Source organism: Pseudoalteromonas holothuriae (genome assembly GCF_945859825.1).
Taxonomy (GTDB): Bacteria; Pseudomonadota; Gammaproteobacteria; order Enterobacterales; family Alteromonadaceae; genus Pseudoalteromonas; species Pseudoalteromonas holothuriae.
This window is the reverse complement of record NZ_CAMAPC010000001.1, coordinates 1-115,343: the sequence shown is the minus strand read 5'-3', so window position 1 is coordinate 115,343 and position 115,343 is coordinate 1. Positions and strand designations below refer to the sequence as shown.

The following is a 115,343-nucleotide window of genomic DNA, read 5'->3' as shown; positions in this document are numbered from 1 at the left end:
CTAGAACATGAGAAATATCGCTCATCATTACAGACTCTGTAATTTCAAATGCAATAAATCGTCCCGCTACACCAGTGCGTGACAGAATATCTTTAATTTGATTCAGTAAGTTGGAATTTTTAAAATCGGCAGCAGATAAATTCAACGCAATATATAATTGTTCATCGTGACAGTGCCAGTGCTTTAATTCGATTAATGCTCGCTCTAATGTTCGCAGCCTGATTAAAGAGCATAAGCCAGTTTTAGCAACGCTCGCTTCGGTGCTCTTAGCATCATATTGTAATATACTAGACCAATTAATAGAGACCTCAAAACCATCAATTTTTTTACTGGTACCATTAATGATCGGCTGGTAATTATTAGAAAATTCGCCATTATCAAGTGCACGACGTAAGTCCTTTTCAAGTAAAAATGTACGTTGTACTTGCTTATTCATCTCTTGTTTAAAAAAGTGAACACCTGCATTTGGTTGATGCATAGCGTGACTAAGCGCTAGTTTGGCATTTTGGCAAAGTGCAAACGCTTCAGTACCATCCTCTGGCGCACTGGCAACCCCAATACACACATCTAAAGACAGCTCATGAGCACAAATCACCTTTGGCTTTTCAAATTGCTGTATGAGTTCACTGATATAACGCGTGATTTCAGATACATCTTTGACCTGCTCTACTAATATGTAAAACTCTTGGCTTCCTTCAACACCAATGCTGTTTTGTTCGCGAAAGCTTTGCCGCAAAATACTCACAAGTTGGCGAGCAACATTGACATATTGCTCTGTTGTGAGTGCTTCTTGGTATCTTTTTAATCGCTTAAAACACAGCGCTATAACGACAACAGGCACATTCTTTTGTGCCTGAGACAGCGCATGCTGCACCCGGTCAATGAATAATACCTTGTTAGGTAATTGCGTATGGACGTCATAGTTTGCTAATTGATAAAGCTCTTGCTCAGTACGTTTTTGTGAACTTATATCTGTCATCACAACTACGTAATTCTCTAACTCACCACTTGAATCTGGCACTGCACTAACCTTAATCAGTACAAAACATACTTCACCACTTGGCTGGGTTAAGCGCTCTTCTACACTGTAATGCTCACCGGGTTTAAGTTGCGTCATTGCTCGAAGGTAACGCATTCGTACTTGACGGCTCAAGCCAAGATTAAGCTTGGTACTAGAATCTGGTTCAGCTTCAATTTCAAAGGCTTGCTGCAATGCAGTGTTACATGCTTGTATACGTAAGTTCCTATCTAAGATAAAAACCCAATCGCGTGTTTGCTCAAACGCAGCACCAAATAAACGCGCTCGCTCTTCAAAAATACGCTCTCTTGTTAAGTTGGTATAAGTACCTGTTACTCGCTCAGGAATAGTATCACGCCAAGCCATCACTTTGCCGTAATCCTTATACCACCGCCAGTAACCTTGCTTATGTTGTAGTCGATAAGTGCAATTAAAGGTTCCTTTATCGGTTGAGACAAACTCTAACCACTCAATTCTAAACAGCGCTCTATCACTGGGATGAATAATTTTTAAATACTCATCAAATGTGACGTTATCATTTGGATACTCAAGCTCTGTTGTCAGCCTTGGTTGAAAAATAAAATGATTATCTAGTTGCCAATCCCATACCCCTGAACCACTACTTTCCAATGCCAGTTTAAGCCTCGCCTCACTATTTTGAGTTTCTTTATGGGCAGCAATTATCATTTGCTCAACTTTGTTTTTTCTATACATCCATAAACTAAAGCAAAGAAACGCAAACAAAATATATGTAGCCAATGCCATTGGTGAGCGTAAAAAGTGATATTTAACTTTAATGTTTAATTTAGCAGGCTGTGTATATTCGCCAGTTAATGGGTCTTTGGCCCATACTTTAAGTTGGTAATTACCCGGGTTAAGCTTTGGAAATACAACACGATTATTACTGCGCGTTAATGTTTTTTGACCACCAGAAATTTGGTACTCGTACACCACTCGGTCTTGAAAATTAAAGATCATTGCCGAAAATGCCACCTCCAAACCTAAATCGTCATAATCCAGTTCCAAATGCTCAATTGCTTTTAGCCCATTTAACTCTAGCTTACGTGACATTAGCTCTACAGAGGTAATAATCACCCTTGATAACAAAGGTTTTTTAGGTCGATTAACTGCTGGGTCAAAAACCGTAAACCCTCTCAATGAACCATATACAATACTGCCATCATCAAGCTGCTCTGATGCCCCCCAATTAAATTCATTGGTGAACAACCCATCCTCGGTAGTAAATTGCTGCATATGTAAATTATCAGGGTCTAAACGCCAGATCCCTTTATGTGATGACATCCAAATCATTCCGGCGGAATCTTGACGCATTTCATACATAGGCGTCTCTAGCTTTAGCTGTCGCAGATCAATCTGATGCGCCACTTCGTAGCTATCAAGCGTAAGACCAATAAGACCCATATTTGACATCGCTAACCACAATATATTGTTCTTATCTATGGTGTAAGTCAGAAGAATATCAGGTGATTGTTCACTTGCATTTGGCCCAGCATAGATTTGTTCTAAACTTTGAGTCGAAGGAATAAAGCGATAAAGTATTCCTCCTGAAAAAAACAAAGGTTGATCTGGTTTATCCCATAAGGGAGCCCTAAAGCCATGAGATAAAAATGGGTCTTTATCTCGTAAATCGCCCTTTAACCGTGACAGTGTGTGTTGCGCAATATCATAATGAAAAAACCCCTCATTATTGTTTACAAAATAAAGGTCACCGCTTGGCAACAACGTTATGCCAAATACAATATCTCGTATAATCTCTTGATTCTCGATACCTTCAACAGGCGGACGCCTAATATTGTTAGTATTAGGATTAAAAATAAACAACCCACGGTTGGTGACTAACCAAAATTCATCTTGGTATAAAAAAAGCCGTAAAACTGAAAACTCAGGTAATACCGCTTCACCTAGGTAACCTTTGAGGTAATTCGCTGTTTTTCCCGTTTCTGGGTTATAACAAGTTAAACCATCATTAGTCGCAGCCCAAATTTTGCCATCATACGCCTGCAAATCCCATACATTACTATGAGAAAAACCCGCACCTTTAACAGTAAGTGCATTAACATTATTAAAATTAGACTGCTCTTTGGGTAAATAGAATGCGCCGTCCATTTTTGTTGCAACCCATAACGCACCTTGCTGATCTTCAACAAAATCAATAATACTCGTATCAGCCAAACTATACACACTTTGTGCTATGCGGTGATCTCGGCTTAAAGCTCGTGTATTTACGTCAAAATCAATTAAACCTTTATCTGTACCCAATACCAGTTTATTTGGCTTGGTCGTTATTTTCCAAATATTTAAATCGCTAATAAGCGTTTCATATTGCCAGCGGTTATCAGCATATCCAAACTGGTTTTCAAGCTGACTAATATCAACCTTATACAAACCTTGCACAGCACCAATTAACAATGTTTCTGGGTCTAACAATGCCAATGATTTTGTGTATTTTTGAAACTCGTGTACGACCTTATCGATATGCTTAATAAGTAATAATTTCTTTAGCTTTTGGTGATAGACAAACACGCCTTCTGAGCTGGCTATAAATAAATAATCACCCACACTGAGTAAATCACGTGAAAACCCAACCTCTTTATCAATAGGTAACTGAATTTCAACATTAATTTTGCCTGATTCTATATCAAGTACAGACACGTTATCGCCGCGAGCTAACCATAATTGCCGCTCGTTTTTTGATAACATATCATTCACGCCATATTGCAAAAATTCCAGCTCATTACGAGGTGAATTCATATATTTGCGAAAGTTATCCTTTTTAGGGTCATAGCCGTATAAACCAGCTGCGCGCGATGCTATCCATACCCTGCCTTGAGGATCTTGATAAATACTATCAATTATCGCTTCATCTAAGACACCTTGTGGCCCCTTAACTGTGAGTACTTGATAACCATCATAGCGATTTAGACCCCCTTCCGTTGACAGCCACAAGAAGCCTTTATTATCAATCATTAAAGTGTTTACATAGCTTTGCGACAACCCTTCTGAGGGAGATAAACGAGTCACTTCTTGAGACGCATGCGCGTGCATTGCTACACTGCATAAAATGATAGAAAACAGTAATACTACGAGCTTTGAAAAGATGTTTGGCATACGTCTACAGATTACATTACTTAGATAAACACATTGCCACAATATCACGCTTTTGCGCAATATAACTGTTGAAATATGGCTGTAGTGCAGGTGGCAGTAGACATTCAACAAAATTCAACCGTTGATAAAAACTATACAAATGCCGATATGCAAAGGTATAAACGTCACCGGTTTGATGGCAAAGAGCCTGAGTTAGCAGTGCTCTTGCAACTCCTTTATTACGGAATTCAGGCGCGACTAAAACGCTAGATAAAAGTAACAAGCCTTCTTTGTTTTGCACCCGACAGGCTGCGATTATATACAAATCTTTAGCGACCCAATTTTGATCTTGTTTGGTTGCTCTACCTCTGCCTCGATGCTGTTGATAAAACTTATTTATCAATGGAGTAGCGACTGCATTCAATTGAATAACTCGCACATTACCCCGCAAGCATAATGCTAAGGTAATACTCAAAGCGTTGTTTCAATATCTCTTGCTCTGATTGCGGTCGGCTATTGATTGCTTGATAAACAGATTCGCGCGTACTTTTTGAGCGTTTAATTTGGTAAGCCCAAAAAGATGCTTCATAATCTAGCTGAATTTGATACTTCTCTTGCCTAGGTAAGTTACATAAATTAAAACTCATCGTTATCACATCATTAATTCAAATTTAGAGATACCCACTATTATATCATATCTTTATATATGACCTTTAAGCTGATGGCTACCGACCCTTAAAAGTCTAAAGATTGCTGCTCATTTGGCTTATCATTTTGTGCATTTTGCTTTTTCTTAGTTGCCAAATAACGTTTGTAGCGTTGCTGGCACAACACGGTGACCTTACGCTTTTGGGCACTGGTTAAGTCATTCCAGGCAAAACGCTCTTCACGACTGCGATAACAGCCTTTACAATAGCCTCGGTTATTGACTTGGCAAATCCCCTTACATGGACTGGGGATCTCAAAAATTTCTATTTGTTCCATAATACCCATACCAGTTTCTTATTATCAGTATAACTTGATTTTATGGGCAAATAGCAAACAAAAAACCACTCTAATTAAGAGTGGTTTTTCTACATCATAAAGTACTTTTTGTTTATGGTACTAATTTTCTTTTCAGTGGCTCGGCATACATCGCAAGAACTTGCGCTTTTAACTCCTCAGGCACCTTTTCTAATCGTTTCAAAAAGTCTTGTAACTCTTGAGGACTCGCTTCACTGTCTTCTCCAGCTGCAATATAATTACTTGGGTGCAGATAATAATGACTCAATATTTGTCGATCAATACTATCCGCTAACTGTTCAGGCGTATCACAGTGATCAGCAATCGGTTCACCAAATGCAACATGTACATGACCTTTATCAGAGCGTATTCCCTCTAAGATACTCTCGATATCCTCCCCCTGAGCTTTTACGTAAGCCCCAAACTCTCGCTTATGAACTAACTCTTTGGCTTTGGCGATAGCACACGGCTCATATTGGTAGGATATTGATACTGGAACAATCTTTAAAGTTCGCACATACTCGTCAAAGGGTAACTTTAACTTACGTCCATGCAATTGAAGCATCTTAAGTAAAGCTGGATCGGTTTGATCAACACCATCTTTTGCTCGCCCTTCTTTTTGTGCAATCCAAATTGAATGCCCTGATTGTAATGAGTCAAAAATGTAACCTGATAATTGCGTAAGTGCTTTCAGCATTTCTTTTGGTGCTTTCGCTGAGCGCTTAACGATAAAACTTTTATTTAAACGCATCAGCTCTGTGATATAGGGCACTTGCAACAAATTATCACCAATGGCTATACGTACTGTATGCATGTTGTGTTGATGCAATCCCCAGTTCATTAACGCCGGATCCAAGACAATATCTCTGTGATTGGAAATAAACACATATGCACCGTCTTTTTCAAGTTTATCTAGGCCAGAATAAGTGACTTTAGAGGTTGTATTATTGATAAGCATCTCTAAGTAATAAGCCACTTCTTGCTGAACCTGTTCAACTGTTCTGAATCCACCCCATTTAATACGTAATCTTACGCGTACCAGAGGTCGTGAAAGCGCAGACCAATGACTTAACCAAGCTGGCAAGTTGTACTTCGCGATGACATCGATAAAGTCATTATCAGCTAATAAACGCCCCAGAGCCGCGGGTACTTCATCATCGTTATAAGGTCTTATCTGTGCGTACTTATCCACTAAACTACTCATTTATCTAAGGATTGAACTTCAAAACGTCGTATTTTATCGCGCTTATCTGTGGGAAGCCAAGATTATCAAGTCTGACCACCTTTGCAAGTGCTTAATAGGCTATTTTATTACCATTTTTTCCCAGCCAGCTAGTAACGCTAAACGAAGCATCAAAGCGAGTAACACAGCCCCACTCAACAGTGTTAACCACTGAGGCAGCACTTCGTGCTGCATTTGATGCATTGGCTGAACAGTAAATCCATAGGCTGACACTAAAAAATCAGTTAACAAGCCAAATATAATTGCAACACCAACAACGCCACCTAAATAGGCAAAAACAGCGCGCCGGCCAAGTTCTTTGCCTACAACACCCAATGTAGCAATATTGGTTGCAGGTCCTGCTAACATAAATACTAATACCGCGCCTGGAGACACGCCAGCCATAAGTAAACCTGCTGCAATCGGTGTTGATGCAGTAGCACAAATGTACATTGGAATGCTAATCAAAATAACGACCAGCATTGCCAGTACCCCGCTCCCCCACTGACTTAAAAAAGATTCAGGGACATAAGTTTGCACAAGCGCGGCAAAAAACAAACCAACCATTAACCATACCATGGTATCTGAGAGTAATTTATTGCTGCTAAAACTCAGTGCCTGATAAAGTTTATTGATAAATGTTGCTTGTTGCGGTGTAGATTGATTGTCACAACAGCTCACACCTACCGGCTGCGCTTGTTCAGTTGTATCATCGCAACTCGGACTTAACTCTCCTGTTGCTTTAAGCGTTTTATCACTACAACAATGACTTTCCTGAACTTGCGATGCGGACTTTGCCGTGCCGCAGCTATCATTATTAGTTATACTTTTAGTAGTGCTAGCTTGAATAGATTTATCTTCTCTTCCAACCAATACGCCTGCTGCAATCGCACTACAAATGGCTGCAATTGGTCTGATCACAGCCATAAATGGACCAAGCAAAACATAAGAAACAGAAATAGAGTCAACCCCCGTTTCTGGCGTTGAAACTAAAAATGCAGTGGTCGCACTTTTTGACCCTCCCGCCCTTCTTAAACCGATTGCTGCGGGGATGACACCACATGAACATAATGGCATAGGAGCACCAATTAGCGCAGCTTTAACTGTGGTCCAAAAACCTTCTTGACCTAAGTGACGTTGCAAAAAGTCTTTTGCAATAAACACATTGAGCAAACCCGCAAGGAATAAACCAAGCATTAGCCAAGGCGCTGATAATAAAAATAGCTGCCAAAAATTAGTTATCAGTTCCATCTACATCCTCCAACACAGTTAAGATAGAGCAAAAATCAGCGCTTTCTGTTCCACCACAGCAGCGCAGAGCCAGTTTAGATAAAGATTGCTCAAAACGTTGTAATTCAGTGATACGTGCACGAACTAATGCCAGCTTTTGTAACGTAATACCTTTAACTTCCTCACAACTATGTTGATGCTTATCAATACTAATTTGTAATAATTCATAGATTTCTTTTAAACTAAAGCCCACATCTTTAGCACGAAGAATAAACTGCACTTGCTTTTGCTGCACTTGGTTGTACATTCGATACCCTGATTCACTTCTTGAACTTGGGGTTAATAAGTTATGCTGCTCATAGTACCGTAGCGTATCTGTTGATACCCCTAACGACTTTGCTAACTCTCCGATTTTCATCTTTGTCTCCTTTATTTCGTGATAAAGTATAAACCTTGGAGTTAACACTAAGGTCAATAACTTTTGAGAAAAATATGAATATCGTAATACTTGATGCTAAAACCCTTGCAAATACCTCTTTATCACCATTACAAAAGCTTGGTCAAGTTACTGTGTATAGCAACACACCACCAACACAAGTTATATCACGTTGCCAACACGCTGATATTATTATCACCAATAAAGTTATTTTAAATGCCAGCACCATCGCATGCCTACCCAATTTAAAACTTATCTGCGTTGCAGCTACTGGGACCAACAATATCGATTTAAATGCTGCTAAAGCGAATAATATCTCGGTCCAAAATGTTGCTGGCTACTCAACGCCATCCGTCGTACAGCTCACGTTTACATTACTAGGTAATTTAATGGGCAATGTGCATCGCTATAACAACGACTGCAAGCAAGGCTTATGGCAAAAAAGTGATATGTTTTGTCGTTTAGATCACCCAATCACAGAAATAAATGCGAAACAGTTTGTCATCGTCGGTTACGGTGCACTAGGAAAAGCAGTTGCTAATGTAGCCCATGCTTTTGGCGCGCATGTTGTTATTGCAGAGCGTCGACATAGCAAAAAAACAAGAGCTGGACGTACAGATTTTGATCAAGCTTTAAGACAAGCTGACATCATATCAGTCCACTGTCCACTGACAGAGCACACAAAAAACCTATTTGATGAATCAGTACTGTCATTACTCAAACCATCTGCGGTGCTGATCAATACGGCAAGAGGTGGCATCGTAAATGAGCAAGCTTTAGTAGATGCGCTTAATAACAAGCAATTAGCAGGTGCAGGCATTGATGTTCTATCGCAAGAGCCAGCCGATGCAAACAATCCACTACTTCATTATTGTGGTGAAAATCTATTAGTAACACCACATATTGCCTGGGCGAGCAAAGAATCAATCACTCGTTTGGTGCAGCAAATCGCTGACAACATTCAAAAATTTATTAAAAGTAGCACAACAAACAAAGTGGTGTAATTTATCAAAAATTAGCTAAAATAACGAAGTATTAAAACTAAATTACATTTAAAATAATCAGCAACACAATATAACTATTTGAAACAATTTACCTTTTTACTATTGGCAATAATTTTGCTTATATAGAGCCAAATAATGTTAAGGACCATATAAAAATGAAAAAATTACTTTTAGTTGCTGCACTTGCAACACCACTCCTTTCAGGTTGTATTGTGGCAGTCTCTGACGGCGAAGTAGATCATGGTTGGGTAAAGCACAATGGTAACTGGGAGAAGACACAACATGACAATCGCAAAAAAATAGCCAAGCTAAATATTGGTGCCGATTACCAAAGTGTTTTAAATTCATTTGATACACCAGAATTCACAGAGCTCGTTAAAAAAGGCGATAATGTTTATCAAGTCTTATTTTTTGCCACTAACAGCAAGCATTCTGATGGTAAAGTTACCAAAGATGAATGTACACCGTTGGTTTTTAAAGATGCGAAATTAATTGGTTTTGGTGACAGTGCGATGGCAGAGCTACTATAAAACGCAAGAATAGGTGAGGGTTACCTCACCTATTTATCATTACCATACGTTCTTGGTTTGTGTGGGCTGCAACCAATGCGCAATCAGCTTGCTGTAAGCAGTTTGTCACACCTAAAGAGAAGCTTTCTCTAGTATAAACAATCCCAATACTGATACTCACATGTGCACATATCGGGGAACACTGATGCGACAGTAATAGCTTATCAATAGCATCATGCATCGCAGTAGTTAAGGCCTCAACTTGATGGGCTGAGTAGCCCGATACAGTAATACCAAATCTTACGCCATCATAGCGCGCAATAAACCCCTTTTGCTGTTCAACCACAAGCTTTAGCGCCTGTGCCACCTTGACTAAACACTCATCACCACCAGCATAGCCATACTCATCGTTGTACTCTTTAAAATAATCGATATCCACTAATAACAGCGCAAGGCTACTTTTCTCGCTTTGGCATAACTGCCATTGTTGCGCAAAATGTTTATCAAATAGGCGACGATTAGGCAACTCGGTCAATCCATCTACCGATGCAAGCTTTTCCAATAAATCACTTTTTTGTTTCAATGCTAAGTGCATTTTTACTCTAGCTTTGACTATTAAAGGGCTAAACGGTTTAGTGATGTAATCTACCGCCCCCATTTGTAAACCTCTCACTTCATCACTGTAGGCGTTACTAGATGAAATAATAATAACTGGAATCATATAAGTGTCGGGAGACTCTTTTAAACGTTGCAAAAATAGCCCTCCCAGATCATCAACTAAGGTGATATCGGTAATGATTAAATCAACATTGTGTTTAGCAATCAATTGCAATGCACTGGTTGAGTTATCACTTAACATTATGCGACAGTCCTCGCTCAGTGTATTTTCAAGCACCACACGATTTAAAGGGTCACTATCAACAACTAATACATAGGTATTGTTTTGCATTTATTCACCGTGATATTTCATTAATATATATTGGCGTACTTGAGTTAAACACATCACTAGATTTCTCACTAGCGTACTATTTTGTAACGTGCCATGGTCTTTCAAATGCAGTTCAAGTTGCTTCGCTGTAGTAGCTAAGCGAACAAAACCGACTCCACCAGCTGCACCTTTAACATTATGGGCTATCATCTGCAGTTTGGTTAACTCATTTTCAGTGTCAATTTTCTGCAAATATTCTGTACACATATTAGCGAATTTTTCAAGCGTTTTGCTCAATAATTCAACATTTCCCATCATTTGTTGCAACCCGAAATGACTGTCGAAAAAAACATCTTCATTTTGTAGGTGCGTTTGCAACGCTTGATGCAATTTTGCTTGTGAGACTGGTTTGGTTAAATAATCACACATTCCTACATCAAGCGCCCGCTCCTGCTCACTGTGTTGTGCATTTGCCGTTAGCGCAATAATTGGATTGCTAAAACTCTCTAATGCCTGCTTAAGCTCCTTAGTCGCTTGGAAACCATCAATCACAGGCATGTGAATATCCATCAAAATGAGATCAGGATTTAAGGCCGAAACGACCTCAACAAGGTTGGATGCGGAGTTTTGAACTACCACATTAATATTTAAAGCAAGTAACATATTTGCTGTAATATCTAAATTTAAGCTGTTGTCATCAATTACTAAGCACAGGCATCCAGAAATATCCTTATGAGCCTGAATTAGCATTTGACTATTTTGCTCATACAGTAAACAGCTATATGCACTTTGTAAGAACATTTCATCAGGCATAATTGTCAAAGGTGCATTGCATGTTGTTTTAGAGAAAGACTGCAACTGGGTACTGATAACCGATTCTAACCCCTCAATATATTGTGGGGCATGCTGTAATAATGCGCTAACCTCATTGGGGTCGCAAACAACAAGCGATTTATACTCACGCTGTGTCATTTCTATTATCGCTTCGTTGGCGCTATAAACAAGGCATATATCTGCTTGTTTTAAGTAATCAACCACTCTTTCCTTTTTACATAACCACAATACTGGCGAGTAAGCCTGAGCGACTACACACACTACTTTGTCCATTTTTAAGGTAAAGTAGAACTCACTACCACGGTTAAGTTCACTGTTCAGTGAAATATTACCTCCGAGTAACGTGACTTCATGCTTAACAATGGCAAGGCCTAACCCAATTCCCTCATGCTGGCGTGATAAAGACTCATCACCTTGAGTAAAAGCATCAAATAACCTTTGTTGATCTTCATGTTTAATACCAATACCTGTATCGGCCACACTAAAGCGGACACTTTGCTGTTCTGAACTGCTATCTTCGACCGTCAAGCTTAGTGTGATAGTGCCACTTTGCGTATATTTCACAGCATTATTTAGTAAATTCAACAAAATCTGTTTAATTTTATTTTCATCGCTTTGTAACACAGGCCAAACTCGGTCATCAACTTTAACAATCAGCTTCAGCTGCTTCTTCTCTATTAAAGGCGTAATTAATTCTAAACAGTCTCGTACCGTAGTAGCCACACAAAATGGCTGTATGCACACAGCCTGTTGCTTACCTTCTACTTTAGCAAAAGTCAAAATACTATCGAGCATATTTAACAATTGCTCGGAAGCATGTTCAACTTGCCCTAACATGGTGCTGTGCTGTTCACTTATCTGCTGTTTTTTAATAATCCCCACCACACCTTGAATTACATTAAGTGGCGTTCTGATCTCATGACTAATATTGGCAATAAAACGACTTTTAGCCAACGTAGCCCTTTCTGCGTCTAACTTTGCCTGAGTTAAACTCGTAATATCTTGCAAGTGCAAAACATAATATTTCGCCACCTTTTTTTTATCCCACACCAAAGATGCACTTAGTTGCAACCAACTATAAGGCTCATTTTGCGAAATGCTGAGCTCAAGCACTTTTTTTGTATCTTTTAAAAGCATGCTCAGCACGTGAGAAATAGCTAAGTAACCATCTGCTGTAAATAATGATGATAACTGCACAAGAGGCGTAATCGTCGCTTTATCTAAATAACGGCGAGCAGCTTTATTCATAGCTAGCACCTCTTTATCAAGAGACACTAAAATCACACCATTTGGCGCATATTCCATAGCCGACTTAAAGCTTTCTTCAGATGCTTGCAGTGCTTTTATCGCTTGTTGCTGCATCGTTACATCTCGCGCCACACCCAAACTACCTAACATGCCTCGCTGAGCACACAAAAATGGGCTTAAAGTTAACATGTAACTCTTATCATCTAAGGTAATGGTTTGAGTGATCGCTTTTTTTTCATTAAACATTTGCTGCTCAAGGGTTAGAAATTCTGGGTACATACTGGTAATTTCAGTTTGTTCACGACCAACTAGTTGAGACTTTTCAACACCTAAAAACAACTCAAACGCTCGGTTACATCCAATGAATGAACCATCTATATTCTTGAAATATATCAAATCAGGTACACTGTCTAATACCGTGTTTAACAGCGCTGCTTGACGCTCTTTTGCTTCTAAAGAACGTGATAATGCTCGTTTTTGTGATTGCACTTGTTCATCAAGAACTTCGTTATGGCGCTGCAACTGTTCTAGTAAACCTTGCTTTTGTGTGACAACTTGCTTAACACGCGCAAACCACGGTTGCCAATCAACAGGAACTACATAATCAAACGTACCTTTTGGCGCATTTTCTTGATAGGTCAAATAACTTAAGAAGTAGCTCACTGGGTAGATAAAAATACGGTTTCCTAACCAACTCAATAATAGGTAAATCGTCACCATAAATATCAATAAAAAGCCAAATTCCAGCAACACCTCTATTAAAACAGGATTGCGAAACTGTGCCTCATCTTGGGCATACACAACATAGATAGGCATGTTTGCTCTTAACCTATAAAGTTGCACACCATCTTCCCATGGTGCTATCTCGTTGATAGAAGTTTTTGACTTCAGTTCAACTGCATCATCATTGAGAAGGTTCAGCTTATCTTTGTTAAATAGGGTAATTGTTACATGTTCTGATGTAACGTCCTTAAGCCAATTTGCAACATCGGCACTGTCATAGACAAGTACCACATATTCTCCCTCTGCGTTGCCACTTTGCTTAGCAATACTAAAATAATGTTTCTCTTCAATATTTACCCGTCGACTGCTACTAAAATTGGATTGAGAAAAGTCAGGTGCTAACGCCCCATCAAGCATGGCACTTAACATATGACTCGTACTGCTGTCTCTGCGACGAACAAACGCAAATTGCCCTTCTTTAACATAGGCAATGGCATCTAAAGCTGGAATTAACGCTAACGCAGTGTTAAATGCAGGCCCTAATGCTAGTATTTGCTGCCAGTTATCTGGCACATCAAAGGCTGAATGTGACGCTTTACGAACCACAATTTCTCCACCTTCACCATCGAGCTGATGATAATAATTATTGTTTTTTTCAATTTCGTGAGTAATCGAACTTTCAAACTTGTACACCAATGGCTGCATAAGGCTTGAAAAAATATTGTCTATGACATTACTCGCCTCAGCGACTTTTTGAATAATTTGGCTATCGATTGCTTCATAATATGCTTGATGTTGAGTAAATGCGCGGTTGAGCTTTATATGATATAAATGCATACACAAAAAACCAGCCACAAATATCGACATAAATAAACTCGCTAAGGCAGCGGTGCGATACTTTTTTAGTGGAATAAAGTCTTGGTTTTCTTTCATCGTAGCTGAGGATGTCATTATTCTTAAAAAGAAACATTACCAGTAATGTGCTACATGTCTATTAAAAGAATTAAAGCAGGCCATAAAAAACAGCCTGCTCGTGTTGGTTAAGTTACAAATTTTCTTCCGCAAAAGATGCTAAGCGACTGCGTACCACACCATTTAAATTAATGGTGGCACTGCCTTCAAAATGCTTAAATCGCTCAACCAAGTATGTTAACCCTGATGTGACGGGCGTTAGATAGTTACTATCAATTTGCGCCAAGTTACCAGTACATATCAACTTAGTCCCTTCTCCACATCTCGTAATAATAGTTTTCAGCTGAGAGGCCGTTAAATTTTGACTTTCATCTAAAATAACCACGGCATTTTGAATACTACGACCACGCATAAAATTTACTGACTTAAACTGTATATTAGCTTTTTCCATGATGTAGTTCCTACTCGAAATAGGGCTTTCATCGTTTTTATGTAGTACTTCCAATGTATCAGTAATTGCAGCCAACCAAGGCGCCATTTTTTCCTCTTCTGTTCCTGGTAAAAAGCCAATACTTTCAGCAATTTCCGGTGTATTTCTGGTCACAATCACCTTATCGTAAATACCTTTTTCAATGATCATTTCCAAAGCACTGGCCAATGCAAGTAACGTTTTACCACACCCTGCTGGGCCCGTTAAAATGACCAATTCAATATCAGGGTCAAGCAATGCATCAAGTGCCATTCCTTGATAAATATTCTTTGGTTTCACTCCCCATGCCACTTGATGCATCAATCGCTCACGGCTTAAATCTCGTAAAGTAATATTTTTATCATCATAACTATCGACTCTAGCAGCAAAGTGTTCACTATCATCAATTAGGTATTCGTTACAAAACACATCAGGGACCAACGCCTTTGGTACATGGTGTACAGTATAACGGCCTTGTTGCTCGGATGAGCAGTCACCTACATTTTGCCAAAAGTCACCACTAATTTTCTTAAAGCCAGTACTAAGCAGTTTAATATCATCAATCAATTGGTCGGTGCGGTAATCTTCTACAAATTTTAACCCTGCCCCTTTGGCTTTAAGCCTCATGTTGATGTCTTTGGTAACCAACACCAATTTTTTTTCACTATATTGTTTTTGCAAATGCACAGCACAATTTATAATACGATGATCATTTTCATTACCTGGCAAACCAGAAATGCTGTCAGGAAACAAATGATCATTCACGATTTTCAATTTGCCGCGCGCAAGCGGGCCATGCTCTTTATCTGATTGAATACTGGGTAGGCTTACTCCTTCTAGCATTTGTTCAGGGGAGGCATCTTTTAATACACCATCTAGACTTCGAATCGCAATTCTAGCGTCACGACTTACATCGCGTTTTCTGTCTTTTATATGATCTAGCTCTTCAAGCACAGTCATGGGAATTACCACGTCATGTTCTTGAAAGGAAAGATAAGCGAGGGGTTCATGTAGTAGTACGTTGGTGTCAAGCACGTACACTTTTCTGTCTTGGTCTTGATCTTTTCCCATAGCGCATTCCTGTCGTTTGCAATTATATATGCTATACCCAATACATTCAGTGGCAATGCCAACTATTTGCATGGCTATAAACCAAGTTTAGTCTATTTGTCATAAAAGTCCGTTTCATGACAACTGACTGCACATATATTAAGCAAACTGTAATGTTTATGACATTCTCTATTTACGCGCCTCAATAGGCACATTCACAGAGAATAAACAAGATTGAACAACGCCATGCGAACGGGTAACATAGCCGCCTTTTTCTGCTAAGACGAGACAAACATGAATTTTTCCTTAGGTCAGCGCTGGATCAGTGATACTGAGTCAGATTTAGGATTAGGTACCATAGTGGCTTTGGAAGGCCGTCAGGTCACCATATTGTTCCCCGCCAGTGGAGAAAACCGCGTTTATTCAATGCAAGAAGCCCCTGTAACGCGTGTAGTCTTTAACCAAGGTGACGTCATTCGCCATGTTGAAGAGTGGGAACTCCAAGTAGAACACATTGAGCAACAAGGTGACCTGCTGTGTTATCACGGCACTCGTCTCGATACGTCAGAAAAAACCACGCTAAAAGAAACCTTTCTTGACCATTTTATTAAGTTTAATAAACCACAAGATAGACTATTTGCAGGTCAAGTTGACCGTTTTGATCGCTATACTCTGCGCTACCAAACATGGCAGCATCAATTTAATCGCCAGCAGTCACACCTCAAAGGTGTGGTTGGGCAACGTGCTAGCTTAATTCCACATCAATTATATATTGCTGATGAAGTAGGTAAGCGCTTTGCTCCTAGAGTGTTGCTCTCAGACGAAGTGGGCCTAGGTAAAACCATCGAAGCGGGCATGATTTTGCATCAACAAATTTTAACCGGTCGCGCTAATCGTGTACTGATAGTTGTGCCAGAGAACTTACAGCATCAATGGTTGGTTGAAATGTTACGCCGCTTTAATTTGCACTTCTCTATTTTTGATGAGGAGCGCTGTGATGAAGCGTTTGCCGACTCCCCTAATGTATTTGATACTGAGCAATTAGTACTAGTGAGCCTTGAATTTATTACTAAAAAACGCCGCTGGTTTGAACAAGCAACCTTAGCTGATTGGGATTTATTGGTCATTGATGAAGCCCATCACTTAACCATTACAAAAGAAAAACCAAGCACGGAATATTTACGCATGGCCGAACTGAGCCAAGATATTCCAGGACTTATTTTGTTAACCGCAACCCCGGATCAATTAGGTCATTACAGCCACTTTGCGCGTTTACAGTTACTCGACCCTGATAGATTCTATGACTATGACGCATTTGTTGAAGAAGAAAGCCGTTATCAACTCGTAGCCGATGCTGCCAACCAATTACTACAAGATGGGGCGCTGGATGAAAAAGGCCAGTCCATCTTAGTTGCGCTGTTAAAAGAGACTGATATTTCAACTTTACTCAATAACGCACAAAACGGTGATGAAGTAGCAAAACAAGAAATTCTATCCATGCTTTTAGACCGTCACGGTACAGGCAGAATTTTATTCCGTAACAGCCGCAGCGGCATTGAAGGCTACCCAAGCCGTAAGCTGCACAGCTACCCTATTGAATTACCTAAACAATATAAAACAGCCATGTCCGTATTAGGTAGTATGGGTGGTATTCAAAGCCCTGAAAAATCAGCACTACGTGCACTATTCCCTGAAAAAATCTTTCAAGAGTTTGAAGGAGAGGGCAGCGGTTGGACTGCATTTGACCCCCGAGTCGATTGGTTGATAGATACGTTAAAGTCTCTAAAGCATGAAAAGGTTTTATTGATCTGTGCACAAGCGCAAACAGCCATTAGCCTTGAGCAAATATTACGTGAACGCGAAGCCATCAAAGCCGCGGTGTTCCATGAAGGTATGTCGATTGTTGAGCGCGACCGTGCCGCTGCATTCTTTGCAGACGAATATAACAGTGCGCAAGTACTCTTGTGTTCAGAAATTGGTTCTGAGGGTCGCAACTTTCAGTTTTCACATCATTTAGTCTTGTTTGATTTACCTCTTAATCCTGACTTACTAGAGCAACGTATCGGTCGCCTTGACCGTATCGGTCAAAAATTTGATGTCAATATTCATGTGCCATACTTTGAAAATACTGCACAAGAAGTTTTACTGCGTTGGTATCAAGATGGCTTAGACGCCTTTGAAAGCACCAGCTCTACAGGTCAGCTACTGTACAAGGAGTTCTCTGAAGAATTGCTTGAGTTAATTAGCGAGCACAACTGTGACGAAGACAGTTTAGACCCTGTGCTAGAGCAAGCCGCTAAGCAAAACCAAGTGCTGCGCAGCCAAATGGAACAAGGCCGCGACCGATTGCTAGAGCTTCACTCCAGCGGCCAAGGACAAGCTGAGCGCTTGGTAAAAGAAATTGAACAACTTGACGATGATGTCATACTGCCTGCGTATATGATCAACGCATTTGATATTTTTGGTGTTAATCAAGAAGACAAAGGCGAAAACACCATTATTCTTAAACCGACTGAACACATGCTAAACCCGTCATTCCCGTGTTTAAAAGAAGAAGGTATTACCGTAACATTTGACCGAACTACGGCCCTTTCACAAGAAGACGCCCACTTTGTTAGTTGGGATCATCCAATGGTCCAAGGCACCATGGATATGATTTGCGATGATGACTTTGGCAGTGCATCAGTTGCGCTGTTAAAAAACAAAAAATTACCCGTTGGTACTTTCTTTGTTGAGCTAATATTTATTGCTGAAGCCTCAGCACCAAAAGCGTTGCAAGTAGGTCGTTTTTTACCGCCCACGCCAATTCGGATCCTACTTGATAAAGCCGGCAATAACTTGGCCGAAAATGTTGCATTTGATGCCTTTAACAACCAACTATCAGCTGTTGGTCGTCAAACAGCGAGTAAATTAGCCAATGCACTACAAAGTGCCATTCACCCGTTAATAACGACTGCGAATGACTTGGTAGCGAGCCAATTGAATACTATTCAAACGCAAGCTCAGCAAAAAATGTTGGACGTAATGGAAGATGAGCAAAGCAGACTGAGCGCACTCAAAGCAATCAACCCTAATATTCGTGATGAAGAAATTGCCGTATTTGATAAGCAACGCACTGAGCTAACCACTCACATTGCCAAAGCACAACTTAAGCTAGATGCAATTCGCCTCATAGTGGTTACGCACGAGTAATTCTATAAGCTCAGCAAAAGCCATTTTTTTGGTTTATGCTGAGCTACTTTTGTTGACCTACAGTGCCAAAAACAATAAGCATGACAGATAACGAGGTTAAGTTTGCTATTAAGCAAAACCTCGCTAGAATACGGCGCTCATATTAATTAAGGCCAAACCAGTGTTGTTAAACTATGCGCCACCGCGCGATCCGTATTTAGACATTCTGTATCAAGATGATCATATGTTGGTTATCAATAAGCCCAGTGGTTTACTCACCGTGCCGGGCAAAGATCCCAAACATGCAGATAGTGCAATTAATCGAGTCAATACCGTCTTTCCTAGCGCGCGAATTGTACATCGCCTGGATATGGCCACTTCTGGCGTATTGTGTTTAGCTATGTCAAAAGAGACCCATCGTTTTTTAAGTATTCAGTTTCAAGATAGGTTGACCAACAAACACTACATTGCCAGAGTGCATGGCAAGCTTGAGCAACCTTCAGGCTCTGTCGATTTACCTCTGACATGTGACTGGCCTAACCGTCCTAAACAAATGGTTTGTCATGAAACAGGGAAACCCTCACTTACCCATTTTGAAGTACTAAATTACGAAGATAAAGCAACACGCGTTAAGCTTACGCCAATAACTGGCCGCTCCCACCAGTTACGCATACACATGCTATCGCTTGGCCATGTAATATTAGGTGATAGGCTCTATGCTAAAGACGAGGCACTTACAGCAGCTTCTCGGTTGCAGCTGCATGCCGAAATGTTACAGATCTGCCACCCTTACACCGAGCAGTTAATGACATTCACAGCAAAAGTGCCATTTTAATGAGTATTAAATAAATAATCTGATATTGCGACAGATAAATAACTTAGTAACCAGGCAAAAGCTCCGCTATACCGTTACTCAACATGAGTCATTTAACTCGCTAAAATGATCAATATTTTAATCAAATTGGTATATCTTAAGTTTATAACGTGCCTGTATGGCACGCTATGTACTAAGCAAGATCTTTACCTATCCATACAACCTTACCAATGATCTCTAACTGCTCAAGTTCGTGTGGTTGTATATGCTGATCGACATATTCTTTATTGTCACTAATTAAACGTACTGAACCGTCTAAGTACTGCTGCAACCGTTTTGCATAGAGCTCTTCACCCAATCGAACCACATAAATTAGCCCTTCACTGAGTTTTTTATCTGATAAGTCAACCAAAATAGTGTTGTTGTTATGAATTGTTGGTTCCATAGAGTCGCCTTTAGCAAAAACAACAGCTAACTGACTTTTATCTAACCCTTTATAATCAATCCACTTTTTTCTAAAAGCCAAATGGCGTTCAATGCGCGCTGCACCGTTGAATGCACCATGCCCAGTACTCACTGAAATGTGGTAACCCGGTACTAAAATAAACTCTTCTTCAAATTCATCAACACTCACAACCCGCTGGCTCAATAATGGCGAATCACTGTTATGGTTAACCGACTCACCAACTCCTTTTACCAACCACATAAAATCAACATGTGCTTGCTCAGCAATTCGCTCAATAACACTCAATTTCGGATCTTCACCCTTCAATATTCTACGCAGAGTCCCTTCAGAGACACCTATTTTTGACGCAAACATGCGAATACTGTCTGGTTTAATCGCCTGTTCAACACGCGTAGAGAATGACGCAGAACCAGCGCTATTGCTCGCTATACTATCGCTATAGTTTTCAGACATATCAAAGTTTCCCTTATTTTTTAAGAGTAAAAAATTTCGCGTTTCATGACATTGGTCAAACAAAAAATAATGCAAAAGCTAAAATAACATTTGAAATGCGTAATTTTTAGATCTAGAATTTAAAAAAATACGCACAAACAACATTGAAAGTTCCCTTTCCATTCTAATTGATGCGTATTAAGTGCTGGATTATACATCAAGATATAACGTTTTTCACTGGAAAACAGTATTTTTGCGTAACAAATGAAGGAAAATATAAAATTATGCACTCAAACATTAGTACTCAAACAAATCGCACGCCCAAAGGGTCAGATATTCTAAAATTTGCACGTAAATGCAGAGGCTTTACTCAAGCAGAATCCGCTGCCAGTTACGGTATTGAAGAGCGTACACTTAGGCGCTGGGAAAACAATGAATATAACCCCCGATGGAACGATGTGATAGGCTTACTTGAAGATGTATACTTGATGGATGTAGCAAAAGTGATCGTCGGTATGACAGACTCTCAAGTATCAAGATAACCACCTTGATACGAAGTAAAACTCGGTACTAACCAATGCATCAATTGATATATGACATGATGAATAATCCTCTTGAGCATACCCCTTGTGCTTGTGCTACGCTTGCTCGTTATCTAGACCGAGCAGCTCTTAACCACTGGAATGACATGGTCATCATACCTGTGCTTTATACCCGCTGCGATTTACCGCCCAATTGCAACCAGCGGGCACTTTATTAAAAAATATAGCCAAATACCATGATAAAATATCGGGCTGTTAACCTTACCCCAGTAAACATTGTTTTTGTCGCAAGCGACTCGCTACCTTGCTTTGAATGTCTAATACTCAGTTAACCAATAATAAGCAACAAATAATCACATATGAAAAATACTCTTTTAAATTCATTCGCCTCTTTATGTTTGTTCTCTAGTTTCGCATACGGACAAACTACCGTGCTCAATGCCGCCGCCTATATTGATGTAGAGTCAGGGAAGAGGATCACTAATCCAAGCCTGTTTATAGAAGATAACCGCATTATCAATATCGCTCAGCAAGGACAACTCGATGTGCCCAGTGATGCAATCGTCATTAATCTCGAAGGTAAAACACTCTTACCGGGATTAATGGATATGCACGTACACTTGACGAGCGACCCCGCCGATAATTTTTTGGCTGCAAAGAATTATTCTATACCTAGAAAAACAATCAAAGCAGTTAAAAATGCAAAAACCACTTTAATGGCAGGCTTTACGACTATTCGTAATTTAAGTGCACCTGGTTATAGCGTTATCGCAACGCGTGATGCAATCAATGCAGGTGAAGTAATCGGTCCTCGAATTTGGAGTGCCGGCTACGCAATTTCAATTACAGGAGGGCATTGTGATGATAACTTTAGCGCCCCTGAGAAAAAGTCAGTGGCAGGTGGCGTTGCAGATGGCCCTTGGGCTGTAAGGGCAAAAGTGCGTGAAAATATAAAATATGGTGCCAATACGATTAAAATATGTGCCACTGGTGGCGTATTCTCCAAAGGGACTAAAGTCGGGGTTCAACAATTTAGTGAACAAGAGCTAAAAGCAGCAGCTGAAGAAGCACACCTAAGAGGGCTTATCATTGCCGCGCATGCTCATGGTACCAATGGCATTAAGGCTGCTATTCGTGCCGGCATAGATAGCATCGAACATTGTAGCTTTATGGATGATGAAGCCATTGAGCTGGCAAAACAACATGGTACTTATCTATCGTGTGATATCTACAATACCGAATATACGCTCGCCTTCGGTGAAGCCAATGGCGTGCCTGAAGAAAACATAAATAAAGAAAAGCTCGTTTCAAAAGCACAACGTGAAAGCTTTCGCCAAGCCGTCAAAGCTGGTTTAAACATGGTGTTTGGCTCTGATGCTGCAATTTACCCACACGGTGACAACGCTAAGCAATTCTCACGTATGGTCAAATTTGGTATGACACCGCTGCAAGCAATACAGTCAGCAACTATAAATAGCGCTGCATTACTAAAGCAACCTGAGCTGGGGAAAATCAAGACCGGCTACTTGGCTGATATCATCGCGGTAGATGATAACCCACTAACAAACATTTCTACATTAGAGCAGATCAGTTTTGTGATGAAAGACGGTAAGGTTTATAAAAACCATTAATTACAAAAAGCCCGCAGCAGCGGGCTTTAGCTTTAATAGTTTGAATTAGTTACAAACACCTAAATCTGTCCACACTTTCCAATTATTACCAATATTAGAGTTTTGTGCCGGATTCTTATTTTTATGCCACCAGTTATTTTGGTATTTTTTACCCTGATAAGATACTAACGTACCTTTAGAGCGATATGTCTTAGCAGCAGACCAAGCTTCAACACCTTGACACTCACTGCCAACATTACCTTCTGTTACTGCGATAGTTTTAGTCGTAATAGCTGTTGCTGAACTATTGTCCGTTACCTCAAGTGATACTTGATAACTACCAGCTTGAGCAAACTGATGCGAAATTATTTTGCCTACATATGCTTGCCCATTGATACGCCATTCATAAGCGCTGATCTGACCATCTGAGTCACTGCTATTACTGGCATCAAACTGACAGCTTAAAACATCGCATGAAACACTAAATGCAGCCTGTGGTAATTGGTTTTGAACGTCTCCACCACACCCATTTGCAGTTAGATAATCAGAGGCTGCTTTAGCTTGTACCAAACCATAGCCAAACTTGTGATCACGCCCCGCATCCCCTAAATCTATCGCTGTTGCATTCAGTGCTTGGCGAATTTCAACATTGCTACATTGATTGTGGTTGCTCCAAACAAGCGCAGCAACACCTGCAACATGAGGGCTTGCCATTGAGGTGCCTGACTTTTTATCATAATCAGAAATCGCTTCCAACTGTACATTAACCTGCTGACCCAATAGTCCTTTTAATGTAGCACCATCTTGCCCTGACATACCTAACACCGGAATTGTCACACCATGGTTTTCATCATCACCAAGCGTACCTGAAAAAGTTGTTGCCGCATTATTATATATAACCGCTGCGATACCACCGCCCGCTTGACAATTTTTTGCCTTTTCAGCAAATGTTGCGCCTCCGCGTTCAATTAAACAAATACTGGCCGGTGCTGTACATTGCGCAAGCCCTTGCTCGCAGTCTACAAGTGATGCTGTTACGTTACCTTCAACCGAATGAGTCATGCCTGAAGCTTCAAAGGCTTGATTCGATACACTCACGTTCGCGACAACACCAGTTCCTCTTGGAACGGTCGATAGTACATCCGTACCCGGTCCAGCAATTTCAACTTGTGCATTATATTGTGATGAATCGTTTTTCTGACGTTGCTCATTAATATTCGCAACCGACATAACACTGTCGTAACTGGCGGGGTAACTTAGCGAACTATCGCCATCATTACCTGCTGCTGCAATTACTAATACACCTTGGTCATAAGCTAAGTTCAAGCGCTCTTCTAAATATTGGCTTTTACCAGCTCCACCCAGACTCATATTGATAACATTCGCACCATTTTCGACACAGTTGTCAACAGCTCGACCTATTCTCGAGTTATAGCCTTGCTTACCATTATCATCGAATACACGTACCGCATGAATGGCCACTTTATCACTGGGTAATACACCAAGTACGCCTTGGCTATTGTTGAGCGCTGCAATGCTACCTGCCACATGTGTGCCATGTCCTGAGCCATCGCGATACCACACACCGACTGCTGCATCGGCAAAACCGGTCGCATTTTGCGGTAAATCTGGGTGACCGAGATCGTAACCTGAATCGATAATACATACTTTCATTAGGTCAGCATTGCTATCAGCAACCAAATTAGCCTGTACCTGAGCAATACCGTAGGGACTGACCTGAGTATTAGAGAATAACTGGTATTCAAAATCCTCTTCGATGTACTCAAATTGGCCTGAGCGCTTGAGCATTGAAGCTTGCTCATCGGTTAAGCTCACGGTTGAAATTTCTTCACTTAATGTCGCTGACAAAGTCTGTAACTTGTTGCTTTGTAGGACGCTTTGAACTTGGTTTGCACGCATCCCATCCAAGAGCATATATGCTTTTAAGTTATTTTGTTTGATGATGTATGTTTTAGCCTCACTTGCCATGGCTGACATGCTGCTTGCGGTAAGTAACGATACGGCTAATGCGCTAAGGGCAAATTTTTGATTCATTATTATTTTTATCCTAAATGGCTTTTATTATTTTTTGTGTACACCATCCACTGTGCAAAATAGCTCCTGTGATAAATCGTTTTTTATGATGAAACCAACCTAATAGAGGTACAAACTATACAAATAAATTACAGAATGCAATATAAAATTAACTAAAATAAAACGAAAAATTATTTAATGCGAAACAAAAAATGAGTTTTGATACTGTAAATGAAAAGTAATAAACACGCTTGCCATACTTGATCCATATAAATCCGATATAGCGCAATACTCAATTTGATAAAAACTTTAATCGTAACCTTGCTAATGGGAGAGCAAACGAGATTACAATAAGAAATCACGAGCAATAGTGGTATTAATTTAGGCTCAGTCAAAATACTTCTATTCTTTTGTGGTTTTTTCTGCAACCATTTCGAGTAGCTAAAAAAACACTGAGAACACAATGAAGGAAAAAATTGAAACACACTTTGAAAAGCTAATATTTTCGGGACGATGGCTTTTAGCCCCGCTTTTCTTCGGCTTATTCGTGGCTGTATTGCTGTTGTTAGTCAAGTTTTTTAAATTATTGGGTGTAATGGTGGTCAATACACTGAATGCCACTAATGGGCAAATGTTAATTAACATTTTAACTTTGGTCGATACGGCTTTATTAGCAGGGCTATTATTGATCATCATATTCAGTGGTTATGAAACCTTCGTATCAAAATTAAATGTAGAGCAACATGAAGATCGCCCTTTATGGATGGGAAAAATAGGCTTCTCAGGACTAAAAATAAAGTTAATAAGCGCCATTGTTGCAATATCAACAATAGAGCTATTTAAAGTATTTCTTGATTGGCGCAACTTCACTGAAGAGCAACTATTTTGGAAAGTCGCAATACATATGACATTTGTTGCTTCAAGCATACTATTTTCGATTACAGACTATATCAATAGTAAAACACAGCACCATTGATCAAAACCGCAAGTGAGTATTAAAATATACTGCTTGCGGCACTTATCCCATGCCCATGTCTTAACTTCGCCCTTTTATATTTTTGTTAAGACAATAATTTACTTGTATTGCAACCTTGCTTGCTTATACCGCATTTGCTAATACTAATGCATAGCCATTAAGAAGTACGCAGTTAATGACATCAACAGCGCATGCAAACCCATTTTCATATTCCTTAGATATCTATCACACGCTTGGCTACATACATGTCGTGGCCAAAGGATGCGGCTCCAAAGATGACATTGCGAACATGTACCAAACGATCAAAAAAACAGCAGACACAACAAAGCTCAACAAACTGTTGCTAAATGTGACTGAATTAACGTTGGGATATAGCGGCAGTGACGTGCTCAAAGTGCTTAACGTTATTAAGCAGCTTTTTAGTCATATGTATATAGCCAGAGTGGTAGACCCTGCCGACTTCAAAAGTGATTTGATAGAAACTTTTGCTCAAAAACACACGATGAATATCAAGAGTTTTTTCAATGAAAACGTAGCCTATGATTGGCTCGTCAACAAACCTTAAGCCCATTTGGATAACCATGCAAGTTTACAAATACTTTACATAAAAAGTATTTGTTCCTATGCTTAACGCTTAATGGACATCGTACAACCTTCACCCAATTGAGGTGTGAAAGGAACTCGACTAAGGTAAACATCTATGTCTTATGCGTCAACGCAGCAATTGTCTTCTAGATTAACATCCATCGATATTTTAAGAGGACTTATCATCGTATTGATGGCCCTTGATCATACTCGAGGTTTTTGGGGCGTTACGCTATTTTCGCCAACAGATCTAGAATACACCCATTGGACATGGTTTTTCACCCGCTGGATCACCCATTTTTGCGCCCCACTTTTTGTATTTTTAACGGGCATAAGTGCTTTTTTATATGGTCAAAAAGTGCAAAATAAAACCAAATTATGTCACTTTCTATTAAGCCGAGGCGTTTGGCTTATTTTATTAGAAGTGTTAGTGATAACACCAAGCTGGCAAGGACACTACGACACTATCATATTACAAGTTATTTGGGTCATAGGCTGGTCAATGGTGTTGTTATCTGCACTTATTTACTTGCAGCCAAAATGGATACTCACCTTAACTGTGCCTATTTTGCTTATACACAACGCATTTGATGATATAGAAATGACACAAACACTAGTCAATTTTGAGTGGCTTTGGACACTTTTACACAGCCCTGGCGCGATTAACTTATACAACAATACACTTAATATCTACGTTGCGTATCCGTTAATCCCATGGTTTAGTGTGATGGCACTTGGTTATGTATTAGGTCAAGCTTACTTATGGCCACAAACAATACGAATAAAATACCTTACTCGATTGGGTTTGTGCTTTACCATGGTTTTTATTTTACTAAGAGTATCGAATATTTACGGCGACCCCACTCTTTTTAATCCACAAGATAGTGCCATTACATCCATACTCTCATTTTTAGATACTCACAAATACCCCCCTTCTCTACAATACTTACTAATGACGCTTGGTCCTGGTTTAGTACTATTGGCACAACTGGAAAAAATGACTGATAAGGCGCGTTTATACCCAACTCTAGCATGGCTTAAAGTCTTTGGTGCCGTGCCCTTATTCTTTTATTTAATTCATGTTCCTATCATAAATGGTTGTGCTCAACTATATACTTGGCTCAAATACGGTGAGCCCATCAATATGTTTTTTGATTCATCAAAATTACCACCAAACTATGAGGCTAGTTTAATTTTGACTGTAGCAGTGTGGTTGATACTGCTTATTGCTTTGTATGTACCCTGTAAACGTTATGCTCAGTTAAAACGCAGCTCTAAAAGCGTTCTTTTAAGTTATTTATAAACCTTACAATAGTAAAAATAGAATAACCCAAAAATGAACGTAGTACTTATCGTACAGAAGTAACCAAAAGAGACCAATAGTAAAATATTTGTAATATTAATTTAATTCAATTAGTGTTTCCCGAACAAACATTCAATGAATGTTTATTTATAGAAAAATAACTAACACGGGAAAATACATGAAAAAAATGAGTCTTTGCCTACTGATGGCATTTGCAACTTCAACCAATAGCATTGCTTTTACTCAACTTGGCGGCAGCGGTACTATTCCAATGGGTCATGAATGGCTAACTCGCACGGCAGCATTAGAAATATTAGATGCCGAGCACATAATTGCGCCAGATCCGAACGACCCTCGCCCAACATGGCAAAATGGTTTAGCTAAAAATATCGATTTAAGCACTGCCTATACAGAAATTGAACGCATTAGCGCATATACCAATAACAATATTCACTATCAACCACGCTTTGATAACATTTACGCCGCAATTGTAGGTGAGCGCTGGGTTGATATAGCTGGATTCAACGTTTCAAGTGCCAGCACAGATCCAACCGGACCAAATTGTTTTAGCGCAATTTCACAAGAACCCGCAGATTTACAACAAGATCACTTTATGCGTCGCTATGATGACGTAGCAGGTCAAGGTGGAGTAGACGCAGCTCGCCGAGGCCAGCAGCGCTTTATTACACACTTTGTTAATGCAGCTATGGCGCAAAATAAACGTATTAAAGTGTGGGATGGGGGGGGTTATTCAGCGCAAGCTGAAGTGGATCACAACTACTTTTTATTTGGCCGAGCAGTTCATTTATTCCAAGACTCCTTTAGCCCAGAACATACTGTAAGGTTACCAAATGATAACTTTGAAAAAATCTGGCAAGTTAAAGCATACTTATGCTCTGAAGGTGCAGAACAGCATAGCCACGATACCAAGGACGTACTTAACTTCAGTAGTGGTGATGTGATTTGGCATGAAGATACTCGATTAGATTCAACGTGGAATAGTTATAAGCCTAGTAGCATGAAGCCCGTTGCATTAGTGGCATTAGAAGCGAGTAAAGATCTTTGGGCAGCATTTATTCGCACTATGGCGGTTCACCCAGAGCAAAGAGAACAAGTAGCGCGCCAAGAAGCACAGACATTGGTTGATAACTGGCTTTCATTTGATGAACAAGTCATGCTCAATTGGTATGATAATCAACAACGTCGCGATCATACTTACGTGTTAGCTCCCAACGAAACAGGCTTAGGTAAAACATTAGCAGAGTGTATGTTGGCACTAAATGTAGGTACTGATAATCAACTTGAGCGCGTAGCACAATTAGATGCAGAACGACGCCAGTGTTTATACAACATAGAAGCAGAACCTGGTTACGAAGACTTGCACGACTCACATATGAGTATGCCATATAACTGGCGTTGGAAATCACTCACATGGAAAATCCCACCAAATGACTGGCAAGCGCCAAAGCAATCTGCAGACATCGGTCAAATCATTACCGTAAAGTCGGCCTTAAATACTCAACCAGTAAAAGCCGAAGATGGCTTATACAATGACGCAAAACTAGTCGCTCATTCAGGTGATGCCACAGAGTTTATTAAAGTACCGACTCAAGACGGGGCGTTTTATTTAAGGAGTAAACTAAACGCAAACTTATTCTTTGGCTACAGTACTCGCTCATCTGGATATGCCAAATTAGTAAACTCACCGGATAAAGCAACCTATCAATTCATTTACCAAGGTGGCGTTTGGAATATAAAAAACATCTACTGGCAGCAATATATGTGGCTCAATAATGATACCAATGGTATTCATTTAAACCGCCATGGTGATGCAAATAGCACATCAGCAAAGTGGATTATTGAATAACCTTTTTTGGGGTCAACGAAAACACGTTGACCCTGCCTAGCTGCCATTTATTTACCGCTCATTAAGCAACCAACATATTTAGAGATATTGTCGGTATCGATAACTGAAAGGGGCAACAAGTTATGCTTAGTCAATGTTAACAACTGTTGCTTATTTACAGCTAACTCTAACCTTTCATCAAATAACTCTATTAGGGTTGCCCTATTAAAGCCTACTTGCTGCTCAGTCAAAGAAGCTTTTTCACTTTCAATAACTTTCTTAATCACCTCTTTTGCAGATGATCGCTGCGATTCACTAAGCGAAATGTGACTGCCTATGATAAATGAGGCAAGCCTTTGTCGAGCCAATTTAATTCCTTTATCATGGCACTTCGTGCCCGATACAGGCAGCACTTGAAGAAAGTCAAACATATCTTGATTAATAATACTAAGCTGCACACTACTCATTATCCGCTGGCAAACATCTTTGTCTGGCTTTACGTTACACTGAGTCAATATAAATCGCTCCTGTTCCTGTCGAATTGACTCTATTAGTTTATCTAGCTTCACTTTTACATTTTCTACTGAGCTCGGTAGTAACGACTCCTCACGAGTTAAAAGGTGCGTTAACTTTAACAGTTCTCTGGTAATGTTGACTAATGAAGATCTGAACCAATTATATCGCTGAGCTTGCTCAAATTGCTTATATGCTTTTATAAATACCGAGGCTATATTTGTTGCAGTTGCTTTAGACTCATATTTTAAAAGTGAAAAGTCCAACGGTAACGCTTCATCTAAATCGCCACGATAACCTAATTGAGTGAGTAAGTTGCGCCCATGTGAAATCACTTTTAATATTTGCTCAGCTGTGAGCGACTTAGGACACTTGTGTTTAGAATTATCACATTTAGTATCATTAATAGCCTGCTTTAAAGTATTTTCAAAGATATGCGCAGCAATCTCAAATTGATCAAGTAATAGTTGCTCGCCAGTTTTGGAGTATTGAGCCATTGAAGAGATAGGCGCTCTTAAATTATCAAGTGCTGTTGCTTGGTAGTAAGCCTGCGTTAGCTTACTTATATCACCTTCTAATTGTTCAGCGCTCTTTGGTTCGCTACCTGAGAGCTCACTTAATAACTCATTTAAGGTTTGTGATTTATCTAAAGTACGAGGCGAAAAACCAGATTGCACCTGCAATGTCATATATGTGTTATCACGATAATCTTTATAGCCATATAAATACTGATCACTTGGCTCAGAGCAAGGATTATAATCGTATTGCTTTTTAACCTTATTCTTTTCAATCACCTGGTGCTTGCTTAATTTAACATCGTCTTGTGAACAGCCCTTAACAAGCCGCCCCGTTAAACTATCAAATTTAAGTTCATCCCATATTTGTTTTTCTTGTTCTAACTCAACTGTTTTTTTCTTAACAAACGCAAAGTTACCTGCTGATATAGTGGGAAATGGATAACCCTTATCTGCACCATCCGGCATCATTGTAAAGGTATATTTAAATACGACATCATCACCCCCACCACTGAGTAAACTAGAACCTAAGCCATCTAGCACAGATAGTACATCACTTGCTGGCGCAAATTTTTGTTTTCCTATCTCAGCTAGTTTAGTTAATAAAGCCTTTTGTTCTTCTGTCATGTTATCTAGTTCAATAATAGCGAGTTGAACAATAAGCGGCCCACCTTGATATTCAATTGGCCCATATACAGGTAAGTACGAGAAATTTAAATATTGCTTAGCTTTTACTCCGTTAGAAAAGTAAATAACTCTGCCTTTGGTATCTGTACTTGGGCCAAATTCTAAACCACAGCCTTTAATACCTTGCTCACACACATTAGCAATCACGGTAACTTCAGCATTAGATGCCACTGCACGCACTCTTTCCATCAATGAGCGAGACTCGGTGGCATCTTGAATAAACGCTTGCATCAGATGCACTGATATTGACTCACCTTTTCTAATCGCAGGCACATCTGCATACTTACGGTGTAGCGATTCATAGCAATTGCGTGTATAGCCATCACGAGTTTGCAATGACTGCTGGTGTAACTTCATGCTACAAACTTCTTTATTTGTCGATGCGGTTGTAAGCCCATTAACAGTGCGCACATAATCAATCTCTCCTTCGTCGATTGTTTTACATGAACTTAAAACCGTAACAAAGATCAGCAAGGTAACTCTACAAAACGGGTAAAACATTTCAAAATATCCTTATTTGAGCAGCCGTATTCAAGCACCACTGTGTGTAATAAACAAACTCATAGGTAGGTGTTTTTTTAACCAATAATTGTGCTTTAGTCAACTCTGTGACTTCTTAAATGCGCAAAATCAATTAACCTAAATTTAACCAAAAAATCAACCGATGCAATAAAAGAAACAAAAAATTTAATAAAACAACACCTTAACTTCAAGTGGAATTTTTTAATTTTATATTTTGCAAATAAAAGTTGATGGTATAAGTTGAAAAATGAGGCCAACCTCATCTCAAAGGAAGCTAATATGATAGAAATAACTAGACGGATTGCTTTGCTTGCCAGCTTTTGCATGTTTACTCTCCATGTACTTGCTCACGAAGCTACTTTCCAAAACAATGAAGGTCTGGACGACAAACTTGCAAAGTTGATTAAGCAACATGAACTAATTGGGGATTTCACCTCAAATGTGAATATACCATCAGTAAACGACCCAGAAGTAAAACTTGGTAAGCTATTGCTTTTCTCTAAAGCGCTCAGGATGTTGCCTGTGCAAGCTGTCATCACCCTTACTTAGGTGGTGGGGGTGGCCTTGCGTTACCAGTGGGCACACTGGTAAAAGAGGCTGATACGATAGGACCAGGTAGAGAAACCGTGACTGGTCAGTTTTATGTGCCTCGCAACTCCCCCCACCATTTTCAATGCATGGACTGAAAAGCACAGCTTATTTCGTGACGCCAGAGTAGAATTTTTAGACTGGCTGGCACCAGAAAAAGGGATCAGCACAGCCGATGTACCGTACCCAAATACTGGTGGCTGCTTACTTGCCGCTCAATCTCGCTTTCCTGCTGTCACAAATGGTGAGTTATTTAAAAACCATTGGCGAGAATTATTTGAAGATGTGTATGGACAAACCAATGAGCCTGATGAGGAGTTGGTAACCAACAATAACATTATGAAGGCGATTGCCGCTTACCAACAATCAATGAACTTTACTGAAAATCCTTGATTTGACTACATCAAAGGTAATAAGTCGGCCATTACAGAGTCTCAAAAACGCGGGGCTTATTTATATCTTTACCTGCCCCCACCTCCTTCTGATGGTGGGGAGCCACCAAGCTTTATCCCAACTCAGTGTATTGGTTGTCACAATACGGATAGCTTTACCCAAACCAAGGTATCTAATTATCACCGTCTTTCGTTTCCCCAAATTGGTCCAGGTACTGGCGCTGGAATGACAAAAACCAATTGCTAATCAATGCTTAACAACCCCGAGCATACAATATGGTCAGCTATTTGATGAACAACCAGCCTGTGTTGGCTCCGGTGAAGCACACTTTTAATATCAAAGTGAGCAAGCCAAATTAAGATCCATGCCCAGCATGGTTCCGGCAGTAGCGATATCTTTACTGGATAATTTTGGCCTAGTCGCCACATGTATGACTTTACCTCCCAACTAAGCAACAATAGCAAATATCTTCGTTTAGATGGCCTGCAGACAGGTTGGTATTTTGTCAGTGTACTGGGCGGCAGTAATTATGGCACCACCATAGAAGTAGATATTAAGTAGTTAAACTCAGGTTTGGATAAGCGTTTTAAAATAGAAAGTACTTTGTAACTCACGTTACTTGCTATCCACAGCTAAAACGAGTTATACCAATTACATTAAATAAATGGCTTATTAGCTAGATAAAAATTTCGGTATGTCGCTATTCTACATCAGTCATTTTTAACGCGGTTAATGAGTCATTTTACTCGCTAAAATGACTCATGTTTTAATAAAATTAGTATGCTACCTTAGCAACCCAAAAACCTAAGTGATACATTCTTTAACACATGCAGCTGCGCTATCATGTTAAGCAGAATGTATCACCTAGCGTTAAAACGACGCTTTCTAAAGGACAACTTTATGACTATTACACGCCAACACACTAACCAACGTATGAGCCGTATTGTAACCCACAACAATACTATCTATTTGTGCGGTCAGGTATGCAGCGATGCCTCACAGGATATTACAGAACAAACTCAAACTATGCTCGCTAAGGTGGATGACTTACTTGCTCAAGCAAACAGCGACAAATATCACCTGCTCAGTGCTACGGTGTATATCAGTGATATGCAATATTTTGCAAAAATGAATGACGTATGGGATGCGTGGATACCTGAAGGCTACGCTCCTGCAAGAGCCTGTGTGCAAGCGGCTATGGCTCGGCCTGAGTTATTGGTTGAAGTATCAATTGTTGCGGCTGTAAAAAATAGCAAATAAATCGCATTATGCATTGTTAATTAACAACCCCTAACTTGGCAGTGCAAGGTACGGAATTATCGCTATCTTCGCTGCTCTTGCTCTAAGCGCTTACCTTCTTCTTCTATCATGTGATACATATTAGCTTTTATTTGCGCTTCTTGTGCTTTAAATTCACCTAGCTGCTGCTCAAGCGCATCTATTTGGGCTTGCTCACTGCTGTCTTGGTACTCTCGAGCACCTATATGTTGGTGAAGTATTTGCCCTAATTGTGTTTCACTTTGATATTCAGAATTAAGACGTAAACCCCTTTGTATAGGAGAGGTTTTTAACTTATTTATCTGTTCTTGAAGCCGCTCTATTTGCGCTTTGATTACTCCTAAAGCTTCTTCTAGGTTTTCATAATCTGCTTTGAATGCTGGATTGCTTTTCTTATATCCACTTGCAATTTCATCCCACTTTTGGGTGAGTACAGCTTCCTTTGCATGCTCTGAAGTTTGCTCATTTTCACTGTCACTTTTAACTTTCTTGTTGAAATAAAGCTCACTATTTTTTGTAGTAAAACTAGGTGTATAAGTACTTACTTTCATTGTCTATCCTTAGAAGGTTGTTAACTGCTTTATAACGGCAAAGTGGCAGAAAGCTTTAGTCTCAATTTAGGCACGCATTTTATTTCCCCCTAATTAAAAATCTAAATGTAATCAGCCTATACTCATTGATACCTCAGATGCGATTTTATTACCTACATTGAAAGTATTTTGCTCCCTAGTATGGGCTTGGTTATTGTTCTTGTGCATGCATTCTCCTGTAGCAGGCGGCAAATCGGTGCCACTTATACCCATTACTCTGGCTACTACCAATGATCCAAGAACACCGCTATATCAAAAAACAAATCAAGTTTTAAACGCGGCATTGGCTGAATTAGGATTTGCACTCACGGTTGTCACACTGCCTAACAAACGAAGTTTAAGCTGGGCAAACCTCGGTAAAGTCGATGGTGAGTTATTTCGTATTAGCAACTTAGATTTGGCTAAACTACCTAACCTTGAGCAAGTGACTGAAGCAATAGCCATTGTAGATCAGTCTGTCATCGGCAAAGAACATATCATTGTTAATGGCTGGCAAAGCATGCAAAGTTACACTATTGCCTATGAGCGTGGCACGGTATTTTTAGACAAAAATCAGGCCCGTTTTAAAGGCGTAATTTTAGTTGATGATTTTCATCAAGCAATACAGTTAATCAGTATGGATAGAGCTGATATTACAGTAACCAGTCATGCAACCGCAAATAGGTTGCTGAACTTATCACCTGTAAAATTTTCAGATATAAAAATTCATACCCCACCATTAGTTAAGATTAAATTACACACTTATATCAATAAAACTCGCCACCCCAACCTTGCTAAGCAGCTCGCTCAAATACTACATACGATGAAACAAGACGGGCGTTACCAGCAGTTAAACCAGATAAAATCTCCATGACTACATTAAATTGATAATTACTAGGGGCTGTTGATCTTTGAGGTATGAATTTTTTTCAAATCAAAGGCTTTCATTACGCGAAATGAGTAATGCAGCATAATAATTTATGTCAGTTGCGAATGACAAAGTAGTGAAAGCCTTTGGTTGAAGCCTTTGGTTGAAGCCTTTGGTTGAAGCCTTTGGTTGAACCCTTTGGGCAGCGCCACTCGAGCATTTTTTCTACGTTATCACCTGACTTACATAGAATAACTATGCGACGCAGGTTCTGCCTTGCCAAAATACCCGAATGACTGCTGCAAAAACACACAGCAAAGATCAACAGCCCCTAGCCACCTTTTATTACCCTATTTTTCAGATTCAATACTAAACCCCGGCTACGCGCTAACCAATAAAACATAATAAGCAAAATAATTAAATCGGCATATTCAACCAATGCAAAGCTGCGAATTTCCTCAGGAAAACTTTGTAAGCCTTGACCAACAAACGACCCAACAGCAATGAACAAAGCAAAACACATGCGCCAAATATGACGAGTCAAGCGCATAATATAACTAAGCTCCCTCGCAGTCATGTAGCGTATATCTGATAGCCCACAAATAACCGCCAATATACCAAACATAATAAAAGGCTCAGCAGTAAAGCCTTGATAGAGACCTGTATCGGATTGCAGTGTCCAGTAAGCACAAACTAGGCTATAAATTCCCACGCATAAACACGCTATCATTAGAGTGATATTCACTTTACAACGTCTATGATTGGCAAACTTGAATACGCCTACTCCAGATATCACTAAATAGAGGGTGAACAAGCCTGCAATAACGGAAATATCCATTGGCTTTAAATAGGCAACCACAACCCCCGAAATACCCATTAAAACCATAGTAACGACAAACCAATTACCCGCTTTAATATGCTTACGCTTTCCTTTTTCGCTAAATAGCGCTATATACCCTGCAACAACAGCTAATACGCCAAAAGTAATATGAATGTATAAAATAATTGATTGCAACATGCTAACTCCTAAACCATCAATTTAAACTAGCAACATGATAAGCTGGCACTGCATTTAAGTCGTCCACGCCACCTAGCAAGGACAAAAAGAAATAGAATTAAAAATAAAATCATATATTTCAAAGATATAAAAAATGAACATTGAAGCGAATAATTTGTTTGAGATACTTTTTTCAGCCCTTTCACTAGGTGTTGGTGGCTTTGCTATCCACTCAATTGCTGTAAAATTAAAACAACAATTGTTTTACACCCCTCTGCTCATCTTACTTATCAGCCTTAGCGTAATAAGTTCATCAGGTATTGTGTTCTTTATTTTTGAGCAATATATATTAATTTATATCGCTTTATTAGCACCTTGCTTTTTAGTCTTATCGCCTAGCTTGTGGCTTTATACAGGCGCACTTGTCGCAGATGAACCGTGGCAATTTAAAGGTGTTTATATTAAACATTATGTGCCTGCATTCATTAGCCTCGTGCTTAGTGCAACTTTATTACTGACACCAGCCTCAGTTACACAGCACATGTTCTTTAGCAGTGATGAGGTATCTAGCACTCCACTCACGCTATTTATCAGTATCTCAATCATGATCACGCTAACAGTGTGGTTTATACAAACCATTTACTACCTTTATCACTTAGTAGCGCTGACAATTAAGTATCATAAACAACTTAAAAACATCTTTAGCGACTTAACACATAAAAAAATTAAATGGCTGATTTATATTACTATGTTATTAGTTATTAATTGGCTATGGGGTGGCTTATCACTGTTGTTAGACAACAGCCACATGCGCATTTTTGAACCTCACTGGGGACAAGCGCTATGCCTAATCACAATTTGGGGGCTGGGCTTTTTTGGTCTACAACAACAACCTGGCTTTGTAACTACTTATGATACTGCAAAACCAAAAGGTGTTAATACTCAAAAACCTACTGAAGTAGCCCCATATCAACGCTCAGCATTGTCTGACAAAAATGCCAATAAGATTGCAGATAAGATAAAACATGCATTAGAGCACGAACAGGTTTATTTAGACCCACATTTAAACCTATTTAAATTAGCAAAACATTTAAATGAACCCAGCCAATATGTATCGCAAACACTTAGCCAAGTAATGCAAACGTCATTTTTTGAATGTATAAATCATGCTCGAATAGAAGCTGCTAAAGTTAAATTACTCGAAGGTCAAAGTAATGTATTAGAAATTGCTATGTCGGTTGGGTTTAACGCCCGCTCTTCTTTTTATAAAGCATTTAAAAACGTGACAGGGCAAACGCCTAGTCAGTTTCAAAAAAAACATAGTCCATAGTTCGTCAGCGATGTTCGATAACAACTATACTTGCCGAATAGGGCAATAAAAATAAGGGTACAGTCATGCGATTCAACGCACGTGTCGGTCAAATATTTGGCTGGTTCATGCTCGCGCAGCTTGCAATTGAAAGTGCAAATGCCCGTAGCGATGTTGATTTGTTTTCCCTTGATATAACCGAGCTACTTAACGTCACCATTGAAGCAAGAAAAGTTGAAGAGAACTTACAAAATACGCCGATTTCAGTGTCTGTTATGTCGGGCGAATTTTTAGAACAGCGCGCTTTAGATAACTTAGTAGATGCCGCTGACTTTATTCCAAATATTACTATCACCACCGTAGGAGAAAACTCAGGTTGCACACACTGTGCAGGAATAACAATACGGGGAGTCGGTCAAGTCGACCCAATTCCCACCACCGATCCCAGCGTTGGTTTATATATTGATGGTGTTTATCATGCACGATCCGCAGGCTCAATCATTAATTTTTTAGACATTGACAGGGTAGAAGTTCTTAGAGGCCCACAAGGTACTTTGTATGGCAAAAATTCCATAGGCGGTGCTATTAATGTGTTAACCAATAAAGTGAGTGACAAACAAGATATCAGCACCAATGTCACCATGGGTGAGTATAATCGACTCGATACTTCATTATTAATTAACTTGCCCCTAAATAATAAATGGGCAACACGCATAGCAGTTGCTAAATTCACCGAAGATGGGTTTGTGAAACGTGTAAATGGCGAGCTTGAAGGCGGTCAAGATGAGTTAGGTTTATTGGCAAAGCTAAGGTATAAACACTCCAGTAAATTGAATATTGAACTAAGTATAGATAGGCAACTACAACATAATGGTACTGCTGCGTCAGTACTGAGCAAAAAAAATGATGATGCGAGCCTTATCTCACTTTTTAACTCAATCGCTAACGATACCTCTGCGATTAATACTCTCCCCCCTCTACAAATTTTTGATGACCCCTTTTTAAGTGCAGCCACGACAGAAAATGAAAATAGACTCAATCAAACTGGCTATCGCAGCACCATTGAGTGGGGAGTCACGGATAAGCTGCACCTTAAAACTATTGCTAGTTACCGCTCATTAGATGCGACTTATGGTCGTGATTTTGATAATAACCCCGTTAATATTGGCTTCACCCACGATGAACAAACACAACGCCAACGCACTCTAGAATTTAATTTATCCAGCAACCAAAACGATGACTTCAAATGGTTATTGGGGCTGTTTACTATTGATGAACGTATTAGCTATGACTTTCGGTTTGTCTTTCTAGAAGGGCTATTTTTAGGGCTAGAGACACTCCCAGCCCCTATGGATGGCTCTTCACTATCTAGTCCAACAAGCATAGGTGGGCCAAACAATCCTTTAAATATAGGGCTTGATTTAGATAATACGTTTAATAACAAGGTAGATAATCAAAGCCTGGCGTTATTTGCCCACACAAATTATCGATTAGCCCCTAAATGGACACTCACTACAGGCGGAAGATTAACTTGGGAAAATAAGAAACAACAAGTTGTCACGCATCTAAATGTGGCTAATATTATTGCAATTAACCGCACCGATCAAAGTCCAGAAGGTGCTATTGAAAAAAGCTGGCGTGTATTCTCACCTTTGCTGGGGATACAATATAATCAGTCCGTCGATTCAATGATATTCTTCAATGCATCAAGAGGGTTCAAGTCAGGTGGTTTTAATGGTGTTGCTAACACCGCTGTGTCTGCGCGCCCTTTTGAACCAGAATACCTAACGTCTTTTGAGTTAGGTATGCGTTCACAGTGGTTTGATAATCAATTGCGTATTAACAGTACTGCCTTTTTAATTAAACATAAAGATATGCAACTGCGAGGCGGGGAGTCAGATGAAAATTCTGGCGTTGAAATTTTTATCGATAACGTTGGTAATACAAGCACTAAAGGAATGGAGTTGGAAGTCGAAGCCCAGATTAGCGCCTCAATTAATGTAACTGCCAGTATGTCATACACAGATGCTAAGTTTACCGACGTTGGCACAGCAACTGAAGTCACCACTGATAGCAAGCTTATCAAAACACCGCGTTGGACCGCTGCAATAAGTATAAAAAAAGATTGGCAACTTAATAAAGATAAATTGCTAACCACCAGACTTAGCTGGGCGTATCGAGATGAAGTGTATAATGATGTATTCAACAATGTGCATGCTAAACAAACCTCTATTTCGCTGCTCAACTTTTATCTTCAATACCCCATTAGTAAACAGCTTAACGTCAGTGCTTTTGTAAGCAACTTAACAAACGAGTACCATGTCATTGGTGCAAATGATTTTACGAGCGCATTTGGTGTTGCCGAATATTATTTAGCCCCCCCGCGCCAAGCTGGTTTGTCATTGAGTTATCAATTTTAAGAATTAGTAAATTTTTATTTCTCAAGATACTATCTACAGCACAGTAATAATCAAATGAACTAAGAACACGATGATTGCCACAGTTAACATATTTCCACTTTGGGCTATCTTGCTCAGTACTATCGCATTTTTCTTTCCAACTTTATTTATTGACTACAAAGCAGCCATCATTCCCTTGTTAATGTTTATTATGCTCACGATGGGGCTAACACTCACCACAAAAGACTTTGCAAGAGTATTCAAAAATAAAAAAGCGGTATGGATTGCGGTTGTACTGCAGTTTACGGTAATGCCGTTGTTGGCATTTACGCTTGCCAGCTTAATGCACTTTGATACTGACCTTTTAATTGGTATGGTTTTAGTTGGCACAGTGGCAGGTGGTACAGCAAGCAATGTAATGTGCTATTTAGCCAAAGGCGATGTCGCACTATCTATCTCTATGACCGCAATAAGCACCCTACTGGGCGTATTATTAACGCCGCTTTTAACTTCTCAGCTGATTGGGCAGGTTGTAGACATTCCCATACTCGCGATGCTCAGCAGTTTATTGAAAATAGTCTTGCTTCCCGTCGTTGCAGGTGTGCTCTTTAATCATTTTTTTGCCAGACCATTAGCTATAATAAAACCACAATTACCACTGTTTTCTATGAGTGCGATTGTCATCATCATCGCCATTATCGTCGCCCTAAATCATGATAAGCTACAAAGCGTCGGCCTGATAGTGCTCCTTGGCGTAGTATTACATAATACTCTGGGACTATTGTTGGGCTATTTTGTGCCTAAATATTTAGGCCAAGATGAACAAGTATGCCGCACAATTGCCTTTGAGGTCGCAATGCAAAACTCAGGACTGGCGGTTGCACTTGCTATGAAATTTTTCACGCCAACGGCAGCCATCGCTGGGACGTTATTTTCTATTTGGCATAATATCAGTGGCTCCATATTAGCAGGTATTTGGAGTAACACAGACTTATATAATAAGAGTGACAAACACTCCTAACAAAGTTAAAAAATGTTTTAATAAAATTGGTATAAAATAGTGTCTATATCGACACTTACTCGTGTAAATCACAGTAACAAACAAGCCGCACTATGTGCGGCTTCAATAGAATAATCAACATGTAAGGGAAGGAAGAAAGTTAGTTATTTTCGAGCAACTGCCCCGAACCAATTGAAATTTTACGCGGCTTTAACGCCTCTGGTATTTCACGTTCTAAATCAACAACTAAAAGCCCATTTTCAAGTTCAGCGCCCAGCACCTTGACATGATCACCCAATTGAAATTTACGCTCAAAATTACGTTGTGCAATACCCTGATGAATAAATTTAGCTTCTTTATTTGGCGCTTTACTTTGTTTCTCGCCTTTAATTAATAAAGTATTACCCTCAGACTCTAAAGCAAGTTCTTGTTCAGTGAAGCCTGCGACTGCCATCGTAATTCGATACTTGTCTTTGTCCAGCGCTTCAATGTTGTACGGTGGAAAGCTTGGCTGCTTTTCATTTTTTGCAGCAGCATCCATCAGTGATGTTAAATGATCAAAACCAATGAATGAACGATGAAGTGGAGATAGATCGAATGTTTGCATAATATGTATCCTCATAGAGCAATAACGTCGCTGCTTACTCTTTTAAAAAAGCAATAAACAGCATTTAAAACAAATAGTTAATTTAATTAAGGACCCTGTCGGCGTCCTTACATACCTATCTATGGACGAGCCAAAACGATTTCAAGAGGATTATGTCAAAAAAAAACTAACTAATTGATTATTAATTATAATTATCTTATTGCTCAGAATGAGACTGAAAGCCGATTATGCAAATGTACCTGCACTTCAATAAAGTAATCTTCAAAATAAACCCACTAGTCAATACTCGAGGTGTTTTCTAGTGCCTGCATTATGTCTTGTAACTTTAGCTTATTCTTTGCTTTTTCACGCAACTGCTCTAAAGCAATAGTATAACTTGCCTCAAGCGCCTGATTCGCCTTTACTTTAATATCGGGTTTCACCCCCACACCTTCCCAGTTAGTTTTAGTTATTGGGTTAATTGCTTTTGACGTTGGCATAGCAACTCGAATACCATTTGGTAAATTAACAAAACGCCAAGGATTCGCCCCTCCTTTGGTATTTTCGCCAATAATTGTTGCGCGTCCTAAGTGCTTAAAATTATATGCAAACTCTTCAGCAGCCGAAAACGTTTTATTACTAGTTAAAATATAAATAGGTAATTTAGGTCGTTTTTTACCATTAACAGGTACTGTCCAAAACTCACTTGTTAAGCCGCTATCTCGTGAATAAAAACTATTTAAGTGCGTATCTTTTTCTAAAAAATAGCTGCTAATCAGCTGTACCATGGTAGCGTCGCCACCACCATTATTTCGTAAATCTATAATTAAACTATCACTGTCTTCAAGTAACGTGATTATTGCTGCTACTTTTCGCTTACTTTGCTTGGTTACATTAGCAAAGCCCCAAAATGACAGTAGGCCCACATTACCCGGTAATACTTCAACCCGCTCAAAACCATAATTTTTACGTGCTAACTTATCAAGCCAAGATTCATAAATAGTTTCATCCGTTGTTGATTTTTTATTTGAACTCGGCACAAAAGACATACTCAAGTGCTTATCAAATTTATGTAATTCATTATTAATGATAGATAGTAACTGCTTACTAGAGGTGGCTGATTTAAATGACTTGCTTTGAGCTAAAGTATCTAATGCATTTATAATGCTGGGAATATTTTGCACTTCGACATAATGAAGTTGTATGCTCTGTTGTAACTGTGTAAGCATTTCAAAGTGTTGATTTGATTTATCAGCGCCATTACATAACCCTTTATGGGCCCAAAATAATGTAAGTATAAGAATATAGTAATACGATTTCATAGGGTTGCCTTATTTTTGTTATGACCCTATAGACCAACTCAATTGATATTACGTTCCTTTTCCATTATTAAATACTGGTATATTTTTCCTTATAAATGAAGCAACAAAGATGCTTGCGCCTTTTTAGGCATTTTTTTCACAACGAGCAAATAAGAATTATCAATCATCCGTGCAACCTCTGTGCTAGGTATAGAGCCATCTAATAATACTGTATTCCATAATCGTTTATTCATGTGATAACCAGGTAATACGGACGAAAATATATCTCTCAATGCATGCGCTTCATCGGGGTCACATTTGAGGTTAATTCGCCAAAGTTGACTCTCTACATCCCCCATTTTTTTACCTAACGCTAAGGTAGCAAACATCTTGTTTTTTACTTTATAAACATCGACTCCCTCTCCAAATGGTTGGCTGACTGTTGCCTCAGGCTTACTCATAAAATATTGATGTACTTGATGGCGATCCATTACCTCTCCTTGTCATATAAAATTGGTCTTTGCTGTTTATTTACTAGTGCTTGAGTGTAATGATTTGTGCCATTGCCTATAATTTACAGCTGCTAATATAGTATAAAATGAGAATAAAATGACTGTGGGGAAATAACCCTTACACACATAAAGATAAATAGAAACGGCATCAATCACAACCCAATATAACCAGTTCTCTAACACTTTTTTGGTAAGCATATAGGTAGCAACCACACCAAAACAAGTCGTTAAAGCATCTAAGTAAGCGAAATCTGCATAGGTATGGTTGTCCATCACATAACCCACGCCTAACGAACATAAAGAGGTAAGCACGATTAATTTACTGTGCTTGGCTACAGACCAAGATGACACCAGTAATGTGCTTTGCGTAACCTGTATGGATTTTGCACTTGTTACTGCTCCTTGACGCCATTGCCACCAGCCATACACAGCCATTGCCAAATAGAAAAAATTCAGCAATGACTCCATTAACAAAGCACCATTAAAAAACAATAGGGTATAAATTAAAGTACTTAATCCGCCCGCAACCCAACACCAAGCGCTTTGTTTCATCGCAAGCAACATGTAAGCAATTGACAATACAACTGCTAAGTATTCCCACACTGACATAGCTTGAAAACCACTAATAACGTGTTGTAAAAAGTTCAAAAACTCATGCATGTTCTACTTCTCGATAGTTATAAGGAACCACTCACCCTAGATAATTCCTTTATGCGATTGAGCGCTAATTAATATGCAACAAATATTCAAAAATTTGCGTGAAGCAATAACGCATGCCATAACAGCCTAAATAGCACTATTTTTTCAACTTCTAAAGAGATCATACCTTATATGAACAACGTGTGATCCCTTTCTCTGTAGCTTTTATAATTTGTACACTGGTAGTACTTTGTAAACTACAACCACAGCCTTATGGCCACTGCACTTTAACTAAATTGCTATCAGCAAGCAGAGAATGAGAAACCAATATTTTATCGCCGCTAGGGTGCAAACTAAACTCTACATCCCAGCTATTCTCAAACAATAATCGTTGCTGTGTTAGTCCTGAGTTCACATCAAGACGATTAAGAGAGACATTGAGCTGTCCAGTTTCACTCCAATACACATAGTCATCATGTACTTGCCAATTTAATGAACTCAAATGATCAAACGCCATTAACGAGACCCTTTCTCCCCCCTTGCGCTCTAGCCACAACGTATAATCGCTATCGAGTAAGTAACTGTCGCCATTGGTTAATTCTTTTCTTTCACTAATACCATGTTCTACTTTTTCTTTCTTTTTGGTATGCAGGTTATAACGATACAAAACAGTATCCACGCCCTCTAGACGCGAATAATAAACACTCTGACCCGCTCGGCCCCAATGCGGCACTCCCACTTGCTCTTCCGTTAGGCTAATTTTTTTAAACTGTTTAGACTTAATATCCAACACAAAGATACGTTCTTCTATTTTACCCGTAAGCTTTGTCCCTGTAGGGTTTAGAGATAAGCGAGTTACGATATGTCTGGCGTTAAATGTATATAGCACCCTTTGCTGACCTTTGGTATCAATAGACTTTATATATGCACGTTGCTCATTTTTACTGGTGAAATACATCATATCGCCAGCGTTGTTATAAATAGGGTTAAAATCAGCATTTGAATCTGGAAAATACGCCAGTGAAGTTATATCAGTTTCACTAAATGGGTTTTTAACTTCCTGAATATCCTTATAATTCATGCGGTGTTGACGCATAAACAAACATTTTTTACCACATGAATAAAAAGCGTCATTTAGTCCAGGCGCACTCCCTGATTGCTCAACCAATTGTTCTGTGCGCATATCAAAGTAGTACACATCACCTTTAAAACTGCTAAGTACTAATCTATCTGGTGTATCTTTGAGCCAAACCAAATGAGATGCAAAAAAGCCAAGGTTAACTTCACTAACAATATTTTGTTGCTCTAAATCATGGATTAATAAGTGATAACGTCGCTCAGATACGTTTCTGATCAATGCCAAATAACGTCCATCAGGGGAGAGTTGAGCTGCATAATCGCCATACCCTTTAACGAATGGAAAAGTCATTTGTTGTAACAAGTTTTGACTAATAGAGTAACGATAAATGGCATGCTGCCTTAAACTATTACTGCCTGATGATAAGGCACTGACGTACAAGGTATCGTTATCAACCCCAAATGAGACCGGATAAACACCATTAGTAGCAAAGTTAAGAAGCTTTGTTTCGTGCAAACCACTGTTGGCATAGCGTGCAATATAACTTTTCATGCCAGTGGGTGTATTTTTATTGTATACAACATATTGCCCATCATTTGAAAAAAACACGGATAAATAGTTGTCGCGATCAAAAGACAATCTATGCACTAAACCCGTCGTAAGGTTTTTACGGTGCAGCGCATAGGGGCTATCGTTATTTTCTCTGTATATAAATAACAAAGTATCATGTTTGGGGTGGTAGCTGGCACTCATTTCTGAGCCGGACATATCTGTTAGCGTCTCAATTTGTATTGCATCCGCGTTAAGTATTTCAGTACTTTTCTTTTGAATTTTTTGCTCATAAAAAAACCAATTACTTAGCAAAATAAGTACGATCAAAGCCGCTGTGATCCATAGCAATTTGGTGTAAAAAAACCGTTTATCTTGCTTGCCCAAGTTATGTTTTTGCGTATTACCCGAGCCTTTTACAAGCTGCACTGGCGCGATTAGCGCATAGCCTTGCATTGGAATGGTTTTTATATATCTAGGCTCTTTGGCGTCATCTTCGAGCGCAAAGCGTACTTTTTTTATAACCCGTCGAATAGCATCATCACTGACCTGTCGATTACCCCATACATGCTCAAGCAAGGCTTGACGAGATACCACGTCTCCTGCGTGCTGTATTAAATAGTACAAAACAGCCAAAGGGAGTGGCTCAAGTTTTATAGACTTATCACCAAAAGATACCTCAGCTGATTGAAAGCACACACGCTTATCTGCAACCATATAGTTAGGCGATTTAGTAAAAGGGAAATTTAATTCATCCATAATTCAAAAGCTTAGCATTGTGATTTTTTATGACCATGCCAGTCTACCGCTAAGTTCATAAACGGTCCATGGCCAATCATAAAGAAAAGTGACAGATTCTCCAAATACGCTCATTATTATGGAAATCTGTATGAACACCTCACGACTTAATTATCTTATCGCGCTATTAATATCTTTGTTATGTGCATTAATGCCAATCTTTTGTAGAGCAAGCTCAGTACCTTTAGTTAAAGTCAAACCGGTACAAGCTTGGTCTAGCGGCTTAGAGTATACCCTTAACTGTAATGTCTCTATCCCTTTTGCAACCAAATTATCCAGTGATGTAGAGGCAAAGATCACTTTTATTTTACCCGCTGGTAGTTTGGTAAAACGAGGAGAGTTAATTGCCTCACAAGATAAAACATATCTAGATTTTCAGCATCAACAACTACAAAAAACTCGGCAAATCGAAAAGCTTACAATGGAACATGCAACGCAAGAATTTGCTCGCTTATCAAAATTAAACAAAGAACATGTGTCAGCCTCACAACTCAACCTGCTAGCTTTACAACGTGACACAGCAAAATTAAATTACTTAAGCCTAGATTACCAAATACAAGAGCTCAAACAACGCTTAGATAACCTAAAACACTTTGCACCTACTGATGGTTACGTATTGAGTACCCTTGCAGATCCGGGTGAATTTATTGCCAACGGAGCACCTATTGCTGAGTTTATTTCACAGCGTGATAAAGAGCTAACCTGTGAACTGCCACATAGCCTGTTATCCAAGCAAAACCCTCTGGCCCATAGCGAGTTTTTATTACCTTCTGGTGATGCATTATCGCTCATACGAACCAGTGCTGATATTGATAAAACCAATCAAATGCTTAACCTCTATTTTTCTAATTCACAGCACACACTGACACACTTTCGATTGGGTCAGCGATTAACTGTTACCATGCGAACTGCCGCCAAAAATCTTAGTGTTGTGCCTGCTGAGAGCGTGGTGCTTGCCCAAAATCAGAACTATGTATGGCAAATCGATGAGCTATTAAAAGCCCACAAAACTTCCGTAAGTATTATCAAAAACTTAGGGCGCACTTTTTTAGTGCAAGCGACACTAACTGAAACTGACCGAGTTGTCACCTTAGGACAAAATAACCTTGCAGACCAAGGGGAAGTCAAAATACTTAATGACTTAGCTAACACCGTCATTTCGGGGGAGAAAAAATGACTCTGCAAGTAATTCAGCACCAAAATAAATTAACCCCTATTGTTCTCGCGATAGCCGTTTTAGTCTGTATTATCGGTGCCCTTGCTGGCACTAAACTACCTAATGCCTTGCTTCCTCCAATAGATAGACCTGAAATATTAGTGTTCACAAACTGGCCAGGTAAGAGTGCTCAAGAAATAGAACAAACGTTAATCGCACCATTAGAAAACACTTTATCAGGACTTTCAAATAACACTCTAATAGAAAGCAATATATCCAACAGTACAGCTTCAACTCGACTGGTATTTAAAGCCAATACTGATATGAATGAAGCTTATATGCAAACGCTCACAAGTATTTCTCAAGTTCCAAATTGGCCCGCGAACGTTGCGCCGCCTTTTGTGCTCAATCAGGCTAACGGCGCAGGCGTAACAATGGCGACAGCCATGCTGTATTCACAACAGCCAACGTCTAAACAAGCATATATTGATACCTTCAAAAACATTGTCTATCCTGCGCTTATCAAAATTGATGGCGTAGCAAGTATTGCTACGGCCAGCAACCCGATTGGTCAACGAATTGATATTGAAGTTGATATGAATAAACTGGCACAATTGCAAATCCCCCTGTCAACATTAAGTGCACCTCTGCGTTTATTGGCCGACAGATCAGGCAGTACACTAAAACTTGGTGATCGCGAATATGAACTGCATTTTGAAGGTCAACTTAACCAAAATGCACTTAGTAATCTGGCAATTTATAGCACCGAATCACACATAGTTCGCTTACAAGATGTTGCAACGGTGACCCTTCGTGTTGAACAAGATTGGGGATTCTCGTCAATGCACGGTAATCGAGCATTTTACTTTCGTTTAAACCCAAGTAACGATGTGAACGCGCTGGCGACTGTGAGCAAAATAAAATCTACCATAAAGACGCTTAACCAAGGGCCTTTAAGTACACACAGCATGACGTTAGCCCTTAGTAGAGATGACTCCAAAGCCATTCACAGTGCCATAGAACAAGTTTATATTGCGCTGTTAATTGGCGTGCTTCTCTCTACCGCTATTTTATTTTACTTCTTTCGTAACCTAAAAACAGTGAGCTTCGTCTTTGTCAGTATCCCAGTATGTCTTGCTAGCGTTTTGCTTGCGATGTTTACATTCGACTATAGCCTCAATGTAATTTCACTCGCAGCAATGGCACTGTCGGTAGGACTACTATTAGATGCAGCCATTGTCGTAGTAGAGCGCATTGAACACAAAATTCAACAAGCGCCGAATGAATCTGTGGTAACTAATATTGCATCAGCGGTCGGAGAAGTTAAAGGCGCTATTTTATCTTCTACCCTGTCTAGCATCATCATATTCGTGCCTATTTTGATGATATCTGGCCCTGAGGCACAGCTATTTGAAGACCTTGCTTTTACAATTTCCAGCGCGTTATTTGCATCACTCCTCGTTGCTTTAATACTGATCCCCGTACTGGCTCGTTATGTACTTATTAAACCAACCCTAAAATTAGTCAAATCAGCTGAGCGCGGCACTCGATTGCTTACTTTAAGCACCAGAAATATAAGCCTAAAAGTAACAACATTAATATTGGGCATACCAGTGGCTTTACTTTGTGCTTATTTTGCAAGCCCACCGTTAGATGTCTTACCTGCACCAAAGAGCAAAGTGGCACTAGCCTATATTAGTTATTCCGACCCACTCTCTGCACATGCGGTAGAAAAACATATCGCTATGCCTATTTTAGATAGAATTGCAGCACAAAAAACAAACCCCGATGCCCCAAATTATGATGTAACTGGCATGTTTTGTTTTCCAAGTGGTTGCTTATTATATTTCTACCCGCCTGAGGATTGGGATTACCAGGTATTTAAGCATTGGATATCAACCAAGCTGACTCACGATATAGCGGGCACCCGTACATTTATCAATCAAGGTAATTTATTGAGCTTTGCCTTACCTAATAACCGTCAAACACAACTCGATTTACAAGGTGCTGCTCTTGAGGTATTACAAGCGCAAGGAAAATCGTTACTTAAGAAGCTACAAACACAGTTTCCAGATGCCAATATTGCATCACAGACTGAGCTAAATAATCAAACAGCTCGCATTGCCTTCACGCCAAAATACGAGCAGCTTGTCCGCTATGGTATTAATAATGGCTTTTTAACACAGCAACTACAGTTGCTCAGCCAAGGGGTTTATTTAGGGCAGTTTGCCAGTGGAGGGGAGAATCTGCCATTTTATTTAAAATCACAGCAAAACCAAGATTTAGAGCACATGTTAGCAACGCAAGTTGTCATTCCTAACTTCGGCCTTATCCCTTTATCTGAACTCGTCGATGCAACATTTACACTTGCGCCATCGAGCTTGTTGCGTGTCAATCAACAAACAAGCATAACTCTTAACTTATCCCCACCTGAAGGACAAACCGTTGCTGAGTTTTATACACAAGTAAGCGAGTATGTACAAACGTTACAGCAAACCACAGAGTTCAGTGCATTATCTATAAAAGTAAGGGGTAGCGCAGATAATCTGTCTCAATTCTTAAATGAATTTTTAAATATGTTCAGCTTGTCGATGGTTATTCTGGTGTTTTTATTGTGGCTTGCGCTGAGCTCTTGGAAGCTCACATTTGCCGTGATTGCTAGTATGCCTTTAGCGCTAGCTGGTGGTATGCTGTGCTTACAATTACTAAACCTATTCAGTATCCAAAACTTAGATATGATCACATTAATTGGCTTTATTATTTTAATGGGGTTAGTTATCAATAATGCCATTTTACTAGCCAATAAATTTCAAGATAATTTGACACAAGGTGACAGCCAACAAGTCGCTATTTTAAATGCAGTGAGTGCCAGAAAACGTGCGATATATATGAGTACAGGCACTAGTATATTCGGCATGCTACCACTAATGCTAAGCCCTGGGGAAGGTGCTGAAATATATCGTGGTCTTGCCGCTGTGATTATTGGTGGTATGACATTTAGCGCGTTGTTTAGTTTAAGTTTTATGGCCGCACTACTCTCTTTGCCCTTATTTGAGCCTAAAACAAAAGCAATACAACTAACCGTGACCGCATAACTGCACTTTGTCAGCGGTCAGTCAAAAAGCCTTATCTTAAAGCGCGCTTATGCTGCCTTAAGGTAAGGCTCTTGGCCTTTATGTTTTGCGTTACGCTTAAAGCTACCTTTACCTTTTTTGGCTTTTTCAACTTTTGCCTTAAATAGCGTACTCGTTACCAATGCTTTTAGTGCATTGTCTTTTATCTCGCCGCGATGATGTGCATGCGCGGGCAGTTTTTTACTCATGATAAGCTCCTAAAGTGTAAGAATATAACGCCTATGGCGCGATGCTGATTATTGGCTGTAATAAGACAGTATGCAAGTATTTTTCATCCATTTCCTCAGTATTTTTTAAAATCAAAAAGCACTTTTAAAACAAAGAATTAAAAAGTATTACTTAACTAATAAACCAGTTTACACTGAGTGCTCTAATATAATGTTATAAAACTTACATATCCCACTGGCTATACTGACTCTACATCACGCTAACTTTTTCAATTATTGAGTTTTATTATGCCCAGCATTGCAACTAGCCACGGTATAACTATTAATTATCAAGATGAAGGGCCCTGCGATGCACCAACGGTAATTTTAATCATGGGCTTGGGGGCACAAATGACGGTATGGCCTGACGCTTTTTATTATGGTCTGGTAAGTAATGGTTTTCGAGTCATTCGCTTTGATAATAGAGATACGGGGCTTTCATCACAACTTGAACACTGCGGACGCCCAAGCCTCATAAAAGCATGGCTGAGCAGGCGCTTGCCAATCTCAAGCTCAGTGCCTTACACCCTTGAGGATATGTGCTTAGATGTACTTGAGTTAATGAGGGCATTAAAAGTAAAAAAAGCACACTTAGTCGGCGCTTCAATGGGTGGCATGATAGCCCAACTGCTTGCAGCAAAATATAAAAAGAAGGTGCTCAGCCTAACTTCTATTATGTCATCAAGTTCAGCACCTGCACTGTCGCGATCAAACGTCGGCTTGCTCTTTAAATTAATGCGCCTTAAGCCTGCGGCGAAAAGCCAAGAAGCTGCCATTGATTATTTAGTTAAGCTTAACCAACTGATAGGCAGCCCAGGTTATCCTCAAGATGAACAGATACTCAAACAACAAGCAAGACTAAGCGTATCTCGTGCGCACACACCTAATGGCTTTAAACGCCAACTTATTGCACTGACCAATAGCCAATCAAAAGAGCACTTACTTGGTAAAATAAAAGCACCCACATTAGTAATACATGGTTTAGCTGACCCAATTATTCCCCTAGCTGCTGGTCAAAAAACCGCACAACAAATTCACAAAGCCAAGTTCAAAGTGGTGCCCGGAATGGGACATGATTTTCCGCCTGAATTAATGAAGAAACTCACTAAATGGGTGAGCAAACACATCAAAAAAGCGGAGCAAAAAAGACTTAAGAAAAAATAGATAGATAACCCAGTTGACGTATAACTAGTACACAGGTGACATTAACTACACTGAAGCCAAAATAATCAACTACTTAAAAAATCGAGACATGTTAATCTTTGCAGCAACCCTTGTTAACTTAAGCTCTGCTTAAATGCGTCTTTATAGCGCCTTGAAAGGCTGAGTTTTTTTCCTGATTTTAGGGTGATTTCGCCATCACCACTTGGCAAATAACAGACTACCAAACAGATGTACTACAAGCTGTTGATTAATTTTCTCAAAGCGCAGTGCAAAACGCTTAAAGAACATAAATAACAAAGGCAAAAGTAAAAGTGCACCCAATGCACTGGTGTATTCCCAAACAAACGGTTCCCAAAGTGCAATACTCGGTTTTGCATCTCGTGTATGCTCGCTCCAAACCGACAGCGCATTAATGGTGTTATTAATAAAAAGATATAGCCCAGCGGCCAAGTAGCTTAACAGTATTTTACTGTTATCCACTTGTTGCCAATTCACTGATACTCATCCCTCTATTCCACCGTTTATCACTATAAATTAGTGCAATTAAAAAGCCAGCGGCTATTCATTCCTTTGTTATTTGGCATGTTTGTGATTGTAAGCCCACAAGTTTATATAGAGGCACTGAGTCAAAACCTTATTGAAACCGACTTTTGGTCGTTTTGGATTGAGTATATTAACCCTACAACTTTTTTATTAAGTGAGCATCACTCTGTAATAGGGTTATTAACTTGGAATCACCTGTGGTTTTTACCTTACCTTTGGGTTTACTGCATTTTTGTGATTATTTTTCGCCGCCCATTAACCATATTTTTGGCCACTACTTGGCTAAAGCGTATTCCCTTGGTACTGATGATATTCATTTGTATGTGTACGTTGATAACCATTTGGTGGCTACTCGGTGCAGCTCATCCAAGCACCCATGACTTAATAAATGATTGGTACAATCATGGTAAGTATTTTTTAGTATTCTTAACCGGCTATATCTTTGCTATACAAAAAACTGGTGGCAAAACGTGATTAAACAGCGTCGCTTACTACTAGCCTTTGCTGTCGTTTGTTATGTTTTTATTATTGCCGATAGACATAATGTATGGACGGCGCTGGCAAGCCTTTATGAAACTAAGCTCAGCGTAAGTTGCTTTGTGCATTAAGACATAGCGCCAACCATTGGTTATGAATTTTAGCAGTTGTGGGTTATGCAGGTTATTACCTAAACAACCCCAGTACACTCATACAATATGCAAATCGCGCAATTTTACCGTGCTACATACTGCATCAAACACTCATTGTGGTGTTTGCTTGGAGGTTAAAACCCTTTGTCATTCATCCTGCATTTGAAGCATTATTGTTGTTAATTCTCACGGTAAGTGGATGCTATTTAGGATATAAGTTGAGCAAACAAAATAGCACTCTGCGTATGCTATTTGGTGTGCAAAACAAAGCATACAAGCCATCTAAGAAACAAGTAACCAATTTAGCAAGCCCACAGTAGGGCATGCTAAATTGCTAAGTCATACATCATTCATATTTTAATGACTCAACAGGGCGGGCTTTAGCAGCAAATGCGGATAAAGAACCCACTGTGAGCCATGCAATTGCAAAAGCCAGCCCTGCTGCTATTAAAAATGGAATAATCGTCAATTCAATACGATATACAAAACTGGCAAGCCATTGCTGCATTATGTAATAGGCTAAAGGCCATGCTAATACATTGGCAATCAGCACTTGCTTTGAAAATTCTTTATTAATGAGCAAGGCGATATCCCAAACACTCGCGCCCAGCACTTTACGAATGCCAATTTCTTTAGTACGACGCTGCGTTGTAAATGACGCGAGTCCAAATAACCCTAAGCAAGCAATAAAAATGGCTAACATGGCAAACAAATTAAACACCGTCAGCTCTTTATCTTCTTGCTGATAAAGTTGCTCAAACCTATCTTCCAAATGCGACAACTCGATAGGCTGTCCAGGAATAAGTGCAGCCCAAGTTGTTTCAATAAACTCCCGCACCAACGCTGTGTCACCGTGATACTTAATCGACAACGTATTCCCTCTTTCACGTTGTAATAAATGGTAAATTGGACGGATTGCACTTTTTAATGATGAAAAATAGTAATCTTGTGTCACACCCACAATCGTTACGATACTTAGACTGCCTTGAGTCAAATGTGCTTTGAACTGTTTACCTATCGCCTCTTGTGGCGTGTAACCCAAAGAATCAGCAGCCTTTTTATTAAGAACCACACTAAAATTAGATTGTTCTTCACTTGGCATGACTAGTTCATCAGCAGGGAAATCTCGACTAAACCCTCGACCACTTAGAAAGCGTATTTGATAACCCGTAAAGTAATCTTCATCTACAGCTAATACTGGCATTGTCTGAAATGTATTTGTTTGCGGGTGTGTCATACCATATGCATCCACTATCGAGCCGGTAGGAAAAGCTGAACTAGCAGAGACATTTACAATGTTAGGGTGTGTCAACAATTGGGTTTTTAGGGCGCTTCGTTGCAGGCTTGCCTCATCGGTATAAAGCCTTTGTAGCACAATGGTTTGTTCTCTGTCATAGCCCTGTTCAATACTGCGCGCATAGCTTAGCTGATTACTCGCCACGAGTGTGGCGATAATCAAAATTACTGCCACACTAAATTGTAGTACCACCAGCAACTTCCTAAGTAAAATACCTGATTTACCTTGCGTAACTTCACCTTTTAATACTTTAACAGGTTTAAAGCTGCTCAAATAAAATGCCGGATAAGACCCAGAAACCACCCCTACAAACAAGCCTAAAATGAGTAACATAGCGAGTACTGATACATCATAATAAAAATTAAATTCAAGCGTTTTACCAATAAACTCAGCAAATAAGGGCAAGCTAGCCTGAACAAGCGCTAGCGCAATAAACAAAGCAATATAACTAAGTAGTACAGCTTCAGTAATAAACTGAGCAATCAGGTGATGTTTTTTAGCCCCTAAGGTCTTGCGAACCCCAACTTCTTTTGCGCGTTTAGCGGCAGACGCCGTCGATAAATTCATAAAATTCACACTCGCAATTAACAAAATAAGTGCAGAGATAATCGTAAATGAATACACCGTGCTAATATCACCATTGTCTTTCATTTCACCGTATCTATGTGAATGCAGATAGATATCGGTTATAGGCATCAGCTTAAAGGTCATCATATCACTGGCACCGCGCTTAACGTGATCTTCTAAATAAGTGGGGATCTTAGCCTCTAGTGCTTCACCGGAAGCACCTTGAGCCAATTTTAAATAAGTAAAGTAATTAAAGCTTTGGTCCTGCTGCCATTGCGTATCACCAAAAAATTCATTGGCCGTTGCCATACTCACCAAAGCAGAAATATTAAGGTGTGTGCGCTTAGGTAAGTCTTTTACTACTGCAGTCACTTTTAATGTAATACGGTTTGCCAATTGCAAGGTTTGGCCAATGACATCTGTCGTTGCAAAGTACATAAGTGCAGAAGATTCACTCAGTACGATTGAATTTGGCATGTTGAGCGCTTTGCTATTGCCTTTAATTACCTCTAATGAGAAAAACTCAATAGCATTGGCATCTGCAAGCATCACCCCCTCATTAATAAATAAGTCTCGCCCGTGACCCAAGGGTAAGTTAATAGCTCTTAAACGTGTTGTTTCTTCTACTTCGGAAAAATACGCTTTAAATCGTTCAGCGTTATAAACCTGAGCCTGGGCAAAGTGCTGTGCTGGTGAGTTTGGCGGCGTAAAGTCTACTGATGCACGATAAATACGTTCATGATCTTGGATTAATTCATCGTAACCAAGCTCAGACTCAACAAAAACCACCATGGTTATACAAGTAGCTAAACCTATCGCCAAGCCAAGAATATTAATGATTGAATACAGCTTTTGTGTAAATAGGCTGCGATAAGCAATGATAAAAAAGTTTTTAAGCATAACGCACATCCTGCATATGTTGAGATACAATATGACCGTCTAACACGTTAATGGTACGGTGTGCATAGTTAGCATGGTGATCCGAGTGAGTCACCATTACAATGGTAACCCCTTCTTCATTTAACTTAGCAAGCAAGCGCATGACCTCTTCGCCATTTTTTGAGTCTAGGTTGCCCGTCGGTTCATCAGCCAAAAGCATTTTTGGCTGTGCCACTATGGCACGCCCAATTGCCACCCTCTGTTGCTGGCCACCAGAGAGCTGTTGCGGATAATGGTCTTTACGGTGTGCAATGTTTACTTTTTCTAAAATCTGCTGCACGCTTTGCTCACGCTGCCCTTTACTAAGACCCTGATAAATAAGTGGTAATTCCACATTCTCAAATACAGTTAACTCATTTATTAGATTAAAACTTTGAAAAATAAAACCAATATTATCTTTGCGCAGATCGGCTAATTTACTCTCTTTTAGGTGGCTCACATCGGTGCCATCAAAGGTATACTGACCATCATCAATTTCATCTAATAAACCTATGATATTAAGTAAAGTCGACTTACCTGACCCTGATTGACCCATAATCGCCACAAACTCACCGCGTTCAACGGTTAATGAAACTGAATCTAGTGCATATGTTTCAACAAGTTCAGTGCTAAATACTTTGCTTATTTTTTTTAATTTTAACATCAGAGTTTCCTATTAATTGGTGAGCGTAATTGCTTGCATATCTTTAAAACTGCCATAACTTGAGGTGATCACGCGGTCACCTTCAGACAGCCCATTGATGACCACAATTGCTGTATTATTTCTTTGGCCCAGCGAGACAAATTTCTTTACTGCGGTATTACTGCCCTGTTCAAGCACAAACACCCATTTACCTGCAGTATCTTGATAAAAACCCCCATTGGGTAGCAACATGGCAGGTTGTGCATCAGCTAAATACAACTCAAGTTGTAAGCTCTGCCCACGACGCAAGCCCTTTGGTAATTGCGATTCAAAATTCAGGTCAACTTCAAAGCGGCCATTGTTCACTTGCGCGTATACTTTAGATAGTTTCAAACTATAATCTTGCCCTAAATGCGTCACTTTTGCGGATTGCCCTGCAAGCACTCTCCCCAAGTAAAATTCATCAATATAAGCGGTTACCTTGTATTGATTGACAATATCAACCTGTCCTAAACGAGCGCCTCGAGCTTTAGATTCTCCCAGCTCTGCATTTAACGCAGTTAACTGACCGTCAATAGGTGCTCTGATGATTAGATTTTCTAAATTCTTGCGAGCAAAACTTAGGTTTTTATTTAGCTGAGCCACGCTGTCTTCTAGTTGTGCAATTTGAACAGTACGAATACGCTCATCTTGACTTTGTTGCTCCATAACCAGCTTGCGACGACCTTTTAAATATTTAGTTTCATCTATCGTTGCTTGCAGCTCATTTTTTGAGACTAAATTACCACTGCCAAGGCGATTAAGTTGAGCTAAACGACGTTCACTTTGCTTGATCTGATGATCTAGCTCCAATAAGTTACGTTGTAAATTCAAACGGTTTTGATCAATGGCTAGTCGGGTGTTATGTAAGTTGTTTAACTGTTCCGAAATTTGCGCCTCACGAGAGATCACATCAAGTTGTAGTGCTGTGTTACTCAGTAGCAGCAGTTTATCACCCTTTTTAACCATGGCCCCTTCTTCAACAAAACGTTGCTCAACTCGGCCGCCTTCAATCGCATCTAAATACACCGACTTGCTAGGTGTGATGTTACCTCTGATTGGGATCAGATCATGAAATTGACCTTTGCTCACCTCACCTATTTTCACTTTATCTTTTGCTAAGTTGTATGTACCCATACTACTACTAGCCGCGCCACTTAATGCTAAATACACCACAGCAATAACAGGTACTGTTAACCACCAAACTTTGAAGGTGCGTTTTTTTACTTTTTGCTTATCCATAACGTGTCACTTTTAAAACCAAAATATGCTTAATTAGAGACAAGTAACGTGCCAAAAAACAAAATGCAATAAAAACATAAACTTATAAATTTTCACGTAACGTACACTGAAAATAAGTGTAAAAGAATAAAACACTTAGTGTACGATATCGTACAGTTTGAATACCAAAGGCATACTATGGCTATCAGTGAAAAAGCAATTCTCGTAGTTGATGACAATAAAGAAATACTCGTTGCAACTCGCATGCTATTAAAACCACATTATAAAAAAGTAATGACACTCGATAACCCTCACGATATTGCCAATACCATGGCCAAACAGAAATTTGCACTCATTCTACTGGATATGAATTTTACCCGAGATTCAACATCTGGTGCAGAAGGCTTTTACTGGTTGAAACAGATTAAAACCATCGACGAAGATGCCGTTGTGGTACTTTTTACCGCATTTGGCGACATGTCGATGGCGGTTGACGCAATCAAACAAGGAGCCAGTGACTTTGTATTAAAGCCATGGCAAAACGAAAAACTACTGGCTACCGTTGCCAATTGCGTTGAACTAAATACACAACGACAAACAAATAAAAAGCTTAATCAAATTGCTCAGCTGACACTGGCCGCGCAGAATAAACCATTTGAAAACCTGATTGCGGCAAGCCCTGCCATGGAAGACGTTTTTCAAACCATAGAAAAAGCAGCCAAAACAGATGCTAATGTGCTAGTTTTAGGTGAAAGTGGCACAGGTAAAGAACTCATTGCCCGAGAGCTGCACAAACAATCCTTGCGTGCTAAGCAAACTTTTTTATCTGTAGATATGGGCACCATAGCCAGCTCACTGTTTGAAAGTGAACTGTTCGGTCATGTTAAAGGTGCCTTTACTGACGCAAAAGAAAACAAACAAGGCCGCTTTGAACTGGCTGACGATGGCACGTTATTTTTAGATGAAATTGCCAACATTCCTTTAGCGTTACAAGGCAAACTGCTCACTGCAATTCAAAATACGATGATCACACCTGTAGGTGGGTCTAAACAAATTGATATTGATATACGTTTAATTACAGCAACCAACGTCAATTTGTACGATATGGTGCAATCAGGTAACTTTCGCCAAGATTTACTCTATAGGATCAACACAGTCGAAATCACTTTACCCCCTCTTAGAGAACGCCTTCACGACATCCCGCTACTGGTGGAGTTTTACACCAAGCTTTACAGCGAAAAGTATAAATTGGGCAATAAGTTTGTTGATGATAAGACCATGCAATCACTCATTGATTATCCATGGCCTGGTAATATTCGTGAGTTACAACATTTAGCAGAGCGAGCTGTTATTTTGTCAGAGTCAGCGCAGTTGCAATTTCAGCTATCTAACAAAAGTACTCAAATTCAATCTATGCAAAAAACACCTAACACTTACAACCTAGCTGAACTTGAACAGCACACGATAGAGCGGGCAATTAAAGATTTTAAAGGTAACATTAGCCACGCTGCCAAAGCGTTAGGTATTACCCGAGCGTCTCTATACCGCAAAATGGAGAAATTCGGTGTTTAACAATAACGCATTCATTATGACTGGCTACTTGTTAGCAGCTGTAAGCTTTGCAACTATAGGCGCTTTAGGTTTGCTCCATAGTCATATGCTGTTACTAAGCCTGCTTGCTGTTGCTACCGCGTTGGTGTTTATACGCTGTACCACTAATCTATTTAAACGACAGCAGCAGCAGTTTAATGAGATAATGAGTGCCTTAAAATATCGAGACAGTAGTTTTCGAATCAGTGCTCAACATACATTAGATAAGCACATGATTGCGTTATGTAACGAACTTATCCAACAAGCACAGGCTGATAAACGTGAACAAACAGAACAAATTGCCGTATTTGAAAGCATGCTACAGCACATTGATACAGGCGTTATTTTAGCTAAAAATAACGACCAACTACTGGTTTGCAACAATAGCGCCAAGCGCTTACTCAATATTCGCCATCTTACGGGTCTTTGTGAGTTACTCAAACAGCACTCAATACTTGAACAAACCAAGTCTGCAAATAGCACCTCAAACGAGTTGCTGTTTAAATACTTTAACTTTACCTATCAAGATAATCAGTTTGATTTATGGTTGTGTACACCAATTTCTGAGCAAATTGAAAGTACCCAAATAGACTCATGGCAAAAACTTATTCGCGTACTGACACATGAAATTGGCAACTCCGTAGCCCCTATTTATTCTCTATCTAACACTTTGATCACCATGACAGAGCAGCAACTAAGTCAAAGCATTGATAACCCGGAGCTTGTCAGTGATTATTTGCAAAGTTTGCAAGCCATCGGTGTTCGCAGTAAATCATTATTAGGATTTATTGAAAGCTATCGTAAACTTACGCATATTCCGCAACTAGACATATCCAATGTAAAAGTGCAAACACTCATTGATGACGTCATCAGTTTGATGAAAAATGATTTTGAGCAAGCAAATATCACACTACGTTGTAACGTTGAACCGCCAACATTAAGCATTAATGCAGATAAAAAAATGTTAGAGCAAGTACTGCTTAATTTGCTGACCAACGCCAAAGATGCGCTCGCTGAAGACAATGGTAATGCTAAGCAAGTGACGCTATCTGCACAGGTAAATCGTTATGCTAAATGCGAGATTTGTATCCACGATAATGGCAAGGGTATTGACCCTAATGCCTTAGATAAAATATTCGTACCATTTTTCACAACAAAACCTTCCGGCTCTGGTATTGGCCTTGCGCTAAGCCAACAAATTATTCATCACCATAAGGGTCGCCTTAAAGTTGCTTCAACGCCAGAAGCAGGTACATCTTTTACTATGGTGCTATAAATTTAGGTGCTCAAGTGCTCGCTCACCACGCTACTTAAAACGGGTTTTTATCCACTGTTTTACTGGGTCAACCCACTCTTTTATTGGTCGGTAAAATGCCCCGTGCGACAGGCCAGTGTTAATTTGTATTTCAGTGAATGAGCGCGTTTGCCTGCTTTTCTCATCAAGTTTGCTACAGCTTTTTGAGTCATCTGACTTTTCATATACAGATAATACATGGCCATACACTTTTACATCAGTATGTTTTTTCCAGACTAATCGACCACAGCCAGCCAAAATAACCGTATTAATAGCCAAATCTGATAATTTATCTGAGGTAAGCCCTGTAATAAAGGCACCACGTGAAAAACCCACTAACGCAATGTTTTTTGGCTCTACACCTTTTGCAACCAATGTACGTACTTGCTGATTAAGTTTATAAGCATAATCGAAAGGGTCGGTATTTTTAGCTCGGTGATGGGCTATTAGAGTGTAACTGTCATCTGATAAAGCCTGTTTAATAGCTGGAAAGTCATATACACCCCAGCCCTGTTTAGTATTCACAGGTTTTGGGTTATCCCCTTCGACAATATAACCATGAGAGTAAAATACAAACTTATCTGTTGCCGAAACTGACTCTGGCGGTGCATCGAGTACTTTGCCTGCTAAAGTGTTAAATGAGATTAAAGTGCACAATAAACCGCTCATTAGTGCTTTGCTATTCATGACTGTGATCCGTTGTTGTTTTATTCGTTGTTCGCTTTTTTATATACCCAGTACAACCCTTGCGTAGCAGTTATCAAAAAGCTATTTCTGACTGGCTTGGAGAGCTTTGCTTGCAGTTACTAGCCAATAAATTTACTTATTCATTTTTTATATAGTTGCAAGGCTAAGATTGCATATTCAGCCTTGCAACTTATCACATAAAAGTAATTAATAACAACACCTTACTACCGAGATACAGTACACAGCTAAGCGTACTGCATTATACGAATGATTATTATAAAAACTGCTTAAGCACAGTATCTCGCATATTATCAATATCAACTTCACAAGTACGATAACCATTACAATTAAACAACATCGTGATGGCCGTTTGAGTTTTAGGGAAATAGTAGTCTCTGGTTGCATAACCCAACTCGTCGCCACCATGGTAATAAACAACTTGATCATCATAACGTTCTACAAAAATCCCCATGCCATAACGTTGATTAACTTGACCTGTCTTGTTTAAATTAGCATCACCAATTAACAACTGTCTTAACGACTCATTTATCTGCTCGCTTTCAACAATGTGCCTTAATAACTCAGCCATATCCCTAGCATCACCCACAACTGGCGCATCCGCTACGCCTATATTGCTATAAAACGATTGGGTGTTTTCTAATTTATCATCTAACAAAAAGTAACCAGATACGATTTCTGCATGCGCTTTTTCAATTCCTCCATAGCTCATACTCGTTAGCCCTAGAGGGTCAAGCACATAATCGCGTAGCGCCTTTGAATGATGTTCACCCAGTACGCTATTTAAAATCAAACCAGCCAAAATATAACCTGTATTAGAATATCGCCAATCACTGCCTGGACTGAAATGTGCGGGCTTATCTAACGCATAGTGCAGCGCAAAACTATCTGTAATTAGCTTATTAGGTTGTTGCTGTACTGCTTGATAAAACTCACCGTCGTTATCCGCTAGATAATCAAACACACCACTGGTATGAGAGAGTAATTGGCGAGTGGTCATCAGCTGGCTGTACTGGATTTTCGATAATATTGAGGTTGGTAAATACTGGGAAATAGGCGCATCTAAGTCAAAACGGCCTTCTTCGTGTAACATAGCCGCAAGTAAAGCTGTGAGCTTTTTTCCGGCACTGCCATTTGGAATACGCGCATCAATTTGCATCATTGTTTGTGTGTTTATATCTGCCAATCCTGCTGCACCATAAAACTCAACGGTTGGAGATTGGATATAAAGTACCACGCCGGGTACGTTATTTTTCACGGTATCGTTAAGTAATTGCTGATAGTCAAACTCAGTTGCGGCCACATCAATTACACTTTTGACGACATTATTGTGCTTAGCGCTATTTGAACCACAGCCAGTTATCGTAAGTGTTGCACAAACTATAGTTACCTTAGTTATTAAACCTAGTGTTGTTTTCATCATAATTCCTTGTTAGTTATGTTATTTAATTCATTGATGAAAACTCTACAGCGAATAATTTCGACACGCTGTAACACGCATCATTGATTTGTATCATAGTGTATCGTTCAGTACCCCTTATCAGTATTAAAGCGGATATTTCACTGGTTGATACTATGATACGATACACTTTGATACGTTCTGTTAAATCTTCGTACCACCGCCAAAATAAAAAACCGTTAGGGTAAAATCAAATCAACTAACAACAAGATATTAAAAATGAAAATTAAATTACTCTCATTATTAATGTGCTCAATATGCAACATGTCGGCTTATGCCAAAGCTGAGCCTGAGACCGATTATGACTTTTTCAAAAAGCGCGAGGCGGGCGGATTTTTAACCGTAGGATTATCGAGCTTTTATCAAGGTGGCATATACAAAGATCACAAAACCTACTTGCATGCTCACATTAACGCGGCATACTACTTTGAAAATGGGCTGTTTGTAGAGCACCCCGGACACTCCAATAAATTTAATGCAAGCTTCAGTGCTGGGTATAACCTGTTTAATACGCCCAATTGGGAGTTTGACCTTATGGTGTCAACTGCCCATGGCGACTTAAATTTTTATGCCGGCGCCGATAGTTTTGAAAAGCGCAGCACCAGTTATTTAGGCCTTAGAGCATCAGGCGAAGTGGCTGGCATACAAGTACAAGCTGTTTTAGCACCCGCAACTAAAAATAAAGATAATTCTGGTGGCAGCTATGCCTCACTGTCGCTTGCCAAAGATTGGCAGTATAAGAATTGGCGTTTTTTCGGCTCTGTGGGGGCCCAGTACCGCAGTGAAAAAATGCTAGATTACTATTATGGCGTACCGCAAAACGCTCAAAATTTTACGACTTATAACGCTAAAGGTGGCGCTAATTTAATTACTAAATTTGGTTTTAGTAAGCCGCTACTAGAAGATTGGCTACTAGAAGGTAATATTTCATATACCAAATACACCAACTCGATTATTGATAGCCCTTATACTCAGTTCATTTTGCAGCGCAACACAGACAGAAAAGATTACGGAAGTCATGTTGGTCTGTCGCTCAGTTACGTGTTTTAAGGAGTAAAATGATGACCTTAATCACACATACAACTATAAAAGCTGGCTTAGTTTGCATCGCAATATTGAGCCACAGTAATACTCACGCAGCAAATGAGCCAAACCAACAACTTAGTGTGTCACCAAAACAATGCACCACGTTAGAACAAGGGCAAGATTGTTATATTGACCTAACCATTAATTGGCAGGCTAATATAACTGGTAATTACTGCTTATATGCAAATACTCAGCGGCTACAGTGCTGGCACAATAAAAACCAAGGCACATTAAATCAAGAATTTATAATGAATGAGCCAACTCAAATCCGCCTTGAGCAAAACCAAATAATGTTGCAACAAGTCACGATAAAGTATGCTTGGTTATACAAAAGGCGCGTTAATAAAGCAGTAAAATGGCGAATGTTTTAAAAGGTACATGATGACAAAATTGGCGTTAGTTGAAGATGATTTAGAGCTTGCACAGTGGATTTATGAATACCTCAGTGCCAAGCAATATCAAGTAGTGATGTACCATGATGGACAAAAAGCTCTCGATGCGCTTAAAAATAGCGATGTGGAACTTGTGATCCTCGACGGTATGCTACCTACATTAGATGGTTTAGAAGTATGTAAGCAACTACGCCAATATTCCAATGTGCCAATTTTAATGCTAACTGCACGTGATGAAGAAATAGACGAAATATTAGGCCTTGAAATGGGGGCTGATGACTACCTAACAAAGCCAGTACGCGGCAGGTTATTAGAAACCCGAATTAAGGCACTACTACGCAGAAATACGCCCCAACTTACATCACCAAACCAATCAGTTATTCAACTCGGTGCGCTGGCACTCAATCAAGCAAATCGCAAGGTCAGTTTAGACGATAAAATCATCAATTTGTCCAGCAATGAATTTGATGCGCTGTTACTGCTAGCGACTAAGGCAGGACAAGTTGTCACGCGTGAAGAGCTCACTCAGGCACTACGAGGTTTTGAATATGATGGCTTTGATCGCTCTATTGATTTGCGCATTTCAAGGCTACGTAAAAAACTAGGCGACAGTGGCGCGGAACCTTATAAAATCAAAACCATTTGGGGTAAAGGTTACTTGCTCGTCAGTGAGGTATGGTAATGTGGCGCTTTGTAGTTGCGCTTATCATACTAACGCTGTTTGGTAGTATTGGGCTAGGCAAATTATTTGATACGCTAAACGAACAATCACAACAAAAAAAAGAGATAAATCAACAGCAAGTCATTGCCAATCAAGCGCTACTCGCGCAAATTGCACTACAACAACTAGCACCAAATCAGCAGCATTTTTTTTTGCAGCAAACGCTGCTGCAGTTACCTGAGTACGAGTTCGCCATACATAAACTGGCTGACTACCCGCTACCTAAACCACTGTTATTAAAACTAAAAACACAGCCTGTACTGGTTTTTGAAACTAATAAACAATTGCAAGCTTATACCTTGTTAGCACACGACCAAATATTGTTGACAAGTACCACGAAAGAGCCGCTTGATGAATCAACTAACATACTTATGACAATGAGTTTTTACGCTGCACTAATGATGCTAATTTTGCTGTTTATCGCCCCTTTTGTGATGCGATTGCGCAAGCTCAGTGTTGCAACAACACACTTAGGCTCAGGGAATTTGCAGCAAAGGGTGAGCGTTGGTTCTATTTGGTATCTAAAAGAACTAGAAACAAACTTTAATACCATGGCTGCTACGATAGAAACGCTGGTTGGCGATATAAAACTACTGGCCAGTGGTCTTTCGCACGAGTTGCGCACCCCGCTTGCCCGTGTGCGTATGGGCTTAGATACCTTAATAGAAACTAATGACGAAGCCTTGCGTTTAAAATACGAACAACGGGTAAATGCCAATTTAGATACGATGGAAGATTTACTCAATCAATTGTTATCCTTTGCTCGCTTGCAATACACTTTAGATAACTTAAAAAAAGAGCCTGTTGATCTTAATCAGATAGTCAAAGATCAATGTAGCAACCTCAACGACTCGCGCCTGCAAATTCACTATTCAAATCAAAGAGCCATAATAAGTGCTGATAGGCACTATTTAGGCATGTGCATCAGCAACCTTGTCAGCAATGCATTTAAGTATTGTGATACTCAAGCTTCTATCTCTATCCTCTGCAAAACAGACTCCATACAACTGATAGTCAGCGATGACGGAAAAGGAATTAAACCGAGCGAGCATGAGAAAATATTTAAACCCTTTGTGCGCTTAGATAAACAGCATCACTCAGGTTATGGCGTTGGGCTCGCATTTGTGGCTCGTGTTGCAGCTTGGCTAGATGCAAGTATAAGCGTTGACCGCTGTGAAGCACTTGGAGGTGCCAAGTTTATTATTCAGTTTAAAGCGCATAATAGATAAGCTTTTATCAAGTAAAAAGCTGTAATCGACTATCTCTATATTTTATATATCGCTACACTATCTTAATTAAAATAACCTAGGAAGCACCATGGCCAATAAACAATTTTCAATCAAGAAAATGACTAAAAGTGAATTGAATATTGCTATAGAGTGGGCAGCTAAAGAAGGCTGGAATCCGGGGCTCTATGACGCACAGAGCTACTACTGCGCCGACCCTAATGGCTTTTTAATAGGCTACCTTGACGATGAGCCTATTGCCTCTATCTCAGTGGTTAAATACACCCTATATTTTGGCTTTTTAGGTTTTTATATTGTTAAACCTGAGTATCGCGGCCAAGGCTATGGTTGGCAAATTTGGCAAGCTGGTCTTAGCTACCTCAAAGGCTGTAACATTGCATTAGATGGCGTGCTCGAACAACAAGAAAACTATAAAAAGTCTGGCTTTCAATTTGCCTACAGCAATATTCGTTTTGAAGGGCGTGGTGGCTCTAAAGCGCCTAAGACTCCAAATATAGTCCAACTCGCAAACATTCCGTTTGAAGTGCTTTGTGCGTATGAACAGCCTTTTTTCCCAGCAAAGCGAGATGACTTTTTAAAGCATTGGATAAACCAACCTCAAAGTAATGCATTGGGTATTATGCGCAATGATAAACTTGCCGGCTACGGCGTTATTCGTCCATGTCGACAAGGTTATAAAATAGGCCCTTTGGTAGCAGATGAAGCACTACTGGCTGAATCGTTATTTTTGGCTTTAAGCGCGAGTGTCGGTACTGCCGAATTTATCTACCTTGATGTTCCCGAGGTTAATAAAGCAGCTATTGATTTAGCTCAGCGTTACAATATGGCTCCTTCATTTGAAACGGCAAGAATGTACACAGGCCCTCGCCCAGATATGCAGCTTAGCAAAGTTTACGGTATCACCTCATTTGAAATTGGCTAATTTTCTACCCCGTAAATTTAGCAGTACAAAGCTTTAAGCTCATCATTTGATGTATATCTCTGCCCTTACGAACGAACACTCACTTTTCAAATCTGCACCACCTAAAGGCAACCTCTTCAATCGCAATAAAATATCAAATTTTTATGTTGATATAACAAAAACCAATGACTTAATATTTGCTATATGTAAGAAAAAACATACTGCTTTAAACCTTAAAACTTAGGCTTGCGTCTTAACAAATACAATCATGAACAACCGCAGGTTATCTATGCAGCTTATCTCTAACACTTACGCACAGCTTTTTATGTTATGCCTTTGTATGTTTGGTCCCATTGAGACATTGGCAACAGAGCCATTAGTCCAACCGCTACAACACACCCTAACAGTTAAGCAAGCTCAAGCTGATATTGATCAATGGTTTAACTGGTTACATCAAACCCATCCAGATTTATCTCACAGTGTTAAAGATATAGATGGGTTCTACAGTAAAGTAAGTCGCATTAAAAATAGCATTGAAGAACCAGTGACTGCGATTGCTTTATGGCAAAAAATGGCACCGCTTAACTCAATATTGGCAGATGGGCATATTAAAGTCGGCCATGGGTCATCATCACAATGGCGTGAGTGGATAAAACAAGGCGTTGTATTATTTCCACTTGAAATAAATGTTACTGAAGATGGTATGTATGTTGCACGCGACTTAGGTGAACAAGATAGTCAATATAAAGGCGCTAAAATTAAGTCTATTAATGGCCAAAATGCGGCCGCTATTTTAAAGAAGCTACTTAAGAATACCCATGGTGATACTCTTGCCTTTCGCAGACGTGTACTACAAAATCAGTTTCATCGTTTATTTTATATGACGTTTGGCCCTGAGCCATCTTTCAATATTGAACTTGCTCATAATAATCAAACACACCGCATAACCCTAGATGCAAAAGCTGCAATATCAACAAGTCTCGCTGAAAAGTCTTTTTCGGATGCATTTAACATTACATATCGTGACAACACTGCTTTATTGCAAGTAAATACCTTTTCTTGGCATGACTTTAAACAGTACCTTGCCTATATGGATGACGTTTTTAGTGAAATAAAAACAAAGAACATTGACCATTTAATCATCGACATTCGTTACAATGGAGGAGGTAATGACGATATGTGGATGGCTGGTATTTTAAAGTATATTGCCAATAAACCTTATCGCCACTTTTCACACTACCGTTCAAAAATTTTATTAAAATATCGAGATCCGGGACAAATTGTTGGTAATATTGAGCGAGGCGAAAAAACCAATCTAATACAACCTGAAAAGAACTTAGCAAACTTTTATCATGGAAAAACGTCTGTGTTAATTGGTACCGGTACCTATTCATCATCTATTGTATTTGCCAATACAGTGCAAGATTATAACTTTGCACAGCTAATTGGCACCCAAACAGGTGGGCGAAGCACACAAAGTGGTGGTATTCAATTTAAGCATTTAATACATAGTCAGCTGCAAATGGTTTCTCCGCGTTTTTTGATTACACGCCCAAGTGCAGAGCTACAAGTAACCCCTGTACAGCCAGACATAAGCCTCTCAGCAGCAAAGATCAACAATAACATTAAAGCACTTTTATAAGCCTGCAATTATGAGTGTCGCACCGCCATAGTTGCGGCACATTTTCCCCAAAAAACACCACATCAAGTTTTTCGATTAAGGCAATCGTTTTAATTCACTCATAAAATAGCCACTTTTTCCTATACTCTTTTCAACACAAAATAACTGCGAGTTTGCAGGGATAATGTAATTTAAAGGAAATTAACATGAATAAAAAGCTATCGCGCAAAAGCGCCCTAGTTAGTACCATAGGTATGCTATTTATATCAAGCCACGCATTTGCACATAACCATGAACAAGCTCAAATGAGCAAACCTAAAGGCGCAATGGGTAACGGTGTTACGCAAGTAGGACAGGCAAAGCCTAATACCTTTTGGTGGCCCGAACAACTTGATCTTGCTCCGTTACGAGACCATGATGCGCGCTCCAACCCATATGGTGAAAACTTTGATTATGCCAAAGCATTCAAAACCTTAAACCTCAGTGATGTAAAAAAGGATATTGATGCCTTACTTACTCAATCACAAGATTGGTGGCCAGCTGACTTTGGCAATTATGGACCGTTTTTTATTCGTATGACATGGCACAGCGCAGGCACATATCGTACGCTTGATGGTCGCGGTGGTGCCGGCGGAGGCCAGCAGCGCTTTGACCCTCTCAATAGCTGGCCTGACAACGGTAATCTAGATAAAGCACGCCGCTTGTTATGGCCTGTAAAACAAAAGTACGGGGAAGCACTTTCTTGGGCCGACCTGATGGTGCTCGCAGGTAACGTAGCATTAGAAAATATGGGTTTTCAAACCTATGGTTTTGCTGGTGGTCGCGCCGATGACTGGGAGCCTGATTTGGTTTACTGGGGCCCCGAAGTTGAAATGCTCGCCAGCGATAGAGAAAACCGCGATGGCAAACTTCAGCGCCCATTAGGCGCAACGCATATGGGATTGATTTACGTCAATCCTGAAGGGCCTAAAGGTAAACCAGACCCACTCGGCTCTGCTAAAAATATCCGTGTAGCTTTCTCTCGTATGGCAATGAATGATGAAGAAACACTGGCCTTGATTGCAGGGGGCCATACCTTTGGTAAAATGCATGGGGCGCACAAACCTGCAGATTGTGTTGGCAAAGAGCCTGGCGCTGCAGCAATTGAGGAGCAAGGTTTAGGCTGGAAAAATAAATGTGGCAAAGGTCACTCTGAGGATACCGTAACAAGCGGCTTAGAAGGTGCTTGGACACAAGCGCCTACCAAATGGACTTCTTTGTACCTAAGTAACTTATTAAACTTTGAATGGCAACAAACTCGCAGCCCAGCAGGTGCGATTCAGTGGATTCCAACAGATGGGTCTTTACACAAAGCGGTACCTGACGCGCACATTGAAGGTAAATTTAACCCCCCCGTCATGACCACGGCTGATTTAGCGTTAAAATTCGACCCTGAGTATCGAAAAATTGCCGAGCGTTTTTTGGCTGACCCGCAAGAATACCGATTAGCATTTGCAAAAGCGTGGTACAAGTTAACACATAGAGATATGGGGCCTGCACGCAACTTTTTAGGCGATGAAGTACCAAAAGAAACCTTAATTTGGCAAGACCCTATTGATGAAACAACCACTTCTAAGTTAGATGGTGATGAAATCAATGCGCTCAAAAAGCAAATTTTAAATTCAAATGTAAATGTTTCAGAACTTGTTCGAGTGGCGTGGGGCTCAGCTGCCAGTTACCGTAATTCAGATATGCGTGGCGGTGCAAATGGTGCCCGTATTGCTCTGGCACCTCAAAAAAGCTGGGCAGTCAATAACCCGCAGGAAACAGCTAAAGTATTGGAGGTACTGAAGGATATTCAAACAGACTTTAACAACGGCTTTTTCAATAAAAGCCATATTTCGTTAGCCGATCTGATTGTACTCGGTGCCAGCGCAGCGATTGAACAAGCGGCTAAAGAAGCTGGTTATACCGTGTCAGTGCCATTTATACCCGGTCGTGGCGATGCAACACAAGCACAAACTGACATCAATGCTTTTAGCTTACTTGAACTCAAAGCTGATGCGTTTAGAAATTACTTTGATGAAGGAGCTAGCTATAAAACACCAACAGAAATGCTTGTTGATAAAGCAGATCAGCTCAATTTAAGCGTGCCAGAAATGACCGTGCTGATTGGTGGTATGCGTGTGCTAGATGCCAATTATCAAGCAACTAAACATGGCGTATTAACAGATAACCCTGGCACACTAACTAACGATTTTTTTGTTAATTTACTTGATATGTCAACCGTTTGGAGAAAGTCACAAGAAGCGGGCGTTTATCAGGGTTTTGACCGCCAAAGTAACGAGCAAAAATGGACTGCAACCTCTGTCGATTTAATATTTGGGTCAAACTCCGAGTTACGCGCCATAGCTGAAGTATATGCCTTCGATACCTCTAAACAAAAGTTTGTTGAGGACTTTGTAAAAGCTTGGACCAAGGTAATGAACTTAGATAGATAACCTTACTTTAGGTAGCTCATATTCAACTTTGAACGTGAGCTACCTTCTGAGGTGGTCAAAAATCAGCTCCTGACCTTCGTCAGGATGACAAATATACCACAGGGTATAAATGTGCCACTTTGAATCCACCGACTCCCCCCCTAAACCCACCAACCGTCACCCAGAACTTATTTGAGGGCCTTTTATAAAGCATCGCAAATATTAGTGGAACAAATTACCATTAGGTGATTTACAGATTTTGCTTATTTAATAGTCATGAATAACCAGTAGTGCCTTAATTCAGTCAGCATCAATTCCTACAACCCAATCAAGTTCGTTTAATAAACTTCTACCACATTGAATTTGTTTGTTTTTTATTCCTCCATAATGCTTTCAATATTGTGATGTAGTCTTTGATTTCGGCAATTTTTCTCCAAACTTCAATAAAAACACTATCTAGGATCAAACAATGGCATTTAAATTAAACTCAATATGTTTAGCCTTATCTTTGGGTATTACAAATTACGCATTCGCCGCATGTAATGGTATCGCCAATGGTGCGTCTGCTTATGTTCAAGGCACTACTTTAATCATTTCAGGTTCAAGCGCTAGCGAGACTTTTACACTAACAAGCTCTAGTGATGTACTTACAGTGAAACGAAAAGTTGGTAGCAGCACAAGTTGCGACACTTTTTATCTGAGCCAATTAAACAGTATCCGAGCCACATTAGGCAGCGGACATGACAACTTTGATGGCAGCAACGTAGCCCTAACTCAAGTTGTATATGGTAATAACGGTAACGATACTATTACCTCTGGCAGTAAGAATGACACGCTCTATGGTGGTGCAGGTAATGACACTCTATCGGGTAGCAGCGGCAATGACATACTATCTGGTGAAGCTGACAACGATGTGATCAATGGTGGTTACGGTAATGATCAGCTAAAAGGTGGTGACGGTCACGATAAATTATTTGGTGATTATAACAATGATGTGCTGTACGGCGAAAACGGCGGCGATTTGCTAATGGGTGGCCAAGGCGCTGACACACTATATGGTGGCAATGATAATGACTACCTAGGTGGCGGGTGTAGACTATCAAATGCAGGCAATGGCTATATTTACGAACAAGGTGCATGTAACAGCAACAAAGACGGTAACGATAAACTATACGGCGGCAACGGTCACGACGTACTCAGTGGAGACGAAGGCAACGATCAACTGTATGGTGATGCTGGTAATGACTACCTTACAGGTAATGGTGGTCGAGAAGACAGACTACATGGTGGCGATGGTGCTGACGCTCTACTTGAAAGTGGTAACGGCAATGTTAGCAATACAAGATGGCATAAAGCATGGGGTAATGATGGTGATGACCTCATGTTTGTGTATGGTGAAGACTCAAACCAAGAAGGCGGTAAAGGTAATGACGTGATCATTACCTCAACAACACAACATGATGCCAAGATACATGGCGGTAAAAATGGCGATTATATTTGGACCGCTGATTCCGCACCTGAGGGAACATGTGGTAAAGGCAAAGATAAAGGTATGTTTTTTTTAGACAGTTGCGAAAGCACAACTTGGGTGAAAGACTATCAAGGCTTATTGTCAAAAGTAGATAAAAAAAGCAACTACGATAACCCTTACTACGACGCAGCCAATACAGTGGTCGAGATGTCTGGCTCATACAGTGGCTATGACAAAGGCTGGCGCAGTTTCAGCTATCGCCCTTGGGCACTTTACAACCTAGTATCAAGCGCTGTGTTTACTCGTTGGTTAAGCAACCAGTCTGTCACGCCATACTCTTACCATGAATGGCGAGTTGACTATTACATAGGCTCTGGCATCTACGGAACCTATGTAAATTGTATGGAAAATAATTTTGCCTACAAATGTAGGCATATTGTTCAGCAAGAAAGTACCTGTTACAACAAGTCTGGTCAGACAATAACCTGTAGCTAATTAAGTACTGAGCCCGCAAAAAAAACATGTGCGGGCTTTTTCGACCCTTTAACATCTATCACATCAGCTAGGGACGCTGCGTACTTTTAGACGTTGATTTAACCACAGCGCTATCATCATGATTCCGCCGCCTAATGCCAATCGGGTAATATCTGCATCTCGGTTCCAAATCAAAATATTAACCACAATCCCCGCTGGGATCAGCATATTATTCATCACCGCTAATGTACCGACATCGACTTGCGTTGCGCCTTTGTTCCAGGCAAAGTAACCCAAACCTGACGCTACCAGCCCAAGATATATTAAAACTCCCCACTGGATTGAGTTTGAAGGTAGGCGCGAACTATCTCCAAACACAGCAAAACACGTCGCGGATACCATCAAAGCGCCTATAAAAAACCAACCAAACACGCTTTGCTGCTCCACGGCGCTGGTGTGCATAAGTCGCTTGTAACTTACTTGACCCATGGCAAAGCACAGGTTAGCTCCTTGCACTAGCATTAAGCCCAATACAAAGCTTCCATCAATACCTTGATAACGAATTGCAACAGCACCAAGAATGGCAATAACTGCCACAACTAAAAATTTAAGATTAAAGCGCCTTTCTAATAAGTCATTTAATAACGTGATATATAAAGGTGTCATCACCGTAAAGAGTAATACTTCGGGCACACTCAAAAATAAAAACGCGTGGTAATAAAAGCCATACATTATACCCAGTTGCACAGCACCAATTAGCATCAGCTTAACGGCTAATAATTTTGGCATAACGGTTAATTTCAAAAAAGGCAAAAACACACAGGTAGCGAGTGCTATGCGTATAAAAGCACTAAACCATGCATCCACTTGGCCTGCTAAGTAGACCCCTATTAAGCTAAAAGAAAAAGCCCACAACAGTGTGACAGCAATAAGATAAAGCATAACGTCAGTTCATAGGTAAAAGCGCTATGGTACATAATCAGGAGTTCAGTTACCATGTTACCTTGACTCCACTATGTATGTTATAACCCACTGCAACTCTCTAACAAATAACACCTACCATAGAAGCTAAACAGAGCAATAAGTAGAAATTAGCTGAGTTAATATTTGAGAGAACAAGGAAAACCTCCCCAAAGCGCTAAACATTATAATCGCAGCTTTTTAAGCCAGCCTGAGTATACAGTGCTTATAAATCAAACGCTTTTAAGAGCATATTAATACCCAAATAAAGTGCAATTACCACCAAACATCCACCCATCAAGGTATTAAACGTTTTAAGGTGTTGAGGCGTATGTATTAGCTCATTTATTTTGACACCAAATAGCGCCCATGCCGTGATAGATAAATAACAAACCATAAAATAAATCGCGACAAACACGGTCAATTGATAGTGAGACTCAGACAAATTAAACGCAGTAATGCCAACAATACATGCCCCCCAAGCTTTGGGGTTTAACCATTGTAATAAAAAGCCATGTATAAAACTGGGTTGTGTCGACGGAGTAATTCCAACTTTACCCTTACTCGTTAGTAGTTTATATCCCATATAAAAAACATAACCATTACCAAGTAAACTTAATACATTGATTATTTGGTTATATTCACCTGCTAACTGAACATAACTCAAGCCTAGTAAGTAGAGCAACAACGTGAATCCAACTGTTGCACCAGATACAAATGGCATCGTTTTTTTTATCCCCAAATTAGTGCCAGTGGTTAGGGTAATTAAGTTCACAGGCCCTGGTGAAATAGACATAGAAAGGGCAAATAAGCTCATTGCTACCATAATCGACATACATATACTCCTACAAAATGTGTATCGTATTGTAGGCAGCTGGACACTTCTATGACTAGGCAGTACAACTTTAATTCACTGTTCTAAAATATTTAACTATCTTAACTATGATTGACGAATTAAGAGCGTTGGCCATTTTTGCCGAGACCGTAAAAAAAGGCTCTTTTAGAAGGGCTGCTCGCTCACTCGGTTTGTCACCCTCAGTGGTTAGCTATCAAGTAAGTAATTTGGAAAAAAAACTTCATGTTGCTTTACTTTACCGCTCAACTAGAAGCTTATCATTAACTAGCGATGGTAAAGCATTATACCAACACGCTCTTATGATGCTTGAGGCAGCTCAGTCAGGTCTAGACACAGTGACAAATAATAAAGAACAACTGCGCGGCGAATTAACAATCACCCTCCCCACTGCATTGATCAAAGCGCCACTCACCCAAAAGCTTGCGCAATTTAGTAAGCATCACCCTATGCTGTCGTTGAATTTAGAATACAAAGATGAACGCAGTAACTTAATTGAAGAGGGCGTAGACTTAGCTATCAGAGCAGGAACCATGGCTGATAGTAATCTAAAGTCAAAACGTATCGGTGAGATAAAACGGCTAATAGTATGCTCTAGCGCTTTCTTTAAGTCTCAGCCTAAACCAATAGCTATAAGCGACATTGCACACTGGAACTGGATAAGCTTAGCCATGCTATCAAACGCTCGCATGCTCAAAAATAACCAAGGAGAGCACTATAAAATAGAATATAAAAGCAACATCTCTGTCAATAGTATTTGCGCCATGGTTGAAATGTGTGAGCAAGGTGTAGGGGTAGCAACGCCACCCGATTACCTAGTAGCAGAACTCATTGCGAGTCATTCGCTGGTACACTTATTTCCTGAGTGGAAGGTAGAAGATATTCCTCTTTATGCAGTATGGCCAAACAATGTCCCCCAGCAAGGGTTAGTAAAAATACTACTTTCGTATATAAATGAATAGCATGACTGTTTAGCTACCCACTGCAAATAGCGACTAAAATGCGGTTGAGTATAAACAAAAGAGTAACGTATTTATTTAACTTCAGTTTCGGATAAGCGGATTTGCCTAATAGAGCTATTTTGCTCACTCTCTGCGTAATTCTCACTTATAATAGCCAGTTATTACTGTACCAAAGCGCCTTGATGTTGAACAAAATATCATCATTAGATTGCACAAAATGTTAATTACAAAGAATGCCCTATTTCAAAACTCTTACCCAAACCTGAGATTATTTAATAATCAGGCAGGCGCAAACCTGCCCGATTCGTATTGTTAACGATAAAATACTTCAACCGTACCTTTTGTTTTAATCAATAGAGGTTGGCCGCGACGGTCTAGCGCTTTTGCCGATGCAACTTTAATCCAACCTTCACTGATACAGTATTCTTCGACATCATTACGTTCTTTACCGTTAATGCTCACACCAATGTCATGTTTTAATACTTCTTCATTGTAATAGCGGCTGCGTGGATTAATTGAGAGTTGATCAGGGATCTCAGGTTTTGCTGTTGTGTCATTCATAATCATATTCTGTAATAAATAAAAGATGCACTATTGTAAGTAATACTCTAAACACGCTCAATAGCCCATGTGTAAAAGCAAGTAATATAAATCCAGTAACTCAGAATTATTTATGAGTTTAGGCAACGAATAGATTTTACCTGTTGCCTATAAACATCATTTTTTAGTCAGTTAGAGTGGCAACTCACTCAGCAATAACCAATTTGCTATGCACTACTCCCGAAGTACTCGCTTATCTAAGAAAATATCTATAAAAACCCTCGTACTCAACTCTCATTAAGTCGTTTTAATAGTCTTGCTCTTCTATTCATATACACTTGGTACCCATCGTTGTCTTTTGATGCAAGTTCTAAGGCTGCATTCACACTTGTCAGCGCTTTTTGCCATTTGCCAGACTCTTCATAGCCATAAGCTAAACCATTATGAGCATCGGATGAATCAGGATATTTTTCGACATTATATTGGAAGACTTTTATCGCTTGTTCGTAATCTTTTTGACTAACAAAATGATAACCCAGCTCTCGAATTACCCATTCAGGGGCTTTTATCTCTTCGCCATGCTGCTGTGACACTCGGGCATAGTATTTGTCAATGGAAGCTAACTCTCCAGTATAGTCATGGACTTGCATGTATTCAGAGTGAAACAGATTGTGGAAAGCCCTAAAGCGCGCCGCTGTGCTGACTAAGTTATGTGGTACATCCTTAAATGAGTCATTTACCCAACGAACACCTTTAGGTTTATGCGCCATAATGCCAGCAATCATTCCATCGTAATAAGATCGCATAGGTGCCTGCTCATTCCCAATGGCTGTATATATAAATTGATTGAGTTGCTGATTTTTCTTTAAAAACTCGACAGTCGAATTACCTGTGGCACCTTCTGCCCACCATACTGCTGGACTGTAGGCCAGTACTGCATTGAAAAGATCTGGTCGTTTTTGTAGTGCAAATAGTGAAAATACACCTCCAGCAGACGCCCCAGCTATTACTCTATAATCATGAACGCGATACTCTTTCTCAACCAGTGGCATAAGTTCAGAGGTAATAAATTTAAGGAATTTAGCACCACCGCCGCCTAACCCTACTGGGCCTCTTGGGTCCTGATTTACAGTTGGGTAAAAGTCGCGTAAACGGTCTGTATTTTCAATTGCTACAATAATCACTTCTGGAGCGGCACGTTGAGATTGTAAGCTTTCAAGAACTGCGTTCATCTGCGCTAAATTACCGGCACCATCCAGTCGATATATTATAGGATATTTTTTGCTTGGGTTACTTGAGTAGCTTTTAGGTAATTGAATGACGACGGTGCGCTCTTCATTGAGAACTTTAGAGTTTATTGTCTCGGTATGAAGCTCGTAGGACTCTAATGTCTGCGAACCCTGCGCATATACTATGGAAGGTATAAATACACATAAAATCCAAAAAATCACATGTCCTCTGAATCCTTTCATTTTTAGTTACCTTATATACTTATCATATTGAATCTTAATGATACTCACATATTTACAAAGCATTTTCAACTGAGGAGTTCACCCTCATTTAGTCAGAAACTATCATCATTGAAAAAATATCTCTTTATCGCTCTGTCACTTCATCAAAATCTAAATTGGTCGACGACCGCAATACGAACACAGCGGCCATTTAAATTATTCAGCCTCAACGGCTGCTACTGGCCTGAACTGACCGTCCCATTTGGTGACGCTCTGTAATGAAAAATGTCAGTTTCCCTTGGTAATCACACTAATCTAATTGATGTTTGGCTCGCTATCACTCAAAAACCTAGGTTTAATCTCACACTTAATACTCCACTGTTGATTGGTGTAGCGTTAGTACTTACCTCTGTAGGCTACTTTTGTTTTTAATTGTGCACAGCGCAACAACCACAACAGAACCACAACAGAACCACAATCAAATTAAAGCGCACTTTAACACTATTACTTTTAAAGGTATGGCTATACTTTGGTTTTTCATACTCACTAATGAGATTTTGGTATCCCATTACGAACGAGTTCTTTGCCATTATCAAAAACATCTTGCGTCACCCAGCGACCTAATAACAACTGATGATTATCATCTAACACGGCAACGAATGGACGGCCATTACTGTTGTTGGTAGCCAATGCTACACCTACCGCATTTTCCAGACCTAAGCCGCCTTTATCTACTGCGTTTAGAAATGTCTCTAACTCTTCAAGTGTATCAATTACATTGTTATCGTTGATCATTGTACTGCCTCATCTGTTAATAACTTACAACGCTTAGGATACCAGTTAGAATTAGACGATTAAATCTCTCATATAGCAAATGCCACTCATTTAAGGTGATGAGATTCTGAAGCAAGTTCAGAATGACAAAATAGTTTTAACGATGATACTAATTAGTAAAACAGCAGAGCCTAAAAAACAGGCTGCGGTCTTCATAGCGAAAGTCGGATCTCTTAAACTATCGGCATTACTCATATATTACGGTTAATACCAAACGCTATCACAGGCTTTTTTTAACCACTCTTTGCTAAAACGGCTTCAGACTAATCATTATCAAAAAGCGTTACTGCTTACCAAAAAGTATTTATGGAGCCTCATGCCGTTAAAAGTTCCCGTATTCTTATGCATAGTTGTGAATTTAACTAAATATATACATCTGCATTTTTAAGTAAACTTAATTTATTCTTTCTTTATCGTCTAAATTTAAATTTTCTTCTCTTAATTTTCAAATACATAAATAAAAAATAGATTTAAAAAAATACAAATCACAACAATTCATTTCGATTCAAGATTTAACAACACCCCTAATGTTTAACTGAATACGTGGTTAACCACATTAATGTTATTAAGCACTTAAGGGGACGTTATGCTTCACAATAAGAAAAAAAAACTGGCCGTTATTATCAGCCAATCTTTGCTGGGTTCAGTCTTACTGGTACCGGGAGTCTCATTAGCTAATGATGCCAATCAAGCAAATACTAATAGTGACGTAGAAGTCATTCAAGTCAGAGGAATTCGTGGAAGTGTCGTTAAATCTCTCAATACTAAAAGATACTCAGACGCTATTGTCGATGCTGTTACAGCGGAAGATATCGGTAAGTTCCCAGATCAAAACGTCGCTGAATCGCTGCAACGTATAACGGGTGTATCCATCACCCGTAGTTTTGGTGAAGGCGAGCGCGTGAGTATTCGCGGCACCGGTGAAAGTCAAAACAGAACTTTGCTTAATGGCCAAGCAGTTGGCTCTGCTGACTGGTGGACCAACTCTGCAGCGAGTCGTGGCTTTAACTATACGATGTTACCCTCAGAGATCATATCTGGGTTAGAAGTTTATAAATCACCTGAAGCAGATATTGATGAAGGCTCAATTGGTGGTACCGTCATCGTTCGCACTCGAAAACCTCTTGATTTAGAAGCAAATAAAATTTCGGGCTCCATTATTGCTCAACATAGTGAAGTATCAGGCGAAACAGATCCACAATTGTCTGCCATGTATAATTTTAAAACCGAAGATGAATCTTTTGGCGCACTTATTTCAGTTGTTCGCCAAGAGCGCAACTTACGTCGTGATGGTATTGAAGCTTGGTCTTGGACCTATCGTGACATTACCTTAGCTGATGGCTCAGTGGTAGAAAATGTTTATAGCCCTGGTGGCGGCGGATCTGCGATGTTCTCCCAACAGCGTGTTCGCACAGGGGCTAACCTCGCACTACAATATCGCCCTAGCGACGATTTAGATATCGCATTTAATGCACTAGATTCAACCCTTGAAGCCGACAATGAAAATCAAAACTTTCTATGGTTACCGGGCCATGGTGGTTCGCAATATACCGATATTACTTTGATTGATCACAGTGTTGTGGGAAAAATGGCTGTCGGTGGTACGCTGGGTTTATCACCAGATGGCAACAATATTTTAGATGAAACTAAAGTTCGCAACTCTGAACTAAAAACTAAGTCATACGATTTAAAAGTTGAACATCAAGGCGAACTTTGGGAGTCTGCATACCACATTGGTTACACCGAGGGTTCTGGAGGCTCACAGGCTGATCGCTCAGTAGGCTGGGAGGGTAACTATGTGCATAGCTTTGATGCCTCACAAATCGAAGATATTCGCACCAGCTATGCCGCCAACCCCAATGATGGGGAAAAGTGGAATTTAGGCTTCTTGCGATATGACAGCAATGATGCCAAAGATGATGAACATTATTTTCAAGCCGACTTTACACGCCCTATCGACGTCGCCATTTTTAGTCAATTAAAAATGGGGGTAAAATATCGAGATCATAGTCGTTTTAATACCAAGCACACAACAGATAACCGCACCGATCTTAATTGGCGCTTAGCCGATTTCTCCAAAGCAATGCCTGCAGATTATTTATCAGGATTAGGCTCAGATGGAACCACGCGCAGCTATGCGCTTACCGATGCAGACAAAATTCGTCAACAAGGCGATGCATTGGGGTGGAACTATCGCGTACTAAAGGCCAGTACCTTTGATATCAATGAAAAAATTACCGCTGCTTATATCAAAGCTAATCTAGATGCTGATGGACTGCGTGGTAATTTAGGTGTTAGGTTAGTGAATACTAAACAGACGTCTTCAGCTTACGCTGGCAAGTCTGGCTCAGAAGTATGGACCACACAAGAAAAAGATTACTTTGACATTCTACCTAGCTTGAACCTCGCTATTGATTTAGATGATGACTTACTTATGCGCTTTTCTGCAGCCCGTGTAATGTCTCGCCCAGATTATGCCGATATGACCGCCTCTACATCATACAACTTAGAAACACAAACAGGCACTGGGGGTAATGCTGAGATTGACCCTTATCGTGCCACTCAATTTGATACTGGCATTGAATGGTACTTTAATGAGGCTGGTTTATTTTCTGCGGTGCTTTTCTACAAAGATATTCAGTCGTTTATTGAAAGCAAACCCGCACTTGAAGTACACGAAAATACAGAAGTACTGATCAGTCGCCCCATTAATGGTAAGGCAGGTAGAATTCAAGGTATAGAGCTTGGCTACCAGCAAGAATTATACGCAGGCTTTGGTGTCGCTGCCAATTACACCTATGTAGACGGTGAAGCAAAAGACAATGAAGGTAAGGATATTAAAATTCCTGGTAACTCTGAGCATACCGTTAACCTAAGCTCATACTATGAAAACGAATTCATCAGTGCCCGCATCTCATACAACTTTAGAACAGGCTATAATACTGGCCGTGATTGGCCTGGCTACATTGATGACTATGCTCAAGTAGATGCGAATATTACGTACAACTACAACGAAAATATTGCATTGATTGTTGAAGCCATCAACTTAACTGATCAACATACATTCAGCTATCAAAAAGAAGGGGGCAAGCAAGCGCTAACCGGGGTATATGCCGATGGAAGACGATTTAGTGCAGGCATTCGATTTAACTTTTAGCATCAAAAAAAGTTCACACATCATAGTATGTCACTGTAGAACTTCGATAAAGCGTATGCTTTGTTGTAAATAATTGAGTCGTTTTCGTGCTAACACAGGTCGACTTAATATGCTCCCTGCCCGGAGCATCAAAAGCTGATAGCATTTGCTATCAGCTTTTATTATACCAACTTTTTAAAACATGAAGTCATTTATCTATCGCAATATCTGCTCACTTATTTAATACAATTAGTATTATTTATATTTGCGTTATATTGTGGTTAGATAATCAGTCCAAACGCAATATGTTTAAAATAGGTATAAGTCAAAAGATGAGTAACCATTAAAATGTTCAACAACCTCATTACTTGGCTAATTATTTATTTTTTGTTGGGGTGTAGCTGGCTTGCCAAAGCTGATCTTTATAACGCGACGCTTGCCTATCAAAATACAAACTACCAATCAGCATTTGATGAGTTTACCCGCCTTGCAAAACTTGGCAACGCCGATGCCATGTATAATCTTGGCGTTATGTACTTGTACGGTCAAGGTGTAGATAAAAGCCAAGCTGATGCCTTTGCTTGGTTTTCGTTGGCTAAAGACTTTGGTATCTCAGAAGCATCGCAAACCGCACAACTCGTATTACAACAGTCAAGCACCCCTAACAGCTTAAAAACGTTTTTAAAATCGCAAAAAGTACGTTTAAACTCAACTTATCGTTTGGGGGCTACGCCATCACTCCTAAATACAGCTCAAGATGATACTAACATTACTAAAACTCACAACGTATTACCCGAATACCCTAAAGAAGCAATGCGACAAGGCGTTGAAGGATGGGTATGGTTAGAGTTTGATGTTGATGCCAGTGGTAAAGTAACCAATATCGATATTGTCGATAGCTACCCAAAACACATTTTTACCGCCAGCTTACTCAATGCAGTAGAGAAATGGCGTTATAGTGGAGCGAAAAATAGCCACACCTTAATTTATCACTTCACAACTTACAAAGGAGAGCAATATCAAGCAACATTCGCAATCCAAAAAAAGACCTACGAAGCGCAGCTGAGACAAAATATTGATGCCGCAGAGCAAGGCGTTGCTCAAGTACAATATTACATTGCCAACTGGCTGAGCATGAAAGACTTCAATGCTTATCAGTTATTGCGCTCTCACTGGCGTTCAGAAAACCCAGCGGATGACTTATATGTTGCTGCGGCCAAAAATGGGTTAGATTTAGCACAGTATCGTATTGCCAATGTCTTGTTAAACTCACACTCCCATAAGTTGGGAACGCTTTGGCTAGAGCATGCAGCAAACTCAATGGATGTTGCCAAATATCGCCTTGCTAGCATTTTGCTACAAAAAGAGCCTCATGACACTAAACTAGCTCAAGCCATTGAGCTACTTGAGCAAGCAAGCTCACAAGGCCACCTTCGTTCTATTTTGAAGTTAGTGAGCACCCATCTTGAAATTTCCAAAGATCTTATACAAGCAAGAAAGTGGCTCGACAAAGGCTTAAACTTAGACAGCACTCATCCACACCTATTATTACTCGCTGCAAAGCTGGCAAAGTCATCACCTCAGGCTAAAGAGTTCGCACTACAATCTCTACAAGAAGCTCAGCAAAGGCGTTGGAACACACACGCCATCACCCAATTTTTAAAAGAGTTAAATCATAAGCATAACTAATACTGCAACAACACAATATCACTCTCATAATTGTTAATTCGATTGAATATCACTTTAGTGCCATCATAACTTGATAAAACTTGTAGCTCTGAAATACCTGAATACAAGTGTAATCCAATAGGTTGAATTAATTCGAGTTTACTTTCATGTGTTAAGTAACGATAAAGTATGAGTTGATGACCCCTTTTTAGGACAAAATAAACGCCATCTCGATACACGGCAGGTTGATATAATGAGAGTGATACACGCAACTGCTCAACATCAAATTGGCTATCTAATTTGTTTACTAAGTAGTCACGAACTTGGGCTTGGTAATCAGTAAAGCTAAGATTACGCTCAGCTAATACAAGTTCACGCTCAACAACACTTTGCATATATTGTTCGGAGCGACCTTGCGATAAATTAAACTGCCAACGCTGCCATGATTGCATTTGCGACAGTTTGGCTTGGTAATTTAAAACCTTTCCATCTTTAGACCAATGTAAGTTTGCGATTTGAGCAAAATTATCGATGATTTTTTTTACTTCTTTGGTAAATGCACTCACTAAAAACACCTTGTTCGATTTTGACATTACAGCCAAATAATCACCACTAGGTGACAACAGTAACAAAGCCGGTACTTCACCTAAGGGTAAAGTACCAAGAAGACTGGAAGTTGGCATAAATGCATGTTTGTGCCACAGCTCAAATTGCTGGGCATTTCTATTTTCGGCCCCCACTGATGCATAAATAAAGCTTGCCCCATCTTGTGATAGCGTAGCGATTAAATCCATCCGAGCAGGAGAGGTTAACTGTTTTTGCGCGCTCACAACTGATTCGTTTATTTCAAGCTGATAAAAATTAACTTCAGCAACCCCCTCCGTATGAGCTGAAACAGATGCCACTGCATTCACATCTAATTCTGATATCGTACCAAAACCTGAATATAATGTTTGCTTATCATGTGATTCCCATAACTCAATATTTTGCTTTGCAACAACTACCGTGCCAAGTGCTCGCCCCTGACTGATAGCTGAATAAGCTTGCTTTGAAACTCTGGTTGTCATATTTTCAGTTTGCTTCAAGTTATTCAATTCAGAAAAGTATATTCCTTGTTCTTTTGACTGATATAGTAAGCTTTGATGCTTTACCTGATAATGAGTAATATCACGAAAGGGTAACGGTTTTTTTCCTATTACGCGCATAAGTTCATCGTCAATTGAAATATGTACCGACTGCAAATATGCGCCGTATTTATCCCATGCTTTAGTAATAAAATGACCCGCCTGATACTCCAACCAAGGTGCAGAGTCCTGTGCGCTATTGCAACTATCTAATAGATTGTCTCTGGCCAAACGCCACGTCTCAACAGGGCCTTTAATATTTAACGCACGTACCTCGCAAGAAAACGGATCGGAGCGAGAATAGATGAGCCAATTACCATCACTTGACCAACTCGCTGACTCTTCACTGTAACCGCTACTTTTTATAGTATGGGTAATCTTTGTTTCTAAGTCGTACACAGCTAAATCGAATTGATCAGCACCTTCAGCAAGATAACTGTAGGCAAGGTATTTGCCATCTGATGAAAAGCGAATAAACACTTCAGCACCGGGTGATGAAGTAATTCTCGTTGCAGATAAATAGCTTTGCTGTGTTTTACTTTGCCACAGTTCAACTGCGAACTTAGTGAACACACTCACAAGTAAGCCAACCGTAAACCCTATCAAAGCAAATTGAACTCCGCGACCGCGAGATATCTCTTCAATCTGCTCAAGTAGCGTCGGCGCTTTTTCTATCTGCGCAATACACTGATAGCCCAAACGGGGCACCGTTTTTATTATTTTAGGATCGGAAGGATTATCACCGAGTAGTTTTCTAAGTTGAACCACCAACTGGCTCACTGAGTTATCGCTAACAATCGTGCCCGGCCATACAGTGTTGAGGATAACTTCACGCGTAACAACCTGCCCTTTGTTGATAATCAGTAGGCGCAATAATTCGGCATGCTTCACTTCGATGCTTCTTTTAGAGCCGCCAACTTGTACCGACAAACTGTCAAAGTCGACTAGTATCTCATTGATTAAAAAACGTTTATTTAGGTTATCAACCATCCTCGACTAAAACTTTGTATAACTATGGTTAGGCTTGTAATAAAAGCGTATTATGGTATCAATCAAAGGTAATTAGCTTGTATTTTAAGTTGAGCACAATGAAAAAAAATCTTCCCCTTACAACTGCTTCCAGCATAATCATCATTGTAAATTCAAGCTATGCAGCAGAGCAAATTCAAGCACCTAAAAACCCCCTTGAACGCATAGAAATTCGTGCCTTTAGTGACAGCGTTGTCAAGTCTCTCAGTAATAAACGCCACAATCAACAAATTTCAGATACGGTAAGCTCTGAAGACATCGGAAAATTTCCAGATAAAAATGTAGCTGAAGCTTTGCAACGACTCACGGGAGTATCACTCTCCCGGGCACAAGGTGAAGGTGAACGAATTGGTGTTAGGGGCACAACACCTGAGCAAAATAGAACGTATTTGAACGGGCAGTATCTCGCCTCTGCTGATTGGTGGATTTCAAGCCAACCAAATAGAGGATTTAATTTTACACTGTTACCCAGTGAAATTGTGTCAAGCTTAGAGGTAGTAAAAACACCTCAAGCTTCGCAAGATGAAGGATCACTTGGTGGTGCTATCAATATAAAAACACGCGATCCCTTGCTCACCCCCTCTGGTTACACAGTAGTCACAACGCAGCTTCAATACAATGATTTGAGCAATAAGGTAGACCCACAATTGTCCGCCATCTATAACTACCATAGTGACCGTGGTGATTATGCTATTTTATTCACCGCGACCAGCCGAAACCGCAGCCTAAGACGCGATGGCTTAGAATCATGGGGCTGGCATGAGCGTACTTTGTATCAAGGCCGCAATGATCATTGGTTTGCTCAACCGCAAACTGAATCAAGTAATAATCAAATGCTGTGGTTCCCTGGCGGTGGTGGCTCAGCGGTTTTTCAGCAAAAGCGCGCACTTGACGCTTTCACTATCAATACATCTTTACAGCTTACGCCGCGCCTACGCCTTAATGGTCACTTACTTTACTCTCACCTTGATGCCGACAATAATAACCAAAACTTTTTATGGCAAAGTGCTAAATCAATCGATTTAGGCGGCGCAGTAACTCATTTAGAAACAATAGATAACACTGTAACGAGTGCGACATATTTATCCACCGCGGCCCCCTTTAACACCAGCATGGAAGCCATCTGGCGAGACTCTCAGCTCAGTACGAAAAGTGTACATTTTGACTTGCTTTACGATGGTATCTACTGGTCAAACCAACTGCAAGTCGGCTTTAGTCATGGTGAAGGTGGCACGAAAGAAGATATCACCGCACAATTTTCAGCAAATACCGAGTTTTCGGTGAATACATCTCAACCGAAAAATATAATTGCCAAATATGCCATTCCGGTACATAAGGGAAGTAACTGGCTGCTGAGTGAAGCGAGAAATGACAACCAAACAGGCAAAGATAAAGCCTACTTTGTACAAGCAGACTTTACCTATGACATTCATTATAAAAAAGTAGCAGCCATTAAATTTGGTATAAAATTGAAAGATCACCAACGTGACTTTTTACGCCATCGCTCAATCGGTGGCGGGCTAGATGGGCTCGCAGGCCAGCTTGGCACCACATTAGCCAGTTATCCCGCGAAGTTTGTTGATGATTACCTCACGGGGATTGGTAATTCACAAACGCTAAAGCATTATAGCTATGCCAATATCAACGCACTTGCAATAGACTTCAATACACTTAATTTTGAACAAGTTGTTGAAAAAGCAAGTCGTTTTAATATTGCAGAACAAACGTTAGCAAGTTATGGACAACTACAATTAGCAGGTGAGCACTTCGACGCTAATATTGGTATTCGTATGGTAAAAACCTTTCAAGATTCGGGTGCATATAAACGCGTGGCTTCCCCTATCGAATCACCAGATAGCTATATGTGGTACCAAGACAACAGAAACTATACCGACATTTTACCCAGCGCCAATCTCAAAGTTGATATTAATGATGACTTAGTCGCACGCTTTGCTATGGCTAGAGTGATGTCTCGCGCACAATTTCATCACCTTATGCCCTCTACCAATTACAATGTAACACAAGCCCAAGGGCAAGGCGGTAATGCCAATTTAGACCCTTATCGTGCCGCGCAATTTGATGCCAGTATCGAGTGGTACTTTGCTGATGCAGGACTTGCTTCTATCGCAATATTTAATAAAGATGTTGAGTCTTTTATCGAGTTTGAACGCAAACTTGAGCGCCACGAAGGTATTATAATGTCGATTGACCGGCCAAATAACGGCACCGGAGGAAGTATTAGAGGTGCTGAGCTAAGTTACCAACAAGCATTGGCTTATGGCTTTGGCATCATTGCTAATTATACCTTTGTAGATGGCGAGCGTGACCATACCAATTTGAAGCTAAAAAATAATGTACCTGGTACATCAAAACATAGTACCAATCTCACGGCTTATTATGAAAATCATATAATAAGTACCCGCCTAAGTTATAACTTTCGAACTCAATTTGCCACAGGCGTGGGTGAAACTATGATGGATAGCTATGGTCAATTAGATGGTAGCCTGAGTATTAAACTAACCCATAACCTCGATGCACAGTTTGAATTTATCAATTTAACCAATGAACATGTTTACACTTATGATCGCAACGCATATGCACCAACTGGTGTGTACGCTAATGGTCGACGTTATTACGCTGGTTTAAGGTATCAGTTTTAAAGGTAGCTAATTTATATTTTTATCAAACATTTGGGCTTACTTTAAACATTTTACCCTCCAAAAATCAATGAGGTTTGTTTTACCCAAGTAAGCAAGCCAACATTTTTGGGGATATCCGCTTCATAAGCGCTTTGATTGATTTGCTTAATTTGATCTTGCTCAAACTCGTGAGTAATAGAGCCTAACCGCGATGTCATCCACACCTCTATAGAATCTGCATAATTATAAATTTCGGGCTTTGCATCTACTTCTTTATTTATAGCTTGCCAGATAGTATTTTGCATTTGGGGGGGTCGCTCTTTTACATGCTCAATCACATTTTCAACCCAAGCAGTTCCTCGACTTTCATACGCATGTAATAGCTCACTGTAAAATCGACTGCGTTGAGAATCTGATGGTAAACTGTCGGTATATAAAACATAGCCACCTTGTGAACTTTCATAGGCACTCGTGTGCTCATCAATATTGAGTTGCTGGCTAATATATGCAAACACATTATTGTCACTTTGCTTTTGGGCATTACTGAGCATAGCTATAAATGAGGCTTGCTCATTACGCTTAACCGTTTGGGCCATATCAATAATGCCTTTACTTTGCAAAAAGCTACTTTGCTGCAAATGCCCATTAATATTTTGCATATCACCCTGTGTATATTTATTGCTACTAAGCAAATCAACATACTTGTGAGTTAGTTTATTATTTTCAATTCCTTGCATAAAAAGCGGATGAAAGTCTGCCGATTTGGAATATATATGAAACTCAATATGACTAATCGACTGAGCTGGCAGAAGAAGCTTTGCTGAACTAATCGGTGCCGACTCTTCTTGCTCTGATAACTTTAGCAATGTGTCAACTGAGCTTTTGATCTCATCTTCGGACATTTTACTCATCACACTGATAAGCTCTTGCGCTTTGTCTTTCGCTTTATCACTAAATGCTCCACCCAATTCAAATGAGCGTGACAACACATCAACAAATTTATTGAGTGTCTCATCATTCATTTTATCAAGCAGGGTTAAATACTCTTTTGAAGGCGTATAGGCACGCAAAGTATCACTATCATCCTTGCTAAGCCTATCTTGGTGTTTTAAAAATGCCTCTATATCATCAACATCAGTGAGATTACCATAGCGATATTCTGGCGCTTCATTTGGGTTAGATAAATTGATAATTGCGTATTTGTGCGCCCGTGTTGCAAATTGAATTAACTTTAGATCATCTTCAATATCAGTTTGCGCTTTGTTTTTTAATGCTGTATCGAGGCTTAGTACTTCATTTTTTGATATTAAAGCGCTGGATTTACGTGTAAAAGCACTTAAATCAAGGTATTGATCAGTTTTGATTTGCATGATGATATCCTTATACATGTCATAATATTAATATCGACAGACTACTCACTTACTTGAATACTTATTGCTAATTTTTATGATTACCCTGCCTACCAAACATACAATATGAACAACAAAAAGGCTTTGTTTAGCCAGTATTTATCTTAACTTCATAAATTATGCTTGTATTAGCAAATACAAAAGGTATCGTATTGCAAAATATTAAGTCACGTTTTTAAGTAAAAAATCATGATGCGTAAATTGTTGTTACTACTGTGGTGTTTATCAGCCCCGGTCATGGCCTATCAAGTTCAACCTATGATTGTCGACCTTGCAGCACATGGTAAAAAATCCGTTGTGACATATCGTCTACAAAATCAAAGTGACAGTGCCCTACCTATAGAAATAGAAGTATTTAAGCGCACCTTTGATAAAGACCAAAAAGAAGTGTTGGTCAGCGCTGAAGAGGACTTTATTGTTTTACCGCCGCAAATTGAAGTACCTGCAAGGGGCTATCAAGTTTTCCGAGCAAAATACCTTGGCTCGCCCGAGCTAAAGCAGACACACTCATATCGCATTGTGTTTAAACAACTTCCATTACCAAATGAAGAAGAAAAGTCTGGGGTAAAAATGGTCTTCAATTTTGCAACTTTAGTCTTTGTTAGCCCTAACGGTATTCAAGCCCAACAAAAAGCAACTTTAGATTGCAGCAAGCTTGTTGATTGCAATTTAACCATTGAGAATGAAGGTGAGCGAGTATTAGACTTATCTCACTTTGAATATCGTTTCCATCAACAAGAAACGAAGGTTAGCTGGACTGAATTTCAAGCAGTCACCTCTGGGCGCTTTATCATGCCGGGGCACTCGATGATTGTTAATTTACAGCCACTACTCAATGGTAAAGTGACCAAAAGCGCAACCCTCATTAATCTTCTTGCTCCAAAGTAATATATTAATAATGACAAAAATAGGCTTTGATAATTGGCCTACTCAATTGAAGTGTGCATTGCTCATGCTTCTTTTTATGTGGGCAACGCCTTCACTTTCGAGAGTGTATACGATGGACTTTCCGGTTCGGCTAAATAATGCCGAAGTGGGGCAAGTTCCTGCCATCATTAACGGGCTGGAATTAAAGTCAGTGTCTGCGGCCTCATTCAAAAAAAACCTACAAGGTATTTTAAGTCAAAAAGTACTCACTTGGCTCTCAAATAAAGCGCAACAAGAATTAACGCCTGAAGAGTTTGAAGTACAAGGCATTTTTTTGTCGTTACAGCCTCAAGATCTCACTATTAATATGTCTTTAAGTGAAGCTGCGATGGCAACAGATAACCTGTCATATGCTCGCCAAAAACATTTTGAATTACCAAAAGGTGAAGCATATTGGGCTGTACTTAATAATTTTAATTTCGCTCATGAGCGCAGTAATAATAACCAAAGTTATAACTCTCAATTTGAGTGGCTAATTAACTCAAACGTTGGCGGTGGTGACGGTATCAACTTTAGCAGTTCAGTCTTTTGGGAAAACGGTGATAGCCAACCTAGCCAATTTTCTCGCGGTGATATTGCACTTTTTTATGACCAGCCAGACAAACCTTTAAGAATGACGCTAGGTGACACCCAAACAAGCAGCATAGGCCACCTTTTAGGCACTCAACTTGCTGGCTTTAAAATTGAAAAAGCCTACTCACAGCTACAGCCTCAGCGAAAAACAACCCCAGGAAATAGTCAGCAATTTGTTTTGCCACGCCCAGCAACACTGGAAGTATTTATCAACGAATTTCTTATTTCAAGAATAAGGCTTAAAGCTGGGCGCTACGACTTAAGTGATTTACCTTTAACTTCTGGCATCAATAACATTCATATCATTGCAACTTATGCCAATGGTGAAACACAAACATTCGACTTTACCACTCACTACAACTCAAGGTTATTGGCACAAGGAATAAGCGACTACTCACTTGCATTTGGTTATCTGTCTGCTGTCGATAATGGTCGATATCGTTATGATGATGACATGCTAATAACGGGTAATTATGAATATGGTGTAACAGATAAACTCACTCTGGGTGTTAATGGGGCCGTGCATTCGCTTGGACACATATTGGGCTCTGTAACCACTTTAAATAGCTTGTTGGGAAATATATCGCTTCGCTACTCGCAAAGCAAAGCACCACAAGCATCGGGAGATGCATACTCAATAGAAACAGAGCACAGTATATTTGGCCATGGAAACTATGGCTCACCCAATTTACGTTTAGGCTATGAAATTAGGAAAAACTTTACCAACACACCTTGGCAACAGTTCAATACTATTAGCAATACCAAACGCACATTTTTAGATTATAGTTACATTATCAATGACCACCTCGATTTCAACATTAATGCCTCCAGAGCAGTAAACAATGACAACCTAGTTACCAAAAATGTATCAAGCGAGTTTAACTTACGCTATGAAGGCATACGTTTAAGGGTTGGATATAATCATAATGCAAGTGAAGACCTGCGCATAATCAGTGAAAACCAGTTCATTTTGAATGTCACTTGGAATTACTACGACAGCCAAAATAATACGCGTTCAAGGGCACAATATAATAACCGTAGCAAAACGGCTTCCACCAGCTATACCAAAACTAACAATAACTTTATTAATGATTATGGCTATGAGTTACGCGCTGAAAAAGGCAGTGACTTTAGGCAAGAACAAATGAAGGCCAGCTACACTGGGGCATTTTTTAGAGCCGATGTTAATGCAAATAACTATACACACACAAGATTAAAAAGTGATGGCAGAGCCAGTATTAACTTATCTACCAGTGTTGGAGTGGCTGATGGCTACCTTGGCTTAGGCGCAACCACCACAACACCATTTGCGGTGGTGACCAAACATAAAACCCTAAAAAACACTGATGTGTTAGTAAATACTGACCGCTTTGGTCGCGCCAAAACTAAACCAGACGAACGCATTGGCGCATTAATTGATATCGGCTCAAGTTATACCAGCTATCAATTTAATATAGACGTACCTGATGCACCATTAGGCTATGACTGGGGACCGGGTATGTACACCATGGTCGGCGGTGCCAACACTGGCCATCATATTCAAATCGGTTCAGATCTATCTTACACAGTCATAGGTACCTTATTAGATGAACAAGGCATACCTATTGCAATGCAACGTGGATACGTGATGAAACAACAAAACGACATAACCAGTAATGAAGCACCACTTAAGCGCGCATTTTTTACTAACCGCACAGGCAGGTTTGTTATTGAAGGGGTAAGCACCGGCAACTACGTCATTAAGCTGGGCAATACTACTGGATATTTTACAGTCAAAGATGTAGAGAAACGATTTATAAGAGTCGGTACCATTGAACTCAAACAACAAGCCCTATCAAAAGGAGGCACACGCAAGTGAAGTTAAAGGTCTTTATTTTACTTTTTTTGAGTTATTGGCTGTCAACATCCGATGCATTAGCAAATCGTAACGCGTGTAATGGCAATTTTTTAGCCACATTCAACCCGTCTGAAATAATTGAAGAACAAAGTAAGCGCGTCTCAGTCTATCTACCATTAAAAGTCCAAGTTTCTGAAAACTTACTAAATTGTGCTGATGAAATCTGGGTTGAGGATGTCGATTATTACTCTTTTGTCTTTGATGGCCCCACAGACTACAAATATGCAAAACTACAGGATGCTCAATTTAAACGTATTAGAATTAGAAATGGCATAGGAAAGACGCCACTAAATAGCCGTTCTACACAAATGTGGTTACGCTTGAGACACTACAGCTTGTTTCCAGCTGGCGATTATATAGGAAGCATTAAAGTCTCTATTGTACGCAACAATAAGGTGATTGATGAACAATTTTTGGACATGACGTACTACTCAGAACCCAGAATTTCAATTTCATTAGATAACTCAAGTAAAGGTAAAGTATCTGGCAGTAGCGGACATTATCAAATTGATTTAGGAGAACTAAAAAGCAATATGCGCTTTAATTGGGGAATAAAAATACTCAGTAATAGCTCTTACGACATTGTCGTTGATTCTGAATACAACGGCTTACGTCATGAAACCGACACTCAGGCATTGATTGATTACTCTATTCGTTTCGATAACGTCAAAATTTCGTCTTCAGAGCGACTTATGCGAAGTTATAACTTTTTTTCAGGCGTCAAAAATAAGTGGTATGGGTTTGAGTTTATGTTAGGAAACGTCGAAATGATGCCTGCTGGCAATTACCAAGATAATTTATCACTTACCGTCTACCCAAGATAACTTATTAATAAAAAACAAAAAAACAAAATACAGTAAAAAATAAAAATTAAAAACAAAACAGTGGCACACCACTTGCTTTTATTTACAGCAAACGGGTAATTACACCCAACTCATTTAAACAAATAAAAACGACTTGCTGTATTTATTTAAGGGGAACGCCATGAACACATTACTAAAATCATTACTTGTTGCTTCAGCTATCACTTCAATTTCTGCCGCAGCTGCCGTTTCAAGTAGCACTGGCAACGAAGCTAAATTTTCGTTTGAAGGTACAATAGAGCCATTATGTAAAACTGACAGTGGTACAGCGAATAGTGTTACAGGGCTAAACCTTGACGCTACCCAAGAAACTCAAGATATTGGTACGCTAGATGTGTGGTGTAACACCGGAAAAAATGCGACCACAGAATATAGTTCATTAAATGGTGGTTTCTTAATTGCCAACAATACACAAAAAAGTAAAATTGCTTACACCTTAGACATAGGCACGACTACAGGTGTTGATTTAAAAAGTGGCGCTTTCAAACATTCAACAACCGAAGCTGGTACTGGCAGCACCGGTGAGACTAAAGCGACAGCTTTAAAAATCACACCACAATCAAATGGCTTAAATGACGCAGGTACTTACTCAGACACTATCACGGTAACAGTAAGCCCGAACTAAAAAGTGAATATAACAATAAAAGCGATAACGTCGCATTTGTTGTTTGTACCGATCCCCATAAAAAACGAGCGACAACAAATAGTCGCTCGTTTTTTATGATAATGCACTCAAACCAACATCTATATGAATAAATAAAAACCAGCTTTAATTAACCCATCGATAGGTTTATCTATTTATTTTTTATGACATAAATAGACTTAAACACGCATTTTACCCTGCAAATTAACTATTCCTTTAGACAAAACAACTCGTATTAGCAACCTATAAAAGCTAAACTTTAGTACTTAATAGGTTGCAAACTCAGATACACCTGCTGTAATTTAGGCTTAGGGGGAGACTATGAACACTTTAATTAAACCACTCTTTGCTACTTTGATGCTTACTTCAGGCTCTGCTGCTGCCACGATTTTAAGTACTTCTGGAAATGAAGCTAAGTTTTCATTTGAGGGGACGATTGAACCTGTTTGTAAAACCACCAGTGGTTCAACCAATGAAGTCAGTTTAAACCTTGATGCAACACAAAAAACGCAAGATATTGGTACGCTAAACGTTTGGTGTAATACTGGAGAAAATGCCACAACAGAGTATCGCTCTGCAAACGGTGGTTTTTTAATCGCTAACAACTCGCAAAAGAGTAAAATTGCATACACACTAGATATTGGTGAAGACTCAGGTATTGATTTACAAAACGGTACATACAAACACTTAAGCGCAACAGCGGCTGGTAATGGAACCACAGGAGACACCAAAGCGACGATTTTAAAAGTCACCCCGCAGTCTCAAGGCCTTGATGATGCAGGTACTTATTCAGATACGATTACAGTTATAGTGACCCCTAACTAACCCTGTTTTATGCTCTTTGTAACATCAGCGGGGCTAATTACTTAATCACCAACCAATCATGCATTGTAAAGCCGCCTAGTACCAAGCTAAGTTTATAAGCCAAAGCCTCTATATTATTGAATCGAAATTATTATCTGCTATCTTTTTTAAGTAACTCATTTTTAGAAAAGCATAAATGACTCATCCAAAAGATTACCTACTCTCCTTGCTAACTCTTTCTATATTGCTATGCCCTGTGGCGGCAACAGCTGAGCAAAACACTTCTCTTTTTGAGTTGTCTCTGGAAGACCTACTAAATATGCAAGTTATTACGGCTTCAAAACAGGAAGAGTCTCTTCGTGATACAAATGTCAGTATTTCGGTGATCTCTCGTCAACAAATAGAACAATTCGGTGCTCATCGGCTCTATGAAATACTTGAACGAGTAGTATCAGTAAACAGTAACTATGGAGTATTAACCGCAATAGCGACACGAGGAAGCAAACCTTGGACTGGCATACTACAGCACTTAGGACTAATAAATGGCAGGCCGTTTGGTAATTTAACCGGTGTGCATAGTTTATATACCTCCATCCCAATTTCATCTATTGAGCGAATTGAGTACATTCGCGGACCGGGATCTGTACTATACGGAACCAATGCCTACCAAGGCGTATTTAATATTATTACCCGAAAACCACAATCTGATGGCTTAGAGGCATATCAAAGTGCAACGTACGGCAGTTTTGGTACACAAATAGTCGAAGGCAGTTACTTATACAAAAAAGACGATTTTAATGCTGCTTTGCATTTACTTTATACCGATGTTGATGGGTGGGATGCAAAAACATTAGACCCAACTACCCAAACAACATTTAGCAAAAAAGCGTTCCAAACAGAAAAAACACTTCATTTAGACCTAAATTATAAAGCGCTGTCTCTTTCACACTTTAGAAGCCTACAAGACAGGTTTGCTAACTTTTGGGATGCACCACAGGAGCGCTACCTACCTTGGTCAAAACGCCATCCATCAACACTAACAAATTTAAGCTATAAACATCGTTTTGATAATCGCTGGCAGCTTGATAGTCATTACACCAATATTGATAAGGTTATGGAATGGAGCAGTAACGGCTTAGCTGACAGCTTTACTAGGATTAAATCGCCATTAAATATTCGACTTTTAGAGCTAAACCTAAGCGGTGATTTATCTGAGCAAACCACCCTACTTATTGGCGCAACCTACGAGCACCGTCGTGTTTACAAAGCCTCAACAGTACCTGATGCTAAAGAGCGTTACGCTAGTATTTATGGGCAAATCAAATATGCGTTCACGCCTGACTTGAGTATTGAATTAGGCGGGCAATATGTAACTTCAATAGCACTGGCGAATAACATTGATAACCAAAATGACTTTATTCCACGGCTGGGGCTTATATATCATATCAATGATTTATGGACTTTTAAGCTTCGGCACGCAAAAGCTTTTCGTCATCCATCATCTGGTGAGCGCACAATCGAAACACCAGGTATTCAAAAAGGCACTCCAGATTTAAACTCTGAGACTATCAATACCACAGAAGCCCAGCTTTTTTATCAAACAGGCAATAAACTATTTACGACCACAGTATATACAAGCAAAGAACAAGATCTTATTTTACTCAAACCTTCAGCGGATCCTAATTTTGCTTTAGAAAACAAGAATAGTGGGGAGATTTCATCCTATGGAATTGAGCTAGAATACAAACATCAACTCACCTCAAATTGGTACACTGAGCTCTCTGCAGCCCATCAGCGTAATAAAGACGATATAGGTAATCATAATATCAATCTGTCACCTAACAACAGTATTAAGGTTGGTCTCGCATATGACAACATGCAGTGGCGTGTCGGTGCTTATTTATTAAGTAACTCAAAATATCACGATAATATTTTGTTTGACCCCAACAGAGAACTTGTTAACCCCGCAGCCACAGGCTACGACTGGCTTACGCTTAAACTAAGTCGCCAATTTAGTGTTAATCGTGATAACACTCTCACATTATCACTTGAACTCAAAAATTTGTTGGATGAAACAGTATATCAACCCAATGATACTCCTGTATTTTATCCTTTAAACACACTGCCTGCCCGTGAAGGTCTCAGCGCATTTTTATCTGTGAGCTATCAGTATTGACTATAAAGCATTGTATTATATAACCGCTGCTTTTATCGCTTGATAAAAAGAATATATATTAAGCAAGCTCATAAAGCCAAGAGTACTAATAGCAAAAAGAGTGCCTTATCCTACTTTTTCGGCTAGTTTTTTGCTTACAAAAGCTCGAATAATTTCAATATTATCGCCTTTGGAGCCTATAGGTACTATCAAAGCTAAAACTCTATCAACAAAGATATATAATGTCCCTGAGTTTTCCTCAAGTGAGTCTACAGCTTTCCAATCATAAAATGTCTTAGCCAGCGGGCTCTTTTCGTAAATTCCATCCTCTTTAAATTCAATTGTTTTTTCGCCGAGGATTAAACCATCAGCAAAAGGGACCGCCTGATTAATTAGCTTATTTTGATTATACAAAAAGGCTCCAATTAGGATCACAAAGGGTGTTGCAGTTACAATTATCAACGTAAAACCTATACGCATCATTTTAATTGCAGGCAATTGCAAAACAAAATAAAAAACAACCACAAGAACAAGCCAAACAAGTAAATTTTTAACCCACATTGTTTTTTGTTTAGCATGCTCTTTTTGAACTCGACCCAACAAAAACCGATTGTAGTCTAAATAATCCTGCTTACTTAATTTGGTTATGATTTTCATATTCACCTCTGAAAGTTATACGATACAAGCAATTAACCACCCTACTTAGGGTTATTAATATTGCAAAAAATTAAATGGCCACTTTGTTAGACTACTGAATATCAAGCATTGCGCATAGTACTTAAATTCAATACTATGATCCAAAATTGTACCTAATAAAGAACTTCATATGCATAAAAAGTCAAATATTTTCGGCACGATTGCCTCATTTACGACCATTGTCGTAGTCTTATTATTTGCGGCTAGTTCATGCACTAACCCAAGCACACCAGCAGGTCATGAAGGTTATATATATGAGCAACCTAGATTTATAGGCTCTGGTGGGTATCAAGGAAGCTTAGTTGGACCAAGTAACTATGGCTTTTCACTACTTCGTAATCAAGTCGTTAATATTGATATGCGACCCAATACTTATACTGAACGTTTTAGCATACTTGCTAACGATGACTTAAATATTAGCTTCGACTTTCACGCCGTACTTGCCATAAAACAGGTACTATCAAACAAGTCGTAGAAAATTATGGTGCTGAAAACTGGTATAAGCGATATGTGCGTGAAACGTTTAGAACTTATGTGCGCGATGAAGTACAAAAATTTGACAGCCGAGCTTTAAAAGCCAAACGCGAAGCTATTGCAACTCAAGTAACCAAACGTTTAAAAAACTATCTCAACACTACACCATTTAATATTAAACAAGTAGTGATTGGCAATATAAACTACCCCAGCATTGTTGCTGAAGCCGTCGAAAAAAAACTCGCTGCACACCAACTCCTTGCGGAAAAAGAAACGCAAAAAGCCATTGCTAAAAAAGATGCCGAGATCCGTATTGAAGAAGCCAAAGGCATAGCTGAGGCACAAAAAATAATTAACGCTACACTCACACCCAATTACTTGCAACATGAAGCTATCAATGCCCAACTAAAAATGGCTGAGTCACCCAACCATACTACTGTTTATATTCCTGTTGGCACAAATGGTATTCCGCTGGTAAAAGGCACTAAATGATAAGGTAGATTCGGCCGTGCTTATCTTTTAGGTATGAATTGTTTCAAATCAAAGGACTGAGGCTAATTATTTTATGCCTCACCTCATTGATGATAGGCACATTGCAATTAACTTGCTTGAGCACTTTTCAAATTTGCATGCCTAGGTGGTTTAATACCTGCTTTGTGAAAACATGATTATTCTAGAGGGCTAAATAGCTCATGTAGAATAACGACATACTGAAGTTTCGCTTCGTTATTATACCGTTTATCTATCGCACTATAAGCGCATTTATTTAATGCAATTGGTATAAAAAATCAGACTAAACTTAAAGAGGGGGATTTATATCTCCCTCTTTATGCTTAACAAACATAAAATGTTAAATAGATACCACAACTTTACCCATGGCTTGGCCACTTGCAAGGTAATCATGTGCTTTGCCAACATCTTGTAAGTCAAAATGTTGCTCATCTACAACTGGGGTTAAATGCCCCGCATCAACAATGCTTGCCAGTTTTGCCAATATTTCACCATGCTGCTCACGTTTATGATTATGTAACATGGGGATCAACATAAACACAACATGTAATGATAACCCTTTAAAATGTGCAGTGGTAAGGTCTATTTCAGCCATAGAAACCGTCGTAGAAACTTGCCCATTTAATGCTGCTGCTTCAAAAGAGTTCAGCAGATTAGCTGCACCGATAGAATCGTAAACCACATCAAATCCTACGCCATGAGTATGCTGCGCAACATAATCAGCAACCGTTTGTGTTTTGTAATTAATACCTGTCGCACCGAGTTTTTCAATCAATGCAAGCTGCTTATTGCCACCTCCTGTAGCAAAAACATCACTACCAAAGTATTTGGCAAGTTGTAGCGCAATGTGCCCCACGCCACCAGCACCACCATGAACCAATACTTTATGACCTTGGTTAACACCCGCTCGCACTAACCCTTCATAAGCAGTAATACCAACCAAAGGTATTGCCGCGGCTTCGCGCATAGATAAGGTTTTAGGTTTATGCGCCACTAGTTTTGCATCAGCCAACATATACTCAGCTAATGCGCCTGGTAAATCAGCTAATCCGCCCGCGCATCCATAAACTTCATCTCCTACAGCAAACCCCGTCACATTTTCACCTACTGATTCAACAGTTCCGGCAAAATCCATCCCTAATATGCCAGGCAAAGAAGGAGATAATGGCGCTAAATCTTCGCCCATTTGACGGATCATCGTATCAACAGTATTCACACTTGTCGCAACGACTTTAACCAAAATATGTCCTGATTTAACGTTTGGTTTTGAGACTTGAGCTGCTTCAAATACGTTACTGTCGCCAAATGCATTAATGACCATTGCTTTCATTATGATGTCCTCTGTCTATTTGAGAAAGGATAGTATATGTACAAAACATATACTTGATAATACACTCGGATACTGAATCAGTTTTTACTTTTCATTAATAATAGGTAACAGCTCATGAATAACGAGCATTTGCGGCTTTTTGTGAGAGTGGCAGTCACTCATAATATCAGTATGGCGGGTAATGAATTAGGCTTATCACCGCCAGTTGCCAGTATGCACATAAATAAACTCGAAGAAACGCTCGGTGTAAAACTAATACACCGAACTACCAGAAAAGTGTCACTTACAGAGGAAGGGCGTGCATTTTTACCGCACGCTGAAGAAGTGCTCAATGCGTTAGATAGCGCCAAAGCCTCTATCGGAGCAGGCAGCTTTACACCCCAAGGTACTATTCGGGTTGCAGCGCCTTCGTCATTTGCCCGAATGCATATCGTGCCTGCTTTAAAATCGTTTTTAGCACAATACCCTCAGTTGAAAGTTGACTTACGACAAAGTGACAGCATGATTGATATGGTAGAAGGTGGCTTTGATATTGCCATCAGAAACGCTTCACTCAATGACTCAACCTTAGTTGCGCGCAAGCTCACACATGACCACCGTATTATTTGTGCATCACCCGAGTATATTAAAAAACATGGTGAACCGCGCACACCTCAAGATTTACTTAACCATCAATGTATCAACTTAATTGGTATTGATAGCTGGGTATTTAATACCCCAGATGGCATAAAGAAAATCAAAGGCAAAGGGGCAATACGAATAGATAATGGAGAGTCAACACGCGATGCATGTATTGATGGCGCAGGGTTAACTTTGTGTTCTATTTGGTGTGCTTATAAGGCTTTAAAAAAAGGAAAGCTCGTTCAGGTACTCAAAGACTATCCGGTAGAGTCAGATACTGCAATTTGGGCGGTTTACCCAAGCTCTCATTTATTAGCCCCTAAAGTTCGCGCTTTTATCGACTATTTTAAAGCCTACTACGGCGATATACCCTATTGGGAAAATTAACGCCCTAGGATTACTGCAAGATTTAAACTATCACAGCCTTCAGTTTTTTAAAAACAAGCGATATATCTCGTTATATCGCTTATAAATATACTCACTAACATTGCCGGTATTTACCGAACGAAAAAGGAGTCTCTAAGGTTAATTATGAGTAAGACGATAACGACCATTAGTGCGTATGTATATCAATGATTCTTTACTCAATGCCACGTTATGCTTGAACTTTCCTACTGAGTCAAAGTAACTACCCGTACTGAGCTGCTGAATATCACGACTCTCAGACGACTCATATTTAACGCTGCCCTTAATGACAACAGCTCGAAACTCTTGCGCATCAACCTGTAAAGTGCCATTAAATCCTGCTGATAACTTAAGCAAAGCTCCGCCTAATTGTCCCTGTTCAGAGCTTCCCCACAGTGGCGTTATTTTAGCTCCTTTTGCCACCTCCATAAACGTGGCATCACTGGCATTTAACCACGTTAAATTACCATAATGAATATTAAGCGGACTTTGTCCATTATCAAACGACTCAGCGCTGGGTTTCACTAAATATGGGCCGCTATCAATTTCGAGATAAATGAGGTTTGATTGACCAGAGGCCGCGGTAATATGGTTTTCACCAGCAGGTTGTGTCCAAAATGATCCCTGAGGCATCCACATCTCTTTAGCCGCTGGGTCATCATTATGTAATAAACCATCAATCACAATCCCTCTATAAGAAATATTATGAATATGAGGTGGCGATGAAAAACCTTGTTTGAAATTAACCAGCATACCTGTTGCCACATTTTTGCTACGATCACCCCAAAGCTCAGCAGCCCTGGGGCTTTTGTCACCGCGTAGTGGGTTTAAATACCCCCATTTTATATTTTCAGCTAAAACCACATTAGACCTTGCTGCCTTCGCACTCGCTGATAACACCGTCATACCATTTAACAATATTAATAGATAAGTAAAACAACTTAACTTGTTCACAATATAACCTCTTAAATTTATTCAATAGTGCGTTAATTTGTATAGATTATTCATACAGTCATTAACATAGCAGTCTCGTTATACATCAAAAAAAATCAGGGTAATTGGCGTAAAGTTCCTTAATAATCACATTTTTTATATCTGCAACCGCATTACAAAATGCAATATTAATGCTAGAACGCAACTTTGCTGAGTGTGCAAAATTTACAATATTTTCTTCATTCAGCTTGTTACCTTTTCGTGTATCGCTTTTTAAACTCAAAATTACTCGTAGCATGCAAATGCATGCAGGCTTACTGGATAAGCGTTTCGATTACACCTGCAATATCAGCAATTTTAGTTACATTGAGCGCATCTTGATGAGGCGACGCAAATTCACCAATATCATTATCAAAATATAGACCCGATGCATGAGCAAATTCCTCAGACAATGCCGCCTTAACCAATATATCCGCGCCTACTTGTAAGTCAGTGCCAGCAACACCATAAGCTTGTTCAACCATTTTACTACCTAGAAATGATTTTGGGTTTAACGCTACAATCACCGGCCCCTGCTCATTAATAGATAAAGCCATATGACGTGACCACATCGTTAAGGCCAATTTGCTCTTTGCATAAACGCTACTGTCAGACAATACACTGGGTTTTGTCAGCTCCAGTGGACTAACTGACGACTGAGCTGCTGAAGACACGTTAATAATACGCCCAGTATTGCCTAACAGAACCAGAAGTTGGTGAGCTAGAATATATGGGGAAATGGTATTAACCACAAACCGAACATCAAGCCCCTCTGCAGATACCGTTTCTGGTACAACAAATACACCCGCATTGTTAATAATTACATCTAGACTTTTGTGATCTTGTTTTATTTTCAAGGCCAGTGCTTTAGTTTGTTTTAGGCTTGATAAATCAGCTTTGTAAGTAAAAATATGTTCTGGTTTGGTAAATTCGATGAGTTGCTTTTTTGCCTTATCTAGTTTTGTATCATTGCGACCATGTAGCAATACGGTGTGGCCTAATTTTACCAATGACACTGCTGTTGCAAAGCCAATTCCATCGGTAGACCCTGTTATTAGAATCGTTTTATTCATTGTTTAAGCGCCTTATTGACTCAATCGGTATTAAGTAACTTATTACTCAAGTTACTCCTTACATTAACTTAGCAGTACAGTGACATTTCGTTTTCCCAGTTCGGTCAGTTAATGTCTTGCACATTCATCACCAACTCATTCCAGTTGCGTTGATTTTTAATATCATGCTCCAATCCTTGTTCATCAGCCACTGTAAACCTTTTGATGGCGGGCGTTTTACTTGTGGCTTGATAAAGCCAATATGCTTCCGATCTAAGTGCCTCATCAATTGGCTTATCTATGGATTCATATACCGCTTGCTTACACGCATTAATCGCCTCCGCAGGAAATTGTGCAATCCGTTTAGCAAGTGTAGCGACATACTCACCAATCTCATCGGGGTCAAGTGCTTTATTAATCGTGCCATAGGCTTGCGCCTCATCAGCATCAAAATCTTGTGCGCTTAATATAATCTCAAGTGCACGACCCAACCCTGTTTGACGAGCCATACGCGATGCCCCTCCGCCACAAGGTAAGATACCCATTGCCACTTCCATTTGCATAAATTTAAATTTGCCACGCGCAGCAAACCGCATATCTAAAGCAAGCGCTAACTCATGACCACCTCCACGCGCAAAACCTTCAAGCTTTGCAATGGTTGCCTGAGGTACTTTACTTATACGTTCACACACCGATTGCAAGTCTAGCAACTGAGCTTCTTCTCGAGACACCACTTCGGTGGACATATCTTTTAATAGCTCGGTATCATAATGACATACCCATATTTCAGGGTTAGCAGATTGAAATACCACCACCTTGGTATTGCAGTCGCGCTCTAACCTCATAGCCAAAGCATTTAAGTCGGCTAACATTTTTTGACCTAGTACGTTTACAGTCCCGAAATCAAAAGTAACGGTCAATACGCCTTGATGCTGCTGCGTTGTAAATGTCTGAAAACCTGAATATTTCATAATACGATTCCTGTGACTGCATGTATTAAATCACGCATGATATTTTGCGAATTTTTAAGTTATGTACTGTTAGAGAACATGCTAGAGCATTTTTATTTATTTGATAATATAGATAAATACTCAATCAGTTTTAACTTTTCATTAATAGTAGTTTGGTAAGTTATGAGAATAGCTTGGCGGAGCTCATATAACCTTGCTTAATTAAGTGAACTATTTTTATGCAGTGAAACCTTGTCTATAACAAGGCCGTATTTTGCTATTTAGTTGTTCTAAACAGGAGCTTTAAACGCAGCAAGCGTCAAGCTTAGCCCCTGAAAGTGATTACGTATTATTGCAGATTGTTAGCACTGCCCTGTTTGCAAATATATGGACTTTTAGACACAACCCCCTGACTTTTGAACATATCGCATTAGCAACACCTAAACTAAACTGGCTGTACTGAACAACAACCTAAAAGGACGACACCATGTCATTCACACATTTATTAACCAAGCCTGTCAAAAAAATTATCGCTATTTTGGTCATTAGTTTTAGTGCATTCGCAAATGCTGGCGCTGACACAGATACAGATGAAAATGGCGTCACCCTCGCAGGACATGATGCGGTTGCTTATTTTACTGAAAATAAACCAGTAGTAGGCTCTACAAAGTTTACTGCTGTTTATAATGATGCTATTTATCGCTTCAGTAGCGCTAAAAACCGTGACATGTTTAATGCAGAACCCTCTAAATATGCACCGCAATATGGTGGCTTTTGTGCCTACGGCATGACTTTTGGTAAAAAGTTTGAAATCGATGGTAAAGCATTTGAAGTCGTTGACGGAAAATTATACGTAAACAAAAATTTAAGTGTTTACGAAGCATGGAAAAAAGACGTGCCAACTCATATCACACAAGCCAATGAGCAATGGCCTACGGTAGAAAATGTTGCAGCAGGTAAATTGTAAATCAACTTGCATCAAATGCCATCTATTAGATGGCATTTCTAAAATATTTCAATACCTTAATTGTATTATCAATGCATCGTAATTAATCTCAGGTTTAGATAAAGATTTTAAAATAGTAAATACTTAATAACTCAAATCATTTATCACCCAATGGTGATACTTCGTGCAACATCAAAGCGCTTTTATACAGTAATAGCTGGTTGTTCAGGGGAGGAACAGTCAAAACAACGCAAATAAAGAGTAAAGTAGCTTAATTGGGCAAATTCGCTTATTCAGAGCTGAAGTTAATTATAGCGAATGTGCGCGAGCAGCCCCTGGTGGCTCTCCCAGAGTATTACGATAAGCTTTGCGAAATGCCGCTTCTGACTCATAACCACTTTGATGTGCAATTTGAGCAACAGATAACTGAGTCGTTTTTAACAGGTGCCTCGCTTGTGTCATTCGCCATTGCGTTAAATATTTCATTGGCGTTAACCCTACCGTTTTACTAAACATATCGGCAAAAGCTGAGCGACTCATAAACGCTTCTTCAGCTAAACGCTCAAGCGTCCAAGGTAACTCTGGCTGTTGATGGATTGCATTTAGCACTTTACCTAACTTAGAGTTAAATAAAGCACCCAATAAACCTTTATCTAATCCCCCCATCTGCATTTGCTGGCGAAGTACTTCAATAAAAATTAAAAAAGCCATTTGATCTATCACGGTATAAAAGCCTGGATGTTCATGCTTTAACTCATTCAACACTTGCTTGATTAAAAGCGCAATACGTTTACCTGAGCGCTCTGTATCAGCTTTTATTACAACCACTTGTGGCAATGAGGCTAATACAGGAAACAATACTGGATTTCGAAATTCAAAAAAGCCGCAAACCATATTGGTCACATCCCCCTCATTGCTCATCGGCGCATTTACTTGCTCAAGTGCCGGCTTGGTTTTTGAATTTGATATAACATGATGTGCGTCACTGGGAAAAATCACCAGATCATGCGAGGTTAGCTGCAGAGGCGCTTGCCCGTCAAAATGAAGCCAAGCATACCCAGAACCCACCAAGTGAAATGGAATACGCTTGCTGCCCCCGGTATCAACCGCCCAAGTACCACAAAAGTCAGCATTAACATAAACTTCAGCTTTTAAATCTAGCCTGCGAAGCAGCACGCTAAGCGGATCTGGATCGTTCAAATAAATATTAGGACTTTTTGACATCGTTTTATATGCACGCTCGCAGGGCTTATTTTCCCTCAGTATACTTAGTTTTGTGCAAACAAAAATGCCGTTAATTATAAAAATCACCAATTTTTACCACTCATTTGCAATAAAAACTAAAGCTCATATTTGGTGTTCTACATAACTAAATTAGGGGGGAAGTAATTTAACAAGTTTTGTTCATGCTTTGCAAAGTTATAATAGCGCGCATATGCAGTGGCATTTTTACTTATATTCTTTTGCTGTGGCTAATCCAGAACAAGCGATAGAAGTAACTAACAAGAACTTTTTAAACATAAACTTATTCATTTTAAGTTTTTATTAGCGATCAATAGACAATTTACATGATTGTCCAAAATATAGTTCGTTCAAAGTTTTCAGTTTGAATACCCATGTTTATTTTTTGTTTTTAGTCGCACTTCAGCAAACTAAACAGTGATTATTGGAATGCTTATAGTTTGGATAAAAATTGTGGGACCCCCTCAGAAACTGACCTGCTATTAACGGAACACCACGTCACCCTGAACACTACACCACGTCATCCTGACGAAGGTCAGGATCTTGTTAAACACCACTTTAGTAGTAGCAGTCACCTAACCTCTCCCTCATAATTATTATAAAAAAGTGTTCATAAATAAGTTATGAAGCAAGCAACTTGAGTCCGTTGTTTTTTTACCAATCACCTGCTGATGAATTAAGCGAACAATGGCACCAATGGTTGCAAAAGTGGCACGCGGCGATAAGCAATATAGGCGTTAACACTGAAGTTAGTAAAAAAATGAAGTGTGTTAATCCGGGCAGGTGGCGTATCTCATTATAGTTGTTCATCATAACCATCAATAAAGCATTCCTTCAGCCAATAAAAAAGCAGAGGAACTTGTTATCGTTCACTCTGCTTTTCAATTACGTCAAATCCCCGATTAAAAATCTTTCGGTGCTGGTGGTACCGTTAGTTTCTTTTTCGGTTTTTGCTTTAATTCTTGAAGCAACTCTTCCACTGCACGCTCAATTGAAGGATCTTTACCTTTGAAAATTAACTCAGGACGGTCAATAACTTCAATATCAGGTGTAACACCTTCATTCTCAATAATCCAGTTACCGTCATTATCTAAAATTCTAAAGGTAGCCGCTATCACCTGCCCCCCGTCTACTAAACTAGGATTACCAGAGATACCAATAAGTCCACCCCACGTACGTGTACCAATAAGTTTACCTAAGCCCGCTTGACGGAAGTAATACGGTAGTGCATCACCACCTGAGCTTGAGTAACCATTTATTAGCATAGCCTTAGGGCCATCATGCGCTAATTGTGGTGTTTTCGTTGGCTCGACACCACGACGTTTCCAATAATTAAGTGGCTTACGTGCTAACCAGGTCAACATATGTTCAGGAATAAAACCACCACCATTGTAACGATCGTCGATGATCATGGCATCTTTTGTGGTTTGTGGCATAAACTTCTTAAATAACTCTCTATGCCCTGCTGCATGTGTATTTGGTAAATGAACATAACCAATGCGACCATTAGACAACTTGTCAACATAATCCATGCGAGATTGAACCCATTTCAAGTAACGTAAGCCTGTTTCACTTGCAACCGGTTTAACCGTAACTTTCCATGTATTTTTATCGTTTGGCGATTCACTAAGCAATAACTCAATAGCCTGTTTTTGCGTATTTTCTAATAACTCGTAAAAGTTACTCACGCCTTTAGTTGACTGACCCTGCACGGCAATAATATAGTCACCCTCGTTGGCTTTTACACCGGGTTCATCAAGTGGAGATCGGAAACTTTCATGCCAGCTTTCACCATCAAAAATTTCCTCTATCTTAACATAGCCTGACTTATGCTTAGAAATTTCGGCGCCAAGTAAGCCATGATTTTTTCGTTCAGCTTTCGGGTTATCTCCAGATTGCACATAAATATGGCCAGCGTTAAGCTCACCTGCAAGTTCACTTAATACATAATCCATATCGCTACGGTGAACTACAGCATCCGCTAACGGTTGATAACGTGTTTTAATTTCATCCCAATCTTGACCGTGATGGTTTTCATCGTAAAACCAATCTCTTAACGTGCGCCAGCCCTCTGCATACATTTGCTTCCATTCTGCTTTTGGTGAAATTTTCAACGTCATTTGCGATAAATCGAGTTTTGACTTATCCAGCTTTTGATTCGCTTTAGGTTCTACCACACTGTAGTTGTCACCTGACTTCACTAACAAATGCTCGGCGTTGGCAGAAAGTGCATACCTTGATACTTTTTCAGCCACAGTTTCTATTTTGCCATCGCGGCCATTGCCAACAAGCTTTAATATGCCGTCAGACATTACAAGCACACCATCTTTTACGCCGCTTAAGCCGGAGTAATTGCCCGCTTTTGCATTTAATACTTCCACTCTTTGCATGAAATTTTTTGGATCAAGTTGGGTAGAGGTATCGGCTTTGTTTTCATCTTCCTTCTTATCGTCTTCATCTTGAGCTATTGCCACCTCATCACTTTTGAAGCGATTAATCGCCAACACGTCATTATTGACTGCGACCGCAAAAATTCTGGTGGAGTCTGAATATAAATAGTCAAACTCATAACTTGAGAAAGTCATATTAAAGTCACGCTGAGACGTAAAGTATAGATAATGACCATCAGGTGAAAACGTTGGGTTTTGCTCTGAGGTCATTTCATCAGTTAAGCGTATTTTCTTTTTACTTTTCAGGTTGTAATGCCACAAAGAACCATAGCGGTTTTCATTGTTCTTAAGATAAACAATATCTTCACTATTCGGTGACCACGTATAGGTTGTCAGGTTGTCATCATTAAAGCGAGCAACGTCTATCTTAGTTTGCTTAGCACTATTGATATCTAATACCCAAAGGTTGTGGTTTTTATCTGCAAACAATAGGCTCTTGTTGTCTGGCGACCAAATTGGCGTGAAGCGCCAAATGGTGCCATTTTTTGTAAGCTGCTTAACTTTATTGTTAGCTGAACGATCTTTTAGGTAAATTTCATATTCACCCGTTTTATCACTCATGTAAGCAATATATCGGCCATTAGGTGACCAGCTAGCATCAATTTCTCGACTTTCAGGTGTATGTGACAAGTTACGAGTAACACCGTCTTTTTTAGGAACAGAAAACAGCTCTCCACGCGCAGTAAACAATGCTCGTTTACCACTATTATCAATACTCATAGAATCTATAAATTTACTTACGTTCTTGCTGTAAGCTTCAGTATATTGGCGCACACCTGAAACGTTGATAGATAGTTTTGTCGATTTATTACTTTTTGGATCAAAACGATATAGATAACCGCCATTTTCATAAACAACGGCTTCAGGGCCTGCTGATGGCCACAATACATCGTACTTATCATGATTCGTAAGTTTCTTTGGCTCTTTACCTTTTCTGTACTGGTACAGGTTTAATGTAAACTCTCGATCTGAAACAAAGTAGATATCATCATTAACCACAGTAGGCTGTTGGTCTGTTGCGCGATGAGTAGTAAGTTGTTCTGAAGTATTATCTTCTAAATCATATACCCATACGTCTTGTGCACGGCCACCACGGCTTCTTTTCCATGTACGAAACTCACGATCAATCGGCGTATATATAAACTTTTTACCATCTGCTGACAGCATACCTCCGCCAGTTTCAGGTATGGCTAGCGGTTGCTCTTCACCGCCATTAACAGATATCTTGTATGGACGCCCCATACGTTCACCCCAAGGCAAACGATTGGCACGAAATACAATATGCTCACCGTCTGGTGTCCAATCAAGTACTCGATAATCAAAGCCGCCTCTTGGAGGCATTGGTCCTACATCATTGTAATAAGTTAATTGCTTAAGTCCTGAGCCATCTGAATTCATCACATAAACTTGGCGACTGCCATTGTATTGAGCAGAAAAGGCTATTTTCTTGCCATCTGGCGAAAACTTTGGAAATGCTTCGTAACCAATATGATCCGTCAATCGCTGACTCTGGCCTGTTTTGTGATTAGCAATATAAATATCCCCTGCATAAACAAAGGTTACATTATCTTTGTGAATATCAGCGAATCGCAGAAGACGAGTATCGTCAGTTTGGTAAGCGCTTGAAATAAATGAACTACATGCCGCAACAACAGCTGCTAATTTGTATAACCTCATACCATTCCATTTTTGTTATTTTGACACAATTACATTAAATGGTTTCGATTGCAGATTCAAACAGTTAACTGTAATTAAACGTGTATGTATTTTAATGTGCCTGTAAACTTATGTGGAAAGATTTTAATGTTAGATATTTAAGCAGTGTTAGAGGGCTGTAATTTTTATTGTTTGCTTGAGTTTACAACGCCATCAAAATTCATAGTGCTAGTTTCTATCTCAATTTTATGGTGTAACCCCCCGTTATTGACTGAACACCACGTCATCCTGACGAAGATCAGGATCTTGTTAAACGCCACTTTCAAAGTAGCAGTCACCTAACCTCCCCCTTACATTATGATAAAAGAGTGCCTTTATTGTGTGCTACTTTTCAATAAGCACTTTTGACATGTAAACAAGCTATAACCGTCGCTAAAAAGTAGCTTCTGTCAAAATTAGACAAAACAGGCTGTAATAATGTTATTGGACACCCCTGAAAAACTGGCTATATACAACAATCAATAACAAATGGAATTAGTTATTAAATCAAGGGTTCTAACTTGAATGGCTATCCTTTTTACTTCCTACAGTTATAATCCCCCTTTATCGCTGTACTTAGCCGTTAATTTGGAACACCCCATGAAAAAGCTCTCTAAAGTTCAACAAAAACAACAAGCACTAGTGCTAAGCGTTGCCGATATGCTCGAAGAGCAAGCACGTAGTGAGCTATCTGGTATGCTGCAGTGTTGGTATGATGTGGAATATCACCTGTTTCCGAGCTCTCTACTGCTGTGTTTTCAGTTTGAAGATGAACAAACACTCGAAGCAGCAAAACCTGATCTACTCAAATGGCAAAAGCGATTAAGTGCTGCAATGCTGAAAAAAGGTGTAATTTTAAAAGATATGCGTAAGCACTTAACATTTACTCTACTTGGACCAGATGATTAAGCTGTTGTAAGTTGAATAAGGTATGCAACGTCACCTGCCACCCGACAATGCTTTACAAAATACCATGTTGGAAGGCGCCTTCGGCTTTTCCAACCTACAAATCAAGTGTTAGGCTCTTTACACACCAGTTGTGTGAATAAACGCCCTGCTCCACAGCTTTATGAAAACTCGAATACGGCCAATCTATTACACGATTAACCAAGCCATGTTTCATTGGGTTATAATGTACGTAATTCACATGGTGCCAAATGCCCCGCTCACCATATCGTCTGCGCGTATTGTCAATTCATTCTGTTTTGGGTAACGATTTAGAGAAGCGCTTTTTGATCTCACGCCAACGGTTGGAATAATCATCATCTCCCTCAGATAAGGTCAATACCGCGTGCAGGTGGTCGGGCAACACCACCCACGCATCAATAAAAAACGGCTGCCGTTGCTTCACCCAGCGCACCGACTCGCGTAATAAATTGATATGCTTAACCAACAAAGCGCCGTTACGATTTAACAAATTCACCGTGAAAAAATACGTGCCGCCGCCCACATAATTACGCCGATACCGCATACCACCTCCTTGTGATTGCATTTAATAATTGTATTGTAGGTCGGCATAAGCGAAGCGCCATCCGATATCCGCGCAAAAGAATCCCTTGGCAATGGTTAGACTGGCTCACTTTACCTTGCGTAAAAATAGCGTAATCGCTTCGCTCAAGTCACTAACTTTTACACTTTTGACGTCAACTATTTTTCGGGAGGATTACCACCAAACCTACAGGTTTGCACCCAATGATTATGTCACCATCTCTCGAATTGAGAAATGTGATCTGTACAGAGGCATTGTTGAAACGCACAGTGGCAGCGTTTATGTACTTCAGGGGGTGGGAACAGATGCTGCCATTGATTTTCGTGATTTTGAATTATTACGAATGGGGTACAGCCCGCAGCAAATTTCAAATTTTAACTCGGCTGATATTTCAACTTGGCATTAATATTTTCAGTTAAGGAGCTGCTAGGCCCTTTCTGCACTAAATGAGTTAGCAATTATATAGCTTTTACCGATTTCAAAGGACTTGAGAGAGGGATACTCTTTGAACTCATTGCCATTCCACTTTTTAGGATTTCCAGTCGAAATTACGCTGAGTTCTATCGGATATTCCTTAAGTTTCACAACTAACTCTTCCATAACTGGTTTTGGAAAATTTCCTAGTTTGCCACTAGTTTCAGAAACTATTCCATCAACATCAGGCTTCAAATTCAAAAACCGCTGTAAATAGGTTATGTTACCAAAAAATTTGGCGCAGATGCTTGTCAGAAGCCCTAACAGCTCACCCGAATTACACTCATTTTTAGAAAAAAAAATATCAAATCGTTCTGCAATGTATGGATATAACGTTGGCGAACTTTCTGTTAACAATATTGACTCTGAACCATATGAAGAAATCTGCTCTTCCACAGTTTCGAGACATTCTACTTCCCAGAGTTGAGGATGATCATCGTCATTCATTTTCACTGACAACGTAACCCTTAAGTCATCAGCGTACCAATTTGCATCCACAATTCTTATCCAGCCTTCGGCTTCATCAAAATGTGCGTCAATAGCACTTAGAAGTTCTTCCATTAGATAGCATCATCCTTTGGGTTACCATGTGTCTGACAGCCGAATAGTAAGCAACCACAGTGTTCATTAAACAATGTGAGGTTAGTATTGGGTTTACCAACTTCAAATTTAGACTTGAGGCCAGCACGCACATTAATTTCTTCTCGTAATTCTTCTATGCGTTCTAACTTTTCAGTTTCCGTGTAATCTTCCCAATACTCATGATCATTCTCTAACTCAATGATCCACTCTTTTCTTTCTTCAATTAAAGAAGAAATTGTTTCATTAAAAAGTATGGGATTAACTGTGTAAACGGCATAGCCCAATTCAGGCCAATCAGACAAATCGATTCCATCAAGCCCTAGCTCAATGACAAGTTCGGTTGCCTTGTCATACTGTCCCATTTCAGCGTAAACAGAAGCGATCTCATAGCTACAAATTACATCAAGAAACTCATTGCTAATGTTTTTAACTAACAAGGCTAACTGGTCTTCCGTTTCTGAATAGTTCTTTAACGCTAAGTTCGTTACGGCTAAGTTATATAAGGAAATATTTTCATTATCATTCAAGTTAGACGCTTTTACGAAGCAATACTTTGCTTCGTCATATTTGCCCAGATAAAAATATGCGACACCGATATTGTTAACTATATCTCTTGAATTTGATTTAGCCTCAGCCAGCTTCAGATACTTTAGCGCTTCTTCGTAATTTTCTAAATTTAATTGAATGTAACCGACTTGGTTGTAAGGAAAATGGGATGATGGGTGAAGAGCTAAACACTCGTTTAATATTTGTAATGAACGTTCCGCATTGCCATATTCAAAATAAAGTTGCCAAGCAAGATTGTTTGTAGTTTTAACAGTCTTTTTAGTGTTATACGCCCGCTCAAATAACTTTAGGTCTTCATCATCACTTACCCATTCTGGATTTTGATAATAAGCCATTGCAACATCATTGATTAAATCCAAGTCGTTAGGTGCGCTCTCCAATTTTGAGAGAAGAGCTTTTAATTGTGCTGACATTATTTTTCAAGCCACCTAACGTCAGTTATAGCCATATAAATAAAACCATTGCTGGTTGGTGTACGATATACACCTATAGCATCAATTGCTTTTGCCAGAACCGATGTCATTTCCCAACCATCAACTTCGGTCCCTATCCATCTCCCGGCTACTAACTGTTTCAAACCAAGATCTTCACCTAATTCCTTTATTAACCTAGAAGACACTTTCACTTTTTCATCTAAGCTACTGTTTGCCCATGCCCACATCCATGTTTCTGACGCAGTTGAATAGGAACCCGAAAATTGAATATCTGCTTCTATTTCAGGAGTACCATTGTTTGAAAACACAAGCTTTCCTGTTTCCTGATACCAGTCCCATCGCTCGTAATTGCCAACTGCATATTCTCCCCAGCTTTGATCATCCAATGGCATTAACTTTGATCGCTTATTCTCATTAAGCTTTGATCACGACAATCACTCGATAATGATCACTTTTGTGTTCTTAATGATTTTGCCG

Annotated in this window: 91 protein-coding genes and 1 pseudogene (1 of these 92 running past the window's edge); 47 read left to right on the top strand and 45 right to left on the bottom strand. The window is 39.7% G+C overall.

Features of this window, described 5'->3' with window-relative positions; translation table 11 throughout:
* From OCI93_RS00465 to zntR, 7 genes are all read right to left on the bottom strand, one after another.
* Positions 1-4,084: the 5' portion of an EAL domain-containing protein gene (locus OCI93_RS00465; protein WP_261592496.1), read on the bottom strand. It extends 359 nt beyond the left edge of the window; the window shows 4,084 of its 4,443 coding nt (coding positions 1-4,084); it begins with the start codon at positions 4,082-4,084; its stop codon lies beyond the left edge, outside the window.
* 79 nt (positions 4,085-4,163) lie between these two features.
* Positions 4,164-4,565: a GNAT family N-acetyltransferase gene (locus OCI93_RS00460; protein ID WP_261592497.1), complete on the bottom strand. Its 402-nt coding sequence runs from the start codon at positions 4,563-4,565 to the stop codon at positions 4,164-4,166.
* 1 nt (position 4,566) lies between these two features.
* The gene (locus tag OCI93_RS00455; protein WP_261592498.1) at positions 4,567-4,773 is read right to left on the bottom strand and encodes a DUF3283 family protein; all 207 of its coding nucleotides are present in this window, start codon (positions 4,771-4,773) and stop codon (positions 4,567-4,569) included.
* An 88-nt stretch (positions 4,774-4,861) separates the two neighbouring features.
* On the bottom strand, positions 4,862-5,110 hold the full coding sequence (locus tag OCI93_RS00450; protein ID WP_261592664.1) for a DUF1289 domain-containing protein: 249 nt from the start codon (positions 5,108-5,110) through the stop codon (positions 4,862-4,864).
* 112 nt (positions 5,111-5,222) lie between these two features.
* Complete coding sequence (locus OCI93_RS00445) at positions 5,223-6,332, bottom strand: 1-acyl-sn-glycerol-3-phosphate acyltransferase (RefSeq protein WP_261592499.1); 1,110 nt, start codon at positions 6,330-6,332, stop codon at positions 5,223-5,225.
* 99 nt (positions 6,333-6,431) lie between these two features.
* Positions 6,432-7,601: an SO_0444 family Cu/Zn efflux transporter gene (locus OCI93_RS00440; RefSeq protein WP_261592500.1), complete on the bottom strand. Its 1,170-nt coding sequence runs from the start codon at positions 7,599-7,601 to the stop codon at positions 6,432-6,434.
* Positions 7,585-7,998: a Zn(2+)-responsive transcriptional regulator gene (gene zntR / locus OCI93_RS00435; protein WP_261592501.1), complete on the bottom strand. Its 414-nt coding sequence runs from the start codon at positions 7,996-7,998 to the stop codon at positions 7,585-7,587. The genes OCI93_RS00440 and zntR overlap by 17 nt, the downstream gene beginning before the upstream one ends.
* 74 nt (positions 7,999-8,072) lie before the next feature.
* Here zntR and OCI93_RS00430 point away from each other — a divergent pair, with 74 nt between their 5' ends.
* Together OCI93_RS00430 and OCI93_RS00425 are read left to right on the top strand one after the other, a co-directional pair.
* Positions 8,073-9,020 (top strand): D-2-hydroxyacid dehydrogenase, encoded by a 948-nt coding sequence (locus OCI93_RS00430; protein ID WP_261625548.1) that lies wholly within the window; start codon positions 8,073-8,075, stop codon positions 9,018-9,020.
* Positions 9,021-9,175: 155 nt separating this feature from the next.
* Positions 9,176-9,550 carry a DUF3192 domain-containing protein gene (locus tag OCI93_RS00425; protein ID WP_261592503.1) on the top strand — a complete coding sequence of 125 codons (375 nt, stop codon included), beginning with the start codon at positions 9,176-9,178 and terminating at the stop codon, positions 9,548-9,550.
* A gap of 25 nt (positions 9,551-9,575) precedes the next feature.
* On the opposite strand, the gene OCI93_RS00420 is transcribed toward OCI93_RS00425, so the two are convergent.
* The 3 genes from OCI93_RS00420 to OCI93_RS00410 form a co-directional block, all read right to left on the bottom strand.
* Entirely contained in the window at positions 9,576-10,478 is a 903-nt protein-coding gene (locus OCI93_RS00420; RefSeq protein ID WP_261592504.1) for a GGDEF domain-containing response regulator, read from the bottom strand.
* Positions 10,479-14,213 carry a hybrid sensor histidine kinase/response regulator gene (locus OCI93_RS00415; protein ID WP_261625547.1) on the bottom strand — a complete coding sequence of 1,245 codons (3,735 nt, stop codon included), beginning with the start codon at positions 14,211-14,213 and terminating at the stop codon, positions 10,479-10,481. It lies immediately after the preceding gene.
* A 94-nt stretch (positions 14,214-14,307) separates the two neighbouring features.
* Positions 14,308-15,714, bottom strand: coding sequence for a PhoH family protein (locus tag OCI93_RS00410; protein WP_261592506.1), 1,407 nt, complete (start codon positions 15,712-15,714; stop codon positions 14,308-14,310).
* A gap of 273 nt (positions 15,715-15,987) precedes the next feature.
* Between OCI93_RS00410 and rapA the strand changes: the two genes are divergently transcribed.
* Positions 15,988-18,885, top strand: a complete 2,898-nt coding sequence (gene rapA / locus OCI93_RS00405) for an RNA polymerase-associated protein RapA (RefSeq protein WP_261625546.1) — start codon at positions 15,988-15,990, stop codon at positions 18,883-18,885.
* A gap of 160 nt (positions 18,886-19,045) precedes the next feature.
* Positions 19,046-19,699, top strand: coding sequence for a bifunctional tRNA pseudouridine(32) synthase/23S rRNA pseudouridine(746) synthase RluA (gene rluA, locus OCI93_RS00400; RefSeq protein ID WP_261592508.1), 654 nt, complete (start codon positions 19,046-19,048; stop codon positions 19,697-19,699).
* A 172-nt stretch (positions 19,700-19,871) separates the two neighbouring features.
* Here rluA and OCI93_RS00395 read toward each other — a convergent pair whose 3' ends face one another.
* Entirely contained in the window at positions 19,872-20,597 is a 726-nt protein-coding gene (locus tag OCI93_RS00395; RefSeq protein WP_261592509.1) for an XRE family transcriptional regulator, read from the bottom strand.
* Positions 20,598-20,860: 263 nt separating this feature from the next.
* Here OCI93_RS00395 and OCI93_RS00390 point away from each other — a divergent pair, with 263 nt between their 5' ends.
* Both OCI93_RS00390 and OCI93_RS00385 read left to right on the top strand, forming a co-directional pair.
* Positions 20,861-21,118 (top strand): helix-turn-helix domain-containing protein, encoded by a 258-nt coding sequence (locus OCI93_RS00390; RefSeq protein ID WP_261592510.1) that lies wholly within the window; start codon positions 20,861-20,863, stop codon positions 21,116-21,118.
* Positions 21,119-21,477: 359 nt separating this feature from the next.
* Positions 21,478-22,749 carry a Xaa-Pro dipeptidase gene (locus OCI93_RS00385; protein ID WP_261592511.1) on the top strand — a complete coding sequence of 424 codons (1,272 nt, stop codon included), beginning with the start codon at positions 21,478-21,480 and terminating at the stop codon, positions 22,747-22,749.
* Positions 22,750-22,794: 45 nt separating this feature from the next.
* On the opposite strand, the gene OCI93_RS00380 is transcribed toward OCI93_RS00385, so the two are convergent.
* Positions 22,795-24,783, bottom strand: a complete 1,989-nt coding sequence (locus tag OCI93_RS00380) for a S8 family serine peptidase (protein WP_261625545.1) — start codon at positions 24,781-24,783, stop codon at positions 22,795-22,797.
* Between the two features lie 442 nt (positions 24,784-25,225).
* On the opposite strand from OCI93_RS00380, the gene OCI93_RS00375 reads away from it, so the two are divergent.
* The 4 genes from OCI93_RS00375 (at position 25,226) to OCI93_RS00360 (ending at position 29,493) form a co-directional block, all read left to right on the top strand.
* A complete protein-coding gene (locus tag OCI93_RS00375; RefSeq protein ID WP_261592513.1) occupies positions 25,226-25,738 on the top strand; it encodes a TIGR00645 family protein in 513 nt (170 codons plus the stop codon).
* Between the two features lie 175 nt (positions 25,739-25,913).
* On the top strand, positions 25,914-26,303 hold the full coding sequence (locus OCI93_RS00370) for a hypothetical protein (protein ID WP_261592514.1): 390 nt from the start codon (positions 25,914-25,916) through the stop codon (positions 26,301-26,303).
* A gap of 135 nt (positions 26,304-26,438) precedes the next feature.
* Positions 26,439-27,626, top strand: coding sequence for an acetyltransferase domain-containing protein (locus OCI93_RS00365; RefSeq protein ID WP_261625544.1), 1,188 nt, complete (start codon positions 26,439-26,441; stop codon positions 27,624-27,626).
* 178 nt (positions 27,627-27,804) lie between these two features.
* Positions 27,805-29,493 (top strand): hemolysin D, encoded by a 1,689-nt coding sequence (locus OCI93_RS00360; RefSeq protein WP_261625543.1) that lies wholly within the window; start codon positions 27,805-27,807, stop codon positions 29,491-29,493.
* Between the two features lie 47 nt (positions 29,494-29,540).
* Here OCI93_RS00360 and OCI93_RS00355 read toward each other — a convergent pair whose 3' ends face one another.
* Complete coding sequence (locus tag OCI93_RS00355) at positions 29,541-31,688, bottom strand: hypothetical protein (protein ID WP_261625542.1); 2,148 nt, start codon at positions 31,686-31,688, stop codon at positions 29,541-29,543.
* 300 nt (positions 31,689-31,988) lie between these two features.
* On the opposite strand from OCI93_RS00355, the gene OCI93_RS00350 reads away from it, so the two are divergent.
* From OCI93_RS00350 to OCI93_RS00335, 4 genes are all read left to right on the top strand, one after another.
* Positions 31,989-32,258 carry a hypothetical protein gene (locus OCI93_RS00350; RefSeq protein WP_261625541.1) on the top strand — a complete coding sequence of 90 codons (270 nt, stop codon included), beginning with the start codon at positions 31,989-31,991 and terminating at the stop codon, positions 32,256-32,258.
* Positions 32,259-32,351: 93 nt separating this feature from the next.
* The gene (locus OCI93_RS00345; protein WP_261625540.1) at positions 32,352-32,690 is read left to right on the top strand and encodes a hypothetical protein; all 339 of its coding nucleotides are present in this window, start codon (positions 32,352-32,354) and stop codon (positions 32,688-32,690) included.
* Between the two features lie 426 nt (positions 32,691-33,116).
* Complete coding sequence (locus tag OCI93_RS00340; RefSeq protein WP_261592520.1) at positions 33,117-33,251, top strand: hypothetical protein; 135 nt, start codon at positions 33,117-33,119, stop codon at positions 33,249-33,251.
* A gap of 339 nt (positions 33,252-33,590) precedes the next feature.
* Positions 33,591-33,950: a RidA family protein gene (locus OCI93_RS00335; protein ID WP_261592521.1), complete on the top strand. Its 360-nt coding sequence runs from the start codon at positions 33,591-33,593 to the stop codon at positions 33,948-33,950.
* A gap of 62 nt (positions 33,951-34,012) precedes the next feature.
* On the opposite strand, the gene OCI93_RS00330 is transcribed toward OCI93_RS00335, so the two are convergent.
* Positions 34,013-34,519: a hypothetical protein gene (locus tag OCI93_RS00330; RefSeq protein ID WP_261592522.1), complete on the bottom strand. Its 507-nt coding sequence runs from the start codon at positions 34,517-34,519 to the stop codon at positions 34,013-34,015.
* A gap of 205 nt (positions 34,520-34,724) precedes the next feature.
* Between OCI93_RS00330 and OCI93_RS00325 the strand changes: the two genes are divergently transcribed.
* A complete protein-coding gene (locus tag OCI93_RS00325) occupies positions 34,725-35,411 on the top strand; it encodes a substrate-binding periplasmic protein (protein ID WP_261625539.1) in 687 nt (228 codons plus the stop codon).
* 325 nt (positions 35,412-35,736) lie between these two features.
* Here OCI93_RS00325 and OCI93_RS00320 read toward each other — a convergent pair whose 3' ends face one another.
* Positions 35,737-36,423 (bottom strand): hypothetical protein, encoded by a 687-nt coding sequence (locus OCI93_RS00320; RefSeq protein ID WP_261592524.1) that lies wholly within the window; start codon positions 36,421-36,423, stop codon positions 35,737-35,739.
* Positions 36,424-36,556: 133 nt separating this feature from the next.
* Here OCI93_RS00320 and OCI93_RS00315 point away from each other — a divergent pair, with 133 nt between their 5' ends.
* From OCI93_RS00315 to OCI93_RS00305, 3 genes are all read left to right on the top strand, one after another.
* Positions 36,557-37,732 carry a helix-turn-helix domain-containing protein gene (locus OCI93_RS00315; RefSeq protein WP_261625538.1) on the top strand — a complete coding sequence of 392 codons (1,176 nt, stop codon included), beginning with the start codon at positions 36,557-36,559 and terminating at the stop codon, positions 37,730-37,732.
* Positions 37,733-37,797: 65 nt separating this feature from the next.
* Positions 37,798-40,131 carry a TonB-dependent receptor gene (locus OCI93_RS00310; protein ID WP_261625537.1) on the top strand — a complete coding sequence of 778 codons (2,334 nt, stop codon included), beginning with the start codon at positions 37,798-37,800 and terminating at the stop codon, positions 40,129-40,131.
* Between the two features lie 70 nt (positions 40,132-40,201).
* Positions 40,202-41,131, top strand: a complete 930-nt coding sequence (locus OCI93_RS00305; RefSeq protein ID WP_261592527.1) for a bile acid:sodium symporter family protein — start codon at positions 40,202-40,204, stop codon at positions 41,129-41,131.
* Between the two features lie 139 nt (positions 41,132-41,270).
* On the opposite strand, the gene OCI93_RS00300 is transcribed toward OCI93_RS00305, so the two are convergent.
* The 5 genes from OCI93_RS00300 to OCI93_RS00280 all read right to left on the bottom strand — a co-directional run bounded on the left by OCI93_RS00300 (position 41,271) and on the right by OCI93_RS00280 (position 46,534).
* Positions 41,271-41,717: an Hsp20 family protein gene (locus OCI93_RS00300; protein ID WP_261592528.1), complete on the bottom strand. Its 447-nt coding sequence runs from the start codon at positions 41,715-41,717 to the stop codon at positions 41,271-41,273.
* Positions 41,718-41,992: 275 nt separating this feature from the next.
* The gene (locus OCI93_RS00295) at positions 41,993-43,018 is read right to left on the bottom strand and encodes a S41 family peptidase (RefSeq protein WP_261625536.1); all 1,026 of its coding nucleotides are present in this window, start codon (positions 43,016-43,018) and stop codon (positions 41,993-41,995) included.
* Between the two features lie 89 nt (positions 43,019-43,107).
* A complete protein-coding gene (locus OCI93_RS00290; protein ID WP_261625535.1) occupies positions 43,108-43,488 on the bottom strand; it encodes an MmcQ/YjbR family DNA-binding protein in 381 nt (126 codons plus the stop codon).
* A gap of 36 nt (positions 43,489-43,524) precedes the next feature.
* The gene (gene pnuC / locus OCI93_RS00285) at positions 43,525-44,157 is read right to left on the bottom strand and encodes a nicotinamide riboside transporter PnuC (protein WP_261592665.1); all 633 of its coding nucleotides are present in this window, start codon (positions 44,155-44,157) and stop codon (positions 43,525-43,527) included.
* Positions 44,158-44,419: 262 nt separating this feature from the next.
* Positions 44,420-46,534 carry a winged helix-turn-helix domain-containing protein gene (locus OCI93_RS00280; protein ID WP_261625534.1) on the bottom strand — a complete coding sequence of 705 codons (2,115 nt, stop codon included), beginning with the start codon at positions 46,532-46,534 and terminating at the stop codon, positions 44,420-44,422.
* 130 nt (positions 46,535-46,664) lie between these two features.
* Here OCI93_RS00280 and OCI93_RS00275 point away from each other — a divergent pair, with 130 nt between their 5' ends.
* Both OCI93_RS00275 and OCI93_RS00270 read left to right on the top strand, forming a co-directional pair.
* Positions 46,665-47,750, top strand: a complete 1,086-nt coding sequence (locus tag OCI93_RS00275; RefSeq protein ID WP_261592532.1) for an efflux RND transporter periplasmic adaptor subunit — start codon at positions 46,665-46,667, stop codon at positions 47,748-47,750.
* On the top strand, positions 47,747-50,824 hold the full coding sequence (locus tag OCI93_RS00270; RefSeq protein WP_261625533.1) for an efflux RND transporter permease subunit: 3,078 nt from the start codon (positions 47,747-47,749) through the stop codon (positions 50,822-50,824). The genes OCI93_RS00275 and OCI93_RS00270 overlap by 4 nt, the downstream gene beginning before the upstream one ends.
* 47 nt (positions 50,825-50,871) lie before the next feature.
* On the opposite strand, the gene arfA is transcribed toward OCI93_RS00270, so the two are convergent.
* The gene (gene arfA, locus OCI93_RS00265; protein WP_261592534.1) at positions 50,872-51,051 is read right to left on the bottom strand and encodes a ribosome alternative rescue factor ArfA; all 180 of its coding nucleotides are present in this window, start codon (positions 51,049-51,051) and stop codon (positions 50,872-50,874) included.
* A gap of 267 nt (positions 51,052-51,318) precedes the next feature.
* On the opposite strand from arfA, the gene OCI93_RS00260 reads away from it, so the two are divergent.
* The gene (locus OCI93_RS00260) at positions 51,319-52,233 is read left to right on the top strand and encodes an alpha/beta fold hydrolase (RefSeq protein ID WP_261592535.1); all 915 of its coding nucleotides are present in this window, start codon (positions 51,319-51,321) and stop codon (positions 52,231-52,233) included.
* 195 nt (positions 52,234-52,428) lie between these two features.
* Here OCI93_RS00260 and OCI93_RS00255 read toward each other — a convergent pair whose 3' ends face one another.
* The gene (locus tag OCI93_RS00255) at positions 52,429-52,728 is read right to left on the bottom strand and encodes a hypothetical protein (RefSeq protein WP_261625532.1); all 300 of its coding nucleotides are present in this window, start codon (positions 52,726-52,728) and stop codon (positions 52,429-52,431) included.
* A gap of 42 nt (positions 52,729-52,770) precedes the next feature.
* Between OCI93_RS00255 and OCI93_RS00250 the strand changes: the two genes are divergently transcribed.
* Positions 52,771-53,250 (top strand): acyltransferase family protein, encoded by a 480-nt coding sequence (locus OCI93_RS00250; RefSeq protein ID WP_410007605.1) that lies wholly within the window; start codon positions 52,771-52,773, stop codon positions 53,248-53,250.
* 501 nt (positions 53,251-53,751) lie between these two features.
* Here OCI93_RS00250 and OCI93_RS00245 read toward each other — a convergent pair.
* From OCI93_RS00245 to OCI93_RS00235, 3 genes are read right to left on the bottom strand one after another with little or no spacing between them, the layout of a single operon-like run.
* Positions 53,752-56,169 carry an ABC transporter permease gene (locus tag OCI93_RS00245; protein WP_261625530.1) on the bottom strand — a complete coding sequence of 806 codons (2,418 nt, stop codon included), beginning with the start codon at positions 56,167-56,169 and terminating at the stop codon, positions 53,752-53,754.
* Positions 56,162-56,851, bottom strand: a complete 690-nt coding sequence (locus OCI93_RS00240) for an ABC transporter ATP-binding protein (RefSeq protein WP_261592538.1) — start codon at positions 56,849-56,851, stop codon at positions 56,162-56,164. Before OCI93_RS00240 ends, OCI93_RS00245 begins: the two co-directional genes overlap by 8 nt.
* 12 nt (positions 56,852-56,863) lie before the next feature.
* Positions 56,864-58,111, bottom strand: a complete 1,248-nt coding sequence (locus OCI93_RS00235; protein WP_261592539.1) for an efflux RND transporter periplasmic adaptor subunit — start codon at positions 58,109-58,111, stop codon at positions 56,864-56,866.
* Between the two features lie 177 nt (positions 58,112-58,288).
* Between OCI93_RS00235 and OCI93_RS00230 the strand changes: the two genes are divergently transcribed.
* The gene (locus OCI93_RS00230; protein WP_261592540.1) at positions 58,289-59,662 is read left to right on the top strand and encodes a sigma-54-dependent transcriptional regulator; all 1,374 of its coding nucleotides are present in this window, start codon (positions 58,289-58,291) and stop codon (positions 59,660-59,662) included.
* On the top strand, positions 59,655-60,956 hold the full coding sequence (locus tag OCI93_RS00225) for a sensor histidine kinase (protein WP_261625529.1): 1,302 nt from the start codon (positions 59,655-59,657) through the stop codon (positions 60,954-60,956). Before OCI93_RS00230 ends, OCI93_RS00225 begins: the two co-directional genes overlap by 8 nt.
* 30 nt (positions 60,957-60,986) lie before the next feature.
* Here the strand turns inward: OCI93_RS00225 and OCI93_RS00220 are convergent, their stop codons facing one another.
* Complete coding sequence (locus OCI93_RS00220; RefSeq protein WP_261625528.1) at positions 60,987-61,643, bottom strand: alpha/beta hydrolase; 657 nt, start codon at positions 61,641-61,643, stop codon at positions 60,987-60,989.
* A 292-nt stretch (positions 61,644-61,935) separates the two neighbouring features.
* Positions 61,936-63,099, bottom strand: coding sequence for a serine hydrolase domain-containing protein (locus tag OCI93_RS00215; RefSeq protein WP_261592543.1), 1,164 nt, complete (start codon positions 63,097-63,099; stop codon positions 61,936-61,938).
* 258 nt (positions 63,100-63,357) lie between these two features.
* On the opposite strand from OCI93_RS00215, the gene OCI93_RS00210 reads away from it, so the two are divergent.
* From OCI93_RS00210 to OCI93_RS00175, 8 genes are all read left to right on the top strand, one after another.
* Entirely contained in the window at positions 63,358-64,188 is an 831-nt protein-coding gene (locus OCI93_RS00210) for a MipA/OmpV family protein (protein ID WP_261625527.1), read from the top strand.
* Between the two features lie 8 nt (positions 64,189-64,196).
* A complete protein-coding gene (locus tag OCI93_RS00205) occupies positions 64,197-64,595 on the top strand; it encodes a DUF3019 domain-containing protein (RefSeq protein WP_261625526.1) in 399 nt (132 codons plus the stop codon).
* Between the two features lie 7 nt (positions 64,596-64,602).
* A complete protein-coding gene (locus tag OCI93_RS00200) occupies positions 64,603-65,298 on the top strand; it encodes a response regulator (protein ID WP_261625525.1) in 696 nt (231 codons plus the stop codon).
* A complete protein-coding gene (locus tag OCI93_RS00195; protein WP_261625524.1) occupies positions 65,298-66,566 on the top strand; it encodes an ATP-binding protein in 1,269 nt (422 codons plus the stop codon). The genes OCI93_RS00200 and OCI93_RS00195 overlap by 1 nt, the downstream gene beginning before the upstream one ends.
* 88 nt (positions 66,567-66,654) lie before the next feature.
* Positions 66,655-67,506: a GNAT family N-acetyltransferase gene (locus tag OCI93_RS00190; protein ID WP_261625523.1), complete on the top strand. Its 852-nt coding sequence runs from the start codon at positions 66,655-66,657 to the stop codon at positions 67,504-67,506.
* A gap of 268 nt (positions 67,507-67,774) precedes the next feature.
* Positions 67,775-69,127, top strand: a complete 1,353-nt coding sequence (locus OCI93_RS00185; protein WP_261625522.1) for a S41 family peptidase — start codon at positions 67,775-67,777, stop codon at positions 69,125-69,127.
* A 233-nt stretch (positions 69,128-69,360) separates the two neighbouring features.
* Positions 69,361-71,586 carry a catalase/peroxidase HPI gene (gene katG, locus OCI93_RS00180; RefSeq protein ID WP_410007608.1) on the top strand — a complete coding sequence of 742 codons (2,226 nt, stop codon included), beginning with the start codon at positions 69,361-69,363 and terminating at the stop codon, positions 71,584-71,586.
* Positions 71,587-72,034: 448 nt separating this feature from the next.
* Positions 72,035-73,531, top strand: coding sequence for a calcium-binding protein (locus OCI93_RS00175; protein WP_261625521.1), 1,497 nt, complete (start codon positions 72,035-72,037; stop codon positions 73,529-73,531).
* A 63-nt stretch (positions 73,532-73,594) separates the two neighbouring features.
* On the opposite strand, the gene OCI93_RS00170 is transcribed toward OCI93_RS00175, so the two are convergent.
* Together OCI93_RS00170 and OCI93_RS00165 are read right to left on the bottom strand one after the other, a co-directional pair.
* Complete coding sequence (locus OCI93_RS00170; RefSeq protein WP_261625520.1) at positions 73,595-74,452, bottom strand: DMT family transporter; 858 nt, start codon at positions 74,450-74,452, stop codon at positions 73,595-73,597.
* A gap of 244 nt (positions 74,453-74,696) precedes the next feature.
* Positions 74,697-75,305: a LysE family translocator gene (locus OCI93_RS00165; RefSeq protein ID WP_261592552.1), complete on the bottom strand. Its 609-nt coding sequence runs from the start codon at positions 75,303-75,305 to the stop codon at positions 74,697-74,699.
* Between the two features lie 107 nt (positions 75,306-75,412).
* On the opposite strand from OCI93_RS00165, the gene OCI93_RS00160 reads away from it, so the two are divergent.
* Complete coding sequence (locus OCI93_RS00160; RefSeq protein WP_261625519.1) at positions 75,413-76,285, top strand: LysR family transcriptional regulator; 873 nt, start codon at positions 75,413-75,415, stop codon at positions 76,283-76,285.
* 312 nt (positions 76,286-76,597) lie between these two features.
* Here OCI93_RS00160 and OCI93_RS00155 read toward each other — a convergent pair whose 3' ends face one another.
* The 3 genes from OCI93_RS00155 to OCI93_RS00145 all read right to left on the bottom strand — a co-directional run bounded on the left by OCI93_RS00155 (position 76,598) and on the right by OCI93_RS00145 (position 79,071).
* Positions 76,598-76,846: a DUF3297 family protein gene (locus OCI93_RS00155; RefSeq protein WP_261592554.1), complete on the bottom strand. Its 249-nt coding sequence runs from the start codon at positions 76,844-76,846 to the stop codon at positions 76,598-76,600.
* Positions 76,847-77,112: 266 nt separating this feature from the next.
* The gene (locus OCI93_RS00150) at positions 77,113-78,297 is read right to left on the bottom strand and encodes an alpha/beta hydrolase-fold protein (protein ID WP_261625518.1); all 1,185 of its coding nucleotides are present in this window, start codon (positions 78,295-78,297) and stop codon (positions 77,113-77,115) included.
* A 525-nt stretch (positions 78,298-78,822) separates the two neighbouring features.
* Positions 78,823-79,071 (bottom strand): hypothetical protein, encoded by a 249-nt coding sequence (locus tag OCI93_RS00145; RefSeq protein WP_261625517.1) that lies wholly within the window; start codon positions 79,069-79,071, stop codon positions 78,823-78,825.
* A 625-nt stretch (positions 79,072-79,696) separates the two neighbouring features.
* Between OCI93_RS00145 and OCI93_RS00140 the strand changes: the two genes are divergently transcribed.
* Together OCI93_RS00140 and OCI93_RS00135 are read left to right on the top strand one after the other, a co-directional pair.
* Positions 79,697-82,267 (top strand): TonB-dependent receptor, encoded by a 2,571-nt coding sequence (locus OCI93_RS00140; RefSeq protein ID WP_261625516.1) that lies wholly within the window; start codon positions 79,697-79,699, stop codon positions 82,265-82,267.
* 327 nt (positions 82,268-82,594) lie between these two features.
* On the top strand, positions 82,595-83,935 hold the full coding sequence (locus tag OCI93_RS00135; protein WP_261592557.1) for a TonB family protein: 1,341 nt from the start codon (positions 82,595-82,597) through the stop codon (positions 83,933-83,935).
* Here the strand turns inward: OCI93_RS00135 and OCI93_RS00130 are convergent.
* Positions 83,932-86,028 carry a winged helix-turn-helix domain-containing protein gene (locus OCI93_RS00130; RefSeq protein ID WP_261625515.1) on the bottom strand — a complete coding sequence of 699 codons (2,097 nt, stop codon included), beginning with the start codon at positions 86,026-86,028 and terminating at the stop codon, positions 83,932-83,934. The two genes, OCI93_RS00135 and OCI93_RS00130, sit on opposite strands and share 4 nt — an antisense overlap.
* Positions 86,029-86,126: 98 nt before the next feature.
* On the opposite strand from OCI93_RS00130, the gene OCI93_RS00125 reads away from it, so the two are divergent.
* Positions 86,127-88,727: a TonB-dependent receptor gene (locus OCI93_RS00125; protein ID WP_261625514.1), complete on the top strand. Its 2,601-nt coding sequence runs from the start codon at positions 86,127-86,129 to the stop codon at positions 88,725-88,727.
* 50 nt (positions 88,728-88,777) lie between these two features.
* On the opposite strand, the gene OCI93_RS00120 is transcribed toward OCI93_RS00125, so the two are convergent.
* Complete coding sequence (locus OCI93_RS00120) at positions 88,778-90,076, bottom strand: hypothetical protein (protein ID WP_261625513.1); 1,299 nt, start codon at positions 90,074-90,076, stop codon at positions 88,778-88,780.
* 228 nt (positions 90,077-90,304) lie between these two features.
* On the opposite strand from OCI93_RS00120, the gene OCI93_RS00115 reads away from it, so the two are divergent.
* The 6 genes from OCI93_RS00115 to OCI93_RS00090 all read left to right on the top strand — a co-directional run bounded on the left by OCI93_RS00115 (position 90,305) and on the right by OCI93_RS00090 (position 97,998).
* Positions 90,305-91,003, top strand: a complete 699-nt coding sequence (locus OCI93_RS00115) for a fimbrial biogenesis chaperone (protein WP_261592561.1) — start codon at positions 90,305-90,307, stop codon at positions 91,001-91,003.
* Positions 91,004-91,013: 10 nt separating this feature from the next.
* Positions 91,014-93,473: a fimbria/pilus outer membrane usher protein gene (locus tag OCI93_RS00110; RefSeq protein WP_261625512.1), complete on the top strand. Its 2,460-nt coding sequence runs from the start codon at positions 91,014-91,016 to the stop codon at positions 93,471-93,473.
* Positions 93,470-94,336, top strand: coding sequence for a hypothetical protein (locus OCI93_RS00105; RefSeq protein WP_261592563.1), 867 nt, complete (start codon positions 93,470-93,472; stop codon positions 94,334-94,336). Before OCI93_RS00110 ends, OCI93_RS00105 begins: the two co-directional genes overlap by 4 nt.
* Positions 94,337-94,496: 160 nt before the next feature.
* Positions 94,497-95,000 (top strand): hypothetical protein, encoded by a 504-nt coding sequence (locus OCI93_RS00100; protein ID WP_261592564.1) that lies wholly within the window; start codon positions 94,497-94,499, stop codon positions 94,998-95,000.
* Between the two features lie 339 nt (positions 95,001-95,339).
* A complete protein-coding gene (locus OCI93_RS00095; RefSeq protein WP_261592565.1) occupies positions 95,340-95,843 on the top strand; it encodes a hypothetical protein in 504 nt (167 codons plus the stop codon).
* 175 nt (positions 95,844-96,018) lie between these two features.
* Complete coding sequence (locus OCI93_RS00090; RefSeq protein ID WP_261625511.1) at positions 96,019-97,998, top strand: TonB-dependent receptor plug domain-containing protein; 1,980 nt, start codon at positions 96,019-96,021, stop codon at positions 97,996-97,998.
* A 105-nt stretch (positions 97,999-98,103) separates the two neighbouring features.
* Here OCI93_RS00090 and OCI93_RS00085 read toward each other — a convergent pair whose 3' ends face one another.
* Positions 98,104-98,634: a YcxB family protein gene (locus tag OCI93_RS00085; protein WP_261625510.1), complete on the bottom strand. Its 531-nt coding sequence runs from the start codon at positions 98,632-98,634 to the stop codon at positions 98,104-98,106.
* A 169-nt stretch (positions 98,635-98,803) separates the two neighbouring features.
* Here OCI93_RS00085 and OCI93_RS21065 point away from each other — a divergent pair.
* A pseudogene (locus OCI93_RS21065) lies at positions 98,804-99,639 on the top strand (SPFH domain-containing protein).
* Positions 99,640-99,997: 358 nt separating this feature from the next.
* On the opposite strand, the gene OCI93_RS00070 reads toward OCI93_RS21065, so the two are convergent.
* Positions 99,998-100,987: a zinc-dependent alcohol dehydrogenase family protein gene (locus OCI93_RS00070; RefSeq protein WP_261592569.1), complete on the bottom strand. Its 990-nt coding sequence runs from the start codon at positions 100,985-100,987 to the stop codon at positions 99,998-100,000.
* Between the two features lie 114 nt (positions 100,988-101,101).
* On the opposite strand from OCI93_RS00070, the gene OCI93_RS00065 reads away from it, so the two are divergent.
* Entirely contained in the window at positions 101,102-101,995 is an 894-nt protein-coding gene (locus OCI93_RS00065; RefSeq protein WP_261625507.1) for a LysR family transcriptional regulator, read from the top strand.
* Between the two features lie 138 nt (positions 101,996-102,133).
* On the opposite strand, the gene OCI93_RS00060 is transcribed toward OCI93_RS00065, so the two are convergent.
* From OCI93_RS00060 to OCI93_RS00050, 3 genes are all read right to left on the bottom strand, one after another.
* A complete protein-coding gene (locus OCI93_RS00060) occupies positions 102,134-102,919 on the bottom strand; it encodes a DUF4437 domain-containing protein (RefSeq protein WP_261625674.1) in 786 nt (261 codons plus the stop codon).
* A gap of 341 nt (positions 102,920-103,260) precedes the next feature.
* Complete coding sequence (locus OCI93_RS00055; protein ID WP_261592571.1) at positions 103,261-104,058, bottom strand: SDR family NAD(P)-dependent oxidoreductase; 798 nt, start codon at positions 104,056-104,058, stop codon at positions 103,261-103,263.
* A gap of 104 nt (positions 104,059-104,162) precedes the next feature.
* Positions 104,163-105,008 carry an enoyl-CoA hydratase/isomerase family protein gene (locus OCI93_RS00050; RefSeq protein ID WP_261592572.1) on the bottom strand — a complete coding sequence of 282 codons (846 nt, stop codon included), beginning with the start codon at positions 105,006-105,008 and terminating at the stop codon, positions 104,163-104,165.
* A gap of 466 nt (positions 105,009-105,474) precedes the next feature.
* On the opposite strand from OCI93_RS00050, the gene OCI93_RS00045 reads away from it, so the two are divergent.
* Positions 105,475-105,954, top strand: coding sequence for a YHS domain-containing (seleno)protein (locus OCI93_RS00045; RefSeq protein ID WP_261625506.1), 480 nt, complete (start codon positions 105,475-105,477; stop codon positions 105,952-105,954).
* A 288-nt stretch (positions 105,955-106,242) separates the two neighbouring features.
* Here OCI93_RS00045 and OCI93_RS00040 read toward each other — a convergent pair whose 3' ends face one another.
* On the bottom strand, positions 106,243-107,157 hold the full coding sequence (locus OCI93_RS00040) for an AraC family transcriptional regulator (protein ID WP_261625505.1): 915 nt from the start codon (positions 107,155-107,157) through the stop codon (positions 106,243-106,245).
* Positions 107,158-108,077: 920 nt separating this feature from the next.
* Positions 108,078-111,302 carry a S41 family peptidase gene (locus OCI93_RS00035; protein WP_261625504.1) on the bottom strand — a complete coding sequence of 1,075 codons (3,225 nt, stop codon included), beginning with the start codon at positions 111,300-111,302 and terminating at the stop codon, positions 108,078-108,080.
* Positions 111,303-111,920: 618 nt separating this feature from the next.
* On the opposite strand from OCI93_RS00035, the gene OCI93_RS00030 reads away from it, so the two are divergent.
* Complete coding sequence (locus OCI93_RS00030; protein ID WP_261592576.1) at positions 111,921-112,229, top strand: hypothetical protein; 309 nt, start codon at positions 111,921-111,923, stop codon at positions 112,227-112,229.
* A 286-nt stretch (positions 112,230-112,515) separates the two neighbouring features.
* On the opposite strand, the gene OCI93_RS00025 is transcribed toward OCI93_RS00030, so the two are convergent.
* On the bottom strand, positions 112,516-112,791 hold the full coding sequence (locus OCI93_RS00025) for an REP-associated tyrosine transposase (protein WP_261625503.1): 276 nt from the start codon (positions 112,789-112,791) through the stop codon (positions 112,516-112,518).
* Positions 112,792-112,876: 85 nt separating this feature from the next.
* On the opposite strand from OCI93_RS00025, the gene OCI93_RS00020 reads away from it, so the two are divergent.
* Entirely contained in the window at positions 112,877-113,215 is a 339-nt protein-coding gene (locus tag OCI93_RS00020) for a hypothetical protein (protein WP_261625502.1), read from the top strand.
* 20 nt (positions 113,216-113,235) lie between these two features.
* Here the strand turns inward: OCI93_RS00020 and OCI93_RS00015 are convergent, their stop codons facing one another.
* The 3 genes from OCI93_RS00015 to OCI93_RS00005 are packed head-to-tail and all read right to left on the bottom strand — an operon-like array spanning position 113,236 to position 115,258.
* Entirely contained in the window at positions 113,236-113,844 is a 609-nt protein-coding gene (locus OCI93_RS00015) for a hypothetical protein (RefSeq protein ID WP_261625501.1), read from the bottom strand.
* The gene (locus OCI93_RS00010) at positions 113,844-114,845 is read right to left on the bottom strand and encodes a tetratricopeptide repeat protein (RefSeq protein ID WP_261625500.1); all 1,002 of its coding nucleotides are present in this window, start codon (positions 114,843-114,845) and stop codon (positions 113,844-113,846) included. Before OCI93_RS00010 ends, OCI93_RS00015 begins: the two co-directional genes overlap by 1 nt.
* Positions 114,845-115,258 (bottom strand): DUF6882 domain-containing protein, encoded by a 414-nt coding sequence (locus OCI93_RS00005; RefSeq protein ID WP_261625499.1) that lies wholly within the window; start codon positions 115,256-115,258, stop codon positions 114,845-114,847. The genes OCI93_RS00010 and OCI93_RS00005 overlap by 1 nt, the downstream gene beginning before the upstream one ends.
* Positions 115,259-115,343 lie beyond the last annotated feature (85 nt).

Excerpts from the sequence above, each read along its gene's own strand:
- OCI93_RS00360 (WP_261625543.1), top strand. The coding sequence starts at position 27,805 with ATGAAAAAAATGAGTCTTTGCCTACTGATGGCATTTGCAACTTCAACC.
- OCI93_RS00375 (WP_261592513.1), top strand. The coding sequence starts at position 25,226 with ATGAAGGAAAAAATTGAAACACACTTTGAAAAGCTAATATTTTCGGGA.
- OCI93_RS00365 (WP_261625544.1), top strand. The coding sequence starts at position 26,439 with ATGTCTTATGCGTCAACGCAGCAATTGTCTTCTAGATTAACATCCATC.
- OCI93_RS00095 (WP_261592565.1), top strand. The coding sequence starts at position 95,340 with ATGAACACTTTAATTAAACCACTCTTTGCTACTTTGATGCTTACTTCA.
- OCI93_RS00135 (WP_261592557.1), top strand. The coding sequence starts at position 82,595 with ATGTTCAACAACCTCATTACTTGGCTAATTATTTATTTTTTGTTGGGG.
- OCI93_RS00220 (WP_261625528.1), bottom strand. The coding sequence starts at position 61,643 with ATGAGCGGTTTATTGTGCACTTTAATCTCATTTAACACTTTAGCAGGC.
- OCI93_RS00330 (WP_261592522.1), bottom strand. The coding sequence starts at position 34,519 with ATGAAAGTAAGTACTTATACACCTAGTTTTACTACAAAAAATAGTGAG.
- OCI93_RS00280 (WP_261625534.1), bottom strand. The coding sequence starts at position 46,534 with ATGGATGAATTAAATTTCCCTTTTACTAAATCGCCTAACTATATGGTT.
- OCI93_RS00290 (WP_261625535.1), bottom strand. The coding sequence starts at position 43,488 with ATGGATCGCCATCAAGTACATCAATATTTTATGAGTAAGCCTGAGGCA.
- OCI93_RS00315 (WP_261625538.1), top strand. The coding sequence starts at position 36,557 with ATGAACATTGAAGCGAATAATTTGTTTGAGATACTTTTTTCAGCCCTT.
- OCI93_RS00085 (WP_261625510.1), bottom strand. The coding sequence starts at position 98,634 with ATGAAAATCATAACCAAATTAAGTAAGCAGGATTATTTAGACTACAAT.
- OCI93_RS00260 (WP_261592535.1), top strand. The coding sequence starts at position 51,319 with ATGCCCAGCATTGCAACTAGCCACGGTATAACTATTAATTATCAAGAT.
- OCI93_RS00355 (WP_261625542.1), bottom strand. The coding sequence starts at position 31,688 with ATGTTTTACCCGTTTTGTAGAGTTACCTTGCTGATCTTTGTTACGGTT.
- OCI93_RS00200 (WP_261625525.1), top strand. The coding sequence starts at position 64,603 with ATGATGACAAAATTGGCGTTAGTTGAAGATGATTTAGAGCTTGCACAG.
- OCI93_RS00230 (WP_261592540.1), top strand. The coding sequence starts at position 58,289 with ATGGCTATCAGTGAAAAAGCAATTCTCGTAGTTGATGACAATAAAGAA.
- OCI93_RS00415 (WP_261625547.1), bottom strand. The coding sequence starts at position 14,213 with ATGACATCCTCAGCTACGATGAAAGAAAACCAAGACTTTATTCCACTA.
- OCI93_RS00215 (WP_261592543.1), bottom strand. The coding sequence starts at position 63,099 with ATGAAAACAACACTAGGTTTAATAACTAAGGTAACTATAGTTTGTGCA.
- OCI93_RS00370 (WP_261592514.1), top strand. The coding sequence starts at position 25,914 with ATGACATCAACAGCGCATGCAAACCCATTTTCATATTCCTTAGATATC.
- OCI93_RS00120 (WP_261625513.1), bottom strand. The coding sequence starts at position 90,076 with ATGCAAATCAAAACTGATCAATACCTTGATTTAAGTGCTTTTACACGT.
- OCI93_RS00160 (WP_261625519.1), top strand. The coding sequence starts at position 75,413 with ATGATTGACGAATTAAGAGCGTTGGCCATTTTTGCCGAGACCGTAAAA.
- OCI93_RS00045 (WP_261625506.1), top strand. The coding sequence starts at position 105,475 with ATGTCATTCACACATTTATTAACCAAGCCTGTCAAAAAAATTATCGCT.
- OCI93_RS00145 (WP_261625517.1), bottom strand. The coding sequence starts at position 79,071 with ATGATCAACGATAACAATGTAATTGATACACTTGAAGAGTTAGAGACA.
- OCI93_RS00190 (WP_261625523.1), top strand. The coding sequence starts at position 66,655 with ATGGCCAATAAACAATTTTCAATCAAGAAAATGACTAAAAGTGAATTG.
- zntR (WP_261592501.1), bottom strand. The coding sequence starts at position 7,998 with ATGAAAATCGGAGAGTTAGCAAAGTCGTTAGGGGTATCAACAGATACG.
- OCI93_RS00325 (WP_261625539.1), top strand. The coding sequence starts at position 34,725 with ATGCATTCTCCTGTAGCAGGCGGCAAATCGGTGCCACTTATACCCATT.
- OCI93_RS00310 (WP_261625537.1), top strand. The coding sequence starts at position 37,798 with ATGCGATTCAACGCACGTGTCGGTCAAATATTTGGCTGGTTCATGCTC.
- arfA (WP_261592534.1), bottom strand. The coding sequence starts at position 51,051 with ATGAGTAAAAAACTGCCCGCGCATGCACATCATCGCGGCGAGATAAAA.
- OCI93_RS00050 (WP_261592572.1), bottom strand. The coding sequence starts at position 105,008 with ATGAAATATTCAGGTTTTCAGACATTTACAACGCAGCAGCATCAAGGC.
- OCI93_RS00240 (WP_261592538.1), bottom strand. The coding sequence starts at position 56,851 with ATGTTAAAATTAAAAAAAATAAGCAAAGTATTTAGCACTGAACTTGTT.
- OCI93_RS00065 (WP_261625507.1), top strand. The coding sequence starts at position 101,102 with ATGAATAACGAGCATTTGCGGCTTTTTGTGAGAGTGGCAGTCACTCAT.
- OCI93_RS00130 (WP_261625515.1), bottom strand. The coding sequence starts at position 86,028 with ATGGTTGATAACCTAAATAAACGTTTTTTAATCAATGAGATACTAGTC.
- OCI93_RS00380 (WP_261625545.1), bottom strand. The coding sequence starts at position 24,783 with ATGAATCAAAAATTTGCCCTTAGCGCATTAGCCGTATCGTTACTTACC.
- OCI93_RS00070 (WP_261592569.1), bottom strand. The coding sequence starts at position 100,987 with ATGAAAGCAATGGTCATTAATGCATTTGGCGACAGTAACGTATTTGAA.
- OCI93_RS00015 (WP_261625501.1), bottom strand. The coding sequence starts at position 113,844 with ATGGAAGAACTTCTAAGTGCTATTGACGCACATTTTGATGAAGCCGAA.
- OCI93_RS00245 (WP_261625530.1), bottom strand. The coding sequence starts at position 56,169 with ATGCTTAAAAACTTTTTTATCATTGCTTATCGCAGCCTATTTACACAA.
- OCI93_RS00445 (WP_261592499.1), bottom strand. The coding sequence starts at position 6,332 with ATGAGTAGTTTAGTGGATAAGTACGCACAGATAAGACCTTATAACGAT.
- OCI93_RS00195 (WP_261625524.1), top strand. The coding sequence starts at position 65,298 with ATGTGGCGCTTTGTAGTTGCGCTTATCATACTAACGCTGTTTGGTAGT.
- OCI93_RS00155 (WP_261592554.1), bottom strand. The coding sequence starts at position 76,846 with ATGAATGACACAACAGCAAAACCTGAGATCCCTGATCAACTCTCAATT.
- OCI93_RS00185 (WP_261625522.1), top strand. The coding sequence starts at position 67,775 with ATGCAGCTTATCTCTAACACTTACGCACAGCTTTTTATGTTATGCCTT.
- OCI93_RS00420 (WP_261592504.1), bottom strand. The coding sequence starts at position 10,478 with ATGCAAAACAATACCTATGTATTAGTTGTTGATAGTGACCCTTTAAAT.
- OCI93_RS00090 (WP_261625511.1), top strand. The coding sequence starts at position 96,019 with ATGACTCATCCAAAAGATTACCTACTCTCCTTGCTAACTCTTTCTATA.
- OCI93_RS00170 (WP_261625520.1), bottom strand. The coding sequence starts at position 74,452 with ATGCTTTATCTTATTGCTGTCACACTGTTGTGGGCTTTTTCTTTTAGC.
- OCI93_RS00165 (WP_261592552.1), bottom strand. The coding sequence starts at position 75,305 with ATGTCGATTATGGTAGCAATGAGCTTATTTGCCCTTTCTATGTCTATT.
- OCI93_RS00115 (WP_261592561.1), top strand. The coding sequence starts at position 90,305 with ATGATGCGTAAATTGTTGTTACTACTGTGGTGTTTATCAGCCCCGGTC.
- OCI93_RS00205 (WP_261625526.1), top strand. The coding sequence starts at position 64,197 with ATGATGACCTTAATCACACATACAACTATAAAAGCTGGCTTAGTTTGC.
- OCI93_RS00390 (WP_261592510.1), top strand. The coding sequence starts at position 20,861 with ATGCACTCAAACATTAGTACTCAAACAAATCGCACGCCCAAAGGGTCA.
- OCI93_RS00385 (WP_261592511.1), top strand. The coding sequence starts at position 21,478 with ATGAAAAATACTCTTTTAAATTCATTCGCCTCTTTATGTTTGTTCTCT.
- OCI93_RS00010 (WP_261625500.1), bottom strand. The coding sequence starts at position 114,845 with ATGTCAGCACAATTAAAAGCTCTTCTCTCAAAATTGGAGAGCGCACCT.
- OCI93_RS00030 (WP_261592576.1), top strand. The coding sequence starts at position 111,921 with ATGAAAAAGCTCTCTAAAGTTCAACAAAAACAACAAGCACTAGTGCTA.
- OCI93_RS00275 (WP_261592532.1), top strand. The coding sequence starts at position 46,665 with ATGAACACCTCACGACTTAATTATCTTATCGCGCTATTAATATCTTTG.
- OCI93_RS00060 (WP_261625674.1), bottom strand. The coding sequence starts at position 102,919 with ATGACGGTGTTATCAGCGAGTGCGAAGGCAGCAAGGTCTAATGTGGTT.
- OCI93_RS00350 (WP_261625541.1), top strand. The coding sequence starts at position 31,989 with ATGATAGAAATAACTAGACGGATTGCTTTGCTTGCCAGCTTTTGCATG.
- OCI93_RS00430 (WP_261625548.1), top strand. The coding sequence starts at position 8,073 with ATGAATATCGTAATACTTGATGCTAAAACCCTTGCAAATACCTCTTTA.
- OCI93_RS00025 (WP_261625503.1), bottom strand. The coding sequence starts at position 112,791 with ATGCGGTATCGGCGTAATTATGTGGGCGGCGGCACGTATTTTTTCACG.
- OCI93_RS00410 (WP_261592506.1), bottom strand. The coding sequence starts at position 15,714 with ATGGGAAAAGATCAAGACCAAGACAGAAAAGTGTACGTGCTTGACACC.
- OCI93_RS00125 (WP_261625514.1), top strand. The coding sequence starts at position 86,127 with ATGAAAAAAAATCTTCCCCTTACAACTGCTTCCAGCATAATCATCATT.
- OCI93_RS00335 (WP_261592521.1), top strand. The coding sequence starts at position 33,591 with ATGACTATTACACGCCAACACACTAACCAACGTATGAGCCGTATTGTA.
- OCI93_RS00235 (WP_261592539.1), bottom strand. The coding sequence starts at position 58,111 with ATGGATAAGCAAAAAGTAAAAAAACGCACCTTCAAAGTTTGGTGGTTA.
- OCI93_RS00100 (WP_261592564.1), top strand. The coding sequence starts at position 94,497 with ATGAACACATTACTAAAATCATTACTTGTTGCTTCAGCTATCACTTCA.
- katG (WP_410007608.1), top strand. The coding sequence starts at position 69,361 with ATGCTATTTATATCAAGCCACGCATTTGCACATAACCATGAACAAGCT.
- OCI93_RS00340 (WP_261592520.1), top strand. The coding sequence starts at position 33,117 with ATGTATGACTTTACCTCCCAACTAAGCAACAATAGCAAATATCTTCGT.
- OCI93_RS00450 (WP_261592664.1), bottom strand. The coding sequence starts at position 5,110 with ATGGAACAAATAGAAATTTTTGAGATCCCCAGTCCATGTAAGGGGATT.
- OCI93_RS00425 (WP_261592503.1), top strand. The coding sequence starts at position 9,176 with ATGAAAAAATTACTTTTAGTTGCTGCACTTGCAACACCACTCCTTTCA.
- OCI93_RS00305 (WP_261592527.1), top strand. The coding sequence starts at position 40,202 with ATGATTGCCACAGTTAACATATTTCCACTTTGGGCTATCTTGCTCAGT.
- OCI93_RS00270 (WP_261625533.1), top strand. The coding sequence starts at position 47,747 with ATGACTCTGCAAGTAATTCAGCACCAAAATAAATTAACCCCTATTGTT.
- OCI93_RS00295 (WP_261625536.1), bottom strand. The coding sequence starts at position 43,018 with ATGAAATCGTATTACTATATTCTTATACTTACATTATTTTGGGCCCAT.
- OCI93_RS00345 (WP_261625540.1), top strand. The coding sequence starts at position 32,352 with ATGTGCCTCGCAACTCCCCCCACCATTTTCAATGCATGGACTGAAAAG.
- OCI93_RS00140 (WP_261625516.1), top strand. The coding sequence starts at position 79,697 with ATGCTTCACAATAAGAAAAAAAAACTGGCCGTTATTATCAGCCAATCT.
- OCI93_RS00110 (WP_261625512.1), top strand. The coding sequence starts at position 91,014 with ATGACAAAAATAGGCTTTGATAATTGGCCTACTCAATTGAAGTGTGCA.
- OCI93_RS00175 (WP_261625521.1), top strand. The coding sequence starts at position 72,035 with ATGGCATTTAAATTAAACTCAATATGTTTAGCCTTATCTTTGGGTATT.
- OCI93_RS00150 (WP_261625518.1), bottom strand. The coding sequence starts at position 78,297 with ATGAAAGGATTCAGAGGACATGTGATTTTTTGGATTTTATGTGTATTT.
- OCI93_RS00300 (WP_261592528.1), bottom strand. The coding sequence starts at position 41,717 with ATGCAAACATTCGATCTATCTCCACTTCATCGTTCATTCATTGGTTTT.
- OCI93_RS00035 (WP_261625504.1), bottom strand. The coding sequence starts at position 111,302 with ATGAGGTTATACAAATTAGCAGCTGTTGTTGCGGCATGTAGTTCATTT.
- rapA (WP_261625546.1), top strand. The coding sequence starts at position 15,988 with ATGAATTTTTCCTTAGGTCAGCGCTGGATCAGTGATACTGAGTCAGAT.
- OCI93_RS00395 (WP_261592509.1), bottom strand. The coding sequence starts at position 20,597 with ATGTCTGAAAACTATAGCGATAGTATAGCGAGCAATAGCGCTGGTTCT.
- OCI93_RS00440 (WP_261592500.1), bottom strand. The coding sequence starts at position 7,601 with ATGGAACTGATAACTAATTTTTGGCAGCTATTTTTATTATCAGCGCCT.
- OCI93_RS00455 (WP_261592498.1), bottom strand. The coding sequence starts at position 4,773 with ATGAGTTTTAATTTATGTAACTTACCTAGGCAAGAGAAGTATCAAATT.
- OCI93_RS00055 (WP_261592571.1), bottom strand. The coding sequence starts at position 104,058 with ATGAATAAAACGATTCTAATAACAGGGTCTACCGATGGAATTGGCTTT.
- OCI93_RS00005 (WP_261625499.1), bottom strand. The coding sequence starts at position 115,258 with ATGCCATTGGATGATCAAAGCTGGGGAGAATATGCAGTTGGCAATTAC.
- OCI93_RS00320 (WP_261592524.1), bottom strand. The coding sequence starts at position 36,423 with ATGTTGCAATCAATTATTTTATACATTCATATTACTTTTGGCGTATTA.
- OCI93_RS00040 (WP_261625505.1), bottom strand. The coding sequence starts at position 107,157 with ATGTCAAAAAGTCCTAATATTTATTTGAACGATCCAGATCCGCTTAGC.
- OCI93_RS00210 (WP_261625527.1), top strand. The coding sequence starts at position 63,358 with ATGAAAATTAAATTACTCTCATTATTAATGTGCTCAATATGCAACATG.